At 68.4% G+C, this 112,611-nt stretch carries 103 protein-coding genes and 2 tRNA genes (1 of these 105 cut by a window edge); 62 read left to right on the top strand and 43 right to left on the bottom strand.

Annotated features, from left to right (window positions below):
- Positions 1-174 precede the first annotated feature (174 nt).
- From ACZ63D_RS08930 to ACZ63D_RS08940, 3 genes are all read right to left on the bottom strand, one after another.
- Positions 175-534 (bottom strand): DivIVA domain-containing protein, encoded by a 360-nt coding sequence (locus tag ACZ63D_RS08930; protein ID WP_465353743.1) that lies wholly within the window; start codon positions 532-534, stop codon positions 175-177.
- A gap of 226 nt (positions 535-760) precedes the next feature.
- Entirely contained in the window at positions 761-1,354 is a 594-nt protein-coding gene (pth, locus tag ACZ63D_RS08935) for an aminoacyl-tRNA hydrolase (protein WP_465353744.1), read from the bottom strand.
- Positions 1,355-1,364: 10 nt separating this feature from the next.
- Positions 1,365-1,964: a 50S ribosomal protein L25/general stress protein Ctc gene (locus ACZ63D_RS08940; protein WP_465353745.1), complete on the bottom strand. Its 600-nt coding sequence runs from the start codon at positions 1,962-1,964 to the stop codon at positions 1,365-1,367.
- 324 nt (positions 1,965-2,288) lie between these two features.
- Here ACZ63D_RS08940 and ACZ63D_RS08945 point away from each other — a divergent pair, with 324 nt between their 5' ends.
- Positions 2,289-3,404, top strand: a complete 1,116-nt coding sequence (locus tag ACZ63D_RS08945; RefSeq protein WP_465353746.1) for a hypothetical protein — start codon at positions 2,289-2,291, stop codon at positions 3,402-3,404.
- A 108-nt stretch (positions 3,405-3,512) separates the two neighbouring features.
- On the top strand, positions 3,513-4,157 hold the full coding sequence (locus tag ACZ63D_RS08950) for an NAD(P)-dependent oxidoreductase (protein ID WP_465353747.1): 645 nt from the start codon (positions 3,513-3,515) through the stop codon (positions 4,155-4,157).
- Positions 4,158-4,204: 47 nt separating this feature from the next.
- On the opposite strand, the gene ACZ63D_RS08955 is transcribed toward ACZ63D_RS08950, so the two are convergent.
- The gene (locus tag ACZ63D_RS08955) at positions 4,205-5,050 is read right to left on the bottom strand and encodes an esterase/lipase family protein (RefSeq protein WP_465353748.1); all 846 of its coding nucleotides are present in this window, start codon (positions 5,048-5,050) and stop codon (positions 4,205-4,207) included.
- Positions 5,051-5,160: 110 nt separating this feature from the next.
- On the opposite strand from ACZ63D_RS08955, the gene ACZ63D_RS08960 reads away from it, so the two are divergent.
- Positions 5,161-5,838, top strand: a complete 678-nt coding sequence (locus ACZ63D_RS08960; protein ID WP_465353749.1) for a TetR/AcrR family transcriptional regulator — start codon at positions 5,161-5,163, stop codon at positions 5,836-5,838.
- Here the strand turns inward: ACZ63D_RS08960 and ACZ63D_RS08965 are convergent.
- Positions 5,774-6,646, bottom strand: a complete 873-nt coding sequence (locus ACZ63D_RS08965; RefSeq protein WP_465353750.1) for a TIGR03621 family F420-dependent LLM class oxidoreductase — start codon at positions 6,644-6,646, stop codon at positions 5,774-5,776. The two genes, ACZ63D_RS08960 and ACZ63D_RS08965, sit on opposite strands and share 65 nt — an antisense overlap.
- 95 nt (positions 6,647-6,741) lie before the next feature.
- Between ACZ63D_RS08965 and ACZ63D_RS08970 the strand changes: the two genes are divergently transcribed.
- Positions 6,742-7,167 carry a pyridoxamine 5'-phosphate oxidase family protein gene (locus tag ACZ63D_RS08970; protein ID WP_465353751.1) on the top strand — a complete coding sequence of 142 codons (426 nt, stop codon included), beginning with the start codon at positions 6,742-6,744 and terminating at the stop codon, positions 7,165-7,167.
- A gap of 581 nt (positions 7,168-7,748) precedes the next feature.
- Here the strand turns inward: ACZ63D_RS08970 and ACZ63D_RS08975 are convergent.
- From ACZ63D_RS08975 to ACZ63D_RS08990, 4 genes are all read right to left on the bottom strand, one after another.
- A complete protein-coding gene (locus tag ACZ63D_RS08975) occupies positions 7,749-8,729 on the bottom strand; it encodes a ribose-phosphate diphosphokinase (RefSeq protein ID WP_409184979.1) in 981 nt (326 codons plus the stop codon).
- Entirely contained in the window at positions 8,726-10,222 is a 1,497-nt protein-coding gene (glmU, locus tag ACZ63D_RS08980) for a bifunctional UDP-N-acetylglucosamine diphosphorylase/glucosamine-1-phosphate N-acetyltransferase GlmU (RefSeq protein WP_465353752.1), read from the bottom strand. The genes ACZ63D_RS08975 and glmU overlap by 4 nt, the downstream gene beginning before the upstream one ends.
- A gap of 45 nt (positions 10,223-10,267) precedes the next feature.
- A complete protein-coding gene (locus ACZ63D_RS08985) occupies positions 10,268-11,947 on the bottom strand; it encodes a GGDEF domain-containing protein (protein ID WP_465353753.1) in 1,680 nt (559 codons plus the stop codon).
- Positions 11,948-12,037: 90 nt separating this feature from the next.
- Positions 12,038-12,109 (bottom strand) — tRNA-Gln (locus ACZ63D_RS08990).
- Between the two features lie 197 nt (positions 12,110-12,306).
- Here ACZ63D_RS08990 and ACZ63D_RS08995 point away from each other — a divergent pair.
- Positions 12,307-13,266 carry an acyl-CoA desaturase gene (locus tag ACZ63D_RS08995; RefSeq protein WP_465353754.1) on the top strand — a complete coding sequence of 320 codons (960 nt, stop codon included), beginning with the start codon at positions 12,307-12,309 and terminating at the stop codon, positions 13,264-13,266.
- Positions 13,267-13,405: 139 nt separating this feature from the next.
- The gene (locus ACZ63D_RS09000; protein WP_134667546.1) at positions 13,406-13,996 is read left to right on the top strand and encodes a TetR/AcrR family transcriptional regulator; all 591 of its coding nucleotides are present in this window, start codon (positions 13,406-13,408) and stop codon (positions 13,994-13,996) included.
- 4 nt (positions 13,997-14,000) lie between these two features.
- Here ACZ63D_RS09000 and ACZ63D_RS09005 read toward each other — a convergent pair whose 3' ends face one another.
- The 3 genes from ACZ63D_RS09005 to ACZ63D_RS09015 are packed head-to-tail and all read right to left on the bottom strand — an operon-like array spanning position 14,001 to position 15,323.
- Positions 14,001-14,381: a VOC family protein gene (locus ACZ63D_RS09005; protein ID WP_465353755.1), complete on the bottom strand. Its 381-nt coding sequence runs from the start codon at positions 14,379-14,381 to the stop codon at positions 14,001-14,003.
- Positions 14,381-14,779: an NUDIX hydrolase gene (locus ACZ63D_RS09010; RefSeq protein ID WP_465353756.1), complete on the bottom strand. Its 399-nt coding sequence runs from the start codon at positions 14,777-14,779 to the stop codon at positions 14,381-14,383. The genes ACZ63D_RS09005 and ACZ63D_RS09010 overlap by 1 nt, the downstream gene beginning before the upstream one ends.
- Positions 14,780-14,789: 10 nt before the next feature.
- The gene (locus ACZ63D_RS09015; protein ID WP_465353757.1) at positions 14,790-15,323 is read right to left on the bottom strand and encodes a MarR family winged helix-turn-helix transcriptional regulator; all 534 of its coding nucleotides are present in this window, start codon (positions 15,321-15,323) and stop codon (positions 14,790-14,792) included.
- Between the two features lie 24 nt (positions 15,324-15,347).
- On the opposite strand from ACZ63D_RS09015, the gene ACZ63D_RS09020 reads away from it, so the two are divergent.
- Positions 15,348-16,070 (top strand): SDR family NAD(P)-dependent oxidoreductase, encoded by a 723-nt coding sequence (locus tag ACZ63D_RS09020; protein WP_465353758.1) that lies wholly within the window; start codon positions 15,348-15,350, stop codon positions 16,068-16,070.
- Positions 16,071-16,072: 2 nt separating this feature from the next.
- Here the strand turns inward: ACZ63D_RS09020 and ACZ63D_RS09025 are convergent, their stop codons facing one another.
- Genes ACZ63D_RS09025 through ACZ63D_RS09035 form a run of 3 tightly spaced genes read right to left on the bottom strand, consistent with a single transcriptional unit; the run spans position 16,073 to position 19,030 of the window.
- The gene (locus ACZ63D_RS09025; RefSeq protein ID WP_465353759.1) at positions 16,073-17,221 is read right to left on the bottom strand and encodes a PQQ-dependent sugar dehydrogenase; all 1,149 of its coding nucleotides are present in this window, start codon (positions 17,219-17,221) and stop codon (positions 16,073-16,075) included.
- 19 nt (positions 17,222-17,240) lie between these two features.
- On the bottom strand, positions 17,241-17,894 hold the full coding sequence (locus ACZ63D_RS09030; RefSeq protein WP_465353760.1) for a response regulator: 654 nt from the start codon (positions 17,892-17,894) through the stop codon (positions 17,241-17,243).
- A complete protein-coding gene (locus ACZ63D_RS09035; RefSeq protein ID WP_465353761.1) occupies positions 17,891-19,030 on the bottom strand; it encodes a sensor histidine kinase in 1,140 nt (379 codons plus the stop codon). The genes ACZ63D_RS09030 and ACZ63D_RS09035 overlap by 4 nt, the downstream gene beginning before the upstream one ends.
- Positions 19,031-19,161: 131 nt before the next feature.
- Between ACZ63D_RS09035 and ACZ63D_RS09040 the strand changes: the two genes are divergently transcribed.
- Positions 19,162-19,767, top strand: coding sequence for a class I SAM-dependent methyltransferase (locus ACZ63D_RS09040; RefSeq protein WP_465353762.1), 606 nt, complete (start codon positions 19,162-19,164; stop codon positions 19,765-19,767).
- Complete coding sequence (locus ACZ63D_RS09045; protein WP_465353763.1) at positions 19,739-20,245, top strand: DedA family protein; 507 nt, start codon at positions 19,739-19,741, stop codon at positions 20,243-20,245. The genes ACZ63D_RS09040 and ACZ63D_RS09045 overlap by 29 nt, the downstream gene beginning before the upstream one ends.
- Here ACZ63D_RS09045 and ACZ63D_RS09050 read toward each other — a convergent pair.
- The gene (locus ACZ63D_RS09050) at positions 20,223-20,999 is read right to left on the bottom strand and encodes an MmyB family transcriptional regulator (RefSeq protein ID WP_465353764.1); all 777 of its coding nucleotides are present in this window, start codon (positions 20,997-20,999) and stop codon (positions 20,223-20,225) included. The genes ACZ63D_RS09045 and ACZ63D_RS09050 overlap by 23 nt on opposite strands.
- Positions 21,000-21,087: 88 nt before the next feature.
- On the opposite strand from ACZ63D_RS09050, the gene ACZ63D_RS09055 reads away from it, so the two are divergent.
- Both ACZ63D_RS09055 and mfd read left to right on the top strand, forming a co-directional pair.
- Complete coding sequence (locus tag ACZ63D_RS09055; RefSeq protein ID WP_465353765.1) at positions 21,088-22,029, top strand: LLM class flavin-dependent oxidoreductase; 942 nt, start codon at positions 21,088-21,090, stop codon at positions 22,027-22,029.
- Between the two features lie 6 nt (positions 22,030-22,035).
- Positions 22,036-25,614 (top strand): transcription-repair coupling factor, encoded by a 3,579-nt coding sequence (gene mfd / locus ACZ63D_RS09060; protein ID WP_465353766.1) that lies wholly within the window; start codon positions 22,036-22,038, stop codon positions 25,612-25,614.
- Positions 25,615-25,646: 32 nt separating this feature from the next.
- On the opposite strand, the gene ACZ63D_RS09065 is transcribed toward mfd, so the two are convergent.
- Positions 25,647-26,060, bottom strand: coding sequence for a hypothetical protein (locus ACZ63D_RS09065; protein ID WP_465353767.1), 414 nt, complete (start codon positions 26,058-26,060; stop codon positions 25,647-25,649).
- An 81-nt stretch (positions 26,061-26,141) separates the two neighbouring features.
- Between ACZ63D_RS09065 and ACZ63D_RS09070 the strand changes: the two genes are divergently transcribed.
- From ACZ63D_RS09070 to ACZ63D_RS09100, 7 genes are all read left to right on the top strand, one after another.
- Positions 26,142-27,140: a hypothetical protein gene (locus tag ACZ63D_RS09070; RefSeq protein WP_465353768.1), complete on the top strand. Its 999-nt coding sequence runs from the start codon at positions 26,142-26,144 to the stop codon at positions 27,138-27,140.
- Positions 27,137-28,051, top strand: coding sequence for a nucleoside triphosphate pyrophosphohydrolase (locus ACZ63D_RS09075; protein ID WP_465353769.1), 915 nt, complete (start codon positions 27,137-27,139; stop codon positions 28,049-28,051). The genes ACZ63D_RS09070 and ACZ63D_RS09075 overlap by 4 nt, the downstream gene beginning before the upstream one ends.
- A 629-nt stretch (positions 28,052-28,680) precedes the next feature.
- Positions 28,681-29,235, top strand: a complete 555-nt coding sequence (locus ACZ63D_RS09080; RefSeq protein ID WP_465354729.1) for an RNA polymerase sigma factor — start codon at positions 28,681-28,683, stop codon at positions 29,233-29,235.
- Between the two features lie 442 nt (positions 29,236-29,677).
- The gene (locus tag ACZ63D_RS09085; protein WP_465353770.1) at positions 29,678-30,466 is read left to right on the top strand and encodes a zf-HC2 domain-containing protein; all 789 of its coding nucleotides are present in this window, start codon (positions 29,678-29,680) and stop codon (positions 30,464-30,466) included.
- A 21-nt stretch (positions 30,467-30,487) separates the two neighbouring features.
- Positions 30,488-31,291, top strand: coding sequence for an ABC transporter ATP-binding protein (locus ACZ63D_RS09090; protein ID WP_465353771.1), 804 nt, complete (start codon positions 30,488-30,490; stop codon positions 31,289-31,291).
- A complete protein-coding gene (locus tag ACZ63D_RS09095) occupies positions 31,291-32,628 on the top strand; it encodes a hypothetical protein (RefSeq protein WP_465354730.1) in 1,338 nt (445 codons plus the stop codon). The genes ACZ63D_RS09090 and ACZ63D_RS09095 overlap by 1 nt, the downstream gene beginning before the upstream one ends.
- Positions 32,628-33,191 carry a hypothetical protein gene (locus tag ACZ63D_RS09100; RefSeq protein WP_465353772.1) on the top strand — a complete coding sequence of 188 codons (564 nt, stop codon included), beginning with the start codon at positions 32,628-32,630 and terminating at the stop codon, positions 33,189-33,191. The genes ACZ63D_RS09095 and ACZ63D_RS09100 overlap by 1 nt, the downstream gene beginning before the upstream one ends.
- A 74-nt stretch (positions 33,192-33,265) precedes the next feature.
- Here ACZ63D_RS09100 and ACZ63D_RS09105 read toward each other — a convergent pair whose 3' ends face one another.
- The 5 genes from ACZ63D_RS09105 to efeU all read right to left on the bottom strand — a co-directional run bounded on the left by ACZ63D_RS09105 (position 33,266) and on the right by efeU (position 38,127).
- Complete coding sequence (locus ACZ63D_RS09105; RefSeq protein WP_465353773.1) at positions 33,266-33,676, bottom strand: PPOX class F420-dependent oxidoreductase; 411 nt, start codon at positions 33,674-33,676, stop codon at positions 33,266-33,268.
- Between the two features lie 4 nt (positions 33,677-33,680).
- Positions 33,681-34,745, bottom strand: coding sequence for an LLM class flavin-dependent oxidoreductase (locus tag ACZ63D_RS09110; protein WP_465353774.1), 1,065 nt, complete (start codon positions 34,743-34,745; stop codon positions 33,681-33,683).
- A gap of 105 nt (positions 34,746-34,850) precedes the next feature.
- Positions 34,851-36,125 carry an iron uptake transporter deferrochelatase/peroxidase subunit gene (efeB, locus tag ACZ63D_RS09115; RefSeq protein ID WP_465353775.1) on the bottom strand — a complete coding sequence of 425 codons (1,275 nt, stop codon included), beginning with the start codon at positions 36,123-36,125 and terminating at the stop codon, positions 34,851-34,853.
- Complete coding sequence (gene efeO / locus ACZ63D_RS09120) at positions 36,122-37,273, bottom strand: iron uptake system protein EfeO (protein WP_465353776.1); 1,152 nt, start codon at positions 37,271-37,273, stop codon at positions 36,122-36,124. The genes efeB and efeO overlap by 4 nt, the downstream gene beginning before the upstream one ends.
- Positions 37,274-37,275: 2 nt before the next feature.
- Positions 37,276-38,127, bottom strand: coding sequence for an iron uptake transporter permease EfeU (efeU, locus tag ACZ63D_RS09125; RefSeq protein ID WP_465353777.1), 852 nt, complete (start codon positions 38,125-38,127; stop codon positions 37,276-37,278).
- Positions 38,128-38,486: 359 nt separating this feature from the next.
- On the opposite strand from efeU, the gene ACZ63D_RS09130 reads away from it, so the two are divergent.
- Positions 38,487-39,197 (top strand): lysozyme family protein, encoded by a 711-nt coding sequence (locus tag ACZ63D_RS09130; protein ID WP_465354731.1) that lies wholly within the window; start codon positions 38,487-38,489, stop codon positions 39,195-39,197.
- A 717-nt stretch (positions 39,198-39,914) separates the two neighbouring features.
- Here the strand turns inward: ACZ63D_RS09130 and ACZ63D_RS09135 are convergent.
- Both ACZ63D_RS09135 and ACZ63D_RS09140 read right to left on the bottom strand, forming a co-directional pair.
- A complete protein-coding gene (locus tag ACZ63D_RS09135) occupies positions 39,915-40,097 on the bottom strand; it encodes a hypothetical protein (RefSeq protein WP_465353778.1) in 183 nt (60 codons plus the stop codon).
- A 206-nt stretch (positions 40,098-40,303) separates the two neighbouring features.
- Complete coding sequence (locus ACZ63D_RS09140; protein ID WP_465353779.1) at positions 40,304-40,708, bottom strand: tetratricopeptide repeat protein; 405 nt, start codon at positions 40,706-40,708, stop codon at positions 40,304-40,306.
- A gap of 70 nt (positions 40,709-40,778) precedes the next feature.
- On the opposite strand from ACZ63D_RS09140, the gene ACZ63D_RS09145 reads away from it, so the two are divergent.
- The 4 genes from ACZ63D_RS09145 to ACZ63D_RS09160 all read left to right on the top strand — a co-directional run bounded on the left by ACZ63D_RS09145 (position 40,779) and on the right by ACZ63D_RS09160 (position 44,518).
- A complete protein-coding gene (locus ACZ63D_RS09145; RefSeq protein WP_465353780.1) occupies positions 40,779-41,261 on the top strand; it encodes a VOC family protein in 483 nt (160 codons plus the stop codon).
- A gap of 115 nt (positions 41,262-41,376) precedes the next feature.
- Positions 41,377-42,663 carry a phosphopyruvate hydratase gene (gene eno, locus ACZ63D_RS09150; RefSeq protein ID WP_465353781.1) on the top strand — a complete coding sequence of 429 codons (1,287 nt, stop codon included), beginning with the start codon at positions 41,377-41,379 and terminating at the stop codon, positions 42,661-42,663.
- Positions 42,664-42,856: 193 nt separating this feature from the next.
- On the top strand, positions 42,857-43,222 hold the full coding sequence (locus tag ACZ63D_RS09155; RefSeq protein WP_465354732.1) for a septum formation initiator family protein: 366 nt from the start codon (positions 42,857-42,859) through the stop codon (positions 43,220-43,222).
- 774 nt (positions 43,223-43,996) lie between these two features.
- Positions 43,997-44,518 (top strand): DUF501 domain-containing protein, encoded by a 522-nt coding sequence (locus ACZ63D_RS09160; protein ID WP_183124805.1) that lies wholly within the window; start codon positions 43,997-43,999, stop codon positions 44,516-44,518.
- 235 nt (positions 44,519-44,753) lie between these two features.
- Here ACZ63D_RS09160 and ACZ63D_RS09165 read toward each other — a convergent pair whose 3' ends face one another.
- A complete protein-coding gene (locus tag ACZ63D_RS09165) occupies positions 44,754-45,428 on the bottom strand; it encodes a hypothetical protein (RefSeq protein ID WP_465353782.1) in 675 nt (224 codons plus the stop codon).
- Positions 45,429-45,581: 153 nt separating this feature from the next.
- Between ACZ63D_RS09165 and ACZ63D_RS09170 the strand changes: the two genes are divergently transcribed.
- From ACZ63D_RS09170 to ACZ63D_RS09205, 8 genes are all read left to right on the top strand, one after another.
- Complete coding sequence (locus ACZ63D_RS09170) at positions 45,582-46,664, top strand: lytic transglycosylase domain-containing protein (protein ID WP_465353783.1); 1,083 nt, start codon at positions 45,582-45,584, stop codon at positions 46,662-46,664.
- A gap of 131 nt (positions 46,665-46,795) precedes the next feature.
- A complete protein-coding gene (locus tag ACZ63D_RS09175; protein ID WP_465353784.1) occupies positions 46,796-47,749 on the top strand; it encodes a Ppx/GppA phosphatase family protein in 954 nt (317 codons plus the stop codon).
- Positions 47,750-47,954: 205 nt separating this feature from the next.
- The gene (locus ACZ63D_RS09180; protein WP_465353785.1) at positions 47,955-49,583 is read left to right on the top strand and encodes a peptide ABC transporter substrate-binding protein; all 1,629 of its coding nucleotides are present in this window, start codon (positions 47,955-47,957) and stop codon (positions 49,581-49,583) included.
- Positions 49,584-49,688: 105 nt separating this feature from the next.
- On the top strand, positions 49,689-50,615 hold the full coding sequence (locus tag ACZ63D_RS09185) for an ABC transporter permease (RefSeq protein ID WP_465353786.1): 927 nt from the start codon (positions 49,689-49,691) through the stop codon (positions 50,613-50,615).
- Positions 50,608-51,564, top strand: a complete 957-nt coding sequence (locus ACZ63D_RS09190) for an ABC transporter permease (protein ID WP_465353787.1) — start codon at positions 50,608-50,610, stop codon at positions 51,562-51,564. The genes ACZ63D_RS09185 and ACZ63D_RS09190 overlap by 8 nt, the downstream gene beginning before the upstream one ends.
- 5 nt (positions 51,565-51,569) lie before the next feature.
- The gene (locus ACZ63D_RS09195; protein WP_465353788.1) at positions 51,570-52,595 is read left to right on the top strand and encodes an ABC transporter ATP-binding protein; all 1,026 of its coding nucleotides are present in this window, start codon (positions 51,570-51,572) and stop codon (positions 52,593-52,595) included.
- A complete protein-coding gene (locus ACZ63D_RS09200) occupies positions 52,588-53,586 on the top strand; it encodes an ABC transporter ATP-binding protein (RefSeq protein ID WP_465353789.1) in 999 nt (332 codons plus the stop codon). The genes ACZ63D_RS09195 and ACZ63D_RS09200 overlap by 8 nt, the downstream gene beginning before the upstream one ends.
- An 83-nt stretch (positions 53,587-53,669) precedes the next feature.
- A complete protein-coding gene (locus tag ACZ63D_RS09205; protein ID WP_465353790.1) occupies positions 53,670-55,385 on the top strand; it encodes a S8 family serine peptidase in 1,716 nt (571 codons plus the stop codon).
- 43 nt (positions 55,386-55,428) lie between these two features.
- Here the strand turns inward: ACZ63D_RS09205 and ACZ63D_RS09210 are convergent, their stop codons facing one another.
- The 4 genes from ACZ63D_RS09210 to ACZ63D_RS09225 form a co-directional block, all read right to left on the bottom strand.
- Positions 55,429-56,949: an alpha/beta hydrolase gene (locus ACZ63D_RS09210; protein WP_465353791.1), complete on the bottom strand. Its 1,521-nt coding sequence runs from the start codon at positions 56,947-56,949 to the stop codon at positions 55,429-55,431.
- Positions 56,950-57,077: 128 nt separating this feature from the next.
- Complete coding sequence (locus ACZ63D_RS09215) at positions 57,078-58,601, bottom strand: alpha/beta hydrolase (RefSeq protein WP_465353792.1); 1,524 nt, start codon at positions 58,599-58,601, stop codon at positions 57,078-57,080.
- Positions 58,602-58,792: 191 nt separating this feature from the next.
- Complete coding sequence (locus tag ACZ63D_RS09220; RefSeq protein WP_465353793.1) at positions 58,793-59,512, bottom strand: ABC transporter permease; 720 nt, start codon at positions 59,510-59,512, stop codon at positions 58,793-58,795.
- 18 nt (positions 59,513-59,530) lie between these two features.
- Positions 59,531-60,415: an ABC transporter ATP-binding protein gene (locus ACZ63D_RS09225; RefSeq protein WP_465353794.1), complete on the bottom strand. Its 885-nt coding sequence runs from the start codon at positions 60,413-60,415 to the stop codon at positions 59,531-59,533.
- Between the two features lie 136 nt (positions 60,416-60,551).
- On the opposite strand from ACZ63D_RS09225, the gene ACZ63D_RS09230 reads away from it, so the two are divergent.
- Both ACZ63D_RS09230 and ACZ63D_RS09235 read left to right on the top strand, forming a co-directional pair.
- Complete coding sequence (locus ACZ63D_RS09230) at positions 60,552-61,691, top strand: sensor histidine kinase (RefSeq protein ID WP_465353795.1); 1,140 nt, start codon at positions 60,552-60,554, stop codon at positions 61,689-61,691.
- A complete protein-coding gene (locus ACZ63D_RS09235; protein WP_465353796.1) occupies positions 61,688-62,290 on the top strand; it encodes a response regulator transcription factor in 603 nt (200 codons plus the stop codon). The genes ACZ63D_RS09230 and ACZ63D_RS09235 overlap by 4 nt, the downstream gene beginning before the upstream one ends.
- 40 nt (positions 62,291-62,330) lie before the next feature.
- On the opposite strand, the gene ACZ63D_RS09240 is transcribed toward ACZ63D_RS09235, so the two are convergent.
- Positions 62,331-63,821 carry a S10 family peptidase gene (locus tag ACZ63D_RS09240; RefSeq protein ID WP_465353797.1) on the bottom strand — a complete coding sequence of 497 codons (1,491 nt, stop codon included), beginning with the start codon at positions 63,819-63,821 and terminating at the stop codon, positions 62,331-62,333.
- A gap of 38 nt (positions 63,822-63,859) precedes the next feature.
- Here ACZ63D_RS09240 and ACZ63D_RS09245 point away from each other — a divergent pair, with 38 nt between their 5' ends.
- The 3 genes from ACZ63D_RS09245 to ACZ63D_RS09255 all read left to right on the top strand — a co-directional run bounded on the left by ACZ63D_RS09245 (position 63,860) and on the right by ACZ63D_RS09255 (position 66,147).
- Complete coding sequence (locus ACZ63D_RS09245) at positions 63,860-64,543, top strand: uracil-DNA glycosylase (protein ID WP_465353798.1); 684 nt, start codon at positions 63,860-63,862, stop codon at positions 64,541-64,543.
- A gap of 84 nt (positions 64,544-64,627) precedes the next feature.
- Positions 64,628-65,956, top strand: coding sequence for an NAD(P)/FAD-dependent oxidoreductase (locus ACZ63D_RS09250; protein WP_465353799.1), 1,329 nt, complete (start codon positions 64,628-64,630; stop codon positions 65,954-65,956).
- Between the two features lie 117 nt (positions 65,957-66,073).
- A tRNA-Leu gene (locus tag ACZ63D_RS09255) sits at positions 66,074-66,147 on the top strand.
- A gap of 494 nt (positions 66,148-66,641) precedes the next feature.
- Here the strand turns inward: ACZ63D_RS09255 and ACZ63D_RS09260 are convergent.
- The 5 genes from ACZ63D_RS09260 to ACZ63D_RS09280 form a co-directional block, all read right to left on the bottom strand.
- A complete protein-coding gene (locus ACZ63D_RS09260) occupies positions 66,642-68,330 on the bottom strand; it encodes an ABC transporter ATP-binding protein (RefSeq protein ID WP_465353800.1) in 1,689 nt (562 codons plus the stop codon).
- Positions 68,327-68,761 carry a lasso peptide biosynthesis B2 protein gene (locus ACZ63D_RS09265; RefSeq protein ID WP_465353801.1) on the bottom strand — a complete coding sequence of 145 codons (435 nt, stop codon included), beginning with the start codon at positions 68,759-68,761 and terminating at the stop codon, positions 68,327-68,329. The genes ACZ63D_RS09260 and ACZ63D_RS09265 overlap by 4 nt, the downstream gene beginning before the upstream one ends.
- Positions 68,758-69,012 (bottom strand): lasso peptide biosynthesis PqqD family chaperone, encoded by a 255-nt coding sequence (locus tag ACZ63D_RS09270; RefSeq protein WP_465353802.1) that lies wholly within the window; start codon positions 69,010-69,012, stop codon positions 68,758-68,760. Before ACZ63D_RS09270 ends, ACZ63D_RS09265 begins: the two co-directional genes overlap by 4 nt.
- The gene (locus tag ACZ63D_RS09275; RefSeq protein WP_465353803.1) at positions 68,996-70,834 is read right to left on the bottom strand and encodes an asparagine synthase-related protein; all 1,839 of its coding nucleotides are present in this window, start codon (positions 70,832-70,834) and stop codon (positions 68,996-68,998) included. The genes ACZ63D_RS09270 and ACZ63D_RS09275 overlap by 17 nt, the downstream gene beginning before the upstream one ends.
- A 337-nt stretch (positions 70,835-71,171) precedes the next feature.
- Positions 71,172-71,297, bottom strand: coding sequence for a hypothetical protein (locus ACZ63D_RS09280; RefSeq protein ID WP_465353804.1), 126 nt, complete (start codon positions 71,295-71,297; stop codon positions 71,172-71,174).
- A gap of 445 nt (positions 71,298-71,742) precedes the next feature.
- Between ACZ63D_RS09280 and ACZ63D_RS09285 the strand changes: the two genes are divergently transcribed.
- From ACZ63D_RS09285 to ACZ63D_RS09295, 3 genes are read left to right on the top strand one after another with little or no spacing between them, the layout of a single operon-like run.
- On the top strand, positions 71,743-73,005 hold the full coding sequence (locus ACZ63D_RS09285; protein ID WP_465353805.1) for a carboxylesterase family protein: 1,263 nt from the start codon (positions 71,743-71,745) through the stop codon (positions 73,003-73,005).
- Positions 73,002-74,231 carry an MFS transporter gene (locus ACZ63D_RS09290; RefSeq protein WP_465353806.1) on the top strand — a complete coding sequence of 410 codons (1,230 nt, stop codon included), beginning with the start codon at positions 73,002-73,004 and terminating at the stop codon, positions 74,229-74,231. The genes ACZ63D_RS09285 and ACZ63D_RS09290 overlap by 4 nt, the downstream gene beginning before the upstream one ends.
- Positions 74,206-75,108: an MBL fold metallo-hydrolase gene (locus ACZ63D_RS09295; protein ID WP_465353807.1), complete on the top strand. Its 903-nt coding sequence runs from the start codon at positions 74,206-74,208 to the stop codon at positions 75,106-75,108. Before ACZ63D_RS09290 ends, ACZ63D_RS09295 begins: the two co-directional genes overlap by 26 nt.
- A gap of 34 nt (positions 75,109-75,142) precedes the next feature.
- Here the strand turns inward: ACZ63D_RS09295 and ACZ63D_RS09300 are convergent, their stop codons facing one another.
- On the bottom strand, positions 75,143-75,562 hold the full coding sequence (locus ACZ63D_RS09300; protein ID WP_465353808.1) for a VOC family protein: 420 nt from the start codon (positions 75,560-75,562) through the stop codon (positions 75,143-75,145).
- Between the two features lie 151 nt (positions 75,563-75,713).
- Here ACZ63D_RS09300 and ACZ63D_RS09305 point away from each other — a divergent pair, with 151 nt between their 5' ends.
- The 13 genes from ACZ63D_RS09305 (at position 75,714) to ACZ63D_RS09365 (ending at position 94,420) form a co-directional block, all read left to right on the top strand.
- Positions 75,714-77,189 (top strand): amidohydrolase family protein, encoded by a 1,476-nt coding sequence (locus tag ACZ63D_RS09305; protein ID WP_465353809.1) that lies wholly within the window; start codon positions 75,714-75,716, stop codon positions 77,187-77,189.
- Positions 77,186-78,343 carry a M20 family metallopeptidase gene (locus tag ACZ63D_RS09310; protein ID WP_465353810.1) on the top strand — a complete coding sequence of 386 codons (1,158 nt, stop codon included), beginning with the start codon at positions 77,186-77,188 and terminating at the stop codon, positions 78,341-78,343. Before ACZ63D_RS09305 ends, ACZ63D_RS09310 begins: the two co-directional genes overlap by 4 nt.
- A 47-nt stretch (positions 78,344-78,390) precedes the next feature.
- Complete coding sequence (locus ACZ63D_RS09315; protein ID WP_465354733.1) at positions 78,391-79,269, top strand: GNAT family N-acetyltransferase; 879 nt, start codon at positions 78,391-78,393, stop codon at positions 79,267-79,269.
- Positions 79,266-80,372 (top strand): o-succinylbenzoate synthase, encoded by a 1,107-nt coding sequence (gene menC, locus ACZ63D_RS09320; RefSeq protein WP_465353811.1) that lies wholly within the window; start codon positions 79,266-79,268, stop codon positions 80,370-80,372. Before ACZ63D_RS09315 ends, menC begins: the two co-directional genes overlap by 4 nt.
- Positions 80,373-80,449: 77 nt before the next feature.
- Positions 80,450-82,102, top strand: coding sequence for a PucR family transcriptional regulator (locus ACZ63D_RS09325; RefSeq protein WP_465353812.1), 1,653 nt, complete (start codon positions 80,450-80,452; stop codon positions 82,100-82,102).
- 166 nt (positions 82,103-82,268) lie between these two features.
- Positions 82,269-83,156 carry a serine hydrolase gene (locus ACZ63D_RS09330; RefSeq protein ID WP_465353813.1) on the top strand — a complete coding sequence of 296 codons (888 nt, stop codon included), beginning with the start codon at positions 82,269-82,271 and terminating at the stop codon, positions 83,154-83,156.
- Positions 83,157-83,276: 120 nt separating this feature from the next.
- Positions 83,277-84,668 carry a serine hydrolase gene (locus tag ACZ63D_RS09335; RefSeq protein ID WP_465353814.1) on the top strand — a complete coding sequence of 464 codons (1,392 nt, stop codon included), beginning with the start codon at positions 83,277-83,279 and terminating at the stop codon, positions 84,666-84,668.
- Positions 84,665-85,558, top strand: coding sequence for a serine hydrolase (locus ACZ63D_RS09340; RefSeq protein WP_465353815.1), 894 nt, complete (start codon positions 84,665-84,667; stop codon positions 85,556-85,558). The genes ACZ63D_RS09335 and ACZ63D_RS09340 overlap by 4 nt, the downstream gene beginning before the upstream one ends.
- Before the next feature lie 11 nt (positions 85,559-85,569).
- Positions 85,570-87,162 carry an ABC transporter substrate-binding protein gene (locus tag ACZ63D_RS09345; protein ID WP_465353816.1) on the top strand — a complete coding sequence of 531 codons (1,593 nt, stop codon included), beginning with the start codon at positions 85,570-85,572 and terminating at the stop codon, positions 87,160-87,162.
- The gene (locus ACZ63D_RS09350; RefSeq protein WP_465353817.1) at positions 87,162-88,142 is read left to right on the top strand and encodes an ABC transporter permease; all 981 of its coding nucleotides are present in this window, start codon (positions 87,162-87,164) and stop codon (positions 88,140-88,142) included. Before ACZ63D_RS09345 ends, ACZ63D_RS09350 begins: the two co-directional genes overlap by 1 nt.
- Position 88,143: 1 nt before the next feature.
- Positions 88,144-90,054, top strand: a complete 1,911-nt coding sequence (locus tag ACZ63D_RS09355) for a dipeptide/oligopeptide/nickel ABC transporter permease/ATP-binding protein (RefSeq protein ID WP_465353818.1) — start codon at positions 88,144-88,146, stop codon at positions 90,052-90,054.
- Positions 90,051-91,013, top strand: coding sequence for an ABC transporter ATP-binding protein (locus ACZ63D_RS09360; protein WP_465353819.1), 963 nt, complete (start codon positions 90,051-90,053; stop codon positions 91,011-91,013). The genes ACZ63D_RS09355 and ACZ63D_RS09360 overlap by 4 nt, the downstream gene beginning before the upstream one ends.
- A 98-nt stretch (positions 91,014-91,111) precedes the next feature.
- Entirely contained in the window at positions 91,112-94,420 is a 3,309-nt protein-coding gene (locus ACZ63D_RS09365) for a serine hydrolase (RefSeq protein ID WP_465353820.1), read from the top strand.
- Between the two features lie 43 nt (positions 94,421-94,463).
- Here ACZ63D_RS09365 and ACZ63D_RS09370 read toward each other — a convergent pair whose 3' ends face one another.
- From ACZ63D_RS09370 to ACZ63D_RS09380, 3 genes are all read right to left on the bottom strand, one after another.
- The gene (locus tag ACZ63D_RS09370; protein WP_465353821.1) at positions 94,464-94,664 is read right to left on the bottom strand and encodes a hypothetical protein; all 201 of its coding nucleotides are present in this window, start codon (positions 94,662-94,664) and stop codon (positions 94,464-94,466) included.
- Between the two features lie 71 nt (positions 94,665-94,735).
- Entirely contained in the window at positions 94,736-95,377 is a 642-nt protein-coding gene (locus ACZ63D_RS09375; RefSeq protein ID WP_465353822.1) for a response regulator, read from the bottom strand.
- Positions 95,365-96,564 (bottom strand): sensor histidine kinase, encoded by a 1,200-nt coding sequence (locus tag ACZ63D_RS09380; protein WP_465353823.1) that lies wholly within the window; start codon positions 96,562-96,564, stop codon positions 95,365-95,367. The genes ACZ63D_RS09375 and ACZ63D_RS09380 overlap by 13 nt, the downstream gene beginning before the upstream one ends.
- A 149-nt stretch (positions 96,565-96,713) precedes the next feature.
- Here ACZ63D_RS09380 and ACZ63D_RS09385 point away from each other — a divergent pair, with 149 nt between their 5' ends.
- The 4 genes from ACZ63D_RS09385 to ACZ63D_RS09400 all read left to right on the top strand — a co-directional run bounded on the left by ACZ63D_RS09385 (position 96,714) and on the right by ACZ63D_RS09400 (position 102,801).
- On the top strand, positions 96,714-97,454 hold the full coding sequence (locus tag ACZ63D_RS09385; protein ID WP_465353824.1) for an ABC transporter ATP-binding protein: 741 nt from the start codon (positions 96,714-96,716) through the stop codon (positions 97,452-97,454).
- 5 nt (positions 97,455-97,459) lie between these two features.
- Positions 97,460-100,024: an FtsX-like permease family protein gene (locus tag ACZ63D_RS09390; protein ID WP_465354734.1), complete on the top strand. Its 2,565-nt coding sequence runs from the start codon at positions 97,460-97,462 to the stop codon at positions 100,022-100,024.
- A 12-nt stretch (positions 100,025-100,036) separates the two neighbouring features.
- The gene (locus ACZ63D_RS09395) at positions 100,037-101,608 is read left to right on the top strand and encodes an amidase (protein WP_465353825.1); all 1,572 of its coding nucleotides are present in this window, start codon (positions 100,037-100,039) and stop codon (positions 101,606-101,608) included.
- A 314-nt stretch (positions 101,609-101,922) separates the two neighbouring features.
- Positions 101,923-102,801 carry a S1 family peptidase gene (locus tag ACZ63D_RS09400; protein WP_465353826.1) on the top strand — a complete coding sequence of 293 codons (879 nt, stop codon included), beginning with the start codon at positions 101,923-101,925 and terminating at the stop codon, positions 102,799-102,801.
- Between the two features lie 5 nt (positions 102,802-102,806).
- Here the strand turns inward: ACZ63D_RS09400 and ACZ63D_RS09405 are convergent, their stop codons facing one another.
- The gene (locus ACZ63D_RS09405) at positions 102,807-103,547 is read right to left on the bottom strand and encodes an IclR family transcriptional regulator (protein ID WP_465353827.1); all 741 of its coding nucleotides are present in this window, start codon (positions 103,545-103,547) and stop codon (positions 102,807-102,809) included.
- Positions 103,548-103,667: 120 nt separating this feature from the next.
- On the opposite strand from ACZ63D_RS09405, the gene ACZ63D_RS09410 reads away from it, so the two are divergent.
- From ACZ63D_RS09410 to ACZ63D_RS09420, 3 genes are all read left to right on the top strand, one after another.
- Positions 103,668-104,945, top strand: coding sequence for an MFS transporter (locus tag ACZ63D_RS09410; RefSeq protein WP_465353828.1), 1,278 nt, complete (start codon positions 103,668-103,670; stop codon positions 104,943-104,945).
- Positions 104,942-105,835 (top strand): 2-hydroxyacid dehydrogenase, encoded by an 894-nt coding sequence (locus ACZ63D_RS09415; protein WP_465353829.1) that lies wholly within the window; start codon positions 104,942-104,944, stop codon positions 105,833-105,835. Before ACZ63D_RS09410 ends, ACZ63D_RS09415 begins: the two co-directional genes overlap by 4 nt.
- A gap of 950 nt (positions 105,836-106,785) precedes the next feature.
- Positions 106,786-107,958: a thioester domain-containing protein gene (locus ACZ63D_RS09420; RefSeq protein WP_465353830.1), complete on the top strand. Its 1,173-nt coding sequence runs from the start codon at positions 106,786-106,788 to the stop codon at positions 107,956-107,958.
- Positions 107,959-108,258: 300 nt separating this feature from the next.
- Here ACZ63D_RS09420 and ACZ63D_RS09425 read toward each other — a convergent pair whose 3' ends face one another.
- From ACZ63D_RS09425 to ACZ63D_RS09435, 3 genes are all read right to left on the bottom strand, one after another.
- The gene (locus ACZ63D_RS09425; protein WP_465353831.1) at positions 108,259-109,731 is read right to left on the bottom strand and encodes an LCP family protein; all 1,473 of its coding nucleotides are present in this window, start codon (positions 109,729-109,731) and stop codon (positions 108,259-108,261) included.
- Positions 109,732-109,888: 157 nt separating this feature from the next.
- A complete protein-coding gene (locus ACZ63D_RS09430; RefSeq protein WP_465353832.1) occupies positions 109,889-110,848 on the bottom strand; it encodes a M56 family metallopeptidase in 960 nt (319 codons plus the stop codon).
- A gap of 2 nt (positions 110,849-110,850) precedes the next feature.
- Entirely contained in the window at positions 110,851-111,228 is a 378-nt protein-coding gene (locus ACZ63D_RS09435; RefSeq protein ID WP_465353833.1) for a BlaI/MecI/CopY family transcriptional regulator, read from the bottom strand.
- A 90-nt stretch (positions 111,229-111,318) separates the two neighbouring features.
- Between ACZ63D_RS09435 and ACZ63D_RS09440 the strand changes: the two genes are divergently transcribed.
- The 3 genes in view from ACZ63D_RS09440 to ACZ63D_RS09450 are tightly spaced (each overlapping or abutting the next) and all read left to right on the top strand, a layout consistent with a single transcriptional unit that may run on beyond the window.
- Positions 111,319-111,921: a DedA family protein gene (locus ACZ63D_RS09440; RefSeq protein ID WP_465353834.1), complete on the top strand. Its 603-nt coding sequence runs from the start codon at positions 111,319-111,321 to the stop codon at positions 111,919-111,921.
- A complete protein-coding gene (locus tag ACZ63D_RS09445) occupies positions 111,918-112,487 on the top strand; it encodes a phosphatase PAP2 family protein (RefSeq protein ID WP_465353835.1) in 570 nt (189 codons plus the stop codon). The genes ACZ63D_RS09440 and ACZ63D_RS09445 overlap by 4 nt, the downstream gene beginning before the upstream one ends.
- Positions 112,484-112,611: the start of a DUF1707 SHOCT-like domain-containing protein gene (locus ACZ63D_RS09450; protein ID WP_465353836.1), read on the top strand. 238 nt of this gene lie beyond the right edge of the window; 128 of the gene's 366 nt are visible here — the first part of the coding sequence; it begins with the start codon at positions 112,484-112,486; its stop codon lies off the right edge, out of view. The genes ACZ63D_RS09445 and ACZ63D_RS09450 overlap by 4 nt, the downstream gene beginning before the upstream one ends.

Raw genomic sequence — 112,611 nt, forward strand, 5'->3', positions numbered from 1 at the left:
GAGGAGCGAGGGGGGGGGGGGGGGGGGGGGGGGGGGGTGGTGGGAGGGGGGGGAAAGATGCCTTGACAAGCACCCCCGAACCGCAGGGAAGGCTTCGTATCGGGGTGCAGGGCCGGGTGTGGCTGCGCTGGTGAGTGAGGTGCGCGGGCTGCGGTTGTGGGTGGGGCCGGTGGGTTAGCGGCCGGGTAGTTTTTCGACTGGGGCTTCGGCTACGACCGGCCAGGATGCTCCGGCTTCTCCGGCGGCTCGGGTTCCCGGGATCAGCGGGACCTTCCTTCCGGACCGTTCGGCCAGTTGGGTTTCCACCTCGTCTAGGAACTCGTCGACCTCGCGTTCGTCGTAGCCTCGCTTGCCGATCAACGGCTTGGAGAACAGCACGTGGTGGACCTCGGCCGCGGTGAGATCGTCCTCGTCGGCCAGCGTCTTGGCGATCCGCCGCACGAAGTCGTCGACCTCCTGCTTGGCGTAGCCGCGGCGGCCGATCGGGGCGTTACCGAAAGCGACCTCAGCGAGATCATCGGCGGTAAACGGCATGGATCATTCTCCGATTCAGGGTCGGGGCAGTGCAGAACTCCTGCTCCCGTCCTAACCGGTCGCCGCCACCCCGGGAAGGCCGAGCCTGCCCGGACGACTCGATCAGGGGTCCAGAAGCCGCCCATCGAGTGAGAAATTCATTACGGACGGGCACTGCGGCTCACCCACACGCACAACGGTGGTGCCAGATCTCAATGCCGCACCAGGGAGAAAAGAGACAAAAGGCTCAGGCGGCGTGGAAAGCGTTCTGCGCGGCGGCCAGGCCTTGCGAAATCAACGCCTCGGTGGCGTCCGCGCACCGGTCGATCTCGAACGGGAGCTCCTTGCGCTCGACCGTCGAGAAATCTTTCAGCACGAAATCCGCCGGATCCTGTCGTCCTGGCGGTCGCCCGATGCCGAAGCGCACGCGGTAGTAGTCGCGCGTGCCGAGCGATTTGGTGATGGATCGCAGTCCGTTGTGGCCGTTGTCGCCGCCGCCGAGCTTGAGTTTCAGCGCGCCGAAATCGACGTCCAGTTCGTCGTGGACCACGACGACACCGGAGGGCGGGACCTTGAAGAACCGGGCCGCGCCGACCACTGGTCCGCCGGAGAGGTTCATGAACGACCTCGGCTTCACCAGCGCTACGCGGGACCCCGCGAGCCTGCCCTCGAGCACCTCGGCCCCGCTGCGGTGGGCCTTGAACTTCCCGCCGATCCGGCCGGCCAGCTCGTCGAGCACCATGAACCCGACGTTGTGCCGGTTTCCGGCGTATTGCGGCCCGGGATTGCCAAGGCCGGCGAGCAGAATCAGCTCGCCGGCCCCGGGCAGGTCTTCACTCACGAAGAGGAGTTTATTCGGCCGCTTCGGCAGCGGCTTCCTCGGCTTCGGCGTCCTCGTCAGCGGTGCCGCGCGGGGCCTCGTTGACGGCGACGACCAGCGCCTCGGGGTCGGTGACCAGCTCGGCGCCCGAGGGCAGGGAGACCTGGCCCGCGGTGATCTGGGTGCCCGCCTCGACGCCCTCGACGGAGACCTCGAACTGCTCCGGGATGTGCAGCGCCTCGACCTCGACCTGGATGGTGTCGAGGTCCTGGGCGACCAGGGTGGCCGGGGCCGCGGTGCCGGTGACGACGACCGGGACGTCGACGGTGACCTTCTCGCCGCGCTTGACGACCAGCAGGTCGACGTGCTCGATGTAGTTCTTGAGCGGGTGGACCACGATGGTCTTGGTCAGCGCCAGCTCCTCGGCGCCCTGCAGGTCGAGCGTGATGACGGCGTTGGCGCCGTTCTCGCGCACGACGCGGGCGAACTCGATGGCCGGCAGCGCGAAGTGCCGCGGGTCCGAGCCGTGCCCGTAGAGCACCGCGGGGATTTTGCCGGCGCGACGGGTGCGGCGGGCGGCACCCTTTCCGAACTCGGTGCGCGGTTCGACGGAAAGACGTACCTCGGACACGGTGTAGCACTCCTTCAATCACACGACGTGCGGCAGGGGGCGGCGGGATCGTCGATCTCTGCTCGGGGGCGGTTGCGCACGGCGGCGAGATTGCGGGCGTGAAGTGACCACGGGGCTTCTCGAGCCGCCGCGTCGATCACGCCGGGCACCTACAGGCGCACCCGCCTCGCCGAGACAACCCGAGAAGTGTAAACCAGCCGGTCCGCGAGACCGCGCACCGGGTCGGCCCGCTGTCCCCCGCGTGGGTGGGTGACGACACAATTCCCGTCCCGCACCCCGATTCGCGGGGGTGGCATGATTCCCGCGGAAAGAGGGGCGGCCGACATGCGGGCTCGATGGACTGCGACAGCACTGGTGCTGCTTGGTGGGCTTCTCGCGGGCTGCCAGGTCGCGGTGACCGGCACGGCGGGACTGTCCGATGCCGACCGGCAGCTGGCTACGCAGCGTGCACAGCAACAGACGGCGATCGACGCCGCACTGCAGGCCTTGGAGCAAGCGCCGGCGCTGCAGTACGACGCGACGGTGAAAGACGGGGCCGGTACTCCGGCGACGCTGACCTACCGCGTCGCGCGCGACGGCAACGGCTTCGGCGCGCTGCCGCTGGAAGGCAAGCCGGTGCGGATCACCGAGCCGGACGGGCAGCTGTACCTGGCGGCCGACGCGGACTACTGGAAGTCGCACGGCCTGGAAGAGAACAGCACCCAGTTCGGCGGCGGATGGGTGCACACCGTCGGCAGTGAACTGCCGCTCGACCCGGCCGCGCGGATGGCCCCGCCGAAGCTCGCCGGCGAACTGCGCAAGGCGCTCGGCGGACTTGGCTCCGGCGCTCCGCGGAAGCAGAAGCTTCCCGACGGCACCGAGGTGTACGACCTCGGCGGCGCGCTGCAGGTGACCACCGCCGAACCGCACCGGGTCACCGGGTTCGCCCCGGCGCTGCTCGACCCGCGCGGCGGCCCGAAGCTGGGTGCGGCGTTCCGCGTCCGGCCGCTCAGCGAGGCCGAGATCAAGCAGTTCCACAATGATTTCAACGGCGCGGTCGACGCGATCGGGCAGCCGTTCGACGGGCTCGCGCAGGCGAGCGTGACGGTGCTCAACGACAAACTCGACTGCCAGGACTACGTCGGTTCCTGCAAGACCACAGTGGACGTTTCGAACAGCGTCGTCGGCAATCAGCCGGGTTCGAAACCGAACGTGCACATCAAGCTTTCGGTGGAAATCAGCGCGGACACGCTCGGCTCGCAAAGCTGTGCCACGGAGGGCGACGCCGCCGCCGACGCGACCATCACGATGTCCTGTTCGGTCAAGTTCACCCTGCCCAACCGCACCGCGAGCTACCAGGTGCTGGCGAAGCCGACGGCGGTCGCCGAGGTGCGCTCGCCGCTCGACGCGAACGCGGTGAAGGCCAAGCTGGCCACCGCTTTCGCCGCGCTCGGCGGCTGACCTGCACGCTCACCTCGAGGTGCGTTTCTTCCGTTGAAGTAGCCGAAGACCCGTCCTTACCATCGGCCGGGTCGAGAGTGTTGAGACGGACTTTTTCGAGGAGCGGCAATGAGCAAGCTGGTGGTGTTCGGCGCAACGGGATTCGCCGGCGGCCGGATCACCGACGAGGCGCTGCGGCGCGGGCACTCCGTGACCGGAGTCGCGCGCAAGGCCGAGGGGCTGCCTGCCGAGGTCGAAGCGCGGTCGGGGTCGATTCATGACGCGGAATTCGTCGCTTCGGTGGCCAAGGGCGCCGACGTGCTCGTGGTCGCGACTCCGGGCCGCGCGGACGACGAGGGCCGCCGCCTGGTGGACGCCCTGCCGAAGCTGGTCGACGCGGCTCGCGCGAACGGCGCGCGGCTGGCGTTCGTCGGCGGCGCCGGTTCGCTGCGCGTCAGCGAGGACGGCCCGCGCGTGATCGATACTCCGGAGTTCCCGGAGGAGTACAAGCCGGAAGCGGGCAGCCACGTCCTCGTCCTGGAGGCCCTGCGCGAGCTTCCGGACGACATCGACTGGTTCTACGTGAGCCCGGCGGCCGAGTTCGGTTCGTGGATCCCCGGCGAGCGCACCGGCAAGTTCCGCCTTGGCGGCGACGTGCTGGTCAGCGACGCCGACGGCCGGTCGCACATCAGCGGCGCGGACCTGGCGATCGCGTTCCTGGACGAGATCGAGGAGCCGAAGCACTCGCGTTCCCGGTTCACCCTGGCGTACTGAGGGCGGAACCCGGCGGTGCTCGCTTGCGCGGGCACCGCCGGGGCGCCTCAGCCGGGAGATCCCGCGGTGCACACGAATTTCGCGGCGTGCGCCGGGTCGAGCGCGTTGGTGACCAGGTTCCACACGTTGAGGTCGTAGGCCTCGCCGATGTGCCCGACCGGGTCGAACGGGCAGGTGTCCTGGACGTACTCGTTCGTGACGCCCGGTTCCCGCACGAAAGACGTTTCGGTGGGCGTGACCAACTCGTCGAAGCGCGAGGTGAGCACCGTGTAGCGGACGCCGGGCTGCGCGATGGGACCGTTCGTGAGCGTCTGGACCGCGCTGCCGTCGGTGATCAGGTTGTCGCAAGCCGGGCAGCCGAACGCGGTGAGCGCCTTGCCGACCTCGTCGCGAATCCCCAGCAGATAGGCCAGTTTTGTCAGATTGGCGAACGTGGTGCCGTGCACGGGCGGCGCGATCGCGACCACGGAGCCGATCCGGTCCGCGATGCCTTGGGTCTTCGTGACGTACAGGGTCTGGAATCCGCCCTCGGAGTGGCCGACCAGATCCACTTGCGCCGCACCGGTTTCCGCCAGTACTTCGCCGATGAACTGCTTGATTTCCGTTGCGGAGTCCGCGATCGGGCGAAGTCCGCCGACGACCGGGAATTGCGAATACGCGCCGTAGGTTCTGCTAAAGGTGCAGTATCCCTTGGCCGCGACGTGGTCCTGGAGGAAATTCAAGTCCTCATAGGACGTCGCGCCGAGTCCGTGCAGGAATACCACCGGGCGCGGATGCGCCGAACTCGGCCGGCACGCTGGATCGTTGACGCCACCGGACGTGGCGGCGGTGGCTGGAGCGGCGAACGCGGCGGTCAGCAATGCCGCGGCGGCCAGGACGATGCGCAACCTCATCGGAGCGGTCCTTCCCTGTCGTCCTTGACAGTGGATACCCGTGGGTATTGGATACCTGAAAGTATTGAGCGGGCTGAGGCAGTGTCAACCCCCGGATGAGGGAGAAGCCGATGACCGGCCGGACGCGGCCGACGCGGGCGGAGACCCGGCGGCGCATTCTCGACGCGGCTTTCGCCGTGTTCGGAGAACAGGGCATCGCCGCGACGAAACTGACCGAGGTGGCCGCGGCGGCCGGGTTGACGAAAGGCGCGGTCTACTCGAATTTCGCGTCGAAAGACGAGCTGGTGCTGGCGTTGATGGAAGAGCACGCCGCGCACCGGCTCGAGGCGAGCCTGGCGAGTTTCGCCGAAGCAGGCGACGGCGGCTCCGGGCTGGCGAACGTCGCCGCGGTGCTGATGTACGAAATGCGCGCCGACGCGGTGTGGCACCGGTTGCTGGCCGAGTTTTTCGCGATGGCGCACCACGACGACCGGCGGCGCGACGCATTGCGCCAGCGCCGCCGGGAGGTTCGCGACACGATCGCGCGCGCCTTGAACCGGCTCGCCGAGGGCTTGGACCTCGAACTTCCTTTGCCCGCCGAGGAATTCGCCGTCGTGCTGCTCGCGCTGAGCAACGGTTTGGCCGTGGAAGCCGACATCGACGACGAAGCCGTGCCGGACGGTCTCCTCAGCCGGGTGCTTACGCTCATCGCCGGAGACGCCGTCGCGAAAGTGCAGGCGGCGGCTAGCGACCCCGCAGTTCAGCCACCACCGGAGCGAAAGTCTCCATCATCGCCTCGAACACGGTGAAGTAGGAGAAGCCATACCGCTCGCGCTGGCCGATCAGCTGCTGCACCATTTCGTCCACTGTGCCGAAGAGAAGCTGCGGTGCCCTCAGCAACTCGTCGACGTCCGCCGCGCTGCGTTCCTCAGTCTCGGCGTGCCATTCCGCAGCGGCCTCGCGACGGTTCTCGGTGACCACCACGCGCTGGATCAGCATGTTGTAGTCGATCTCGCGATCCCCTGCCAGGGAACGGAAATACGCGACGCGCTCGTCCAGCGCCACGTCGTTGTCGAGCACGAACGTGCCCGGCGGACGGCCGCGATCCTGGCGAAGACCAGCGAACCCGACGATGTCCGCCTGCTCCGCCGCGAGCTTCAGCACGCCGTCGCTGTTGCCCGCGATCAACAGCTTCGGCATACCGCCCTCGTCCTCGACGCGCGTGCGCAACTCGTCGAGACCTTCGGTGAGGTACGCGATCCGATCGGCGGCTTTGCGCCACGGCAGCCCGGCGTCGTCGAACTCGTGCTTCATATGGCCCGAGCCGAGCCCGAGTTCGAAGCGACCCTCGGTGAGTTTGTTGGTAGTGGCGACGTCGCGGGCGAAGAGCGCGAGGTTGTAGAAGGGCACATTGGACACCAACGTGCCGACCCGCACCCGCTCGGTCACCGCGGCCGCGGCCGTGAGCGCGGGAAACGGCGACAACCGCCCCGGCCCGAGATGGTCGGGCACCGTCAGATGGTCGTAGCCGAGCTCCTCGGCGCGCCGGCATTTTTCGGTCCACTCAGTCCCGTTGGCGGTGAGCCGCAGGCTGACGCCGAATTCGAAGTTCCCCATGGCTTGGACGCTAGCCAGTCCCGGACGGGTGATGCACTGGTTTTCGCCCCCGGCGGAACCCGTTTTTGTCGTACCCCCTCGTTAGCTTCGGGGGCATGGTGTTGTCGAAGGAAGAACGGGAACAGTTTCTGGCCGAACCGCACATCGGCGCGCTCTCGGTGGTCGAGCGCCCGGACCGCGCGCCCCTCACGGTGCCGATCTGGTACCAGTACACGCCGGGTGGCGAGCTGTGGGTGATCACGCCACCGGAATCACGCAAGGCGAAGGCGATCGAGGCGGCCGGTCGATTCAGCCTGATGGTGCAACGGGTCGAGCCGACGGTCCGGTACGTGTCGGTGGAGGGCCCGGTGGTGCGGACGCGGCCGGGCAGTCATGAGCTGACGTGGGAGATGGCTTCGCGGTACCTGCCGGAGGACAAGGTGGCGGGGTATGTGGAGTTCGAGCGGACGCAACTGGGGGAGCACATGGCGATCCATATGCGCCCGGAGAGGTGGTTGTCGGCGGATATGGGCGAGGCTTGAGGGGTTTGGGGTTCGCTGGGTGAGTGGTGCGGAGTTGAAGGGAGGGGTGCGGTTGGTGGGTGGTGGCGGGGCCGGGCCAAGGCGGCGGCGTGACTAGGACGAGCTGAGCCGCGGCTAGGTCGAGGCGGCGACGTGGTCGGTCCGGGCGACGCGGTTGGCGATGCGGCCGAGCAGCGCTGCAGCTCGGTTGAGTGGCGAGGCCGGGTCTAAGCGGCGATCTGGCCTGGGCTGGATGACTGCGCGATTCGAGCCGGGTGATCGACGGCTCGAGCCGTCGAGCGCGCCCGGGCTGGAAGACACGACCTGGGTGGACCGCCTCCCGATGCGTGGTGCTTCTGCCACCGCCGAGCCGTTCCGCCCTCGACGCAACCTGGGACGAACAGCGCTGCCCCGTGCCAAGGGCCGCGGATCCCGTGGCTAGTCGTACCGCGCGGGTGCGGCCCGGCCGCTCGGCAGAGCGATTCAGCCAAGCACCGGCGAGCGCCCAAACGACACGGCCCGGGGCCAGCCGATGCGGCCCACCTCAGGCCGCACCGCCCACCCCGGGCCGTGTCGTTCAGTTCAGTTCAGAAGAGCAAGGCTCAGGCGTTGCCGTCGAAGAGCGACGTGACGGAACCGTCCTCGAAGACCTGCTGGATCGCCTCCGCGAGCATCGGTGCGATGGACAGCACTGTCAGGCCCGGGAAGTGCTTCTCTTCCGGGATCGGCAGCGAGTTCGTCACGATGACCTCGCGCGCCTTGCACTGCGAGAGGCGCTCGGTGGCCGGGTCGGAGAGGATGCCGTGCGTGGTCGCGATGACTACGTCCGCGGCGCCTTCCTCCAGCAGGGCCTCGGTGGCCTTCACGATCGTGCCGCCGGTGTCGATCATGTCGTCGATCAGCACGCAGAGCTTGCCCTCGACCTTGCCGACCACGCGGTTGGCCACGGCCTGGTTCGGCTTGTCCGGGTCCCGGGTCTTGTGGATGAACGCGATCGGCCGGTCGCCGAGCTGCTGCGCCCACTTCTCGGCGAGCCGCACGCGGCCCGAGTCCGGGGAGACAACCGTAATGTCCGCGTCGCCGTAGGTCGCCTTGATGTGGTCGGCGAGCACGGTCTGCGCCATCAGGTGGTCGACCGGGCCGTCGAAGAAGCCCTGGATCTGCGCGGTGTGCAGGTCGACCGTCATGATCCGGTCCGCGCCCGCGGTCTTGAACAGGTCCGCGATGAGCCGCGCCGAGATCGGCTCGCGGCCCTTGTGCTTCTTGTCCTGGCGCGCGTACGGGTAGAACGGCATGACCACGGTGATCCGCTTGGCGCTCGCGCGCTTGAGCGCGTCCACCATGATCAGCTGCTCCATCACGTACTCGTTGATGGGCGTGGTGTGCGCCTGGATCACAAACGCGTCGGTACCGCGCACCGACTCCTCGAACCGCACGAACAGCTCGCCGTTGGCGAACGTGTGCGCGGTCTGCGGGGTGATCGTCACGTTGAGGTGCTTGGCGACCTCTTCCGCGAGCTCGTGGTGCGCACGGCCGGAGAAGAGCATCAGATTCTTCTTCGGCGTACCTGACTTCGGACTCATGCTGGCGACTCCCCGTCGGTTCCTGCTGCTGACTCGGACACAACGGTGTCCTGCTGCTGGGCGGCGAGTGCGGCTTCCGCCGCCTCCGCCGCGGGCGTGCCCGGCCTGCGCCGGACCGCCCAGCCTTCGATGGTGCGCTGCGGACCGGCCGACAGCGCCAGTGAGCCAGGCGGGACGTCGTCGCGGATCACCGCACCGGCTCCACTGTAAGCGCCGTCCCCGATCCGCACCGGCGCGACCAGCGTGTTGTCCGCCCCAAGCCGGACATGCGAACCGACGACGGTCTGGTGCTTGCTCACCCCGTCGTAGTTCACGAACACACTGGAACAGCCGATGTTGCTGTGCTCGCCGACGATCGCGTCGCCCACATACGTGAGATGCGGCACCTTCGTCCCGGTGCCGATTTGCGCGTTTTTCGTCTCCACGAACGCGCCCAGCTTGCCCTTCGCCCCGAGCTTCGTGCCCGGGCGCAGGTACGTGTACGGGCCGACGTTCACGCCGTCGCCCAGCTCAGAGCCCGAACCGTGCACGCGGACGACCGACGCTCCGGCCCCGATCCGCACGTCGGTGAGCGTGGTGTCCGGGCCGACCACGGAGCCCTCGCCGACCGAGCAATGGCCCTTGAGCTGGGTGTTCGGCTCGATCACCACGTCACGGGACAGCGTGACGTCCGCCTCGATCCAGGTGGTGTTCGGATCGGTGACCGTGACGCCTTCGCGCTGCCAGCGGCGCACGATGCGGCGGTTGTACTCGGCGCCGAGCACCGAAAGCTGCACGCGGTCGTTTACGCCCTCGGTGACCCACGGGTCGTCGACCACCAGCGCGCCGACGCCCTTGCCGTCCTCGCGCGCGATGCCGAGAACGTCGGTGAGGTAAAGCTCACCCTGCGCGTTGTCGGTGGACAGCCGCGAGAGGCCGTCGATCAGCACCGCCGCGTCGAAGGCGTAGACGCCGGAGTTGATTTCGGTGATCGCCCGCTGCTCCGGCGTCGCGTCCTTGTGCTCGACGATCGCGCTGACCGAACCGTCGCCGCCGCGGACGATGCGGCCGTAGCCGGTCGGGTCGGCGACCTCGGCGGTGAGCACGGTGACCGCGTTGCCCGTCTTGACGTGCTCGGCCCGCAACGCTTCCAGGGTTTCGGTGTCCAGCAGCGGGACGTCGCCGTAGCTGACGACGACGGTGCCGGTGAGTCCCTCCGGCAGTTCGGCCAGCGCGCACGAAACGGCGTGCCCGGTGCCCTTCTGCTCTTCCTGCACGGCGGTGGCGACCTCGCGGCCGAGAGCCTCGCCGACCCGGTCGAGTTCGGCGCGCACGGCGTCGCGGCCGTGTCCGATCACGACCACCAGATGCTGCGGCGCGAGGCCGGCGGCGGCGCGCACAGCGTGTTCCACCAGCGGCCTTCCGGCGATCGGGTGCAACACCTTAGGAGTGGAGGAACGCATGCGGGTGCCCTCACCCGCAGCGAGGATCAGCGTGCTCAGCGGGCCGCTCACGAGTCTCCCAACGATTCACCGGTGCGTTGACGAGCACCAACGATCCTACGTGGGGTCCTCAGCGCTCCACGCGGGGTCGGTCGGAGCGGTTTCCCCAGGCCAGCCGCTCGTGCCGTCGCCAGCCATCGAGTTGGCCGACGCCACCTGGTTGCCTCCGCCGCGTTTTGCTTCGTACATCGCCGCGTCCGCGCGCGCGAGCACCTGCTCGGCCCGCTCCTGCGGACGCAGCGACACCAGGCCGATGGACAACGTCACACCGTGGGAAAGGTGATGCGGCAGCGTCGCGACGGACTTGGCCGCGCGGCCGAGAGCCATTTTCGCGGCCGACGCCGGCGCACCGGGCAGCAACACGATGAATTCGTCGCCGCCGTAGCGGGCCACCACGTCGTCGCCGCGCAAGGCGTCGCGCAGAGTGCTTGCGACAACACGCAAAACGTTGTCGCCTTCGGCGTGCGACTGCTTGTCGTTGACGCCCTTGAACCCGTCGAGGTCGACCAGCGCGACCGCGAGCGGCTGCGCGTCCGCCGACGACGCCAGCGCGCGCAGCCGTTCGTCGAGCGCGCGGCGGTTCGGCAGGCCGGTGAGCGGATCTTGCAGTGCTTGCTGGGTGATCGCGCCGTGCTCGGCGGAAAGCCGTTCATGCTCGCGGCGCGCGTTCAGCGTGGCGATCTGCGATTCGCGCAGCGCCCACATTTCGGTTTCCAGCGCGGTCGCGTAGTCGATTAGCGACTGGCTCGCGGCTTCCGGGTCGAGCCGGGCGAGTTCGCGGGAGAGGGTGAGCCGCATCGACGGCTGCGAGACGTCCTTGGCCAGCACTTCGCGGGACTCGCGCAGCACTTGCAGCGCGTCGCCGCGGCGGCCGGCCGCGTCGAGACAGCGGGCCAGCGCGATCGCGACCAGCTCTTGCTCGTGCGGGTAGTGGTGGCCGAGATGCATGCCCTGCAGGCGTTCGACGTGTTCGGCCGACGGGTCGTGCAGCGCGAGCGCCGCGGCCAGCACGCCGACCTGGTCGACCGCGGAGACCCCGATTTTGCGCGGGAACAGTGATTCGGCGAACGGGCCCTCGGCGGCTACCGCCATCGACGCTGCGGTGCGGAACTTCTCCGCGGATTCGTCGTACTGCTCGATCCGTTCGAGCCGGAGGCCCCAGCCGAGCAGCATCTTGACCCGGTTCATCAGCTGCAGGGTGATCTCGTGCGGGCTCGCGCTTTCCCGGATCGCCTGGTGCGCGCGGCCGATCACCTCCTCGGCGGCCTCGTAGACGCCGAGCTGGTTGAGCACTATCCAGCAGTCGATGAGCGCCATCGACTGCATGCGGTTCCAGTTGCGGACGCCGACCTGGCGGTCCGGGATCGTGGAATCGTCGAGGATCGCCAGCGCGCGGGCGATCTCGGTGAGCGCGGCGTCCTCCTGCGCGGCGAGCACCAGCCGGCGCCCGCGCAGCGCGTGCGCGTCCGCGCGCAGCAGCGACAGGCCGTGCCGCCGGGTGTGCGCGAGCATTTCGTCGAGCCGGGGTTCGGCTTCGGCGGCGAGACCGCGAGTGACGAGCCGGGCGAAGGCGGACGCCCGCAGCAGCTGGGCGACGAGCGTGGGTTCACCCCTGCGGAGGGTTTCGTCGAGCAGCTCGTCCATGATCTTGACGATCTCGAGCTGGTTTTCGTGTTCCTGGCGCTGAACGGCCGCGATGAGCTCCCGCGCGCGCCCCACCAGCCACGCGTCCGACATTTCGACCAGGGTCGGGCGACGGGCGCCCGCGGGGTCGCTCGGTTGCTCGCTCAGCCGCCCCCACTCCCATCGCCCTCGCCGGATGTGCAGCTCCGCCGCCAGGATTCGAACCTGAACTGTCAGAACCAAAATCTGAAGTGCTGCCGATTACACTACGGCGGATCGGTCCTGGTCAGGATAGCGATGATCGAGGACGGGGGCGCCAGGAGGGGGAGGCGTGCGCCACAGAGCCGTCCCGGGCACCGGGCAATCGGACTTTTCGGGCCTCCACAGCGCCGGAAACCTCCTGTACCGTAACTTACGACACCGTAGGTAAGGGCACCCTTCGCAAGGGGTTGTGAGAGGAAAGAAGTGAGCGCATGACGGCCACCCTCGATCGTTCTCAGTCAGCGGGAGACCCGCCTAAGGGCCCCAAGCCGATCATCGAAGGACAGCGGTCGATCGGCGTCCAGCTGTCGGTGTACTTCGGGGTGCTGCTGCCGATCGTGGCGTTGCTGGTCGCGGTTCCGTTCGCCTGGGGCTGGGGGCTGACCTGGCTGGACGTCGCGCTGTTCGTCGTGTTCTACGGGATCAGCGGCCTTGGCATCACCGTCGCCTACCACCGTTACTTCACCCACGGGTCCTTCAAGGCGAAGCCGTGGCTGCGGGTCGTGATGGCGATCGCGGGCAGCATCGCGTTGCAGGGACCGGTGATCACCTGGGTGGCCGACCACCGGCGCCACCACGCGTTCTCCGATCGCGACGGCGACCCGCATTCGCCGTGGGCGTACGGCACCTCTCCGCTGGCCATCGCCAAGGGTTTCTGGCACGCGCACATGGGCTGGCTGTTCGACCGGGACCAGAGCAACCAGGCGCGGTTCGCGCCGGATCTGGTGAAGGACCCGGCCATCCGCAAGGTCGACGACCTGTTCTGGCTGTGGTCGCTGGTGAGCCTGTTCGGCCCGGCGCTGCTGGGCGGGCTGATCTCGTGGTCGCTGTGGGGCGCGGTGACGGCGTTCTTCTGGGCGGGCCTGGTCCGCGTCTGCGTGCTGCACCACGTGACCTGGTCGGTCAACTCGATCTGCCACATGATCGGCGAGCGCCCGTTCGCCGCGCGCGACCGTTCGGCGAACTTCTGGCCGCTGGCGATCTTCTCCTTCGGCGAGTCGTGGCACAACCTGCACCACGCCGACCCGACCTCGGCGCGGCACGGCGTGAAGCGCGGCCAGATCGACATGTCGGCGCGGCTGATCTGGATCTTCGAAAGGTTCGGCTGGGTGCACGACGTGCGCTGGCCGACCCCGCAGCGGCTGGCCCGGATCGCGGCTGAGACCAAGTAACGGTCGCGGGTGGCAATCCCGGTTCTGACCGGGATTGCCCCGCACGACTACCCTGCTCCGAATGGCGGGGAGACGACGGGCGAAACGAGAAGCGGCGGTCACCGGTGCGCGGCCGGCCGCACCGGTCGCCCGCGTGCGCATGACCGGCAGCGAACGCAGGCAGCAGTTGCTCAACGTGGCACGCGCTTTGTTCGCGGAGAAGGGTTTCGACGGCACCTCCGTCGAGGAGATCGCCGCGCGGGCGAACGTGTCCAAACCGGTGGTCTACGAGCATTTCGGTGGCAAGGAAGGCATTTACGCCGTCGTTGTCGACCGCGAGACGCAGTTGCTGCTCGACCGGATGATCTCGACACTGCACGGCGGGCATCCTCGAGTGATGCTGGAGCAGGCTGCCGTCGCGTTGCTGAGTTACGTCGAGGATTCCCACGACGGCTTCCGTATTCTCGTCCGCGATTCGCCGGTCGCCAGTTCCACCGGGACCTTCTCGACGGTCCTCAACGACATCGCCAGCCAGGTCGAGCACATCCTCGCGCAGCAGTTCGCCGCGCGCGGGTACGAGGAGAAGCTGTCCGCGCTTTACGCGCAGGCGCTCGTCGGCATGGTCGCGCTCACCGGGCAGTGGTGGCTGGACGCGCGCAAACCGAAACGCGACGAGGTCGCCGCGCACCTGGTGAATCTCGCCTGGAACGGATTGTCCCACCTGGAAAACAAACCCCGGCTGCTCGGCTGACGGCTCAGCCGCCGGACGGCGCGTTGCTCAGATCCACTACGCAGAACAGGTTGCCGTCCGGATCGGCGAGGACCACGAAATCCGGCTCCGGCGGGTAATGCTCCCAGTCGACCCGTTGGGCACCCAGTCCGATAAGCCGTTCCACCTCGGCGCGCTGCTCGTCCGCGGTGTCGGTGTAGAGGTCCAGGTGCAGCCGAGGCTTGGGTTCGGCGGGTGATTCGCTTCGCATCAGCCCGAGTACATGCGCACCATTGGGCTGGGCCAGCGTCCGCCACGTCGCGCTCGCCCATTCCGGGTCTTCGACGAGCCCGAGCGCCTCGGACCAGAACCGCATCGCGCGTTCGACGTCGCCGACTCCGAGCACCGTGATCCCGAGTCGCAGCATCAGCTCAGTTTCCCTTGCGCGTGCAGGTCGTCGAGGATCAGCTGGACCGTCGCCGACACCCGGTCGCGGTCGGCGTGGACGAGCCAGCCGAACGATTCGATCTCGCTGCTCGGTTTCAGCTCGCCGGTGTATTCCGCCGTGTAGCAGGTCATCCGCACCGCGACGCCGTCCGCTTTGCCGTGCGCCTGCGCTTCCCAGGTTCCGGCCAGCTGGGCCGTAGCCGGGTCCAGTGTCACGCTCAGTTCTTCGGCGATTTCCCGGACCAGCGTTTCGACGTCCGACTCGCCCTCTTCGCGTTTCCCGCCGGGCAGGTACCAGGTGTCCTTGCCCGCCGAGCGCGCGGCGAGCAGCTTGCCGTCGACCACGTGCAGCCAGGCGACTTTGTCGATGGTGGGCATGACCGCCACCCTACCTCCGCGCCCGCCGGTCCAGGTCCGCGAGCAGGATGCGAAGGAGATCGGCCAGCTGCTCGCGCTGTGCCGGGGACAGCGCGGACACCAAGGTTTCCTCGTGCTCCAGCAGATCGCCGACGGTCCGCTCGATCAGCTCGTGCCCGGCTTCGGTCAGCTCGACGTACACCCCGCGACGGTCCGAAGTGGACTTGATCCGGCGGACGTGGCCGTCGCGTTCGGCGCGGGCGGTTTGCTGCGAAATCGCGCCGGGGCTGACCCGGCAGCGTTTCGCGAGTTCGCCCGCGCTGAGCCGGTACGGCGGCCCGGCCCGGCGCAGCGTGCTGAGCAGGGTGCGGGTGGAGGCGTCCATGCCGAGTTCGAGCATGGTCGCGCGCCGGTCGTCCTCGAGCAGTTTCGCGATGTGCCAGATCCGCGTGATCACGCCGATGGACGACACCGGCGTGCCGGGCCGCTCGCGCAGCCAGGCCCGCTGGATCTCGTCCACCTCGTCGCTTGACGCGTTTTCCCCGTCGCCGGTACCGTCGTCCACGGAAGTATTTTAGCAATAAAGGACGTGGGGATGAATAGGGAAGCAGTGGTCACCGGGGGCGGCACCGGAATCGGGTACGCGATCGCCGCGGCGCTGGTCCGGTCCGGCGACCGGGTCACGATCACCGGACGGCGCGAGGACGTGCTCACCGAGGCGGCGACGCTGCTCGGCGCGCGTGCGGTGAGCTTCGACGCGAGCGATCCCGAGGCGGTCGAGGCGGCGCTCGACCAGCTGCCCGAACGGGTGGACGTGTTGGTGAACAACGCTGGCGGCAACACGAATTTCCAGCATGGGGACAGCCGGGACCTGAAAGCGCTCGACGCTGCCTGGACGGCCAACCTTCGCGCGAATCTGTTCAGTGCGGCGTTCGTGACGACGGCGCTGCGGGACCGGCTAGCCGACAACGGCCGCATCGTCACCATCGGCTCGATCGCCGGGCACACCGGAGCCGAATCGTACGGCTGGGCGAAGGCCGCGGTGGAAGTGTGGAATACCGAAATCGCGCGTCAATTCGGACCGCGCGGGATCACCGCGAACATTGTCGCGCCGGGGTTGATCGTGGACACCGAATTCTTCCGCGGCAAGCTTTCCGCGGAACGTCAGGAGCGGCTGGTCGAGAACACGATGACGAAACGCGCGGGCAAGCCCGACGACGTCGCGGAGGTAGTGCGGTTCCTCGCTTCCCCGGAGGCCGGGCACGTCACCGGCCAGGTCGTGCACGTGAACGGCGGCGCGTACGTCGGCTGAGGTCAGCTCGGGGTCACGCGCAGCACTTTGTCGTTGCTGCCGTTGGAGGTCGTCACGTACAGCGAGCCGTCCGGCCCGCTCCGGGCGGCTCGCAACCGGCCGAATTTGTCGTTGAATTCCGCTGGCAGCGTCACGCCGGTGACCTTCGCGGCCGCGTCCAGGTGCAGCAGCAGGAGTTTCTGCCCCTTCAACGCCACCACGACCAGCGCGCCTTCGTTCGCGCCCCATTGCTTGCCGGTGAGGAAGGCGTCGCCGCTGGTCGCCTCGGTGATCTGGCCGGTGGTCCACAGTGGACGAACCGCGTCCGGGAACCGCTTGGTGTCGGTCATCGGCACGCTCTCGTCGTAGTTCGGATCGGTGCCGCCCTTCGACGGATCCCAGCCGTAATTCCCGCCGGGCCGCAGGAGATTCACCTCGTCGTCGAACGCCGGTCCGTGTTCGGAGGTGACCACCTGCCCGGTGCCCGGCCGGATCGCGACGCCTTGCACGTTCCGGTGGCCGTAGGTGTAGATCCGGCGCTCGTTCGGGTCGGCGGAGGACAGGAATGGATTGCCCGGCAACGGTTCCCCGGTTTTCGCGTCGATCCGCAGCACCTTGCCGCCGAGGCTGTGCCGGTCTTGGGCCACCGTGGACCGCGCGGTGTCGCCGGTGCCGACGAGCAGCGCGCCGTCCGGAGCGAGCGTCGGGCGGCAGCCGGAATGCCGTCCGCTCGGGTTCACCGGCAGACCCGTCAGGAGGTCGCGCACCTTGGCCGCGCTCGCCCCGTCGTCGGCGAGCCGCCAGGTGACGAGCCGGACGTCCACCGCGCGGCCGTTTTCCTGGTGGGTCTGGCAGGTGGTGAACTCGCGCGAGGCCGCGAAATCCGCAGCCAGGACCAGGCCCATGAGTCCGCCCTCGCCTTGCACGAGGACGTCGGAGAAATCGGCGCGCACTTCGCTCGTCCGGCCGTCGCGGATCAGCGCGAGCTTGCCGGGGCGCTGCGGCACGAGCAGCGAACCGTCGGGCAGGAAGGCGACGTCCCAGCCGTGTTCGAGGCCGTCCGCGACTTCTCGCACGGTGAACCGGCCCGGCTCCGGCTTCGCTGGGGTCGCCGGTGCCGCGGAGCAGGCGGCGAGCAGCAGGACGGAGGTGAGCAACGCGAGGAGACGCATGGCTCCAGCATGCCCCGATTCAGCCGCCGGGACGTACCAATCCGGATTCATACGCGAACACGACGGCGTGCACCCGATCCCGCAGCCCGAGCTTGTTCAGCAGCCGTCCGACGTGCGTCTTCACCGTCGTCTCGCCGATGAACAGCGTGCCGGCGATCTCGGTGTTCGACAGTCCGCGCGCGATCAGGCCGAGCACGTCCTTCTCGCGTTCGGTCAACGTCGCGAGTTTCTGCTCGTCCAGCGGCGTCCGGTGTGCGCTGAGGTAGCGGTCGAGCAGGCGTTTCGTGACCGACGGCGACACCATCGCGTCGCCGCGCAGCACGCCGCGGATCGCAACCAGCATCTCGTCCGACGGCGCGTCCTTGACCAGGAACCCGCTGGCCCCGGCGCGAAGCGCGGAGTAGGCGTACTCGTCGAGGTCGAAGGTCGTGATGACCAGCACCGAGGTGTCCGGCAGTTCGGCGCAGATCCGCGCGGTGGCCGCGACGCCGTCGAGCACCGGCATCCGGACGTCCATCAGCACGAGCTCCGGCCGGTGCGCGCGGGCGAGTTCGACGGCTTCCGCGCCGTCGCCGGCTTCGGCGACCACCTCCAGGTCGGGCTGGCTGTCCACGATCATCCGCAGCCCGACGCGCACCAGTTCCTGGTCGTCGCAGATCAGCACGGACGTCATGCGGCGTCCGTCCGCAGCGTGGCGGACACGCGGTAGCCGCCGTCCGGCAGCGCGCCGGTTTCGAGTTTGCCGTGGTACATCGCGACGCGCTGGGCCATGCCGGTGAGCCCGCGTCCGGACCCGGGCAGGCCCGTCGCGACGGGCTGCCGTCCGCCGGAGTTGGTGACCTCGACATGGATTTCCGGACCGGCGAAGGTGACCCGGACCCGGCCGGTCGCGTCGGGCGGCGCGTGTTTGAGCATGTTGGTCAAGGCCTCCTGGACGATGCGGTACGCCTGCAGCGCGACGCCGGCGGGCAGGTCGGCGATATCGCCGTTGACTTCGAGCGTGACCTCACGGCCCGACTGTGCGACGAGTGTGCGCAATTGGTCGAGCGTCGGCTGCGGAGCGCGCGCGGGTTCGCCAGCATGCATCACTTCTAACAGCCGCCGCAGTTCGGCGAGCGCGGAGCGGCCGGTTTTGCTGATGGTGTCGAGCGTACGGTCGACAGCGTCAGGATCGTGGTGGCGCGCGAGCTTCGCGCCTTCGGCGTTCAGGACGATCACGCTCATGCTGTGTGCGAGTACGTCGTGAAGCTCGCGCGCGATCCGTGTGCGCTCTTCGGCGACTGACGCGCGACTGCGGGCCTGTTCCTCGGACGCTGCCAGTTCCGCTCTTAACCGCTCCTCTTCGGCGAGTTGTTCCTTCGTGCGGAAGAACGCGCCGAGTGCCCACGCCGCCAAGTACAGCGGCACCGGGCCGAGGATGGTGAGCGTCGGGTTCAGCGTGTGGGCGCCCCAGGTGAAAGCCCAGAAGGTGTCCAGCCCGGCGACAGCTACCGCGAAGCCGATGAACCATCTGTCGCCGGCTTTCACGAGCGTGTACAGAACGACAGCCATCGCGAGATCGCTACGGCCGCGGTCGTATGCCCACACTTCGTTGGTGTAGACGAGCGCCACCCCGATGAGGATCAGGAGCGCGACTGTGCGCGGGTAGCGGCGACGCAGCAACAGCGGCAGCAGGAACAGCATCGAAACCATGCGCAGCGCCCAGGTCTGCTGATCCGCGATGTTGGGTCCGAAGGCCACGAAGACGACGTACAGCGGCAAGTCCAGCAACCAACGCTGCTCGCGTACCCACTTGACCAGTCCACGCACGAAACGAACGTAACGCTCGGTCGTCGTCTCGCGCGTCGTTCCGGAGGATGGCCATGGTCCTCCGAGCGGAGGACTTTTCCCGCCGGTCGAGCCGATCCGCGACGACCGAAGTGCTTCCTACCGTCGAAAACATGTCGATTACCAGGGAGTTCTTCCGGCATCCGATGCGTACCGGCGCGATCGCGGCGAGTTCGGCACGGCTGGCCGAAGTGATGACCGCCGGGCTGGGTGTCGAGAGCGCGCACAGTGTCGTGGAGCTGGGGCCGGGAACGGGCGTATTTACCGAAGTGCTGCTTCGCATGCTTCAACGCGACGCTCACTTCACCGCGGTCGAAATCAACACGCATCTCGTACAGGAGCTACGCGAACGCTTTCCGACGCTGCACGTTGCGGAAGGTTCCGCGGAACACGTCGCTGCGTACGTGACCATGCCGGTCGACGTGGTCGTCTCCGGCCTGCCGTGGACGGCAATGCATGCCGCGCCACAAACTGCGGTACTGAACTCCGTCTGCGACGTGCTCTCCCCGCAAGGCCGCTTCACCACCTTCGCGTACGCGCACACCGCCTGGACTCCGCCAGCGCGTCGGTTCGCACGGTTGCTGCGAAGCCGCTTCGCGGTGGTCGAACGCACCAGTGTGGTCTGGCGGAACCTGCCGCCGGCGTACGTGTACCGCGCGGCTTTGCCCGTGCGGTCGGGACTGGACCGCTATGGACAGCCTGCTTCAGCCACTTCTTGACGCTCCCGCGCCGCTCGTCTACCTGATCTGCGCCTTGGTGATCATGGCCGAGACGGCGCTCTTGCCCGGCATTGTGCTGCCGACGCTGTCGACGTTGCTGCTCATGGGTTTCCTCGTGCAGCGCGGAACTTTGCAGCTGTGGCCAGCTCTTACCGTCTGCGTCACGGCGGCGTTAGCGGGAGACCAGCTCGCGTACTGGGAGGGGCGACTGTGGGGGCCGAAACTGCGGCGGTCGCGCGTAGGGCAGCGGATCGGCGAAGCGAAGTGGGACAAGGCCGAAGCGACCATCGCGCGTTATGGCGTGCCAGCAGTCGTCCTAGGGCGGTGCCTTGCTGGCGTACGCACTCTCGTACCGCGCGTCGCCGGTTCGGCCGGACTGTCGTACCGACGCTTCTTCGTCGGAAGCCTGTGCGCGGCAGTGTTGTGGGCCGGCGTAGAGCTGACGATGGGTCAGGTCACCGGCTGGGTCGCGCCTTGAGCAGCTCCGCGGTTGACGCGTCGGCGGGCAGGAAAGTTTCGAGACTCAGCTCGGCGACCGTCACGTCGACTGCGGTGGCGAAGTGCGTGATCGCTGTAAGCAGTCGCAATTCGCCCGCCGAGCTGGACAGCTGCAGCGGTACGGCGAAGCCGAGGTGGTCGCCGGACGGTTCGCCGGGCGACGGCAGGTAGCCGGTGAGTTCGTCCAGCAACGCCTGGTGCCGCGGGTCGGGTCCATGCGCCAGAGCGCGGCGAGGGCGTTCGAGGACGTGCTGCGCCCAGTCGGCGAAGTTCTGGATTCGCGGTGCCATCCCTCGCGGGTGCAACGCCAGCCGCAGCACGTTGACCGGCGGTTCGAGCAGCTCCGCCGCCACGCCCTCGGTGAGCAGGTCGAAGCTGTCGTTCGCCGCGACCAGATCCCCGTAGCGGTTCACGACCAGCGCCGGGTACGGCTCGTGTCCGGCGAGCAGCGCACGCAGCGATTCCAGCACCGGCGTCAACGCGGGATCGTCCAGCCGGGTTTCGGGGTAGACCGGCGCGTATCCGGCGGTCAGCAGCAGGGCGTTGCGTTCGCGCAGCGGCAGGCCAAGCGCCTCGGCGACGCGCACCACCATGCCGCGGCCGGGCAGCGAACGGCCGCGTTCCATGAAGCTGACATGGCGTTGCGTCGTCCCGGCTTTCAGCGCGAGGTCGAGCTGGCTGAGCCGGCGGCGGGAACGGGCGTCGCGCAACGCGTCGGCGAACGAAGTGGGCACCTGCGCGATTCTGGCCGGTACCTCAGTCGGGCTGCCATTCCCTGCGGGGAATTGCCGGGACGCCCCGTGGAGCTGGATCGTCGTCGGCGTGGAATTCGGACTTCTTCTTCCCGCCGGACAGGCGCAGCTCGAAGCAGGTGGCACCCCGCGTGCCCTCGTCGCAATGGCCCGCGAAGCCGAACGGCTCGGCTTCGCGTCAATTTGGGCCGGTGACTCGCTTTCCCGGCCCCGGATCGAACCGCTCACCCTGCTCACCGCAGTCGCGCAAGCGACCGAACGCGTCACCGTCGGGACGGCCGTCTTGCTGCCCGCGCACCGCAATCCGGTGCAGGCCGCGATGACCCTCGCCTCGATCGACCTGATCTCCGAAGGACGGCTCGCGGTCGGCGTCGGCGCGGGCTTTCCCGGTTTCAGCGAGCGGGAGTTCGAGCTGGCCGGAGTCGATTTCCGGACCCGGTTCTCGCATCTGGACGACGTGGTGACGCTCTGGCGCGAGCTGTGGACCGGACAGCCTCGCTCGTTCCACGGCAAGGTCCTGCACTACGACTGGCTGCCGCCGGCGGTCCGCCCCGCGCGCCCCGGCGGTCCGCCGATCTGGCTGGGCGGCGCGACCCCAGCCGTGCTTCGCCGCACCGCGCTGCGTTACGACGGCTGGCTCCCGTACCCACCCGATCCAGCGGATTACGCGTCCGGTCTCGCGACAATCCGCGCCGCCACTGAGCGCACGGTAACCCCGTCGCTGTTCTTGACCGTCTACGTCGATCCCGACCCACGCCGCGGCCTTCGCGTCTTGGAGGACTACGCCCAGGGGAACTACGGGCGGCCGTTGTCGCAGATCAGCGCCATCCAGGCGACCGTGACCGGCCCGGTCTCGGAGGTCGCCGCGACGGTGCGCCGCTACGCCGAGGCGGGAGCGGAACACGTGCTGCTGCGCGTCGGCTCCCTGGAACCCGGCGCGGTCGAACAGCAGCTACCCCTGTTGGCGGAGGTGATCGCCGGGGAGCGAAAACCTGTCGGTGCCGCGACGTAGGCTGGGATGGTGACCGACGCTGTACTGTCCGGACTCCTCCAAGCCATCCTTCCCGACCCGGCGCTGCGCGGCGTTGTCGAGCGCGCCGGTGCCCCGCTGCTCGAACTGCAAGGCGCTGTCGCCGTACGGCAGCTCGTGGCCGCCGCGCTGGCCGAAGACGCCGAGCGCGGCGGCGCGGGCCGTCCGGTGCTGGCCGTCACCGCTACCGGGCGGGAGGCCGACGAGCTGACCGCGTCGCTCGGCGCGCTGCTCGGCCCCGAGCGCGTGGCCGACTTCCCGTCCTGGGAGACGCTGCCGCACGAGCGTCTTTCACCGCGCGCGGACACGGTCGGCCGCCGCCTGGAAGTACTGCACCGCCTGCACACCGGCGACGAGAAGCTGCGCGTCGTGGTCGCGACCGTGCGCAGCCTCATCCAGCCGATGGCTCCCGGGCTCGGCTCGCTCGCGCCGATCGACCTGGTCGTCGGCGAGGAGCAGAGCTTCGAGGACCTGCTCGAACGGCTGGTCGAGCTGGCTTACACGCGCGTGGACATGGTCGAGAAGCGCGGCGAGTTCGCGGTCCGCGGCGGCATCCTCGACCTGTTCGGGCCCACCGCGCAGCATCCGGTCCGCGTCGAGTTCTGGGGCGACGAGGTCAGCGAGATCCGCGCGTTCGCGGTGTCCGACCAGCGGTCGCTGCCCGGCGAGATCCAGCGGGTCACCGCGCCGCCGTGCCGGGAGCTGCTGCTGACGCCGGACGTCAAGGCGCGCGCGGCCGAGCTGGCCACCACGTACGAGGCCGACGCGCACCTGGCCGAAATGCTCACCAAGCTGTCCGGCGGCGTCCCGGTCGAGGGCATGGAGGCGCTCATCCCGGTGCTCTGCGAGGGCGAGCTGGCCCTGCTCACCGATGCGATGCCCCAGGGCAGCCACGTGCTGCTGGCCGATCCGGAGAAGATCCGCGCCCGCGCCGCCGACCTCGTCCGCACCGGGCAGGAGTTCCTCGAAGCCTCCTGGACCACCGCCGCGGCGGGCGGGCAGGCTCCGATCGACCTCGGCGCGTCGGCGTACCGGGAGCTGTCCGAGATCGCCTCGCACGCGCAGGACACCAAGCGCCCGTGGTGGACGCTCACTCAGCTGACCAGCGAAGACCCGGATGTCTACCGCGTCGCCATCGAGCCCGCGCCCGCCTACCGGGGCGAGCTGGAACGCGCGATGACCGACCTGCGCGCGCACCTCGCGTCCGGCGGCACCGGCGTGCTGGTCGTCGCCGGGCAGGGCACCGCCAGCCGCGCGGTGGAGCAGCTGATGGCGGCCGAGGTCCCGGCGAAGCACGTCGAGGTGCTCGCCGACCTGCCGCCGGCCGGGGTCGTCACGGTCACCTGCGGCGGGCTCGCGGAGGGCTTCGTCTCGCCGGAGCGCGCGCTCGTGGTGCTGTCCGAGGCCGACCTGACCGGCCGCGGCGCCACCGCTGGATCGTCCACAAAGGACTTGAACACCAAGATGCCGTCGCGCCGCCGCGGCGCGGTCGACCCGCTGGCGCTCAAGGCGGGCGACTACGTCGTGCACGACCAGCACGGCATCGGCCGGTTCGTGGAGATGGTGCAGCGCACGGTCGCCGGCGCGACCCGCGAGTACCTGCTGCTGGAGTACGCCTCGTCCAAGCGCGGCCAGCCCGGCGACCGGCTGTTCGTGCCCACCGACCAGCTCGACGAGGTGTCCCGCTACGTCGGCGGCGAACTGCCCACGCTCAACAAGCTCGGCGGTTCGGACTGGAAGAACACCAAGGCGCGCGCCAAAAAGGCGGTCAAGGAGATCGCCGCCGAACTGGTGCAGCTCTACGCCGCCCGGCAAGCCGCGCCCGGCCACGCGTTCGGCCCGGACACGCCGTGGCAGTCCGAGCTGGAGGACGCCTTCCCGTTCACCGAGACCAACGACCAGCTCGCGGCCATCGACGAGGTCAAGTCGGACATGGAGCGCGGCGTCCCGATGGACCGGGTGATCTGCGGCGACGTCGGCTACGGCAAGACCGAGATCGCGGTGCGCGCGGCGTTCAAGGCGGTGCAGGACGGCAAGCAGGTGGCCGTGCTCGTGCCGACCACGCTGCTCGCGCAACAGCACTTGAACACCTTCACCGAGCGCATGCGGTCGTTCCCGGTCACCATCAAGGGCCTTTCCCGGTTCACGCACAAGGCGGAATCGGACCGGATCCTCGAACAGCTCGCCGACGGCGAGGTCGACATCGTCATCGGCACGCACCGGCTGCTGCAGACCGGCATCCGCTACAAGGACCTCGGCCTCGTGATCGTCGACGAGGAACAGCGGTTCGGCGTGGAGCACAAGGAACACATCAAGGCGCTGCGCACGCACGTCGACGTGCTCACCATGTCGGCGACGCCGATCCCGCGCACGCTGGAGATGTCGCTCGCCGGCATCCGCGAGATGTCGACCATCCTCACGCCGCCGGAAGACCGGCACCCGATTTTGACGTATGTCGGCGCGTACGACGACAAACAGGTCGGCGCCGCGATCCGGCGCGAGCTGCTGCGCGACGGCCAGGTGTTCTACGTGCACAACCGGGTGTCGTCGATCGAGAAGGCGGCGAAACGGATCCGCGAGCTGGTGCCGGAGGCACGCGTCGTCACCGCGCACGGGCAGATGAACGAGGACAAGCTCGAAAAGATCATCCAGGGCTTCTGGGAGAACGAGTACGACGTCCTCGTGTGCACCACGATCGTCGAAACCGGCCTGGACATCTCCAACGCCAACACGCTGATCGTCGAACGCGGCGACATGCTCGGCCTCGCCCAGCTGCACCAGCTGCGCGGCCGGGTCGGGCGTGGCCGCGAGCGCGGGTACGCCTACTTCTTGTACCCGCCGGAAGCACCGCTCACCGAGACCGCGCACGACCGGCTCGCCACCATCGCGCAGAACACCGAACTCGGCGCGGGCATGGCGGTCGCGATGAAAGACCTCGAAATCCGCGGTGCGGGCAACATCCTCGGCGCGGAACAGTCCGGGCACATCGCGGGCGTCGGGTTCGACCTGTACGTCCGGCTCGTCGGTGAAGCGGTCGAGGCGTTCCGGCGGCACGCGGGCGCGGAGCCCGCGGAGGACGAGGAACTGGCCGAAGTCCGCGTCGACCTGCCGGTGGACGCGCACATCCCGCACGACTACGTCCCGGGCGAACGGCTACGGCTGGAGGCATACCGCAAGATCGCGTCGGCGCCGGACACTGCGGCACTCGACGCGGTTCGCGAGGAACTCGTCGACCGCTACGGCCAGCCGCCCGCCCCGGTCACCCGGCTGCTCGCGGTCGCGGCCTTCCGGCACGCCTGCCGCGCGGCTGGAGTCACCGAGGTCGCGGTGCAGGGCAACACGATCCGGTTCGCGCCGCTGCCGTTGATGGATTCACAGCTGGTGCGGCTGAAACGCTTGTATCCCAAGGCGATGTACAAGGCGATCACCAACACGGTGTCGGTGCCGAAGCCGACCGAAGGCCCTGCGGGCGGCCGGATGGGCGCGCCGGTGCTGCGGGATCAGGAGCTGCTCGATTGGTGCACGAAGCTGTTGGCGCAGCTGACGAAAACCCCGGCGGCGGTGTGAGCGATGCGGCGGTGCCCTTGCGAGTGGTGGCCTCAGGTCGCTGAACAGACCTCGAAGCCCGGCGGTTCGGCCGTGGCCAGTCGTAGCGACACGTCTTCCTGCGGCGTCGGCAGCGCACCGCAGCCGGACATCGGCAACGGCCGGGGACGCCGTGGTACCCGGGCTCCCGAACCGCCGCCGCGCCCCGGGTACACCAGCAGGCCGTGTTCGGGGTCCGGCACCGCGTCGAGCGCACCGGTCACGGCGGGCAGTCCTCGGAAGCGATCCCGTTTCTCCTCCGAGGAGAACTCGATTTCCAGCGTCACGCCCCAGCGGTGGACATGCCAGGTCCACTGTTCAGCGCCGTTGGTCAGCGCGGCCTCGGTCAGCCGGTCGCCGTGAGCACGTTGCCACGCGCTCGCCGCGAAGGCCCCGTCGAGGACTTCGATCGACAACCAAGAGTCCATATGTCGACAATAGCCCGCTGAATGCCTCGATGGTGTTGCGTTTCGAGGGCATGTGAGAGGGTAGGGCCTGTGATGCGGATCATGGGGCGCCGCCGTGCGCTGGGCGCCGTTCTCGCCGGAACTTTCCTTCTCGCCGGATGCGGTACCGGCCCCAGTCAGGTGGGCACCGCCGCGGTCGTCGACGGTCAGGTCACCACCATCGACCAGGTTCAGGCGTTGCTCGACCGCGCCGTGCAGGAGCAGCCGTACGCCCGGCAGCTCGCCGCGCGGCACCAGCTCGACCTCGTCGGGCGCGAGATCGTCCGGCAGACGCTGCTGCACGAGGTCGTCGCGAAGGCCGCGCAGAAGGAAGGCATTTCGGTCGACGAGGCCACCGTCAGCGAGGCCATGCAACAAGATCCGCTCGCGTCGCCGGTGCCGGAAGCGGTCACGCAGGACCAGTCCGCGGCCGTCACTCAGCTTGTCTGGCGGCTGCGCGACCACCGCGAGGCCGTCACCGATCAGTACTTGCAGCAACGGATCGCGCTGAAATACCTGCCGACGCTGTCGGTGAACTTCGACTACACCAGCATCGGCGCGCCGACCTCGGAGAGTCAGGCCCCGTCGATCGATCCGAAGACCGCGCGCAGCCAGGCCATCGCCAAGGCGGAGGAATACGCGAGCGACCCAGGCAAGATCCAGGCCGACATCCAGCACGGCGCGCAGGGCAACGTGGGCCAGCAGGCTCCCGCGCTGTCGTCGCCGCAGGACGCCGCGACCGTGCTGTTCGGTGTCCCCGCGAACACCGCGATCGCCTTCCAGCCGAACCCGGCGAGCGCGCCGACCTGGTGGGTCACCGCCGTGGTGCGGAAGCGGACGACGGATGCGAAGGTCGCCACCGACCAGGTCCAGCAGCCGACCGCGGCTCAGCTGGGCGCCATCGGCGTGCGGATGCTGCAGCCGTATGTTGGCAATGTGAACTTCAAGATCAACCCGCGTTACGGCGTGTGGGACGCGGTCGGCATGAACCTCGCTCCCAGTGCGGCCGAGGTCACGGGTGTGGCTGTGCCGGTGCACGGCGGTGCCCCGGCGAAGCAGTGACCGGCACCGTAGTCCTGGTCCGGGGAGCGACCCTGCCCGCGGCCGCTCTGCCTCTGCTTCGCACCAGCGCCGTCTACGCCGCGACCGACGTCGACCCCGCGCAGTTCGGCGTCCCGCCGGTCGGCCAGTCCTTCGCGGACATCGTGCTGCTCGCCGCTTCCCGCACGGAACCGACAGCGGCCGCGATGCTCGACGCTGGTGCGCGCCTGATCGAAACCCCAGTGCCCCCGCTCGTCGAAGCGGTCGAGGTCATGGACCGCCTGCGCTCGCCGGGCGGCTGCCCGTGGGACGCCCGGCAGACCCACGAATCCCTGCGGCAGTACCTGGTCGAGGAAACGTACGAACTGCTGGAAGCCATCGAGGACAACGACCGCGCGGCCCTGCGCGAGGAACTCGGCGACGTCCTCCTGCAGGTCTTGTTCCACGCCCGCGTGGCCGCCGAACACGGCCGGGCCCCCTTCACCATCGACGACGTGGCCAGCGACCTGGTGGACAAACTGGTCGGCCGCCACCCGAACGTCTTCGGCGACGCGGCGCGGATCGCTTCGGCCGAGCACCAGGAATTGAAGTGGGAAGAGCTGAAGCAGGCCGAGAAGCAGCGTAAGTCCATTGTGGACGGTGTTGCTCTCGGCCAGCCCGCCGTCGCACTGGCCGGGAAGCTGGGCCAGCGCAGCGGCCGGGCCGGGATCCCGCTGGACTTGTTCCCGCAGGATTCCTCGGCCCCCGCCCAGCTGTTCCGCACGGCGGCGACCGCCCGCCGGGGCGGGTTGGATCCGGAGGGCGAACTGCGGGCGGTGGCGAAACAGTTCGCCCGCGACATCCGAGCGGCGGAGGCGGCGGCCCGGAATGCCGGGGTGGAACCGGCGACGCTGGAAGCTGAGGGCTGGCGGAAGTTCTGGCCGTCGGCTTGAGTCGGGCCGGTGCCGGAGGGGTGCCGCGAGTTGTCTTCGTTTCGTTCGCGGAGCGGGTTCTTCGCACTTTTCGGCGCACGGTTGGGCTGTGAACTTCGGGTCTGGGCTAGTTCCGCAGGGTTGGCGGCAGTGAGTTCTGGCTGATGGGAAGGCGGTCTGATCTGCCCTGATTTTCGCGGCAGGCGGACCTGTCCGGACTTTCAGTCTCGCCCCTCTGATCTGCGCGCTCGGCTTTGCGGGTGCGCTCCCGCTCGCCTTGCGGAAGGTCCGGGCTCTCGTGCGTTTCTGGACGATGTTGGTCTCCGCCCAGCTCTTGTGATGTCATTTCCACACTGCTTGCGGCTGCTTGCGATCGTGCTCGGCCGCGAAGGGTCCCCGCCTCGGCCTCGCGTTCGTGCCGAGCACCCCGCGCTGCCGCTGCGGCCGCGAATGGTCCGTGCCTCGGTCTCGCATTCGCGCCAAGCACCCCGCCGCGCCTCGTCACCCGATGGTCGGAGGTCATCCCCATCCGGCCACAACACCCACGGTCCCCGGCACGATTGCGCCCGGCAGCCGACCTCCCGTGCTGCCTGTGACTTAGATCACTTATTTTAGAGAACCGGGAGCGCAGAGGTGGCGTCTTGCCGGGTGTGAAGCACAAGCCACCCAGGGAACCGGACGAGGAACGCCTCCTCCGGCGCACCGCCCGCGGTGACCGTGCGGCGTTCGAAGAGCTTTACCGCCGCACGTCGCCGTGGCTCGCGATTCGCCTGCGTCGCCGCTGCTCCGATGACCAGATCGTCGCGGAGGTGATGCAGGAGACCTACCTCGCCGTGTGGCGTGCCGCGGGTTCGTTCGCGGGCGTCGTCACCGGCGGCTCCGCCGTGGGCTGGGTATGGACCATCGCGGTGCGGCGGCTCATCGACGCGTACCGCCGACGTGCGCATCACGCACATCCGCCGCCCGGGGTGCACGAGTCGCTGTCCGCACCCGCCGCCGAGGAGGAAGCACTGGCGGCGACGGTCGGCGATTCGGTGGGCGACGCCTTGCGCAGCCTCGCACCGGAACTGCGCGAGGTACTGCAAGCCATGGTGCTCGACGGTTTGTCAGTCCGGGAGACCGCGATCCTGCTCGGCCTGCCCGAGGGAACGGTCAAGACCCGGGCTCGCCGTGCCCGGATCGCGATGCGGGAGGCGTTGTCGTGAATGTCGTGAAGCGAGACGCGACCGTGCTCGGGGTGCTGGAGGGAACGGTCAAACCCGGGTCGCGCTGCGGGAGGCGTTGTGCCGAGTGCCGTGGTGAGGCTGAGCGCGATTTCGCGGGGCGTGCTGAAAGGCATGGCCTGGGCTCGGGCGGGGTTGTCGTGAAGCGAGAAGCGATCCCGCTGGCCTGCCAGACGGCAAGGCCAATCCCACGCCCACCCTGCCGGGGTGCAAGGGGTGTCGTCATGCAGCGAGGCGTGATCCCACTGGCCTCTGCTGAAAGTCATGGTCAAGGGCTGGACTCGCCGTCGTCGGAAGACGCACTCACGAACGCCGCCAAGAACCCTGCCGAAACCCAGCCGGAGAGCACAGCCAAAACCCGCTCCCACACCGCGCCGAGGAAACCGTTGCAGGCAACCCAGGAATGTCTGGAGGAGGTCAAGCCATGAACCACGTATCCGACCGGATGCTCGCCGGCTACGTCGCCGGTCGCGCACTGCCGGGGGACGAGGCATGGGCGATCGAAGGGCACCTGGAAAAGTGCGCCCAATGCCGCGCCCGGCTCGCCGGTGCGTCCACCACCGAGGTAGCCGGTCTGCTCGACACCGTGTGGACCGGTCTGGAACCGGACCTCGCGCGCTCGCCGCAGCCAACCCCGCGCCGGGCCGCGGCGTGGCTGCATTGCTGGGCGACTCCGGTCATGATGCCGTGGCTGCTGATGGTCGTCGTGGTCGGCGCGCTGTCGATCTACCTCGACCGCTCGCTTCGCGAGGGGCTGTCGTTCGTGCAGTTGCTTTCCCCGGTGCTACCGGTATTCGGGGTAGCGGCGGCGTGGTCGCGCGGGCTCGACCCGTCGTACGAGCTCACCGCGGCCACTTCTCGCGCCGGGCTGGAGCTGATCTTGCGGCGGACCACGGCGGTCGTGGTGCCGATCCTGGCGGTGCTGTTGTTCGCGGGCTGGCTGGTCGGCGCGCGGATGGGGTTCGGGCTGCTGCCGAGTCTCGCGTTCACCACGGGGACTCTCGCGCTCGGCACGTTCATCGGCGTCGCCTGGGCGGCGTCAATCCTGATCGGCCTGTGGCTCGGCGCGCTGGTGGTGCCGAGCGTCGCGTTCGGAGGCTCGGTCCTGCTGGAGGACGTCGCCTGGCCGGGCTGGCTCGCGGCCGCTGTCGTCGCGAGCGTGTTCGTAGTGCTTCGCCGGAACACCTTCACGCAGCTTGCTGCGCATCACTGACGGAAACGAGAGGGGAAACCGATGCGGGCTGTGGAAGCCGCCGAAGTCGCGCCGGCGACTTATGCCTGGGAAATCCAGGCGCAGGGACTGAAAGTGCGGGTTGGCCGCAAACGGATGGCTGTCGACGGTCTCGACCTCGCGCTCGGCACGGGGGTGCACGGGCTGCTCGGGCCGAACGGCGCGGGCAAGACCACCTTGATCCGCACCCTGGCCACGGTGCTGCGGCCAACCGAAGGGAAGCTGACGCTGCTCGGCGAGTCGATCGGGGGGCACCTCGACCAGCGCGGGCTGCGCCGCCGGATCGGGTATCTGCCGCAAACCTTCGGGTATTACAAGCGGTTCACCGTCCGCGAGTTCGTCGAATACCTGGCGTGGCTCAAGGAAATGCCCCAACAGGAGGTGCCGGGCGCGGTGCAGCGCGCGATCGAGCGGGTCGGCCTCGCCGAACGCGCCGAGGACAAAATGAAGACATTGTCCGGCGGCATGATCCGCCGGGTCGGCATCGCGCAGGCGATCGTGAACGACCCGGTGCTCCTGCTGCTCGACGAACCCACCGCCGGGCTCGACCCGGCGCAGCGGTTGCGGTTCCGGGAGCTGCTGCAGGAAATCGGCCGGGACGCGTGTGTCGTCGTGTCCACCCATCTGGTCGAGGACGTCGCCGCGGCGTGCTCGGACGTGGTCTTGTTCGCCGCTGGGAAGCTGGTTTTCCAAGGCACGCCAAAGGATCTAGCCGCGGCGGGCAGCGAGGCGGACGTCGGCGACAGCCCGATCGAGCGCGGCTATTCGGCATTGCTCGGTCACGCGCAGGGGAAGGGGTCCTGGTGATGCGCGTGTTCCGGATCGAGCTCCGGCGCACCATCGCGGTCTGGGTGCCGGTCGCGATGCTGGCGGTGAGTCTGGGGCTGCTGCTGTTCTCGCGTGGGCCGTGGGTCTCCGGCTCCGCGGCCTGGAACGAGACGTGGCTGACCTCGGTGCGGTGGCCGCGTTACCTGCTGGTGCTGATGTGGCCGATCATCGTCGGGGCCGCGGCGATCCAGGGGATGCGGGACGCTCGCGCGGGAGTCGGCGAGTTGTTCGGCTCGACTCCCCGGCCCGCCGGGCAGCGAGCCGCGACGCTCGGTCTGGCGCTCGGTCTCGCGGCGGTGGTGGGTTATCTGGTGCTCGTCGCCGCCGGGGTCGGGCAGGTCGTGGCGAAGGGCGGGCTTTTCACCACGGCATGGGTGATGCAGCTGGTGCTCGGTGTGCTGTCCGTGGTCTCTGGCGTGGCGCTGGGGCTCGGCGTCGGGCGGTTGTTGCCGTATCCGATCACCGCTCCGGCGCTGGCTGTGCTCGCGCTGGCAGGCTGCCTCTTCGCACAGGTGTCGGGAATGAACGGAGCGGCACCGAACGCGGTGGTGCTGCTGGGGATCGGGCAAGTGCAACCGCACAGTCCGTTCGATTTGCCGAAGCCCGCGGTGGAGATCGGGCAGTTGAGCTGGTTGCTCGGGCTCACCGCCGCCGGAATCGTGGTGCTGCTGGCCAGTTCGGCGCGAACCCGGCTGCTCGCACTGCTCCCGGTGGCGGCAGGGTTGGCGGCTGCGTTGCCGCTCTTCCCCGCCTCGGCACAGGACAACTACGCCCCGGACAAGACAGCGGTAGCGCTCGTGTGCGACGGTCCGGTGTGCGTCACGCGATTGCACGAGGATTGGCTGTCCACTGTGGCCGGTCCAGCTAAGGAAGCTCTGCGACGGCTGGAGAAACTGCCACAATACCCGACCCGGGTCGAGGAATCGGCAGAGCCCTACCGCACCACCAAGGTAGGCCCGCGAGATCCGACCCGGATTCTGATTCAGCCGGACGCGGTTGAGCTGTACAACAAAAGCGGCTCAAGCCTCACCATGGCGCTGCTCGGCGGTGCCGGGACCGCGCCGTGCCATGCGGCGTCCTACGGAGGCGAGCGAAACGATCGAGAGGACGCCGCGCGCTGGGTAATGGCGCACTGGCTAATCGGCACTTACTCGCCGCCTTTGCACGTTGAGCTACAGGCCAAGGCAGACCAGGCATGGGCGGCTCTCAAGGCAGTGCCGGAGACGGAGCAGACCGCCCGTATGGCTGCGGCGCGGCAACTGGAGTTGAACTGCTCTGGTGACCCGTTGAAGGTCCTCATGGAAGGGGCGCGCTAATGCGGTGGATAGTGCTGTACGCGCGTTCGCGCCACCTCACCGTGTCGTTGGCCGCGGTGTTGCTCTGTGCAGCCGTTTTCCCGCCGCTGCTAGGGCGAAACTGGACGACGGTCTTCGCGACCATCACCCTCGGGGCCGCGGTCTCGGTAGCAGGCGTAGGCCTCAGCGGACAGGACATCGACCTGGACCGCACGGCCTCCTTCCGCTGGCCGCCTCGGCGGCTAGTACACCTGCTGCTGATCGGCGCGGTGGCCGGTGGAGTAATGCTTGCCGCGCAAGGCATCGCCGACCTTCCGGCGGACACCGGCCGGACCCTGCGCAACGCCGCCGGGCTTCTCGGTCTCACTGGGCTGGCGGCTACGTGGTTCGGCGGCCAGTTCGGCTGGACGTTGCCATTGGGGTGGGCGATGACGGCGGCGTTCATCCCGAGAGTCACCGGTCAGGTTTACGACATCGTGGCCTGGCCGATGGCGACGGCGGATTCCCCCGCGGCGTGGTGGACAGCTGGTCTGCTGTTCGTGGCGGGCACGGCGGCGTACACCGGGGCGGGTGCTCGTCGATGAGTCAGCGGACCGGAAAGCCAGGCGCAGCCCCGTCCCTCCCCCGGGCAGGGGCGGGACTGCGGACTGGCGCGGTTTCAGACGTTCCGGTTGTTCGGCTTCATTTCCAGCGGTTCGCGGTCCTGGTCTTCGACGCCCATGCTGATGATGCGTTTCGGGTGGATGCGGATGACGGCGCCGTCGAGGTGGCCGTCTGGCTCGAAGGCATTCGGCACGGCTTCCGCCCAGCCGCGGATTTCCAGGCAGCGCACGCGCATCGGTTTCGTCGAGGGCTGGTCGTCGATCACGATGGCGACGTTGCCGTTGGCCTCGACGTTGCGGTACTTCCGGCTTTTCGTCAGGTTGTACCCGGTCACGTCGATGGTCTGGGTCTCCGGGTTCCAGGTGAACGCGACCGGGCTGACCTGCAGGGTTCCATTCGGCTGTTGCGTGGCCACGCGGGCGAGAGGGTGGGTGGCCAGGTAGTCGAGTTCCGCTTCGGTGAACATGCATCTACCGTGCAAGTTCAAGCTTGCTTGAAGTCAAGCGCACGCGCGGAATCACGTGCTCGGCGAACCGCCGCATCTCCGCTTCGAAGGGCTGAAATTGCAGCATAAACGTCTCGATTCCCAGGTCAGCCCACTCGCGGATGCGCTGCGCGACGGTGTCGTAGCTGCCCACCAGACCGGCCGCGGTGCCGCCGTTCGTGCCGATGTGCGGGTACTTCGCGAACGTCTGGAACATCACCGCTTTCGGATCGGCATCCGCGACCAGCGCCTCCCAGCGGGCCTTGCCTGCCTCCGCCAGCTCCCACAACGCCGCCAGTTCCGCCTCCGCCTCGGCGTCGGTTTCGCGAGCCACCACGAATGCCGACAGTCCGAAACGGACCGGCGCACCGTTCCGAGGGCGGGCGGCGACGTCCGCGATCAGCCGGGCGACGTTCTCCTTCGGCTGCCCGTTGATGAACCACACGTCGGCCTTGTCCGCGACCAGCGCTCGCGCCGGGTCCGATTCGCCGCCCACGTAGACAGTCGGCGACGAGCCAGCAGGCCGCAGCTGGTATCCATCGACCTGAAAATGCTTGCCCTCGAACGAAACCCGCTCACCGGCCAGCAGCCCGCGTACGACGCTGATCCATTCACGGCCGTAGGAATACCGTTCGTCGTGCTCGGCGAATGGAATGCCCGCCCGCTCCAGCTCCGGCTTGTACCAGGCGTTGACCAGGTTCAGCCCGAACCGGCCGCCGCTGATCTCCTGGATCTGCAGGGCCTGCTTCGCCAGCACCACCGGATGCACGAGATACGGCTTGATCGCCGCGATGATCTCGATCCGTTCGGTGAGCGCGGCGAGCGCCGCCGCGGACGTCCACGTGTCCAGCTGGTCCAGTTCGTCGCCGAAAGGGTTCACCACGTGCTGTGCGATGAGCGTCGAATCGAAGCCGAGCCGGTCGGCCTCGACGATCAGCCGCCGGTTGCGCTCCCAGCTGGCGTCCACCGGATCGTCCGGATGATCGAACGGGCCCCACGACCCGTAGACGACCGCCCACACCCCGAACCGCGGCTGTGCCACAGCGACCACGACCGAACTCCTCACCTCGCGCGGATGAACGCGGTCACCGTCGCTTGCCCGGAAGGCGCCGGCAACCGGTCCCACGCAGTGGCGGGGCGGGACGGTTTGTACTGGTCAGGCGAAGAGCCCGTCACCCCAGTTGCTGGTCGGCGTGAGGCCCGGCGGGATCGCGAAATGGGCGGAACCGGTGTGCTGCAGGTACTCCATCATCGCGTCCTTCGACGACAGCACCTGCTGCATCGGGACGTACTGTGTGCGGGTGTCCCGGTTGAACGCCAGGAAGAACAGCCCCGCTTCGAGGTGCCCGACCCCGTCGGAACCGTCGACGAAGTTGTAGCCGCGGCGCAGGATCTGCACGCCCTTGCGCGTCTGGCGCGAGGCCAGCCGGATGTGCGCGTCCTCGGCGATCAGCGGGGTCCCGCCCGCGCCGCCGACCTGCAGGTCGACCTGGTCGAACTCGCCGGTCTGCCCGAGCGGCGCGCCGCTTCCCTTGGTGCGCCCGACAATCTTCTCCTGTCCGTCGAGCGTTTCGCGGTCCCAGGTTTCGATGTGCATCCGGATCCGGCGTGCCACGAGGTAGGTGCCGCCGGCCATCCAGGCCTGCCCGTCGCCGGCCTGCGCCCACACCTGGTCGCGGAGCACGTCGGTGTCCTCGGCCTTGATGTTGTTGGTGCCGTCCTTGAAACCGAACAGGTTGCGCGGCGTCTGCTGCGAGCGCGAGGTCGAGGAACTGCGTCCAAACCCGAGCTGCGACCAGCGCACCTCCGTGACGCCGAAACCAAGCCGCACCAGGTTGCGCACCGCGTGCACCGCCACCTGCGGATCGTTCGCGCAGGCCTGGATGCACAGGTCGCCGCCGCTGCGGGCCGGGTCGAGTTTGTCCTTCGGGAACGCCGGAAGGTCGATCAGCTGCGGCGGACGTTTCGAGGCGAGGCCGAACCGGTCGTCGAAGAGGGAGGGGCCGAAGCCGATCGTCAGCGTCAGCTCGGAGGCGGGCAGGTCGAGTGCCTCGCCGGTGTCGTCCGGCGGGGCTTGCGACGAGCCGCCGAGCGCGCCGTTCGGGCCGACGTCCTGGCCCGCGGTCATCCGCCGTGCCGCGGCCGTCCAGGTGCGCAGCAGTTCGCGGAGCTTCTTGACGTCCTTCGTGGTCACGTCGAGCGCGGCGAAGTGCAGGTTCTGCTGCGTCGGCGTGACGATCCCGGCCTGGTGCTCGCCATGGAAGTCCACGGTCGACCCCGCGGCGGAGGCGGGGGTGGCGCCGCCGAGCCGGTCGATGCCGACCCCGGCCGCCGCGCCCGCGCCGGCCAGCGCGACCCCCGCGCCGGCCAGCCCGAACAGCTTCCGGCGGGAAACCCGGGTTCCCTCGGTGGTCTCGGCTCGCGAGGTCACTTCGACACGACCTCCGCGACCTTGCTGAGCGGCTCGCTCAGCGCGTCGACCGCCGAGGCGAACGTCTTGATCTGGTCCTGGGAGAGTTCGTTGTAGTACTTGAAACCGTCCCCGGAGCGGGTCTTGTCCAGCAGGCCCTGCACGTTCGCGAATTCCTTGTCCAAAGTGGACACCAGGGCCGCGTCGCGCTCCTGCAGGATCGGCCGCAGCGCGGCGATCGCGCCCTTGGAACCGTCGAGGTTGGCCTGGAAGTCCCACAGGTCGGTGTGCGAGAAGGTCTCCTCCTCGCCGGTGATCTTCTTGGTCGCGACCTCGTCGAGCAGGCCCTTCGCGCCGTTGGCCAGGTCCAGCACGCTCAGTTGCAGCGTCTTGGTCTTGGCGACGAGCGCCTTGACGTCGGTGAGCAGCTTGTCCGCGATCTGCGGGCTGTCCGGCTTCAATCCGGTCGTCCAGAGGTCCTTCTCCAGCCGGTGGAAGCCGGTGAACTGCTGGCCCGGCTCGACGTCGGCCTCCCGGGCGTCGATCGACGGATCGAGGTCGCCGAACTTCTCCGCGACCGGCTCGATCCGCTCGTAGAACACGCGGGTGCGCGCGTACTCGGCCTTCGCCTCGTCGAGCTTGCCCGCCTTGACTGCGGCGACGAACTTCGCGGTTTCGGTCTCCAGCGCGGAGCTGTTGTTCTCGACGTAGGTCGCGTAGCTCTTGGTGGCAGCGGCTTTCTGCGCGCTGGCGTTGTTCTGGCTCTGCGCGCCGCCGGTGACGGTGAAGTCGCCGCGGATGCCGTTGCCGGCCATGCCCGGCTTGCACGCTGTCTGGTACTTGCCCGCGTCCGGGACCTCGACGATGAGCCGCCGGTTCAGTCCCGGCGCGATGTTCTCGACCTCGCCCATGATCCGGTCGCCCTCGGCGTAGAGGTAGAACTCGGTGACCTTGCTGCCCTTGTTGGCGATCTCGAAGGTCAGGTTGCCCGCGGCCGCGGTCGTCGCCGACACCGAACAGGCGGTGTCGGACGCCTCGACCTTGATCGGCCCGCCCGCGGCCGCGCCGGACGGACCGGACGCGGAGTTCGTGCTGTCGCAGGCGGTCAGCGCGACGAGCGCGCCGAGGCCGGTGAGCACAGCCGTCGAGGTTTTGCGGAACTGGGGCACTGTCACTCCTTGGCGGCGGCCGGGGCGGCCGGAGCCGCCTCGGTCTTGGTCTTGCGGGCGGGCTTGAGGAACAGCGGCAGCACGATCGCCACGTAGGCGACCCACGCGATCGCTTGCAGCACAGTGGTTTGCTGCGAGTAGTTGAAGATTCCCTTGAGCAGCGCGCCGTACCAGGAGGTCTCCGGAAGCGTGCTCGACGCGTCGAAGGCGAGCGTGGTCAGTCCGGGAATGAATCCGGCTTCCTGGAGGTCGTGCAGGCCGTAGCCGAGGACACCGGCGGCGACGAACACCAGCAGCACGCCGGTGATCGTGAAGAACTTCGCCAGGTTGAACCGCACCGCGCCGCGGTAGAGCAGGTAGGCGAGCACGATCGCGGCGGCGATCCCGATCACGAACCCGATCAGCGGCTGCAGGGTGTCGGATTGCGCGGTCTGCACGGCCGAGTAGAAGAACACGGCGGTTTCGAGCCCTTCGCGGCCCACCGCGAGGAACGACAACAGCAGCACCGCCGCCAGACCGACCTTCAGCGCGTCCTCCATCTTGCCGCGCAGCTCGGCCGCGATGTGCCGGGAAGCTTTGCGCATCCAGAAGATCATCGCGGTCACGAAAACGACCGCGACAATGGAAAGACTCCCGCCGAGCAGTTCCTGATGCTCAAAGCTCAGCTGCGCGGTGCTGTAGGTGAGGATCGCGCCGACGCCGATCGACAGCAGCACGGCCGCGCCGACGCCGGGCCACACGAACCGCAGCGCGTGCCGTCGATCGGTTTTGACGAGGAAGGCGACCAGGATGCTCACCACGAGAGCGGCTTCGAGGCCTTCGCGCAGCCCGATGAGCGCGCTCGAAAACACCACTGTTTCAGCCCTCCTTCGACTACCTGACCTGATGTTTTTAGGTAAGGCTTGCCTGTAAGTCCAGAGGGAGGTTCGCTGAGCGGGCTAGGCAAAACGGGCAAAATGGCGTTCTTTGAGGAGTTAGGTTAGGGTAACCGCAGGTCAGAGCGTCGCCGACGGATCACGTAACGAATTGTGTGACCTGGGCGGCTTTGCTGCGGAGTTAACCATCCGCTTGCCATTCGCCCAGTCCAGCGTCCCCCTCGCGGGTTCATCAGTAACCTGTCCGAGTGGCCGATACCACTCAGCCGACTATCACCCCGTCTCCGGCGGGTCCGCCGCGCCGCTACCCGAGCCGCATCGCGTTCGCGCTGGGTCTGGTGCTGACCGGGGTCGTGCTGGTGGTGACCATCGGGATCCAGAACCCGAACCCGCCCGCCCCTCCCGCCGTGGCCGCCCCGCCGCCGGCGTCGGCCAAACCGGAACCGCGCCCCCAACCCGGCTCCGAAGCCCCGCGAGTCGGCTTGGCCGCCCCGCCGGACCGCCCGCTCGTCTCCGATCAAGCGGAACTGGACGCGTGGGCGACCCGGGTCGCCGGAAAGACGCGACTGGACGCGCGAGTGCTCGCCGCGTACGGGCGCGCGGAAATGTGGATGCAGCGGCAGAAACCGTCGTGCCACCTGTCGTGGGCAACACTCGCGGCGATCGGAAACCTGGCCTTCGGAACGGAAAAACCCGGCCCCGACGGCACCATGACGGTGAACCCCGGCCCGGCGGAAGCCCCCGACACCGACCAAGGAAAACTCGACGACGACCGCACCGCGGACCACCGAGTCGGCCCGCTGCGGATCATGCCGTCCGCCTGGCACAAACACGCCCAGCGAGCGAACGGCGACGGTAAAGCAGCGGACCCCCGAAACCTCGACGACGCGGCCTTCACCGCGGCCCGCTACCTCTGCTCCGGCGACGACGACCTGGGCACCCCGGCAGGCTGGTGGAAGGCGATGTCGCTCTACAACCCGGCGGTCAACTACGTGCAGGATGTTTTCGCCGCAGCGGATTCCTACGCGGCGGAGAGTGTGGCTCCCTGAGCGGGGGCGGGGGATTGGTCGGCGGGAGGGCCTGACCTAGGCGGTTGGCGGCGGCGGCTTGGTCCGGTGTTTCGGCTGGTGGCGTGTTGGTGCGATAGTCGCTGGCTTGGCGTGCGGGTTCCGGCCTGATTTGGGTGGCGGTTGAGTGGTGCGCCGGTCCGGCGCGGCCGGTGACCGGTTGGCGTGGTCGCCGTCGTGCGTGGTGGTTTGATCTGGTGCGGATGGCGGCTGTGCAGCCTGGCGCACCGGTCCGGCGCGGCGGTGACCCGTGTCGTGCGCGGTGGTTTGGGTTTAGCGCGGCTGGCGGCTGTGTGGTGTGGCGCGCTGATCCGGCGTGACCCGGTGGCACGTGGAGGATGGGCCGTCGCGTGCGATGGCCTGAGTAAATGCGGTTGGTGGGTGCTCGGCGTGGCGCGCTAGTCCAGCTCGGCCTGTGGCTCGCTGGGGTGGTGGCTGTCGTGCGCGGTGTTTTCAGCTCGCGCGCCTGGCGACTGTGCAGCGTTGATCCGGTTCGGCTGACGGCCTGCTGATCCGGTAGCACGTGGGCGGCCGTCGCGAGGGATGGCCTGACTTGCTTCGTTCAACGGCTCGGCCCGGCGGGCGGCCAGCCATCCGGCGTCAGCCACCTCGCGGCGCTGTTCCCCTGCCTGGCTCCGTCGGGCAGGCGGCTGCGGTCTGGCCAGAAGGCCCCGCCGTCGCAGCCGATCAAGCCCGCCGTCAGTGGGTCGACAGCGCGGCGTTCACTCGCACCGGCTTCCGCGGACGGGCCTCGGCGCGCACCGGCTGCTTGCGCGGCTGGACGGGGTGGCGTTCGTTCAGTTCGACGAGTGCCGGTGCCAGCGCCATCAGCACCAGCACGAGCAGCCCGGCGGTCGCTCCGATCACGGTCAGCGCGGTCATGTCGGCCTCCTCAAATCGCTCTCTGTGATGACACCAAGGATCGCGCTGAGTCCGGTCTGCCCGGATCGGCCGACCGGCCGAGCCGGGTCGCCGGATGGCCAGGCTTCCCCGCTGCCCTGTTCACTTGAGAAGACGCGCCGGGGCCGGGCTGGATCCGGTGGTTGCCCGGGAGTGCCCCGGCGGGTGCACGTTCGGGAGGGGCGGGCTCAGTGGTCGCTGAGCGTGATCCTCGCCCTGACCTCGCTGATCGCTTCGAGATACTCCGGCACCGGGTTCATCGCCGAGGCCATCCGCAGTTGTGCCAGCGCCTCGGCCAAACGGCCGAGGCGCTGGAGTGTGCGGCCGAGCACGAACCGGGCGTAGTGGTCGGTGGGGTCCAGCTCCAGGACGCGGGTGAAGGCGCTTTCCGCGCGGCGCAGCTGGGCGGAGTGGAAGTACGCGCGCCCGGCGAGCAGCTGCACGCTCGGCTTGTCCGGCTCGTCGGCGAGCAGGGGTTCGAGTTCCTTGAGCGCGTCGAGCGGGCGTCGCCGTGCGACGAGGTGTTCGGCGTTTCGGAACCTGCGGAAGCGCGATTCGCCGTCGGGTTCGGGGGCTGCTGCGGCGTCCGTCATGGTCGCTTCACGATACCGGCGCGGAGGGCGTTGCACGAGCGTCAGAGGAGGCGTGATGGACTGTTCCGCCATGAGCAGCGATCAGGAACCCGACTACGTGGGACTGGCGCCGTACCTCTACTACAGCGATGCGACCGCCGCGCTCGCGTGGCTGACCAGGGTGTTCGGCTTCACCGAGGAAGTCCGCTTCGAGGACGGGGCGGGCGAGGTCTTCCAGGCGACGCTCCGCGCCGGCGACGCGCGCCTCCAGCTGGCCGGGGTCGGTCCCGAATACTGGGAGGCCAAGGGGGTCGAAGGGCCGGTCGGGCAGTTGAACGTCGTGTATGTGACCGACGTCGACGCGCAGTACGAGCGCGTGTCCGCGATGCTCGGCGAGGACGCCGCGCCGGAACCGCCGCAGGACCAGCCCTACGGTGCGCGGATCTTCACCGTCGCCGATCCCGGCGGCAACAGCTGGACGTTCTGGCAGCAGGTGACCGACCAGGTCGAGCTGCCGTCGGGGTGGCGCGAGGTCCGTCCGGAGGACCAGGCCGCCGACGAAGTGCCCGGCTGAGCTGGAGAACACGCAGCGGAACGGCCCGGCACCGGCCTGGCCTCCAACGGGTGAACCCGCTGGGCGGTTACTCTGGGCGGCGTCACCGCAGGCACGACCCACCAAGGAGCAGAGCGTGGCTCTCATCGAGCAGGTAGGCGCGCGCGAGATTCTCGATTCGCGCGGGAACCCGACCGTCGAGGTGGAGGTGGCGCTCGACGACGGCACTCTGGCTCGGGCGGCGGTCCCGTCCGGGGCGTCGACCGGCGAGCACGAAGCGGTCGAGCTGCGCGACGGGGACACCGGCCGCTACAACGGCAAGGGCGTGGAGCGCGCGGTCGCCGCGGTGCTCGACGAGATCGGGCCGGACCTGGTCGGCGTCGACGCGGTCGACCAGCGGATCGTCGACCAGAAGCTGGTGGACCTCGACGGCACGCCGGCGAAGTCGCGGCTCGGCGCGAACGCCATCCTCGGCGTCTCGCTGGCCGTCGCGAAAGCCGCCGCGGAGTCGTCCGAGCTGGAGCTGTTCCGCTACCTGGGCGGGCCGAACGCACACGTGCTGCCGGTGCCGATGCTGAACATCCTCAACGGCGGTGCGCACGCCGACACCGACGTCGACATCCAGGAGTTCATGATCGCGCCGATCGGCGCGGAGTCGTTCCGCGAGGCGCTGCGCTGGGGCACTGAGGTGTACCACGCGCTCAAGTCCGTGCTTAAGGGCCGCGGCCTGGCCACCGGCCTCGGCGACGAGGGTGGTTTCGCGCCGAGTCTCGCCAACAACCGCGAGGCGCTCGACCTGATCCTCGCCGCGATCGAGAAGGCGGGCTACGCCCCGGGCCGGGACGTCGCTCTCGCGCTGGACGTCGCCGCGACCGAGTTCTACTCCGACGGCGCCTACACCTTCGAGGGTTCGAAGCGCAGCGCCGAGCAGATGTCCGCGTACTACGGCGAACTGCTGCGCGACTACCCGCTGGTCTCCATCGAGGACCCGCTGAGCGAGGACGACTGGGACGGCTGGGTCCAGCTGACCTCCGAGATCGGCGACAAGGTCCAGCTCGTCGGCGACGACCTGTTCGTCACCAACCCGGACCGGCTCGAGGAGGGCATCACCCGCCGCGCGGCGAACGCGCTGCTGGTGAAGGTCAACCAGATCGGCACGCTCTCGGAGACGCTGGACGCGGTGTCGCTCGCCACGTCGTACGGCTACAAGTCGATGATGAGCCACCGGTCCGGCGAGACCGAGGACACCTTCATCGCCGACCTCGCGGTCGCCACCGGCGTCGGCCAGATCAAGACCGGAGCCCCGGCGCGCGGCGAGCGGATCGCGAAGTACAACCAGCTCCTGCGCATCGAGGAAACCCTCGCGGACGCCGCGCGCTACGCCGGCGACCTCGCCTTCCCGCGGTTCAGCGCGGAGGCCTGAGGGGCACATGGCCGACCGGGGGAGGGCGCGCAACCGCCGCGGCGGCCGGGCCGCGGGAAGCGGGTCCAGCAGGGCCCGCCGTCCCGCTTCGGCCCGGCGCCGCACCGGCGCGGGCACGACGGAGACGACCAGGGCCCGGCTGCGCCGCGGCCTGGCGGCGAAACGCGCCTCCGGTGCGGCCAAGGTGCTCGGCATGTCGACCACCCGGCGCGCCGCCGTGGTGGCGATCGTGGTGTGCGCCCTGGCGTTCACCGTCGCGGTTCCGTTGCGCACCTACCTTTCCCAGCGTTCCGAGGTCCGCGACCAGGAAGCGCAGCTCGCCCAGCTTCAGCGCGAGGTCGCTCAGCTGCGCGACCGCAAAGCCCAGCTGAGCGACCCGGCCCAGATCGAGGCGGAAGCCCGCCGCCGGCTCCGGTACGTGAAGCCGGGCGAGACCCCGTGGATGGTCCAGCTTCCCGAGGACCAGCCCGGCTCGCCGACGGCCGCTCAGCCTGGGCAGCAGCCCGCTCCGCAGGCGCCTTGGTACGAGAACCTGTGGGCGCAGGTTTCCGGGGGTTGAGGTTTTCGGCCGGTTGCCGGAGGTTGGCTTTCCGGAGGCTGAGGGTTCTTGCTGCGGATGGCTGGGTGAGGTTTCTTGCCGTACGGGTGGCTGGGTGCGGGTTTCGGGCCGTGCGGATGGCTGAGTGCGGTTCCGGACCGTGCGGATGGCTGGGTGAGGTTTCTCGCCGTACTGGTGGCTGGCTGCGGGTTTCGGGCCGTGCGGATGGCTGGGTGAGGTTTCGGACGGCGCGGATGGCCGGGTGAGGTTTCGGGCCGTGCCGATGGCCGGGTGAGATTTCTTGCCGCGGATGGCTGAGCGCGGTTTCAGGCCGTGCGGATGGCTAGGCGCGGGTTTGCCTGGGTGCCGTGGCCAAGTCGCCTCGCCGGGCGGTTCGGTGGGATTCCTCCTCGGGCGGGTCGCTCGGGTGACTTGCCGGGCGGGTCGGATCCTCGCTGGGTGGGTCGGTCAGGTCCCTCGCCGGATGGGTCGCTGGTGGCTCTCGGTGCTTGACGCGGTTGAGTCCTTGGGCACGCTCCTTGCGGTTGCGGGTGTTCTCGAGACTGGGCGGTCGCAGAATCCTCGTGGTGGCTTGAGTTTTTCGATCAGCGTTTCTGATGCCCCGTTCTTTCCGATGTGTTGATTTCGCGGTGGCCGTCGACTGGTTTCCACGTTAACCACATCGCGAGGGCGGCGGAGGCAGGTGCGGCGAGTTGTCCACACGGTCTGGTAGTTGTGGACAACTCGGCCGTTTCGGCGGAGGTCGCGAGGGGCCGGCCGGACGGCGGCATTAGCCTGGAGAGCGTGAACAGCAGCACGGAGACACCCCGATTCGAGCCCGTCACCGATGCCGACCGGGAGGTCATCGCGCAGCAGCTCGGACGGCCGCCGCGAGCCCTGCGGGCAGTGGCCGCGCGGTGCCCCAGCGGGCATCCCTCGGTGGTCCAGACCAGTCCGCGGCTGGAGAACGGTACGCCGTTCCCGACGTTGTACTACTTAACCTGTCCGCGGCTGACGTCGATGGTGGGCACGCTGGAGGCGTCCGGCGTGATGAAGGAGATGACCGAACGGCTTACCACCGACCCCGAACTCGCGGCGGCCTACCAGCGTACGCATGAGACGTACCTCGCCGAGCGGGACGCCATCGAGTCGCTCGGCACGCAGGTGACCGCGGGCGGGATGCCCGGGCGGGTGAAATGCCTGCACGTCCACCTCGCGCACACGCTCGCGGCCGGACCTGGGGTGAACCCGTTCGGCGACGAGACCCTCGCCTGGGTCCGCGAACAAGGCTGGCCGACGGGCGACTGCGCCGGGTAACGCTCCGGTCTCGGGCGCGGATAGGCACAACAGAGGCCGGTGCCCGCCTGGGTGGGAACGCTTCGCGGCGCGCACCGGAGCTTCACACCGAGCAGGCGAGCCCGGGTGCACCGCCGGGCGCGCTGGGGAGGGGCGGAAAGTGCGGGTGCCACGCGGATTTCGGCGGTCGGTGCGTGCTGAGGCGTCTCCTGCTGCGGACGGCCGGGTCGAGCCGGTGGTGGGCGGTGCGGGGGAGTCAGTGGCCGGTGGCGCGGCGGGTGTGGCTGGCGGCTCGGTTGATGACGACTTGGTTGATGGCGCGGGTGGAAGTGCCGGTGCGGTCGGTGGCGAGAAGGCCGGTGTTGGCGGCGACGTGACTGGCTGCGGTGGAGCTTCTGGTGGGAGCGGTGGCGAGCAAGCCAGTGCGGATGGCGACGGCAGAGCTTCCGATGAGGAGATCAGCGCTAGCAGTGACGCTGCTTGCGACGGTGGAGCCTCCGGTGGCGGGAGCGGCGATGAGGAAGCCAGTGCTGGCGGCGACGTGACTGGCTGCGGTGAAGCTTCCGGCGGTGGGAGCGGCGGCGAGAAGACCAGCGCTGGCAGTGAGGTCACTGATAACAGTGGAGCGTCCGGTGCTGGGGCCAGTGGCGGGGAGACCAGTAGGACTGCTGACGGTGCCTGCGCGGCTGATGCTGGCGGAGTTTCGCCTGGTGATGGTGGAACTGCTGGTGTTGAGGCGTTCCAGGGAACCGGTGACGGTGCAGCGGTTGGTGAGCCCCGCGCGGACGGGGAAGCGGCGGGTGAAGTTGGCGACGATGCGGTCGCTGGCGGCTCGGCGCTCGCCGAACAAGCGGGGGACGAACCGGCCGCTCGCGACGTTGGCGGCGATGCGCCTGCTGAGTGCGGTAGCGAAATAGCCGCAGAAGAACAAACCGCCGAAGCGGCAACCACTCCAGCGGAAACACCCGCCAAAACGGCCAAACCCCGAAAGCCCCCAGCGCTAGTCGGCCCGCCGCCGGGCAGGGTTTGGTGGGTTGGTCGTGTTCGGGTGCGGGCTCGGCGGGGGCGTTATCGGGCTCGGCGGGTGGCTTCGCGGCATCGGACCGTCGTCGCTGTGCTCGCGGGGGTTCTCGGGGTGCTTCCGGCGACCATCGGCGCGGGAGTGGTCGCCGGGTGGGCCGGGCGGATGCCGGTGGTGCACACGGCGGACGTCCTGCCTGATCAGGGCTACGACCCGGGTATCCGCGGCGTCGCGGTCGACGGGCGGCTGCCGGACGCGCCAGCACCGGTTCCGCTTCCCGCGTACGACCTTCCGGACGGGCCGCTCGGGATTCCGGCTACCGCGCTGGTCGCGTATCGGCACGCGGCGGACGTGCTGGGGAAAGAACAGCCGGGGTGTCATATCGACTGGGCGCTCATCGCGAGCATCGGCCGGATCGAGTCGAATCACGCGCGTGGCGGGTATGTCGACGCCGCTGGGACGACACTCCAGCCAATCCTTGGACCCCAGCTCAACGGGACTGGTCCGTACGCGGCGATTCCGGACACCGATCATGGCGTGCTCGACCAGGACCCGGTTTGGGATCGTGCTGTGGGGCCGTTCCAGTTCATTCCGGCGACCTGGCGGACCTACGCGGCGGACGGCAACGGCGACGGCAAGGCCGATCCCAGCAATCTCTTCGACGCTTCGCTCGCGGCGGCGCGTTATCTCTGCTCCGGTGGGCTCGACCTGGCCAATCCAGACCAGTTGCGGACCGCGATTTACCGCTACAACAATTCCGACGCCTACGTCACCACGGTCATTCTCTGGGCGGAGGCTTACCGTAAGGGCGTCGCGCAACTGCCGGACAGTCCGGTTCCCGTCGGGGCTCCTGCACCGCCGACGTCCAGTTCCGCGCCGCCAGCGAATCCGGAGGGGCAGCCTCGGACTACTGAGTCTTCGTTGCCGGTTTCGACGGGCGGGCCGTCGGTGACGCCTACTGCGCTGCCGCCGAGCGGGAATCCTTCGGGCAGCCCGACTACTAGTCCGACCACTGGGTCCAGCAGTCCGACCTGCGGCACCAGTACGTCGACCACGACAACAACGTCAGCGACGACATCGACGACTCCGACCTGCCGCCCGTCGAGCAATCTTCCCTCGGGCAGCGAGACGCCTCCTGCGGGGTGAATCCCTCGCTTAAACCCATCAATTAGGCGTGTTTTCCCGCTATTCCGAGGCGAAACGCGGCGGACGCGTACGGTCGGAAAGAGAGGGTCGCCTCGTCTGCGAAGCGCTGGAGACCAAGTAAAGTCAGACGCATGCCTCGGGTAGCTGCGATCGACTGTGGGACCAACTCCATCCGTCTGCTCGTCGCCGAGTTGACGCCGCGCCACGACGGCACGGTCGACCTGCGCGACCTGCACCGCGAGATGCGCATCGTGCGGCTGGGCCAGGGCGTCGACGCCACGGGCCGGCTCGCGCCGGAAGCGCTGGAGCGCACCCGTGCCGCGCTCGCGGACTACACCGTTGCCGCGCGGCGCAAGGGCGTTGAGAAGGTGCGCATGGTCGCTACCTCCGCGACCCGCGACGCGAGCAACCGCGACGAGTTTTTCGCGATGACCCGCGAGACGCTCGGCGTCGAGGCCGAAGTGATCAGCGGGGACGAGGAAGCTCGACTGTCCTTCACCGGCGCGGTTGGCGAGCAGGACCCGGACGACGGGCCGTTCGTGGTCGTCGACGTCGGCGGTGGCTCCACCGAACTCGTCCTCGGCACCTGGAACGGTCGCGAGGCTGAGGTGACCGCCGCGAAATCCGTCGACATCGGGTGCGTCCGGATCACCGAGCGTGCGTTGAAGGACGACCCGCCGACGGCCGACGAGGTCTCCGCGGCCCGTGAACTGGCCCGCGGCATCCTCGCCGAGGCGTTCGATGTCGTGGACGTCGCGAAGGCCCGCACCTGGATCGGCGTGGCCGGCACGGTGACCACGTTGTCAGCGGTTTCGCTGGGGCTGCCGGAGTACGACTCCGAGCGCATCCACCTGTCGAAACTGACCCACGGCGAGATCGACCGGGTCGCGGAAAACCTCCTCGCGGCCGACCGCGAGACCCGCGCCGGGAACCCGGTGATCCACCCGGGCCGGGTCGACGTGATCGGCGGCGGCGCGGTCGTCGTCCAGGTGCTCGCCGAGGAACTCGCCGCGCGCGGCGGTCCGGACCAATTGGTCGTGAGCGAGCACGACATCCTGGACGGCATCGCTTTGTCCCTCGCCTGAACGCTCCGCAGTGCCGAGATCACCGGGCGCGCATCCCGGGTCCAAGCGCGTACCAAAACCACCGTAAGTCATCAAGCGCAGTTCGTTGTGAGCTAACCGGGTGATGAACGGTGTCGTTATTCAGGTGCAACCCGGCGACCCGGTTACGAAGGGCTGATCCCGCTAGCCTCCATCTCGCTATTCGGACGCGAGAAACGGAGGGGACATGCGGGGTTCATCCAGGCTCTGGAGCGCGGCCGCGGTCGTGACAACCTTGTCACTGCTCCTGACTGCCTGTGGGGGCGGCGGATCCAGCAGCGGGTCGTCAGGAGAAGCGGATCCGAACGGGACCTTCACGGTCTACGGCACGGAACCGCAGAACACGCTGATCCCCACTAACACCAACGAGCTCGGCGGTTCCAAGGCCGTCGACCCGATGTTCTCCGGACTCGTCGCGTACAAGGGCGACAGCGGCGAACCGTTCAACCTGATGGCGGAGTCGATCACCACGACCGACTCCAAGGTCTACGACATCAAGATCAAGCACGGCTGGAAGTTCCACGACGGCACCGAGGTCAAGGCGAAGAACTTCGTCGACGCCTGGAACTACGGGGCCAACTCGGCGAACGGCCAGATCAACAGCACGTTCTTCGAGAACATCGCGGGCTACTCCGACGTCCACCCCGCCGACAAGGGGGCGAAGCCGGCCAAGGACAAGATGTCCGGCCTGGCCGTCAAGGGCGACTACGAGTTCCAGGTGACCCTGGACGCGCCGTTCTCGGTGTTCACCACCAAGATCGGCTACACCGCGTTCGCGCCGCTGCCGGACTCCTTCTTCAAGGACCCCGAGGCTTTCGCGAAGCACCCGATCGGCAACGGCCCGATGAAGTTCGTCAGCCGCACGCCGAACGTCGACATCAAGCTGACGCGGTTCGACGACTACCAGGGCCCGGACAAGGTCAAGTTCAAGGACCTGGACGTCAAGATCTACGCCAGCCAGGAAACCGCCTACCAGGACCTGCTGAGCAACAAGCTCGACTTCATCGAGACGCTGCCGCCGTCCGCGCTCACCGCGGAGAAGTACAAGACCGACCTCAAGGACAACCTGGTCACCGGGCACCTGCTGGGGATCAGCACGATCGCGGTGCCGTACTACGTGCCCGGTTACAACAACCTCGACCTGCGCCGGGCGATTTCGATGGCGATCGACCGCGAGCAGATCACCAAGACGGTCATGCACGACACCTACGTCCCCGCGGACAGCTATGTCTCCCAGGGGATCGCGGGCTTCCGGCCGGGCGTGTGCGGCGAGTACTGCAAGTTCAACCCGGCGAAGGCGAAAGAACTCTTCGCGAAGTCCGGGTTCACGGGCAAGCTCACCATCGCCTCGAACGCCGACGGCGGCCGCAAGGAACCGCTGGTGGCCGCGTGCAACAGCATCAAGAACACGCTCGGCGTCGAATGCGATTTCGTTCCGGCGACCGACTTCGGCCAGTGGCGCAGCATCGTGACCGGGCACAAGCTGACCGGCATGGGCCGTTCCGACTGGTCGGCGGACTATCCGTCCATTGAGGACTTCCTCAACCCGATCTACCGGACCGGGGCCTCGTCGAACGACTCGACGTACTCCAACCCGCAGGTCGACGCCCTGCTCAAGCAGGCGGACTCGACCGCGGACAAGGACGCCGCGGTGAAGCTGTACCAGCAGGCCGAGGACCTGATCGCGAAGGACCTGCCCTCGATCCCGGTGTGGGACGAGAAGGGCGTCGCGGCCAAGTCGAAGCACACCAAGACCGTGGTCCTCGACTTCCGCCGCCGCGCGGACTACTCGTCGGTCGAGGTCCTCAAGAAGTGATGCGCTGACTCGTCCGTTCCCACCACGCGGCTCGTGAGTGTTCGCGCCAGCCACAAGCTAGGCGCGGGCACTCACGAGCCCGGCGCGCACTCTTAGGAACCACGCATGATTCGTTACGTCCTGCGTCGCCTGCTCCAGTTGATCCCGGTGTTCTTCGGCACCACCTTCCTGATCTACGCATTGGTGTGGGCCGTGCCCGGGGACCCGTTCTCCGGCAAATGCGGTCAGCAAGCCTGCCCGCAGGCTTACATCGACTTGATGACCGAGAAGTTCCACCTGAACGACAACCTGATCGTCCAGTACTTCAAATACCTCGGAAGCCTGTTCAGCGGCGACTGGGGCGAGACGTTCAACGGCTCCTCGGTCGGCGAACTGATCTCCACCTCCTACCCGATCACGCTGCGCCTCGCGCTCGTCGCGGTGCTCATCGAGGCGGTCATCGGCCTGAGCGCCGGCGTGCTGACCGGCCTGCGCGGCAAGGGTTTCCTCGACAACCTGGTGCTGGTCTCGACCACGTTCCTGATCTCGCTGCCGGTCTTCGTCACCGCGATCGTGCTGCAGATCGTGCTCGGCGTGAACCTGGGCATCATCGACGCCAGCGTCTCGGACGATCCGAGCATCGGCGAGCTGATCGTGCCGGGCATCGCGCTCGGCAGCCTTTCGATGGCTTATGTGGCGAGGCTGACGAGAACGTCGATCGCGGAGAACCGGCACGCCGACTACATCCGCACCGCCATCGCCAAGGGACAGCCCAACAGCCGCGTCATCGGCATTCACCTGCTGCGCAACTCGGTGATCCCGGTGCTGACCTTCCTCGGCACCGACCTTGGCTCGCTGATGGGCGGCGCGATCGTGACCGAGGGCGTGTTCAACATCAACGGTCTCGGCGGGCTGATCTTCCGCGGCCTCCAAAACCGGGAAAGCGCGACCGTCGTCGGCGTCGTCGTGCTGCTGGTGCTGGTGTATCTGCTGATGAGCCTGATCGTGGACCTGCTCTACGCCGTTCTCGACCCGAGGATCCGTTATGACTGACCCGAATCTCGTCGGCGGCGGAGGGATCGACGCGGCACAGCTGTCGCATGTGGACAGCTCGGCCGAGGCCGGCCCGAAGAAGCCGCGCAGCCTGTGGGGCGACGCGTGGCGGCAGCTGCGCCGCAAGCCGGCGTTCGTGATCTCCGCGTTGATCATCCTGCTGGTCGTGCTGATCGCGATCGCGCCAGGACTGTTCTCGCATCGCCCAGCCGGTTACAGCGATTTGACGCACGCCAACGAAGGCCCGTCCGCGGACGCCTGGTTCGGCTACGACAACCAGGGTTACGACGTGTACGCGCGCACCATCTACGGGGCGAGGGCTTCGCTGCTGGTCGGGGTTTTCGCGACGCTGCTGACTGTCCTTTTCGGATCGTTGATCGGCATCGTCGCGGGCTACTACGGCCGGATCGTCGACAGCCTGCTGTCCCGGCTCGGCGACATCTTCGCCGGGCTGCCGTTCGTGCTCGGCGCGATCGTCATTCTCACCACGTTCAACGCTCCGGGCACGAATCCCGGGCAGGTCACCATCATCGTGCAGGTGGTGTGCTCGATCGCGGTGCTGACCTGGCCGGTGGCCATGCGCATCATGCGGTCGGCGACGCTGGTGGCCAAGCAGCTGGACTACGTGAAGGCGGCCAGGGCGCTCGGCGCGAGCACCCCGCGGATCGTCTTCCGGCATCTGCTGCCGAACACGCTCGCGCCGGTGCTCGTGTACGCCACGATCGCGCTCGGCGCGGCGATCGGCGCCGAGGCGACGCTGGCGTACCTCGGCATCGGGGTGCGGCCGCCGGTGGTGTCGTGGGGCGTCATGATCAGCGATGCCCGCGACTACTTCCGCGCGGTCCCGCACATGCTCCTGTTCCCCGGTGCGTTCGTCACCATCACCGTGCTCGCGTTCGTGATGCTCGGTGACGGTATCCGCGACGCGCTCGACCCGAAGTCGAGGTAGCCGCAATGTCCACAGTGTCCAGTTCACCTGGTCCGACGGCGGAGAACGAACTGCTGCTCGAGGTCGAAGACCTGCACGTGGAGTTCCGCACTTCCGACGGCGTGGCCAATGTGCTCAACGGTGTCGGATACTCGGTGCATGCCGGGGAAACCCTCGCGGTGCTCGGTGAATCGGGATCCGGCAAGAGTGTCACGGCGCAGACCATCATGGGAATCCTCGACACTCCGCCGGGGGTGATCACCGGCGGGTCGATCCGGTACCGCGGCGAGGATCTGCTCACCGCCTCGGCGGACCGGCGGCGGCAGATCCGCGGCGCGGAGATCGCGATGATCTTCCAGGACGCGCTGTCCGCGCTGAACCCGGTGTTCACCGTCGGCTTCCAGATCGAAGAGCAGCTCCGGGTCCGGCTCGGGATGTCCAAAAAGGACGCGCGCAAGCGGGCGGTCGAATTGCTCGACCTGGTGCGGATCCCGGCGGCGCAGCGGCGGGTGAAGGATTACCCGCACCAGTTCTCCGGCGGGATGCGGCAGCGCGCGATGATCGCGATGTCGCTGGCGCTCGACCCGGATCTGCTGATCGCGGACGAGCCGACGACCGCGCTGGACGTGACCGTGCAGGCGCAGATCATGGACCTGCTCGCGGACATCCAGCGAGAACGGCGGATGGGGCTTGTCCTCATCACGCACGACCTCGGCGTGGTCGCGGAGGTCGCGGACCGGATCGCGGTGATGTACGCCGGGCGGATCGTGGAACAGGCCGACGTGCGGGAATTGTTCAGCTCGCCGGGCCATCCCTACACCGCCGCGCTGATGGATTCGCTCCCCCGGCTGGACCTCAAAGGACAGACCCTGGAGACGATCAAGGGCCTGCCGCCGAGCCTGCTCGACATCCCGCCTGGCTGCCCGTTCCACCCGCGCTGCAAGCGGGCCGAGCAACGGTGCCGCGACGAGCGGCCGTCCTCGCACGCGCTCGGCTTCGGCCGGGTCAGTGCGTGTCACTTCGCCGAGGAGGTGGTGGAGAGCCATGGGTGAGCCGATTCTCAGCGTGCGCGACCTGGTCAAGCACTTCCCGGTGCGCGACGGCGTGTTGTTCAAGCGGACGATCGCGCAGGTGAAGGCCGTCGACGGGGTGTCCTTCGACCTGCAGCCGGGCGAAACGCTCGGCGTGGTCGGAGAATCCGGCTGCGGGAAGTCGACGCTCGCGCAGGTATTGATGCGCCTGGAGGAGCCGACCAGCGGCAGCGCGACCTTCGAGGGTCGCGACCTGTTCAAGTTGCGCGGTGCGGAACTGCGGCGGATGCGCCGGGAGATCCAGATCGTGCTGCAGGATCCGTATACGTCGCTGAACCCGCGGATGACCGTCGGCGACATCGTCGGCGAACCGTTCGAGATCCACACCGACGTCGCGCCGAAGGGTTCGCGGGCGAAGAAGGTGCAGGAATTGCTGGAGGTGGTCGGGCTCAATCCCGAGCACGTGAACCGGTATCCGCACCAGTTCTCCGGCGGGCAGCGGCAGCGCATCGGCATCGCGCGGGCGCTGGCGTTGCGGCCCAAGGTGATCATCTGCGACGAGCCGGTGTCCGCTTTGGACGTTTCGATCCAGGCGCAGGTGATGAACCTGCTCGGGGAGCTGCAGGGCGAGTTCGGACTGTCCTATGTGTTCATCGCGCACGACCTTTCGGTGGTCCGGCATCTGTCCACCCGGGTCGCGGTGATGTACCTGGGCAAGATCGTCGAAATCGGCACCGAGGATGAGATTTACGAGCGACCGTCTCATCCGTACACGCAGGCGTTGCTGTCCGCGGTGCCGGTCGCCGACCCCGCGGTGCGCGGGCAGCGGCAGGTGATCCGGCTGGAGGGCGACGTGCCGAGCCCGATCGATCCTCCGTCGGGCTGCCGGTTCCGTACGCGGTGCTGGAAGGCCGTCGATATTTGCGCGACGGAGGTGCCGAAGCTCGAACCGCGGACGGACGGGCATCTGTCGGCTTGTCACTTCGCCGAGGTGAAATCGGTGGTTCCCTAACCTGGCGATTCCTCCGGTTTGCCGATTGCTGTACGCAGTGTCCGCTATGTACGTTGCATTATCGGTTTTCCTGAGGAGGACTCGTGAAAAGACCAAGATTGCTCGCGGTGGCACTCGCGGTGCCATTGTTCGGTGCGGCGTCCGGCGTCGCCCTCCCGGCGGCGTCGGCCCAACCCGCCGGTCCGGTAACGGAATTCAGCGTGCTGGCGCGGGACGGGCAGAGTGTCGCCGCCGCGCAGCAGGCGGTGCGCGACGCTGGTGGCACGATTGTCGCGACCAATACCGCGGTCGGGCTCATCACCGCTACCGCACCCGCTTCCGGTTTCGCTGAGCGGGTTTCGGCCAACCGCGCGGTGTTCGGTGCGGCCAAAGCGAAAGCGATCGGCAGCGCGCCGAAGGCGGGCAAGAAGGAGAAGCCGGACGCGGTCGAGAAGGAAGGCCGCGGCAGTGTGTCGCGCAAGGCCGCGGCGAACAAGGCGGTCGGCACCGACCCGCTGGACGACCAGCTCTGGGGCCTCAAATCGACCCGCTCCGACCTCGCGCGCACCAAGCAAGCGGGCGACAAGCGGGTGAAGGTCGGCATCATCGACACCGGCGTCGACGGAAGTCATCCGGACATCGCGCCGAACTTCGACAAAGCCGATTCGCGCAACTTCACCAAGGACATCGTCGCCGACGTCAACGGCACCGTGGTAGACGGCCCGTGCGAGTTCCGCGGCTGTGTCGACCCGGTGGACCACGACGACAACGGCCACGGCACGCACGTCGCCGGCACGATCGCCGCGGCCGCCAACGGATTCGGCGTGTCCGGCGTGGCACCGAACGTGACGCTGGTGAATGTCCGCGCCGGACAGGATTCCGGGTACTTCTTCCTGCAGCCGACGGTCGACGCGCTGACGTATTCCGGCGACGCGGGACTCGACGTCGTCAACATGAGCTTCTATGTGGACCCGTGGCTCTACAACTGCCGGTCGAACCCGGCGGATTCCGCTGCCGAGCAGGCGGAACAGCGCACGATCATCGAAGCGACCACGCGGGCGTTGAACTACGCGCACCGCAAAGGCGTGACGATGGTGGTCGCGCTCGGCAACCAGCATGACGAGCTGGCCGCGCCGCACGACGACGTCACGAGCCCGGACTACCCGGCGAACGGGACCCACCCGCGCAAGATCGACAATGCTTCGTGCTTCTCGCTGCCGGTCGAAGGCCCGCACACCATTGGCGTCGGCTCGTTCGGCCCGACGCAGGCGAAGGCGGACTACTCCAACTACGGCACGGAGCAGATCTCCGTTTCCGCGCCCGGCGGGTACTTCCGGGATGGTTACGGCACGCCGTGGTACCGGACGGTGGAGAACGAGATCCTGTCGACGTACCCGCGCAATGTCGGGGTCGCGGCCGGAAACATCGACGCGGCGGGAAATGTGACACCGGCTGGTGTCGCGCTCGGCGTGCAGAAAGCTACGGCGGCTGACGGCCGGGTCGGTTATTACCAGTGGCTGCAAGGAACTTCGATGGCCGCTCCGCATGCGACCGGCGTTGCTGCGCTGATCATTTCCCAGTACGGCAAGAAGACCGGGCATTCGGTTTCGATGGATCCGGACGCGGTGCAGCGGGTGCTGGAAGGCACCGCGGCGCCGATCGCGTGTCCGGTGCCGCGGACGGTCGATTACCTCAAGGAGGGCCGGGACGCTTCGTTCACGGCTACCTGCGTGGGTGACGCGTCATTCAACGGGTTCTACGGACACGGCTCGGTGGACGCTTACTCCGCGGTGACGCGGGGAGCGGCGTTCCTGCGCTGAACGGACGGCGGTGGGGCTGGAAATCCCAGCCCCACCGCCGATTTCAGTAGCGCCGCAGTCGATCCATGATCTTCTCGGCTGCCTGCTGTTGTTGCGGGGTAAGCGACTTGGTGGCATTCGCTTCGGCTCCGCAGAATGTGTCGGTCGTTGGGCGGGTGCCGTGCACGAGGTAATCGATGACGGCGTTGAAGCCGCAGCTGTTCAAGTAGGGGATGCCGACGCCGTGGCCGCCTTGGTCCACTGTGACCATTCGGGCGCGGTCGCCGAACGCTTTGCGAGTGTCGAGCGCACCGGACAGTGGGGTTGCCGGGTCGCGCATGTTCTGGACCAGCAACAGGTTCGACGGCCCCTGGTCGCTGAACTGCACGGCCGGTTCGATCGGCTGGTACGGCCAGGACGCACACGGCCAGACATTCGCTGTCAGGCCGCCGAGCAGCGGATACGCGACCCGGTCGTGCACGACGTTGCGCTGGTAGGTCGAAATCTGCCGGGGCCAGGCGTGGTCCCCGCAGACGACTGAAAGCATGGTGCCGACCTCACTCTGCACCGGGCCCTCGGAGCCCGGCAGCGCATCGGGCGGGGGCGCCTGCCCGGCAAGGAGGGTTTGCCACAGCTGGGCCAGCCGCGAGAATACCGTGGTCTGGTAAGTCAAACCGTGCGTCAGCAACCGGAAAAGGGATCCGTCGAGCTGGCCGAAGGGGTGCTGGTCGAGTTTGTCCGCGAGCTGGAAATAGGTCGCGGTGACCTCAGCGGGAGTAGCACCGAGGCCGTAGCTCGAGTTGCGTGCTGCCGCCCATTTCGCGAAATCGGGGAAGCGGTCTTGCATTCCTTCGGCGAAGCGGCGGGCCGCGGTGATGTCGTAACCATCCGGGCCGAGGACGCTGTCGAGCACCACGCGATCGGTCCGTTCGGGGAACAGCGACGCGTACACTCCGCCAAGGTAGGTGCCGTAGGACAGGCCGAAGTAGGAGATCTTCTGCTCGCCGAGCGCGACACGGATCCGGTCCATGTCCCGAGCGGTGTTCGCGGTGGTGATGTAGGGCAAAACCGGCGCGGACGGCGAGGCGGCACATTTCTGCGAGATCTTCTTGGTTTCCGCTGCGGTTTTCACGACCTCGGCGTCGTTGTGCGCGTACTTCGGTGCGAGATTCAGTTCTTCCGGTGTCAGACCGCAGCTCACCGGACCGCTGTGGTCGACGCCGCGGGGGTCGAAGCCAATCAGGTCGTATTCGGCCAGCAGACTCGCCGGAAGCCCGAGCTGGGCGAGCTGCAGCGGGAAAGCGAGACCAGGGCCGCCGGGGCCGCCCGGGTTGAACAGGAGAACACCGCGCCGTTTCGCCGGATCGCTGCTCGGCAGCCGGGAGATTTCGATGCTGAGCTTCTTGCCGCCCGGATTCCGGTAGTCCAGCGGAACTTCGATCGCCGCGCATTGCAGGACTGGAGAAGGGACGTCGGCCGGGCACTTGCCCCAGTTCACCGCGGATTTCGCGGGTGCTGCGGACGCCGGAACCGCCGTCGCGGTCAGCGCGGCGGCGGCCAGCACGACGAGCAATTGTTTTCGCACTGTCTTCCTTTCTCTACTCGAGAACTGAACTCGGGAAACTGGGGAAAGGGACACACCGTCAAGCGCGTAAACGGTGGTGGCACGGGAATCCCGCCCCACCACCGTTTACCATCCCACCCATCGTCGGTTCAGTAGCGCCGCAGCTGATCTGCCAGCTGCCTGGCGGCCTCCTGTTGTTGCGGGGTAAGCGATCGCGTGGCGTTCGCTTCGGCTCCGCAGAATTTGTCGGTGGCCGGGCGGGTGCCGTGGACGAGGTAGTCGATGACGGCGTTGAAGCCGCAGCTGTTCAAATAGGGGAGGCCGACGCCGTGGCCGCCTTGGTCGACAGTGACCATTCGGGCTCGGTCGCCGAACGCTTCGCGGGTGTCGAGCGCACCGGACAGCGGAGTCGCCGGGTCGCGCATGTTCTGGACCAGCAACAGGTTCGACGGGCCTTGGTCACTGAACTGCACTGGCGGTTCGAGCGGCTGCTTGGGCCAGCGCGCACACGGCCAGACGTTCGCCGTCGCGCCGCCGAGCATCGGATAAGCCTCCCGATCCGCCGCCACGTTCCGCTGGTAGGTCGAAAGCGAGCGGGGCCAGGCGTTGTCCCCGCACAGCACCGAGAGCATGGTCGACCGTTCGTTCTGCACCTGGACGGTGCCGCTCTGCGGCAGCGAACCTGCCGGGGCGTCCTGGCCGTGGAGAAGGGCTTGCCACGTCTGGGCCAGCTTGGGGAACGTCAGCGTCTGGTAGCTCAGGCTGTGCGTGGCCAGCCGGAAGAGCGAACCGTCGATTTTCCCCACCGGGTGCTGGTCGAGCTGATCCGCGAGCGTGAAGAAATTCGCGGTGACCTCAGCGGGCGTCCTGCCGAGCCCGTAGCTCGCATCGCGCGCGGCGGCCCATTTCGCGAAGTCCGGGAAGCGGTCTTGCATTCCTTCGGCGAACCGCCGGGCGGTGGTGACGTCGACGCCGGTCGGCCCGACGACGCTGTCCAGCACGAACCGGTCGGTCCGGTCTGGGAACAGTGTGGCGTACGCTCCGCCGAGGTAGGTGCCGTAGGACAGGCCGAAGTAGGAGATCCTCTGCTCGCCGAGGGCGGCGCGGATCTGGTCCATGTCCCGCGCGGTGTTCGCCGTAGTGATGTAGGGCAGGATCGGTGCGGACGGCGAGGCGGCGCATCGTTGCGCGATCTGCGTCGCGGTCGCCGAGGCGCGGACGACTTCTTCGCGGTTGTGTGCATATTTCGGGACGAAGACGAGCTGGTCCGGAGCGAGATCGCAGCTCACCGGCGTGCTGTGGCCGACCCCGCGCGGGTCGAAGCCGATCAGGTCGTACTCGGCGAGCAGGCTGGTCGGCGCTCCGAGGTTCGCCCAGGTCAGCGGGAAGGCCAGCCCGGGTCCGCCGGGGCCGCCCGGATTGAACAGCAGCACTCCGCGTCGTTTGGCCTTGTCGGTGCTGGGCTGCCGGGAAATCTCGATGCTGATCTTCTTCCCGGCTGGCTGCTGGTAATCCAGCGGCACTTCGAGCGACGCGCATTCCAGCGTCGGGGCAGCGACGTCGGCCGGGCACGCGCCCCAGCTCACCGCGGATTTCGCGGGAGACGCGTACGCCGGAACGGCGGTTGCGCTCAGCGCCACTGCCGCCAGCACGACGAGCAATTGTTTTCGCACGGGTTTCCGTCCTTTGCCGAGATCAGATGAACTCAGGAAGCTGAAGGAAAAGTGCACGAAACCAAGCTGTGTTCGCGGGCACCGCGGTTCAGCCGCCGGACGGACTTGCTTCCGGTCGCGTCCCCGCGGAGACGTCGAAGATCGAGAGCGACGCCGACATTACTCCGATCTCCCCGGTGCCGGAAGGGGGATCAGCGGCGCGGTTCCCAGCGGAATAGTCGAGTCGCCAGCGTGCCGCTGAGAATCAGCCATGCCGCGATCGGGCCGAGCAGGACGAGCGAATCGGCTGCCGAAGCCGTGCCATTCCAGGAATTCAATACGAGTTCGGTGGCCGCGCCGCCGGGCAGAAGACGTTTCAGGAGGGAAAGCTGTTCGGTGCCGGTGATTCCGATCCAACTTGCTACCGCGAGAACCGCGAGCGTGATCGGCAGCGTGGTGACCTGGGCGTGCTCCGGGGAGTTCGTGAGACCGGCGGTGGCCAGGCCGAGGGCGACCATCATGGCGATGGTGGCGACTACCGCGACCGCCAGCAGCAGCGGGTTTTTCGGCGGAGCGGTGACGGCACCGAGCACGGCGAGGATGACGCCGACCTGGATCGTGGTGATCGCGGTGATCGGCAGGAGCAGTCCGACGAGGATGCCGGAGTCGCTTGCCGCGGTAGAGCGCAGCCGCTTGAGGAACAGGTTCTGCCTTCGCGCGGCAAGGGTGGTGACGGTGGTGGTGTACAAGCCGATCGCGGTGATGAAGAAAAGCGTCAACGCGGCGATATAGTCGAGGCTTCCGAGTTTCGCGAAGGTTTCATGCCGGGAGATGAAGAAGGCGCTGAATGCGATAGGCAGGATCAGTGAAGTGACCAGTACTAGGCGATTCCGGAAAAGCTGAATCAGTTCGCCGCGGGCGATCGAGAGCATGGGTAAGCCTTTCGGTGATTACGCGTTGCCGATGGCGCGGAAGACGTCGTCGAGCCGCGTCGGCCCGGCCTCCAGTTCGGCTAGTTCCAGAGCGCGATCCTGCGCCCAGCCGAGCAGGGTGTGCAGATCCTTCTGCAGGCTGAAAGTCTCGATGAGGTACCGGCCGTCGTCTTCGCGGGTTGCTTGCAGCGGCGGCGCCGGTGCGTGTGGTGCCAGTCCGAAGCGGATGGTGGCGGGCAGCGTCCGGGTAAGTTCGGAGACGGTGCCTTCGCGGTTGAGCGTGCCCTGGTGCATCAGTCCGATGCGGTCGGCGCGCTGCTGTGCCTCTTCAAGGTAATGCGTGGTGAGGACGATGGTGGTGCCGTCCTCGCGGAGTCGTTCTACCGCGTCCCACAGTGCGTCGCGCGATTGGATGTCCAGGCCAGTAGTCGGTTCGTCGAGGAAGACCAACTCCGGCGTCCCGTACACCGCAGTGGCGAAGTCGAGCCGGCGCTTCTCGCCTCCGGAGAGTTGCGACACCTTCGTCGTGGCTTTGCGAGTGAGGTCAGTGATGCCGAGCAGTCGCTCGACGCTGTCGCCGCGCTGGGTCAGGCTGCCGATCAACCGGATCGACTCGCGCACGGTCAGGTCCGGCGAGAAACCGCTTTCCTGCAGCATGATTCCCATCCGGGGACGTACGGAAGCTCGCTCGCGCGGGTCCTTCCCGAATACCCGCACCGTGCCTGAGCTGGGCTTCCGGTGCCCCTCGACGGTCTCGAGCGTCGAGGTTTTCCCGGCTCCGTTCGTGCCGAGCAGCGCGTACAGTTCGCCGCGGGCGACTTGGAACGACAGGTCGCGCACGGCCTGGAAGCCGCCGTAGGTGAGGTTCAGCCGGTCGACGTCGATGACGGGGGTCGTGGACATGCTCCGATTCCAGCCGGGTTCCGCTGGTCTGGAGTAGTGCGGCCGCGTCAGCCGGAAACATGACGCTGCGTCACTGGTGGGCCCTCGGCGGCTGCGGCATGCTGGAGCCGAAGTCCGCGGCCGAAGCTGGAGCACCATGATCGAGATCCGTCCTCCGTGGACTCTCCGCACGGCCTGGGCCAGCGGCGCGGTCCGGGACCGGCTGCGACGGCTCAATCTCATGACGGTGATGCCGCCGCTGGTGCTCGTCGGGATCGCGCTGGTGGTCTTCGCCTCGAAGACCTGGTGGCACGTCGTCATCCAAGCGATCGGGCTGCTGGCCGCGGTGGTGGCCGCGGAACGCTGGACCGCAGGCGATTTTGTCCGCACCGCCCGTCCCTGCCTGGTGCTCACCGCGCTCGTCTGGCTCGCCGGAGCGCTCAGCGACAAGAGTGCGGCGTTTTACGGACTGACCATGGTCGGCTCGTTCCTGATCCCGCCGCTGGTGCGGCACCGGTTCGCCGCGCTGGTCGGCCTCACGGTGCTGACCGGCGCGATCGGCGCGGTCAATCCGCTGGTGTGCGAAGACAAGGTCGGCGGGCGGCTGCTCTCTTTCGTCGTGTCCCCGGCGATCGCCGCGGTGCTGGCGACCGTGTTCATGTTCGCCAGCCAGAAGTTCTACGACCTGGTCGTGGAACTGGAGGAGTCGCGGGAGAAGGAAGCCGAGCTCGCGGTGGTCCGGGAGCGCGTACGGTTCGCCAGCGAACTGCACGACATTCAGGGCCACACGCTGCACGTGGTCAAGCTGAAAGTCGCGCTCGCGGAGAAGCTGCTGCATCGGGATCTCGAACGCGCGCAGGAGGAATTGCGCGAAGTGCACGCCCTGGTCGGCGAAACCATCGTGCAGACCAAGGAACTCGCTTACGCCCAGCGCCGGCTCAATCTGTCCGCGGAGCTGGAGAACGCGAAGAACCTCTTCGAGGCGGCCGGGATCCACGTGCGGATCGATCGGTTGGCGGAGGTCGGCACCGGTGCGGACGAGTTGCTCGGCCAGGTCCTGCGCGAGACCACGACGAACATTCTCCGGCACGCGCAGGCCCGGCAGGTGCGGATCACGTTGACCGAAGCGGGGATCACGATCGTCAACGACGGCGTCGCGGACGGTGCCGAACCGGTACTGAGTGGACTGTCCACATTGGCGGACCGGCTGGCGGATCAAGGCGGGAAATTGACGGTGGAGCAGAAAGACGGCCGATTCGTGACGGCGGCGGCATTCCCGGAAAAGGCGTCGCGATGACGACCGTAGTGCTTGCCGACGACGAAGCCCTGCTCCGCAAGGCGATGGCCGCGCTGCTGCCGATGGAGGACGAGATCACCGTGCTCGCCGAGGCGGAAGACGGCGAGGCGGCGGTGCGCGCCACGGTGGAGCATCGGCCGGACGTGCTGGTGATCGACCTGGAGATGCCCAAAGTGGACGGACTGGGCGCGGTCGCGCGGATCCGGCGGGAACGGCCGGAGCAGGTGATCCTGATGCTGACCCGGCATGCCCGGCCAGGGGTGCTGCGCAAGGCGTTGAAGCTCGGAGTCCAGGGATTCGTCAGCAAATCGGCGGAACCGGCGCACATCGCGGCGGTGATCCGGACGCTGGCCGAGGGCAAACGCTGGATCGACCCGGACGTCTCGGCGCTCGCGGTGGTGGACGATTGTCCGTTGACCGTGCGGGAAATCGACGTTCTACGGGCGACGCGGGAGGGATATTCGGTCGCGGACATCGCCGCGCAGCTGCACTTGGCTGAGGGAACCGTGCGGAACTACCTGTCGAACGCGATGCAGAAGACGCAGACGCGGACGCGGCACGAGGCGGCGCGGTACGCGCGGGAGCACGACTGGTTGTGAGTGCCTGTCGCGGCGAGAGCCGCGACAGGCACTCACGAGGTCAGCGGTTGGACGCCTTCTTCACGAACTTGCCCAAGTCCTTCGACTGCTGCACCCGGGACGGTTCGTGCACGTACATCATGTGCCCGGCCGGGTAGTAAGCCGTGTCGATGTTCTCCCGCAGTTCCTCCGGAATCTTGAGTTGCGCGAGCACGTACTCGGACGCGTAGTACGCCGTCGCGCCGTCGTAATGCCCGAAGGCGACGTGGACCTGCAGATGCGGGTTGGCGCGCATCGCCGCGCTCAAGGTGTCCACAACGGACACCGAACGGCCCTCGAACTCCTTGTAGGACCAGGCCTTGAACACCTCGGTGGACAGGATCTCGTACGGCAGGTCGTTCTCGTAGCCGAGTTCGGCGCGCACGTAGTGGTTGAACCCGGCGGAGTAGGCGCCGATGATCCGCGAAACCGAGGGGTCGTCGCTCATGTGCTCGACACCGCCGTCCGGCTCCCACGTGGTGAACCGGCCGTCCATCCGGCCGACGGTCTTGCCCCGGTCACGCAGCAGCTCGGTGAAGAACCGGACGTGCTCGATCCGCAGGTTTACCCGGTCCACATAGGACTCGCTGAGCCCGGTGAGCGACGCGAGCGTCTGCACCGTCTCGGTACGGTCCTGAGTGGACAGCCGGGCACCGCGGGAAAGCGCCCACGGCAGTTCCTTCGAGGCGAAGTCCTCGGCGTCGGCGAGCACGTCGTCGAGCGGACGGTCGCCGTGAAGGCCGTGGTAGTGCGCGATCGCCGCGTACGTGGGCAGGTACAGCGAGTACGGCAGATCATTGCCCTCGTGGAAACGCAGGGTGCCGAGGTCCAAAACGGACGAGATGAGCATCAAGCCGTTGAGGTACAGGCCGTAGCGCTCCTGCAGATGCCCGGCCAGCGCGGCCGCGCGCAGCGTGCCGTACGACTCGCCGGCCAGGAACTTCGGCGACAGCCACCGCTGGTTGCGCGAAACCCACAGCCGGATGATCTCCGCGATCGATTCGACGTCGCCCTGGAATCCGGTGTAGGGCTGGGATTCGCCGCCCTCGGTCACCCGGGAGTAGCCGGTCTGGACCGGGTCGATGAACACCAGGTCGCTGTGCGCGAGCAGGCTTTCCGGGTTGTCCTCGAGCCCGTACGGCGGCGGCACCGGGTCGTTGACGTCGCCGGACAGCACCCGGCGCGGCCCGAGCAGGCCCATGTGCAGCCAGATGCTGGAGGAACCGGGGCCGCCGTTGAAGGCGAAGGTGACCGGCCGGGTGCCGGGGTCGGCGTCGTCCAGGGTGTAGGCGGTGAGGAAAACCTCGGCCTTGGGCTGGTGGCCCTCGGACTTGCCGTCCTTTTTGACCTCTTGGCGGAGCACGATCCGGCCGGTCTGGGCGGTGTAGGCGAGCTTGCGCCGTTTGACGGTGAGCGTGTGCTGCGTCGTCACGAGGTCGTCGACGGGCTCGGCGGCCTTCGTCTCCTCGTCTTGGGGCTTCTCGGCGGTCTCGTCCGCGGTGGTGTCGGCCATGGCCCCAACCTATCTGGTGACCCGGTTAGATTGGCGCAATGCGCACGTTCGCCGACCTCGACGCTTCCCTGGTCGAATGCCGTGCGTGCCCGCGGCTGGTCGAGTGGCGCGAAGGCGTGGCCGGGACGAAGGCCGCGTTCGCCGGGGAGCGGTACTGGGCGCGGCCAGTCCCGGGTTTCGGCGCGGAGGACGCCGCGCTCGCGGTGGTCGGGCTCGCGCCGTCCGCGCACGGGGCCAACCGCACCGGCCGGATGTTCACCGGCGATCCGTCCGGCGACTTCCTCTTCCGCGTGCTGTACGAGGTCGGTCTCGCGTCCCAGCCGGTGTCAACGGCCATCGGCGACGGGCTCACGCTGCGCGGCACCCGGCTCGTCTCGCCGGTCCGCTGCGCGCCGCCGGAGAACCGGCCGACCCCCGCTGAGCGGGACACCTGCCGGCACTGGCTGGCCGACGAACTGGACCTGCTGCGGCCGAGCCTGCGCGCGATCGTCGTGCTCGGCGCGTTCGGCTGGCAGGCGCTCCTGCCAGTGCTTTCGGCCGCGGGCTGGCCGGTCCCGAAACCGCGGCCGGCATTCGCGCACGGGGCCCGGCTGCAGCTCGGTGACCTGGCGGTGTTCGGCTGTTACCACGTGTCACCACGCAATGTCCAGACCGGTCGTGTGACACAGCCCATGGTGGTGACCGCGTTCACCGCCGCGGCCTCGGCGGCTGGGCTCATCTGAATCGTGACAACCAGCGTGGCGATGCTGGTCACAGCGGGGTGGGGTACCCGAGCGAAGCAGCTTCGGAAGTGCGACTATAGGTACATGGCTGCTGCGAAGTCGGAACCGACTCGGATCCTCGTCCTCGGTGGTGGATACGTCGGCCTGTACACCGCGTACGGGCTTCAGAAGATGCTGCGCGCCAACGAGGCCTCCGTGACCGTCGTTGACCCGCAGCCGCACATGACCTACGCCCCGTTCCTGCCCGAGGCGGCGGCCGGCGCGATCGAGCCGCGGCACGTGGTCGTGCCGCTGCGCCGCGTGCTGAAGCGCTGCCACGTGCTGACCGCGCGGGTAACGAAGATCGAGAACGAGCGCAAGTCCGTCACCGTCGAGGCGGCCGACGGCCACATCGAGACGCTGAACTACGACGTCCTCGTGGTCGCGCTCGGCGCCGTCGCGCGGATCCTGCCGATCCCGGGCCTCGCCGAGGAAGGCATCGCCTTCAAGACCATCGGCGAAGCGATCTACCTGCGCAACCACATCATGACCAAGCTGGACGAGGCCGCCAGCACGCTCGACCCCGAGCTGCGCAAGCGCCTGCTCACGTTCACCGTGGTCGGCGGCGGGTTCGCGGGCATCGAAGCGCTGGCCGAGCTCGAGGACATGACCCGCTTCGCGGTCGAGAACTACTACCCGAACATCAAACCGGCGGACATCCGCTGGGTGATGGTCGAGGCGGCCGGCCGGATCCTGCCCGAGGTGCGCGAGACGCTGGGCGTGTACACGGTGCAGCAGCTGGAGAAGCGCGGCATCGAGGTCTACCTGTCGACCGCGGCGAAGTCGTTCGAAAACGGCCACGTCGTCCTCTCGGACGGCACCGAGTTCGACACCGACACGATCATCTGGACCGCGGGCGTGAAGGCCAACCCGGTCCTCGCCGGCTCGGACCTGCCGCTCGACAAGCGCGGCCGCGTCGAGGCCACCGCCGCGATGCAGGTCGTCGGCCACCCGGACGTCTGGACCGCCGGCGACAACGCGGCCATCCCGGACCTGTCGCGCACCGAACAGGACCCGACGGCCACCTGCCCGCCGAACGCCCAGCACGCGGTCCGCCAGGCCCGCCTGCTGGCGAAGAACATCATCAAGGTGATCCGCGGCGGCCAGCCGAAGGACTACTACCACAAGAACCTGGGCGCGGTCGCGAGCCTCGGCCTGCACAAGGGCGTCGCGGACGCGCTGAACATGAAGATCAAGGGCTTCCCGGCGTGGCTGTTCCACCGCGCGTACCACCTCAAGGCGATGCCGACGTGGAACCGCAAGATCCGCATCCTGTTCGACTGGATGCTCGGGGGGTTGTTCCGGCGGGAGGTTATTTCGCTGGGGCAGATCAACAACCCGAAGGAAGAGTTCAACCGGGCTAGCAAGGGCTGAGGTTCTTCTCGAGTCCTCTGGGCTCTTTGGGGTTCGCTGGCTTGTGGATGAAGCCGGGTCGCTCGTTGGGCGGCCCGGCTTTGTTGTGGGTGGGGGTGGGTTCGCTAGGGTGGGTGGGCCCCCGTAGCCCAATTGGCAGAGGCAGTCGACTTAAAATCGACCCAGTGCGGGTTCGAACCCCGTCGGGGGCACTGGTTTGGCTGGTCAGTGACTCTTCCGAAGTCTGATCAAGAGCAATCCCCGGAATTGCCGGAGTCGAGGCACCTGCTTTCCAGTGTGATGGCGTTGGTTGGTGAGACCGTGCACCTAGGGTCGCGTCCGCGAAGAAAAGAAGTGTCCTCGCCGGACGGGCAGGTCTCCGAGATGGCTGGGAGTGCGCGGACGTTGCGTTCGTGAGTGACCTGCCGCCATCTCGTCGACCTCCCCGAGGGCTATCACGTCGCGTCAAGGGGGCAGTTCGGTTGGCACGCTGCGGATCGTGGGAAGGTGCCCCCTTGACGCGACGTGATCGGGCTACGCCAGGTCGACGAGATGGCGGTGAGGTCACCCACTTGTAGGTGGAGAGAAACGAAATCGTCCCCCGCCTCGACTGTGTGGCATCAGGTCGGAAGACGATCGGATCTCGTTCAGGCCAAACGAAGTGGGTGGTGCGAAGTGAACTACTTAACCAAGGACATTGGGCCGACTACGGGACCAACCCCACCTCAGTGCTGATCCGTCCCTGCTCCAATGCGATCACCGTCTGCGCCCGGCGCACCGTGGCTGGGCGGTGGGCGATCACCAGCAGGGCGCACTCCCCAGCCACCTGATCCAGCGTTCGCGCGAACGCTGCCTCATTGGCCGCGTCCAACTGGGACGTTGGCTCGTCCAGGAGCAGCAGTTCTGGGCGCGCCAGAAGGGCTCGGGCGATGGCCAGGCGTTGGCGTTGGCCGCCGGAGAGCATGGTGCCGTGTTCGCCTGCGGGGGTTTCCAAGCCTGCCGGGAGGTGGTCTACGAAATCCGTGAGGTTGGTTTTCGCAAGAACGTCGCGGATTTGCTCATCGGTCGCATCGGGAGCGGCGTAGGTGAGGTTGTCGCGCAGTGTGCCGTGCAGGATCGGGGTCGTTTGTTCTACCAGGCCGATTCTTCGGCGGCATTCGGCGATCGACGGCTGGTGTCCGTTGAACAGGATGGTTCCGCGGTCTGGCTCGTAGAAACGCTCGATCAGCGCGAGGATGGTCGATTTCCCCGCCCCGGACGGGCCGACCAGGGCGACGTGGCCTTGGCGGGGCACGGTGAAGGACACGCCGCGCAGTACTGGGCGGTCGGGGTGGTAGCTGAACCAGACGTCGCGCAGTTCCAGTACTGGGGCGGAAGGCTGGGAGACCAGCGAGGTGGGGGCGTGGTCGGTTTCGATGGGGAGCTGGGTCATGTCGTGGACTCGCTGGAATGCGGCTAGTCCTTTTTGGATGATCGCGGCCAGTTCGAACAATCCGGCGCTCGGGACGGCGATGTAGCTGACGTAGAGCAGGAAGGCGACTAGTTCGGCCAGGGTCAGGTTTCCGTTGGCTACTTGGATTCCGCCAGTCACCAGGACCGCGATGAGGGCGCCGTGGGCGGAGAGGGTTACGGCTGGGCCGGCGATGGAGTTGAGGCGGGCGGCGCGGATGTTGTCCTGGTACGTCGTGCGGGCGTAGTGGCCGATGCGGGCGGTTTCCCGGTCTTCCGCTCGGGTGGCGCGGATGGTGCGGATGGCGCTGAGGGCGCGTTCCAGTTCCGCGGCCATCAAGCCTAGGTTGTCTTGCGCGTTTTCGGTGGCGTTTCGGATGCGTGCCAGCACGAACAGCGTGACGCCGCCGACGCCGCCGACGATGACCGCCACGATGCCGAACAGCAGGGGGCTCAGCCAGAGCATGGCGACGGTGCCGCCGATGACCACGAAGCTGCCGGTGAGCATTTCGACCAGGTCGTAGGCGAGGGTGTCGCGCAGGAGGGTCGTGTCGGCGGTCGTTCGGGACAGCAGGTCGCCGATCCGGTGTTGGTCGTAAAGGCGCATCGGCAGGCGCAGGAGATGGCTGATCAGGCGTACTCGCAGGCTCAGCACGACGCCTTCGCCGGAGCGTTCCAGCCAATACCGGCCGATCGTGTCGGCGACGGCTTCGGCGATGAACACGGCGACTAAGGCGGCCAAAAGCCAGCCTACTGCGCTGCCGGTGCCGACGGCGTCGATGGTTTGCATGGCCAGGATTGGTTGCAGTAAGCCAAGTCCGGCTCCGACTAGGGTAAATAAGAGCGCGACGGTGATGGTTTTGCGGTGTCCGCGGGTAGCAGTGAACAGATGGCGCAGGCCGACCCGGGAGCGAACGGCGGCCGTCTTAGGTGCGGTGAGGGTCATTCCGGGTGGTCCTCGGCGGTGAGGGGCGCGACGGTCAACAGCGGGGCGAAGTAGCCCGCGGGATGGATTTCATCGACAACTTTGCCGTCGGCTTCGACCCATGCGTGCGCGCTGAACGGTTGCGTGCGGACGCCGGTGCGCCAGGTCGGCCAGGTGCCGTGTGCGCGGCACAGCAGGGCGGTGGCGACGGAACGGAGCAGGCAGCCGTCGCCTGCGCAGCGCAGGCTGATCGCGACCACTGATCGACGCGCGGTGCGGGTTTGCTCGAAGGTGGCGGGGCGGGCACCTCGCCGGACGAAGCGGAGAATCGCGCAGAGATGTTTGGGGGACAACGCGGTCAGCACGGTGGCGAGGCCGACCATCAGCAGCGGCAGCGGTTTTCGGTGCAGGGGCAGGTGAATTCGACGCGGTACCACGGTCGGCTGGCTCACGACGGTTCGACCAATCCGGCGGCGAGCAGGCTTTCGGTCATGGTGGCGATGTCGGCTCGCACCCGGCTGGCGTCGACGTCGTATCGGGCGGCGAGGTCTGCGGCGATCTGGTCGGGGGTCTCGCCGGCGAGCAGGCGGCCGAGGGTGTGCGTGCCGGTCCGGTTGACCTGCCAATAGCTTCCGGTGCGCTGGTTGAGCAGGACCGAACCGTCCGGAGTGTCGGTGAGCGCGGTGTCAGGGTGCAGGTGCATGGGTCCTCCGTTCGGTCGCTGGCCGGGCGTCGGCGATCGCCCGCAGCCACATTTCGCAGCCGAGTGCGGTTTCCAGATGTGCTTCCACCTCGTCGTCCAGGCGCGGTTCGAGCAGGCAGGCGCGGAACGCGTCGAGGTCGAGCAGGCCGCGCGCGGCGAGTGCGCAGTCGGCGAAGTAGTCGAGCAGGTCGGGCACGTGGCGGTGCGCTTCGGCGTCATCGTCGTCCTGGTAGTCGCCCTTGGTGGTGCGGTCGAGGATGACGTCCGGGACCAGCCCGCGCATCGCGTCGGCGAGCAGCGGTTTGTACCGCCAGGGCGTGAAACGGTCGGAGGTCCGGACCGCGAGGGCGGCTTCGATGACTCGGTCGTCCAGATACGGGAGGTCGAGGGGGACGCCTTCGGCGGCGTACTCGCGCTGAATTTGCTGGCACAGCGGCCCCGCGGCGCGCAGGCTGGTCAGTGCTTCGTGCTGACCGCGATCGGCGGCCAGCGGGGTGGCCTCGTCCGCGACTTCGTACAGGACCCGGCGGGTCGTCGCGAGCGCGTCGCCGGTGGCCCACGGCGCGGCTCGGACCGGATCGGCCCAGCTCAGGTCTGGGGTCCCGGGCCGGGGCAGGGGGTCGGTGAGCTGGTCGGCCGACTCTCGCCACCAGTCTGCCCAGCTCTGCCGGTCGGCCAGTGCGGCCAGGGTGCGCGGCCACGACCACCGGCCGAGACTGCGGTAGACCCGGAGCTGGCGCAGGCCGGTGAGGGGGCGGCGGCGGACCAAGGTGTGCAGGTAGCTGGGCGACGCGCTGAAAACCTCGTCCCCGCCGTGCCCGGCCAGATGCAGTCCGGAGCCGTGTTCGGCGAGGATGCGCACGCCGTGGGCGGAGCCGTTCAGCCCGCGGGTCATCGCCCATGGTGCTTCCAGATCACCCGTCTTATAGGGCGGTGCGAACAACGCGGGAGCGCTGTCGTCGGACTGTTCCAAATGCTCGACCCCGGGGAGCAGCTGTGCCGCCGCGGCGGCGAAGATCGGATCGTCGTTGGCGACGCTGCCCCCGGTCCACCGGAAGGTGAACAGGTCGGGAGTCTGCTCGGCGGCGAGGAAACACAGCGTGGTCGAGTCCATTCCGCCGGACAGGTCCAGCGACAACCGGCCCTGGGCAGGACGCCGGACCGCGACCGATTCCCGCAACGCGGCGCGGACCGCGGGAGCGCCTTTGCGGATCGGCAGGACGGGATCCGGCGGGTGCCACCAGCGCACCGTGCGGGCTGGTTCGTCGTCGGTCAGCACGACAGCGGAATCCGGCGGCACCGAGTGCACCCCGCGCCACCAGCATCTCTCGATCAGCGGCGGGAGCAGCTGCATTTCCGTCAGGTGCGCGGCGAGAAGATCCTCGTCCAGGTCCGCGCCGGTCATCTCGGCCAGCACGTCGGCGCGGGTGCCCGCGACCGGGACAGAGTCGATCCGGGTGTGGAAGGCGCGGCGCAGGTTCGCGAGAGTGCCCTGCAACCGGACTTGCCCGTTCACCGACGCGATGAGGTGCGCGCTCCCCGGCAGAACGCGGGCCAGCGCGTCCACGTCGGCCGCGGTGCGCAGGCGGGCGGCGTAGGCGGTCAGCCGTTCGACCGGCATCGGGCAGAACCCGAACACGGCGACGCGGGCCCGGCCCGCGATGGCGACCTGGATTTCCCCCGGCTCCCAGCGTCCGGCCAGCCATGGCCGTCCGGAGGAATGGAACAGGACGCTGGGCCGCCGGTACGGAACCCGCGGCAGCAACGCGGTGCCGCCCGGGGAATCCGGGAGGACGACAAGACTGCTCGACAAAGCGTTCATCGGACCACCGGACGGGATCGATTTGGCGGAAGAACGGGTCAGCGCAGCGGGTAACGAGTGCTGCGGGCTCGGTAGAGCTGACGTCCGAGCCAGCGGCTGTCGCGCGGGCCCCGGCCGAAGCGGCGGGTGTCGGCGGTGAAACGTCCGGCCGCTGATGCTTTAGGGGCTTGGTAGTGCGGGGGAAGGGTTTTCATGAAAACCAGCCCTCTGCTCAGCTTGTTCCGCTGGTGAGTGATGGAATGACGAACGTGGCTGAAGACCGGTTGACTCGACCTCCAGCCACGTCAGCTCAGCTCAGCGGGCGGCGGCAGACGCTACCCGCGAAGGGATCGCCTGCTCAGCGGCGACGACGCCCGTGCCGGCGGTGGTCGCGTCCGCCGCGGCGCAGCCGCCGGGTGTCGGTCGCGAAGCAGCCGACAGAGGATGCCTCGGGGGCTTCGTAGCGCTCGGGAAGTGTCTTCACAGAAATCAGTCCTCCTCTGTTCGCTCTTTCTTCGGGGAATTACTTATGGGTTCGATAGCGATCGCTGATGAACTTTCCGGAAGTGCGAAGTCCTCCGCGCAGAAGACGCTAGCAGGATTGCCCGGTGCTGACACTCGGACGTTCAGTCGAATCAGTTGGGCCGACGGCGATGTGGATTTTGTTTTTATGAACAATATGCGGAAGAGTGCATCCCGTGCGCGAAATGCTTCTGGACGCGTACTGAATTCCGAAAAGGGGATGGCGGCGGTTCCCGCGTGCGCTCGGGGAATGACTGGCGGTCGTCTTCTCCGGTGCGGTATAGCCGGGCGAACATGTCTCCGGTGGCAAAGAGCATTGGTCAGGCATTCCGGACTTTCTTAGCCTGGCTGCGGGTCGACGGCGGTCTCCAGGCTGGCGTCGGACGCACGCTCGAAGGAGAGCCGAGATGACCGAATGCCATCCTGTCACCGCCCAGTCACCGTCCGGTCCGGTCATCGGCTCTCGCGGTGACGACGGCCTGCTGCGGTTCCGTGGCGTGCGATACGGCACCGCCGAACGGTTCCAGCCGCCGCGACCGGCCGAGCCGCGTTCCGACGCCCGGCTCCCTGGGCCGATCTGCCCGCAGCTCGATTCCCGGCTGGAAGCCGCGATGGGGCCGCCGCAGGATGAACCGCCTCAGTCGGAGGACTGCCTCAACCTTGCCGTCGTGACGCCGGGGCTGACCGGGACGCGTCCAGTGCTCGTGTGGTTGCACGGCGGCGGCTTCTTGAGCGGCGGCGGCACGCTTCCCTGGTATGACGGCGGACGGCTCGCCTCGGACGGTGACGTCGTGGTGGTGTCGGTCAATTACCGGCTGGGGGCGTTCGGTTATCTGGTCTGCGAAGGCGTCAGCGAGGGCAATCTCGGCTTGACGGACCAAGTGCTCGCGCTCGAATGGGTGCGCGACAACATCGCGGCGTTCGGTGGCGACCCGGGAAACGTCACCGTATTCGGGCAGTCCGCGGGCGCGCTTTCGACGCTCGCCTTGCTGTCCATGCCGGACAGTCGTCCGCTCATCCGGCGGGCGATCGTCCAGAGTTCTCCGGATCCCGGGATCATCCAGAAACGCGATGTGGCACTTGAGATCGGCCAGTATTTCGTCGATGCGGTCGATGGCGATCCGGTCAGTGCTTCGGTGGATCAATTGCTGACCGCGCAGTCGCGCACGCTTCGATGGAACGCTGCGAAGGACCCGACGTCGACCCGGCCGCCATTCGGGATCGTCGACCTCGAGGTGCGATTGTCTGATCCATTGCCGGACTTGATGATCGGGTACACCACGCGGGAGTGCGAGGCGTTCGCGATCGGGGTTCAAGACGACGGGATCCGGCAAGCGATCGCGGACCAGACCGAGTCGCTTTTCGGCCGCCCGGCGCGTGATTTGGCGCGGCAGTACGACGGGACTGTGTACTCCTACGAGTTCGGCTGGGCTCCGGAACACGGCGGTTACGGTGCGATCCACTGCCTCGAACTGCCCTTCCTGTTGGGTACCAGGGAATCGTGGCGCGGGAGCCCGATGCTGGGGGAAACGAACTGGGCCGAGGTCGAACGTCTCGGTGCCCAGATGCGCTTGTGGTGGAACGAATTCGCGCGCTCGGGCTCGCCGGGCTGGGGAGGCGCGAACCTCCGGATCGAAAATCCTTCTCACGCACTGGAGAACACGCCATGACCAAGCCCGGCATCCACTGGCCAGTCGTCCTGCTCTGTTTCCTCGCGGTCCTCCTGGACGGCTTCGACACTGCCGCACTTTCGTTCACGATCCCGACGCTGTCTCACGAATGGGGCAGCGCACCTGCCGCCTTCACTCTGCCGCTCGTGCTGACCAATATCGGGGTGGTTGCGGGCTATCTGGCCGCGGGTTACGTCGGAGCCCGGATGAAGGCCCGGTCGGTGGTGCTCACCGGCGTTCTGATCTTCGCGGGCGCGACCGTGCTGACCGCGGTGATCCTGCACCTGAAATCCATGCCGGTCTTCGCCGCGACGCGCTTGGTGACCGGGCTCGGACTCGGGCTGGTGCTGCCGGCCGGGGTCGCGCTCGCGACGAAACACAGCGCGGAGGGTCGCCGGGAGCTGGTCTCCGTTGCCGTGACCCTCGGCCTCGCTTCCGGAAGCAGTCTCGGCGGGTTCTTCGGCGGCAAACTGCTGCACAGCGTCGGGTCGGCCGGGGTCTTCTACGTCGCCGGGCTGGCACCGTTGCTGCTGGCCGCGGTGATGGCCGTGGCGCTGCCCGCTCAAGAGCCTCCGGTCGCGAGCAGCGCGAAGCAGGAAGCCAAGGTGAGCAAGCTGTTCGGCCCGGGGTTGCGCTTGCCGACCTCGCTCATCTGGGCGTTTTCGTTCCTCATCTTCATCACCGCGTACGTGTTGATCTCCTGGGTCCCGACTCTTCTCACCGGCTACGGCTTCGCCGCGGGGAAGGCTCCGCTGGGGCTCGCGTTCCTGACTCTCGGCGGGATCGCGGGCGGCCTGGTGCTCATCCCGCTGGCCGCGCGGATCGGGATCGCCCGCGCGCTGATCCTGATGCCCGCCATCGGGGCGGTGTGCATGGTTCTCGTCGCGACGGTGCCGGTCGACGAGACTCTGCTGTTCGTGCTGCTGGCGGGTGCCGGTTTCGGGGTCACCGCGGGACAGATCGGCCAGCTCACCCTGGCGGTTTCGATCTATCCCTCGGACACTCGCATCACCGGAGTCGGCTGGGCGGCGGCGCTCGGGAGGATCGGGTCGATCGTCGGGCCGGGCGTCGCGGGCGCGCTTCTCGCGCTCGCGTTGTCCGCCCAGACCATCGTGTTGGTGACTGCCGTTCCGGTGCTGGTGGCGATCGCTTGCGCGGTCGGGCTCAGCCGGGTGCGGCCGAAGGCGAGGAGGCAGCCTGATGGCGCATTGGTTCGATCTCGGTGACGTCGCGGTAGTTCCCCTGATCGAGGACGCCCGGCTGCTGATCGAGCCCGGGGAGTTCTTCCCGGGACTCGAACCGGACCTGGCGGACTGGTACGCCCAGGAGCCGTGGTTCGACCGGGCGGCGGGGAAGCTGGTCTTCGTGATCCAGTCGTTCCTCGTCTGCTCCGCGGACGAGGTGCTGGTGGTCGACGCGTGTGTCGGGGCGGGGAAGCACCGTCGGCGCGCGGAGTTCGATCAGTTGCCGGACCGGTGGATGCGGCAGTTCCGCGCGACCGGGCTGCGGCCGGAGGACGTCGACGCGGTGGTGTTCACCCATCTGCACACGGATCACGTCGGGGCTGCCACTGCCGAGCGTGAACTGGTGTTTCCGCATGCCCCGCACTTCGTGGTCGAGGAGGAGTTCCGCTACTGGTCGAGTGAAGCCGGTGGGGCGGCGATGCGCCGGACTGGCGACTATTTCGCCGACAGCGTCCTGCCGATCGAGCAGGCCGGACGGTTGCGTTTCGTCGCCCCGGACGCGGAGGTGGGGAAGCACGCGGAGCTCGTTCCCGCGGCTGGGCATACCCCAGGGAGCGTGTGCGTGCGGGTGCGCGGCAGCGCTGGGACTGTGCTGCTTGCCGGGGACACGATGCATCACGGCGTGCAGGTCCGGCACCCGGAGTTGAGCACGCGGTACTGCGTGGAGCCGGGGAAGGCGGCGGAGGTTCGGGATCGCGTGCTGGAAGAAGCGGCGGTGAGCGGTGCGGTGCTGCTTCCGACGCATTTCCCGGTGCCGTCGGCGGGGCGGGTGCGGCGCGGCAGGGACGGGTATGGCTTCGAGTTCGCTGCCGACCTGACCCGGGCTGGGCAGTTCCGGTACCGGGAGTGGCTCGCGTAGCTGGGCAAAAGCCGTGAGGGGAACCCTGAGGGAATCAGATTCCCTCAGGGTTCCCCTCACGGACCGCTGAGTCCGCTACCGGGTCGACGCGGCGGCGGAGCAGGCAGAACACGTTCCCCTCCGGGTCGGCGAGCACGTGCCACGACTCCTCCCCGGTCTGGCCGACGTCGGCGGGCCGCGCCCCGGCCGCGAGCAGGCGTTCCAGTTCGGCGTCCTGGTCCCGGTCGGTCGGGTTCACGTCGAGGTGCAGCGGCAGTTTCGCCGGTTTCGGGTCGGTGCTGCGGCTGAGGATCAGCGTCGGCTGCGGGCCGCCGAAACCGGCTCCGGGCGGGCCGATCTCGAGGTCGTCGCCGTCCCAGCCGAGTTCGACGTAGCTGAGGACTTCGCACCAGAAATCACCCATCCGTTGCGGGTCGGCGCAGTCGAGGACGAGTTCGGTGATCCGGCAGGCCATGAGCGCGAGCTTAAGGCCGCGCGGCTGCCCAGCCCACCGAATTCCGGTTGGTGCGCGCGGAGAGATCTGCCGCCCCGGATTCGTCCGCGCGCACGAACGTACTGCCCGGGAAACCTCCTAGGGTCGCCAGCAGCGAGGCGAGGAGGCAAGCATGCGGACACTGCTGCGTGGCGGTCGCGTCATCGACCCGGCTACGGGCTTCGACGGAACAGCCGACGTGCTGATATCCGACGGCGAGGTGCTCGCGGTCGGACCGGGACTGCCGAGTGCGGACGACCAGGTCGAGATCGACGTCGCCGGGTACGTGGTCGGCCCGGGGTTCATCGACCTGCACAGCCACGTGCACACGATCGCCGGACAGCGGCTGCAGGCGATGGACGGCGTCACGACGGCACTCGACCTGGAGGCCGGATTGATGCCGGTCGAACGGGCCTACGCCGAGGCCGCCGCGGCGGGGCGTCCGCTGCACTACGGCTTCTCGGCCTCGTGGGGTTCGGCGCGGGCGAAGGTGCTCGCGGGCATCGAGCCGGACGCGGACATCAACACCGGGCTTTCCGTGCTCGGCAATCCGGCGTGGCAGCGGTCCTCGTCGAAGACCGAGCTGGCCGCGTGGCTGTCGCTGGTGGAGGGTGAGCTGGCGGCGGGCGCGCTCGGCGTCGGCGTGTTGCTCGGGTACGCGCCGGCCAGCGATCCGGCCGAGTTCCTGGCTCTGGCGAAGCTGGCTAAGCAGGCCGAGGCTCCGACGTATACGCACGTCCGCGAGCTGGTCGAGGTCGATCCGGCCACGCCTGCCGACGGGTCGGAGGAGATCGCGATCGTCGCGGCCGAGACTGGCGCGGCGATGCATCACTGCCACGTCAACAGCACGTCCGGACGGCATATCGACCGCGTGCTCGCCGCGCTGGAGAAGGGCCGGTCCGCGGGCTCGCGGGTGACCGTCGAGGCTTATCCGTACGGCGCGGGCAGCACTGCGGTCGGCGCGGCTTTCATCTCGCCGGAGCGGCTGAAGATGAAGGGCCTCAACCCGTCGCGCGTGATCCTGCTGGAGACCGGCGAGCGGATCGCGGACGAAGGACGGTTGCTGCAGGTGCGCGCCGAGACCCCGGGGGCACCGTGCATCCTGGAGTTCCTCGACGAGGAGGACTCGGCGGATCGCGCACTGTTGCACCAGGCACTCGCCTTCCCGGACTCCATTGTCGCGAGCGACGCGATGCCGGTGTACTGGCCGAACGGGGCCAACGAATCCACCGAGTGGCCGCTGCCGCCGGGTGGCGCGACGCATCCGCGCACGGCGGGGACGTTCTCCAAGTCGCTGCGGCTGATGGTGCGCGAGGCCCGGGTCTGGACCTGGCTGGAAGCCTTCCGGCGCTGCTCGTACCTTCCGGCGCGGGTGCTCGACGAGGTCGCGCCCGGCGCGCGGACCAAGGGCCGGTTGAACGTCGGTGCGGACGCGGACATCGTCGTCCTCGATCCGGCCGCGATCACCGATACCGCAACATATTTCGACTCGACCCGGCCCGCGGTCGGCGTGCGTCATCTGTTCGTCGCGGGAACCCCGGTCGTGCGTGATGGAGAACTGCTCACCGACGCGTTCCCCGGCCAGCCGTTGCGAGGTGAGCCGCGATGACCGAGTTCAACGTGGACGCTCTGCTCGCCGACATCGAAACGCTGGTGCGCTGCGAATCCCCGTCCTCAGACCTCGACGCGGTCGCGCGCAACGCCGACGTACTGACCGGTGTCGGCAAGGCATTGCTTGGCGTGGAGCCGGAGCGGATTGTCCTGGATGGACGGACGCATCTCCGCTGGCGGTTCGGTGACGGACCGGCGCGGGTGTTACTGCTCGGCCACCATGACACGGTCTGGCCGATGGGCTCGCTGGAGACGCATCCTTTTTCCGTACAGGACGGTGTCTTGCGTGGGCCGGGTTGTTTCGACATGAAGACCGGCGTCGTGATGGCGTTGCATGTCGCGGCTTCACTAGCAGACCGAAGTGGACTGTCCATTTTGATCACTGGCGACGAGGAGCTTGGCTCGCCGTCGTCCCGTGGACTGATCGAGGAAGAAGCGCGGGGCTGCGCGGCGGCGTTCGTGCTGGAGGCTTCGGCGGACGGCGGCGCGATCAAGACTCGGCGCAAAGGTGTTTCCCACTACCGGATCGAAGTGACCGGACGCGCCTCGCATGCCGGGCTCGAACCCGAGAAGGGGATCAACGCCGGGATCGAGATCGCGCACCAAGTACTCGCGGTCGCCGCGCTCGCTAGCCCGGAACGCGGGACCAGCGTGGTTCCGACGGTGCTGTCGGCGGGCACCACAGTCAACACCGTGCCAGCCGCGGCGGCGGTTGAGGTCGACGTGCGCGTGTGGGATGAAGAAGAGCAGCTTCGCGTTGACCGGGAAGTCCGTGCGTTGCAACCGGTGCTCGCCGAAGCCCAAGTACGGATCACCGGCGGCATCAACCGGCCGCCGCTGGACGCCGTTTCCTCAGCCGCCTTGTTCGGTCTAGCAAAGGAATTGGCTGCGGAACTCGGCTTGCCGGAATTGACCGAAGCGGCTGTCGGCGGGGCTTCGGACGGCAATTACACCGCGGGACTGGGCGTGCCGACGCTCGACGGTCTCGGCGCGGTCGGCGGCGGAGCGCACGCCGATCACGAACATGTCCTGGTCGAGGAATTGCCGCGGCGGACGGCGTTGCTGGCCGCGCTGGTGGAAAACGTGCTGACCAAGGGAAGTCCGTCGGTTCCGACGAATCCGGCGGACGATTCTGGTCGAGCCCGACGGTGACGTCGGCGGGGAAACCGGGAAAGGATCATCCCGTGACGAATCTTGCGATGAACACGGAAAGACCCGTCGCGGCGGAAACGTGCGACGAGGCGGTCGCGGCCGCTCGGGCGGCGGCCGCCGCCTCGGGGGTCGAGATCCGGGAAATCACCGAGATCGCCGAAATGAGCGCGGTCGGAGTGCTGTTCGAGACGATCTGGCGGTCCGCGCCCGGCACCCGGCCGGTGACCACGGAACTGCTGCGCGCACTGTCCGCGGCGGGCAATTACGTGGCGGGCGCGTTCGCCGACGGAGAAATGCTTGGCGCCTGCGTCGGCTTTTTCGGAAATCCGGGAAAAGGCAGTCTGCACAGTCACATCGCTGGGGTGGCCAAGGCTGGCGTAGGCCGCGGAATCGGGTACGCGCTGAAACTGCACCAGCGTGGCTGGGCGCTGGCGCAGGATGTCTCGGCGATCAAATGGACGTTCGACCCGCTGGTGCGCCGCAACGCCTATTTCAACCTCGGCAAACTCGGTGCGCTTCCGGTGCGTTATCTGCGAGATTTCTACGGGCCGATGGAGGACGGCATCAACGGTTCGGGCGACACCGACCGGCTGATGGTGTCCTGGGACCTGGCCAGTCCGACTGTGCGGACCGCCGCGTTCGGCGAACCGATCCGCACTGATGCCAAGGCCCTGCTCGGCCAAGGTGCGGCGGTAGCCCTCGAAGTGGCCGCGGACGGCGGTCCGGCCGCCGGCACCGCTGACGCCCCGGTACTGCTCGTCGCCGTCCCGCCGGACATCGAAGGCTTGCGCGGCACCGATCCCGCCCGGGCGGACGCGTGGCGGGCCGCGCTGCGCGAAACGCTCGGCGGGCTGATGGCCGACGGCGGGCAGGTGACCGGCTTCGACCGAACCGGCTTTTACGTGATCTCCAAGGAGGAGCAGTGAAACTCAGCGGTGTGGAACTGCGCCGGGTGCAGATGCCGCTCGTCGCCCCGTTCCGGACTTCGTTCGGCACCCAGTCCGTCCGCGAGCTCTTGCTGCTGCGCGCGGTCACGCCGGTCAGCGAGGGCTGGGGCGAATGCGTGACGATGGCCGCGCCGGTGTACTCGTCGGAGTACAACAACGGCGCGGAAGACGTGCTGCGGCAGTATCTGATCCCGGCGCTGCTCGCGGCGGACGACCTCACCGCGGCGAAGGTGACACCGCTGCTGGCGAAGTTCAAGGGCCACCGGATGGCCAAGGGCGCGCTGGAAATGGCGGTGCTCGACGCCGAACTCCGCGCGCACGAGCGGTCGTTCGCCGCCGAGCTGGGGTCGGTGCGCGATTCCGTCCCGTGCGGGGTCTCGGTCGGGATCATGGACACCATCCCCCAGCTGCTCGACGTCGTGGGCGGCTACCTCGACGAGGGTTACGTCCGGATCAAGCTCAAGATCGAACCGGGCTGGGACGTCGAGCCGGTGCGCGCGGTCCGCGAACGCTTCGGCGACGACGTGCTGCTGCAGGTGGATGCGAACACCGCCTACACCCTCGGCGACGCCCCGCAGCTGGCCAAGCTCGACCCGTTCGGCCTGCTGCTGATCGAGCAGCCGCTGGAGGAGGAGGACGTGCTCGGCCACGCCGAACTCGCCCGCCGGATCCAGACGCCGATCTGCCTCGACGAGTCGATCGTGTCGGCCCGCGCGGCGGCGGACGCGATCGCACTCGGCGCGGTCCAGATCGTGAACATCAAACCCGGCCGCGTCGGCGGGTACCTGGAGGCGCGGCGGGTGCACGACGTCTGCGCGGCGCACGGGATCCCGGTGTGGTGCGGCGGGATGATCGAGACCGGGCTCGGCCGGGCAGCGAACGTCGCGCTGGCCTCTCTGCCGAACTTCACCCTGCCCGGCGACACCTCGGCGTCCGGCCGGTTCTACCGGACCGACATCACCGAGCCCTTCGTGCTGGACGGCGGGCACCTGCCGGTGCCGACCGGACCAGGCCTCGGCGTGGCACCGATTCCGGAGCTGCTCGACGAGGTGACCACGGCAAAGGCGTGGATCAGTTCGTAGCCAGCTACGAATTCCGGAGGTAGATTTGGTCGGATCGGACCAGCCGGTCCCGATGAGGCCGGATCTACCTTCGGGGGGTGCTGACACCCGTGCCGAGCAAGCCGCACACGAGTCTGGGACGCGTCCTCGAAGCGCTCGGGGACGTGCTCCTCGAACCGGTCGCGGTCGGCCGCGACACGCGCCGCCACCTCGGCGGCGTGGTGATCCACGATCCGCACGACGACGCGGAGTTCCCGGCGCAGGCGGTGGTTCTCGGCGTCGGGGTCCGCGAATCCGGCGAGATCGCGCAGTTGCTGCGCGCCGTCGCCGCGCGGGGTGCGACCGCGCTGGTCGTGCGGTCGCCGGTCGCCGCTTCGGCTGAACTGGTGCGGGCGGCCAATTCCTCGGGGGTCGCGTTGCTCGGGCTCGCCAGCGGCGCGTCGTGGGCGCAGCTGGCCGCCATGCTCCGCACCTTGCTCGCCGAGGGCGACGTCGGCGACGTATCCCCGCAGACGCTCGGCGGGATGCCGTCCGGCGATCTTTTCGCACTCGCCAACGCCATCGCCGCGCTGCTGGACGCCCCGGTCACCATCGAGGACCGCAACTCGCGCGTGCTCGCGTTCTCCGGACGTCAGGACGAGGCCGACCCCTCGCGGGTCGAAACGATCCTCGGCCGCCAAGTGCCCGAACGGTTCACTCGCCGGCTGGAGAAGGACGGTTTTTTCGAGCGGCTCTACCGCGACCAAGGCCCGGTTTACTTCTATCCGGGAGACTCTTACGACGACGAGATCATCATGGTCCGGGCCGCGCTCGCGGTCCGCGCCGGAGACGAGGTCCTCGGGTCGATTTGGGCCGCTGTCGACAAAGAGCTCAGCGAAGAACGTACCGCGGCCTTGATCGACGCCTCGAAAGTCGTTGCGCTGCATCTGCTTCGCCTCCGTGCGGGGGCGGACGTCGAACGCCGGTTGCGCGCCGACCTGGTGAGCACCGCGCTCGAAGGCGGCTCCGGCGCGCAGGAAGCGATCGCGCGCCTGGGATTGCTGGGGCAGCCCACGATCGTGCTCGCCATGGGCTTGCTGGAGGCTCCCGACGACGACCTCCGGCTGGCCGCGGAACGCCAGCGGGTCGCCGACGCGTTCGCCATGCACCTCAGCGCCGTTCAGCCCCGATCGGCGGTCGCGCTGGTCGGTGACGTCGCGTATGGCATCGTCCCGATGCCCGGGAACCACGGCGATTGCCGCGAACGTTCGGCGCGCGTCGCGTCGACCTTCCTCGAACGGACCGGCCGCCGGGTCGCCGCGGCGATCGGCATCGGACCGCTCGCGCTCGACCCGTCCGGGCTGCGCGCGTCCCGCGACGGGGCCGACCGGGCGTTGCGGGTGTTGCTCACCAACGGCGGTTCGAAGCGGGTAATCACCGCCGAGGACGCGCACATCGAGGCGTTGATGCTGGAGCTGGCCGACCTTTCCGCGGCCCGCGGCGACGTCGCGACCGGGCCGATCGCGCGGCTGCTGGAGTACGACACCAAACATCAGTCCCAGCTGGTGCACACGTTGCGGTGCTGGCTCGATTCGTTCGGGGACATCAGCGCCGCCTCGGCCGCGGCGTACGTGCATCCGAGCACGTTCCGGTACCGGTTGCGCCGGCTCGCCGAGGTCGGCGGGATCGATCTCGACGACCCGGGGGACCGGTTCGCGGCGATGGTGCAGCTGCGTTTGCTGCCGCGCGGGGAAAAACCCGAAGAAGCCTGAGCGCGGCTTGCTCTCCGGGCACTGAAACTCCCGGCAACTTTCCTGCGAACGCGTCAACCCCGGACCCGGCCGTGCCCGAGACAATGGGAGACCGGCGGGAGGTTCTCGTTTCGCGCCGGAAAATTCCCGCCCGTCGCCGTTCGAGTCCACAGTAGACAGGAGGGCCATGGCCACCGCATCCGAAACGATCGCCCGCCGCGCCAAGGAGGTCGGCGTCGAGGTCCGGCTGCACGCCGCCGAGATCGACGGGACCCGCGGTCTCGGCATCGGCGAGGACGTCCCGGTCGTCCCCGCGTCGGTGTTCAAGGTCCCGATCGCGCTGGAACTGGCCCGCCAGGCCGCCGAAGGCACGCTCGACCTCGGCACCCGTGTCGCCGTCCAGCCCGGGCATCCCACCCCGAGCCCGTACGGTCTCGCCACCTTCCGCCACGAAGTCCTGATGTCCTGGCACGATTTGGCGATTCTGATGATCGGGATCAGCGACAACGTCGCCACCGACCTGATTCTCGCCGAAGTCGGCAAAGACGCGGTGAATGACACCTTGCGGCGTCTCGGATTCACGCAAACGGTCGTGCCGCAGGACTGTGGCGAACTGCTCGCCACCATCGGCGAAGACCTGGGCGTCTCTTACGAGGACGACGAACGAGCGCTCGCCGAACTCACTTACGAACAAGTCTCCGGGTTGCGTGCGCTGCAACCGGAAAAATCCTGCCGTACGACCGCCGCCGAAATGACCCGCTTGCTGGGACTGATCTGGCGCGACGAAGCGGCTCCGCCGGAGGCGTGCGCGGACGTCCGGCGCTGGATGGAACTGCAGGTGTGGCCGCACCGCCTGCGTTCGGGCTTCCCGGACGACGGTATCCGCACCAGCGGCAAAACCGGCACGTTGCCCGCGGTGCGCAACGAGGTCGGCGTGGTCGAGTACCCGGACGGCGGCCGGTATTCGGTCGCCGTGTTCACCCGCGCCGAGGATTCCCGGTCCCGGGTGCCCGAGCGCGACGCGTTCATCGGTTTCGCCGCGGCGACGGCGGTGGAGTCCTTGCGCTCGGCCTGATTCGTCGGAGCGGAGGAACTTTCCCCCGGCTCTCATCGATCCGGACGAACAAGTGACGTGCGCCACCGACCTAGCATTTCCGAAACGCCGGTCCTCCCACCCCCCGGACAGAAGGTGCACATGTCGAAAATTTCCGAAATCGAGACCTGGCTCCAGGAGAATTTCGCCGCTCTGCTGGCCAAGCATCAGGTGCCCGGGGCCGCGATCGCGGTGCTCGCCGACGGCGAGGTGATCGACCACGCGGCGGGCGTGCTCAACAAGGGCACCGGCGTGGAGTCCACTGTGGACTCGGTGTTCCAGATCGGGTCGATCACTAAGGTGTGGGCGACCACGCTGATCATGCAGCTCGTCGACGAGGGCAAACTGGACCTCGACCGGCCGGTGCGCGACTACCTGCCCGAGTTCGCGCTCGGCGACGACGAGGCCGCGGCGGCGATCACCGTCCGGCAGCTGACCTGTCACACCGCTGGCTTCGAAGGCGACATCTTCACCGACACCGGCCCCGGCGACGACTGCGTGGAGAAGCTCGTCGCGACGCTGTCCGACGTGCCGCAGCTTTTCCCGCCCGGCGAGCGGTTCTCCTACAACAACGCCGGCTACTGCGTGCTCGGCCGCATCACCGAGGTGCTGCGCGGCAAATGCTGGGACGACTGCGTGCGCGAGCACCTCTTCGCCCCGCTCGGCTTGACCCACGCGGCGGCGGGCCCCTACGACGCGATCCGCTACCGCGCCGCGATCGGGCACATTTCCCCGAAGCCGGGCGAGGACCCGGTGCCCGCACCGGTCTGGGCGCTCACCCGCTCGAACTCGCCGGCCGGTTCGACGCTCGCGATGCGCCCGCGCGACCTCCTGACGTTCGTCCGGATGCACTTGAACGAAGGCAAAGCCGACGACGGCACCCAGGTGGTGCTGCCGGAATCGCTGCTCGCGATGCGTGAACCTCAGGTGGATGTGCCGTACCTCGGTCTCATGTCCGCCCACTGGGGCCTCGGCTGGATGCTGTTCGACTGGGACGGCGGCAAGGTGATCGGCCACGACGGCGGCACCATCGGCCAGTCGGCTTTCCTGCGTGTGGTGCCCGAACGCGGCGTGGCGGTCGCGCTGCTGACCAACGGCGGCAATCCGCTGCACGTCTACCACGAGATCTACACCAAACTGCTGGACGAACTCGCTGGTGTCGCGGTTCCTCCGTTGCCCCAGCCGAATCCGGAAGCGGCCCCGGCCGACCTGTCCCGCTACGTGGGCGAGTACTCGTCGATGGTCGCCGACACGGTCGTCACCGAAGAGGACGGCAAGCTCTGGATGACGCGGACGCCCAAGGGAATCTTCGCGGAACTCAGCAGCGCGCCGCCGGCTAAGGAAGAACTGCTGCCGTGTCAGGGCGACACCTTCGTCGCGAAAACGGAGCAGCTGCCCGGTGTCTACATGGCACACGCGTTCGTCGGCGACGACGGCAACGGCCGTGCGCAGTTCGTCCACACTGGACGTGCGGACCGGCGGGTCTCCCAGTGAGCGGGATCCGCGCCGAGATCGAAGCCGTCTTCGCCGACGCTGGCGCAGAAGGGTTCTTGCACGCCAGGGAGATCGGCTCACCCGGCCGCGAAGTGTCGGCGGGCGGGGACGACCCGGTGGTGCTCGCGTCGGTGTTCAAGATCCCGGTGGCGCTCGCCTACGCCCGCGAGGTCGCTGCTGGACGGCTGGACGACACCCAGCGGACCAAGGTGACCGCGCGGTACCGGATCGGCGGCATCGGCACCGCGGGCTGCGCCGACGACGTCGAAATGAGCTGGCGAGACCTCGCCCACTTCATGCTCACGATGAGCGACAACGCGGCCACCGACGTCCTCTACCACCGGCTCGGCCAGGAAACGATAGACCGGGTGCTGGCCGATCTCGGGCTCGAACGCACTCGGCTGATCGGCTGCTGCGAGGACTTGTTCGCGTCCGTCGTCTCCGACCTCGGCGGCACCCCGGAGTCCGATCTCGAAGCGCTGCTCGGCGGAGCGACACCGGAGCAGCTGGACAAACTGTCGGTCCGGGATCCGGAACGCACCACGTCGTCCACGCCGCGCGAGATCACCGCCTTGCTCGACGCGATCTGGACCGATCGCGCGGGCGAACCCGAAGCGTGTGAACGGGTTCGCACGATCATGGCGCAGCAGATCTGGCCGCACCGGCTGTCGTCGGGCTTCCCGTCCGGCGTCCAGGTCGCGGCGAAAACCGGGACGCTGCCCGGAATCCGCAACGAAGCAGGCGTGGTGACCCTGGGGGACGGCCGCCAGTTCGCGGTCGCGGTGTTCACTCGCGCGCACTCTCTCGAAGACCGCCTTCCCGCGGTCGACGCGTCCATCGGCGCCGCCGCCCGGCTGGCGATCGACCACCTCCAGAGCGCGACTCCGTAGGAGAAAATCCCATGAAAACTGCCCGGCTCACCGCCGCGATGGCGGGCGTGGTGGCCTTGACCGTGAGCGCGTGCGGGGGATCAGCGCAATCCGGGACGGACCGGACCGCGAACCAGAAACTGGTCGACGGCAAGACTTTCACCTATGCCATCCCGACCGATCCGGGAACGCTCGACCCGGCGATCACCGTGCTGTCGGTCGCCCGCAACCTCGACGGGTTCCTCTACGACAGCCTGATCAATCTCGACTCGAAGGGCCAGCCGGTGGCGGGGCTCGCGGAGAAGTGGGACGCCACCACGACCACCGCGACCTTCACCCTGCGCAAGGGCGTGACCTGCTCCGATGGCAGCCCGTTGACCGCGAACGACGTGGCGGCGAACATCAACTTCGTCGGCGATCCGGCGAACAAGTCCCCGCTCGCGGGCGTCACGGTGCAGAGCGGCACGAAGGCCGTCGCCGAGGCGGACAAGGTCACGATCACCAGCGGGGCACCGGACGCCTTCCTGCTCCGCAACCTCTCCGGCCTGCCGATCGTCTGCGCCAAGGGGCTGGCCGACCGGAAAACGCTCGCCAAGGGCGAGAACGGCACCGGCATGTTCACCATGACCGAGATCGTCCCGAACGACCACTACACGCTGACCCGTCGCAAGGACTACACGTGGGGTCCCGGCCAGTTCGACCCGAAGCAGAAGGGCCTGCCGGACAAGGTCAACGTCCGGGTCATCCCGAACATGACGACGACGTCAAACCTGCTGCTGTCCGGCGAGGTCAACGCTGCCACGGTGATCGGGCAGGACCAGCAGCGGCTCAAGGCCCAGCGGCTGTACCACGCCGATCTCGTCTCCCCGTTCGGCGAGCTGTTCTTCAACCAGGCGCCCGGTCGGTTCGGCGCGGACCAGGCGATGCGCCGCGCGCTGGTGCAGGCGCTCGACCTCCCGCAGGTCGCGAAGGTACTGACGCGGGACGGCAGTGCACCGGTCAAGGGCATGGTCACCATCGAGCCCCGGCCGTGCGACGGCGATTCGGTCACCGGGAAGATCCCCGGTTTCGACGTCGCCGCGGCCAAGGCGGCGCTGGATCAGGCGGGCTGGAAACCGGGACCGGACGGCATCCGGGTGAAGGACGGGAAGCGGCTCGCGCTGACCGCGATTTACGGCACGCAGGTCGGTCCGACGATGGCCCCGAGCGCGGAGCTGATGCAGCAGGGCTGGAAGGCCATCGGCGTCGACGTCACGCTCAAGGGCCTCGACAGCCCGGGCATCAGCCAGGCGCTGTTCGCCACCGGCGAGTGGGACATCTCGATGGCCCCGCTCGGCCTGACCCTGCCCAGCCAGCTGGTGCCGTTCATGTCCGGCGGGCAGCCGCCGCAGGGCACGAACTTCGCGCACATCAAGAACCCGCAGTACGACGCGCTGGTCGCCAAGGCGGCGACGCAGGCCGGGGAAGCGGGCTGTGCGGACTGGATGGCCGCGGAATCGGCGTTGTTCTCCCGGCAGGACGCGGTGCAGTTCGCGAACTCGGTGGTGCCGACCTACGGCAGCAACGCGAAGTTCGAGATCGTCAACGGCTACCTCATGCCGGCGTCCATCCGGATGTACGCCTGATGACCGGCGCGATCGCCGTAACGGGCCCGAAGGTCAGTCCCTGGCTGACCTTCGGCGCCCGCCGCCTCGGGCGGTTCGTGGTGTCGCTGTGGGTGCTGGTGACCATGGCGTTCCTGATGATCCAGCTGATCCCGGGCGATCCGGTGCGCGCGGCGCTCGGCCTGACCGCGCCGATCGAGCTGGTCAACGCCCGGCGTGCCGCGCTCGGGCTGCATCATCCGCTGTGGCAGCAGTATCTCGACTATTTCGGCGGGCTGTTCCGCGGCGATTTCGGCACGTCCATGCTGACCGGGCAACCGGTCGGCGACGTCATCTCCGACCGGCTCCCGGCGACCCTGCAACTGGCGTTGCCCGCGTTCGTGGTGGTCATCGGGCTGGCGATTCCGCTCGGCCTGACGTTCGCCGTGCTCACCCGCGGCGGCCGGCACCGCGGTGCCGAGCTGGGGTTCACCTCGACCACCGTGCTGTTCGCCGCGATCCCGGAGTTCTTGGTCGCGGTGGCGCTGGTGGCGTTCTTCGCGGTGCAACTCGGCTGGTTCCCGGTGGCCGGGCACGACGGCGCGGGTTCGCTGGTGCTGCCGATCATCGCGCTGGCGCTGGGCCCGGCCTCGACGCTGTCCCGGATTGTCCGGGTGGAGACGCTTTCGGTGCTGGGCAACGATTTCGTCCGCACCGCGCGGGCGAAACGGCTGCCCGCCCGGCTGATTTACCTGCGTCACGCGCTGCCGAACGCGCTGACCGCGACCCTCACGCTCGGCGGCCTGATGCTGACCAGCCTCGTCGCGGGCACCGTGCTGGTGGAGAACGTCTTCGCCTGGCCCGGTCTCGGTTCGACGATCTCGCAATCCATTCTGCAGAAGGACTACCCGCTGGTGCAGGGGATCGTGCTGGTGTACGGCATCGGCGTGCTGCTGGTGAACCTCATCGTGGACCTGCTGCTGGCCGTCCTCGATCCGCGTTCGACGATCCGGGAGAACTGAGATGGCGAAACGGCGCGGACAACAGTGGCTGGCCGCCGTGCGCACCCCGCTCGGCGCGTTCGCCGCGGCCCTGCTCGCGGTCGTCCTCGCGATCGCGGTGTTCGGCCCGATCCTGTGGCAGGACGCGGCTTCGGCCATCGACACGAACGCGATCAGCCAGGGCCCGTCGGCCGGCCATCTGGTCGGCACCGACGAATTGGGCCGCGACATTTTCTATCGCGTGCTCGTGGCGACCCGGCTTTCGGTGCTGCTGGCGCTGCTCGCCGCGGCGCTCGGCGTCGCGACCGGCTTGGTGCTCGGCATGCTGCCCGCGGTGTTGCCGAGGCCGCTCGGCAGGCTGTTGACGGCGGCGGTGAACATCGCGGTCGCGTTCCCCGGCTTGCTGCTGGTGCTGTTCTTCGCGGTGATCTTCGGCGTGGGCACCCAAGGCGCGGTGATGGCGATCGGATTCGCGCTGACGCCGCAGTTCGCCCGGCTGACCCAGACGTTGTCGGCTTCGGTGGCCGGGCGGGACTTCGTGTCCGCCGCCCGGGTCGCCGGGGTGGGACGGATCCGGTTGCTGTTCCGGCACATCCTGCCGAACATCGGGGAACCGCTGGCGATCAACGCCACCATGGGCGCCGGTGGTGCGCTGCTGGCGTTCTCCGGGCTGTCGTTCCTCGGGATCGGTGTGCAGGCCCCGGATTACGACTGGGGGCGGTTGCTCAACGAGGGCCTCAACGGCATTTACGTCAACCCGGCGGCGGCGCTCGCACCCGGTGTCGCGGTGGTGATCGCGGGACTCGCGTTTAACCTGTTCGGCGAGACTGTCGCCGGGGTGATCGGAGTGCGGACCCGTTTGCCCCGGCTGGCCCCCCGGATGCCGCGTAAGTCCAAAGTGGACCGAGCGGCGACGGACGACACCGTGCTGGTGGTCGAGAATCTGGAAGTCGCGTTCCCCCGGCCGACCGGCTGGACGGTTCCGGTGCGCGGCGTGAGTTTCACCGTGCGGGCGGGCGAGGCGATCGGCGTCGTCGGCGAATCCGGTTCGGGGAAGAGCTTGACCGGGCTCGCGGTGTCGAGGCTGATCGAAGCGCCGGGTTCGGTGACCGCGGACCGGCTGGACTTCGCCGGAACCCCTGTGCTCACCACGCCGGAACGCGAATTGCGGACGCTGCTCGGGACGTCGCTGGCGATGGTGTTCCAGGACCCGATGACGTCGTTCAACCCGACCCGGCGGATCGGCCGTCAGCTCGCCGAGGTTTCCGAACAGCACCACGGGCTTTCCCGGGCGAAAGCGTTCGAGCGGGCGGTGGACCGGCTGCGCGCGGTCCGCATCCCGGCCGCGGAACGGCGGGCGAAACAGTACCCGCACGAGTTTTCCGGCGGCATGCGGCAGCGCGCGATGATCGGCATGGGCCTGATGGGCGACCCCAGGCTGATCATCGCCGACGAACCGACGACCGCGCTGGACGTGACGGTGCAACGGCAGTTGCTCCGGTTGCTGGCCCAGACCCGCGCCGAACGAGACACCGCGATCATCCTGATCAGCCACGACATCGCGGTCGTTTCCCAAACCTGCGAACGGATTCTGGTGATGTACGCCGGACGGATCGTGGAGGATCTGCCCGCCGCCGGCCCGGATCTTCTGCCGCGGCATCCCTACACGCGGGCACTGCTGGCCACGACGCTCGACCTGGAGACAGACCCGGACGCGCCGCTCGCGGTGATTCCCGGCCGCCCGCCGGAACCGGACCAGATGCCGTCCGGCTGCGCGTTCGCGAGCCGGTGCCCGGTGGCGACGGATCGGTGTCGTGAGGAGGACCCGGAACTGACCCTGCTCGCGCTGGAACATCGGGTGGCGTGCTGGCATCCGGATGCGGCACTGTCGGAAGCAGCGGGCGCTGTCGTCGTCGCCGGAGGTGCGGAATGAGCGAACTGGTCTTCGATTCGGTCAGCGTCCGTTACGGCGGACGGCGCGGGCTCACCGCGGTGGACGGCGTATCGCTGACCGTCCCGGCGGGCAAGGTCGTCGGCCTGGTCGGCGAATCGGGCTCCGGCAAATCCACCCTCGCGCGGGCGGCCGTCGGGTTGTCGCCGGTGAGTGCGGGACGGGTGCTGCTCGGCGGCGTCGACGTGCGGGAACTGCCGCGCCGGCGCCCGCTGCAGATGGTGTTCCAGGATCCGTATTCCTCGCTCAACCCGCGGATGACCATCGGCGAATCGATCGCCGAAGCGATGCCGCGCGGGACCGATCGCCGAGCCGAGGTCGCCCGGCTGCTGGAGCTGGTCAATCTCGATCCGGACCGGGCGACGCACTTGCCCGGTCAGCTGTCCGGCGGCCAGCGGCAACGCGTCGCGCTCGCCCGGGCGCTCGCGGGTCAGCCGCAGGCGCTGATCGCCGACGAGATCACCTCCGCGCTCGACGTTTCGGTGCAGGGCGCGGTGCTCAATCTGGTGCGCTCGGTGCAGCGGCAGCTCGGCCTGTCGATGCTGTTCATCTCGCACAACCTCGCGGTGGTCCGGTACCTCAGCGATTTCGTCGCGGTGATGTATCTCGGCCGGATCGTCGAAGCCGGGCCCGCCGAGCAGGTGCTCACCGACCCGCAGCATCCCTACACCCGCGACCTGCTCGACGCCGCTCCCTCGGCGCACAAGTCGCTGTTCGACCGGGAACCGGGCGCGACCGCGGACGCGGAACCGCCGGATCCGCATCATCCGCCGTCCGGCTGCCGGTACCACCCGCGCTGCCCGGTCGGCCCGCTCGTGCGGAGCGACCGCGAGATCTGCCTCCGGGCCGATCCGGCCGAGGACGCCGCGCCCCGCGAGCACGCCGCGGCCTGCCACTTCGTCGGCCGACCGCAAGAAGACCGATTCCCGCTCGGCACGTAACCGTTGCTCGAAGCCATGCGGCCGTGGCCGGATGAGAAACGACCAGCACAGCAGCGAATCCGAGGGCCACGAGCCCGCGATCTCCAAGGAGCCAGCGCATGACCCGCCGTCTCGGCATCGATGACCTGTACGACCTCGCCGCGCCCAGCCAGCCCGCGCTTTCGCCGGACGGCAGCCGGATCGTCTACGTGCTGCGGACCGCGGACCGGGAAGAGGACCGGAACGTCGACGCGCTGTGGACCGTGGGCACCGCCTCGGGTGAGCCCCGCCAGCTCACCCGCGGAAACACCGACGCGGCACCGAAATGGGCTCCGGACGGCTCCCGGCTCGCGTTCCTGCGCGCGCAGGACGGGCCGCCGCAAATCTGGGTCCTCCCAGCGGACGGCGGCGAGGCCGAGCAGCTCACCAAGCTTCCGCTCGGCGCGGGCGCACCGGTGTGGAGCCCGGACGGCAGCAAGATCGCCTTCTCCGCGGCGGTCGACCTCGCCGCGATCGTCGAAGCACCGCCGGCGAATACGCCGATCGTCGCCGAGCGGCTGGACTACAAGTCCGACGGCTCCGGCCTGCTGAAAACGCTGCGCAGCCACGTGCACGTCCTCGACGTCGCCACCGGCGAAGTCGAACAGCGCACTTCCGGTGACTGGCACGCGGGCCAGCCCGCCTGGTCGCCCGACGGCAAGCACGTGGCGTTCGCCGCGGCACTGGACAACGACGCCGACCTCACCCTCCGGTCGGCCGCGTACATCCTCGACGTCACCGAGCGGAACGCCGAACCGCGCCTGGTCGGCACCGACGAAGGCATGGCGGGCACCGTCGACTGGACCGCCGACGGCAAGGCGCTGCTGGTGGTCGGCCGCACCGACACCGCCACCGGCCACCTCGGTCTGCTGCGCGTACCGCTGGACGGCGGCGAGACGGTCAACCTGGCCGCCAGCCTCGACCGCAACGTGATGCCCGGCGGCCCCGGTTACCCGGGCGCTCTGCCGCAGCTGACCGCGGCGGGCGATGTCGTGCTGTTCGCGATCCGCGACCGCGGCTGCACGCATCTGTACGAAGTGGACATTGCCGGTGGCGAACCGCGCGCGGTGCTGACCGGCGACGGCAACGTGGTGTCCGGAATGGACCTGATCGGAGACAAAGCGGCGATTGTGTTGGCTACCGACGATTCCTTCGGCGAGGTAGCCGTCCTTGACCGCGCCACGGGGTCGGTGGACGTGCGGACCAAGCACGCCGACGCAGTGTCCGAAGTGGAATTGTTCACCCGTGAATCGCGCGAATTCACCATCAGCGACGGCACCGTGGTGCAGGGCTGGCTCATCCGCGACACCGAGCGCACGGGTGCGCAACCGTTGCTGGTCGACATCCATGGCGGTCCACACAACGCCTGGAACGGTGCCGCGGACTCGATTCACCTTTACCACCAGACCCTTGCCGCGCGCGGCTGGGCAGTGCTGCTGATCAACCCGCGCGCCAGCGACGGCTACGGCGAGGAGTTCTACACCGCGGCGATCGGCGCGTGGGGCCACGCGGACGCGCCGGACTTCCTCGAACCGATCGACCAGCTCGTCGCCGAAGGTCTCGCCGACCCGGACCGGCTCGCCGTCACCGGCTACAGCTACGGCGGCTACATGACCTGCTACCTGACGAGCCGCGACGACCGCTTCGCCGCCGCCGTCGCCGGCGGTGTGGTCAGCGACCTGACCAGCCTGGCCGGTACGTCCGACGGCGGGCATTTCATGGCGGTCAACGAATTCGCCGGACTCTCGTGGGGCAAGTACGAGAAATCGTCGCCGCACGCCCAGGTCGAGAACGTCCGCACCCCGACGTTGATCCTGCAAGGCGGGGAAGACGTCCGGTGCCCAATCGGTCAGGCCGAGCAGTGGTTCACCGCGCTGCGCGAGCGCGATGTGCCGTCCCGGCTGGTGCTGTACCCGGGCGGTGCACATCTGTTCATTTTGGACGGTCCGCCCTCGCACCGCGTCGACTACAACCGGCGCGTGGTCGACTGGGTCGAGCAGTACGCCGGTTCGCGGGTGCCGATCGAGGCCGCACACTGGAGCCGACGCCTGGCGGAACTGGCCCGCAAGCACGACGTTCCCGGTGCGTCGCTGGGAATCCTGCGCGTCGACACCGGCGAGGAGGTGTTCGCGACCCACGGGGTGCTGAACAAGAACACCGGCGTCGAGGTCACCGAGGATTCGCTGTTCCAGATCGGCTCGATTTCCAAGGTGTGGACGTCGACGGTGGTGATGCAGCTCGTCGATGAAGGCCTGCTCGACCTCGACGCGCCGATCATCGACGTGCTGCCCGAACTGCGGCTGTCCGATCCGGAGGTGGCCAAGCGCGTCACCATGCGGCATCTGCTGACGCACACCAGCGGCATCGACGGAGACATCTTCACCGATACCGGCCGCGGTGACGATTGCATCGAAAAGTTTGTCGACCAGCTGGACGAAGCTGCGCAGAACCATCCGCTCGGCGCGACTTTCTCCTACTGCAACTCGGGTTTCGTCCTCATGGGCCGCGTCATCGAGAAGCTCACCGGGAAAACCTGGGACGCCGCGATGCGGGACAAGCTGTACACCCCGCTCGGTCTCACGCACACCGTTACGCTGCCCGAGGAAGCGCTGCTCTTCCGCGCCGCCGTCGGACACGTCTCGCCGGACGACCAGGACCCGGCTCCGGCCCCGGTCTGGCAGCTGCCCCGCTCTGCTGGACCGGCCGGCTTGATCACCTCGCGTACGAAGGACGTTCTCGCCTTCGCCCGCCTGCACCTGACCGGCGGCCTGACCGAGGACGGCACGCGGATCCTGTCGGCGGAATCGGCGGCGGCGATGGCGGAAAAGCAGGCTGACGTCCCGGACAAGCACACTCTCGGCGATTCGTGGGGCCTCGGCTGGATCCGCGACGAATGGGGCGGCCGCCGCGTCATCGGCCACGACGGCAACACGATCGGCCAGTCGGCATTCCTGCGGTTGCTGCCGGACGCGGGTCTCGCGGTCACGCTGCTGACGAACGGCGGTCACGCGCGGGACCTGTACACCGAGCTGTACCGGGAAATCTTCGCCGAACTCGCCGATGTCGCCATGCCGCGCCCGCTCGAACCCCCGGCCACTCCGGTCACTGTGGACGCTAGCCGCCACGTCGGGGTTTACGAACGGGCTGGCGCGCACATCGAGGTGACGGAGCGCGAGGGCGGGTTGCACCTGGCGTACTCCGTCACCGGCCCGCTGGCGGAACTGATGCCGGAGAAGACGCAGGAATTCGACCTGGAGGCGGTTTCGGACACGCTGTTCGTGCTCCGGATGCCGGGCGGCCAGTTCTGGACGCCGGTGCTGTTCTACACCTTGCCGACAGGGGAGCCGTACCTGCACTTCGGCGCACGGGCGACGCCCAAGGTGTCCTGAGGTTCGAGGGGCTGGGCATGCGCCGCCCAGCCCCTCCGCCGGGTCAATCCTTGCGGCGCGCCAGGAACCGCACGAGCAACACCACCAGGCATGCCGCCGCTACTCCGCCGCCGATATACCGGTAAGTGGACTCCAGCCCGGCGAACTGGCCGATCGAATTGGCCGCGGCGCCGGCGAGAAAGACCAGCCACAGCAGGGTTGTCACAACAGGGCCGCCAGCGGTGCGGCTTCGGGAAGTCTCCATGCCGGGAACACTATGGATCGGCGGAGGGGGCAAACAGGCCGTAGACCCCCAACTTCGGGGTAGCGCCTGCGCTACCTCTTCCCGTTCAGATAGGCCAATACCGCCAGTACTCGCCGATGCCCGTTGTCCTCCGGCAGCCCCAGTTTCGCGAAGATGTTGCGGATGTGCTTGAGCACCGTCCCGTCGCTGACCACCAGCAGTTCCGCGATCGTGGCGTTGTTGTACCCCTCGGCCATCAGCCCGAGCACCTCGCGTTCGCGCGCGGTCAGGGCATCGAGCGGGTCGCGGCGATGGGCCAGCAGCTGGGTCACCACCTCGGGGTCCATCGCCGTGCCGCCCTCCACCACGCGGTGCAGCGAATCGAGGAACTTCGCGACCTTGCCGACGCGTTCCTTGAGCAGGTAGCCGACCGCGCCCTTGCCGTCCGCGAGCAGCTCGGCCGCGTAGCCGGTTTCCACGTGCGCGGACAGCACCAGCACCGGCAGCCCGGGGTGCAGCTGCCGCGCCTGCACGGCCGCGCGCAGTCCCTCGTCGGTGTGCGTCGGAGGGAGGCGGACGTCGGTGATCACCGCGTCCGGGCGGTTCTCGCGGACGAACGCGAGGAACTCGTCGGTGTTGTCGAAAGCCGCGGCGACCTCGATGCCCGAGGTGTCCAGCAGCAGCACCAAACCTTCTCGCAGCAGGGCGTCGTCCTCGACGATCACGACCCGCATGGCAACTCCACTTCCAGAACAGTCGGTCCACCGGGCGGGCTCGTGAGCGTCACCGTCCCGTCGAAGGCCTCGGCGCGTTTCCGGATCCCGGCCAGGCCGCTGCCCTGGGATTCGTCCGCGCCGCCTCGGCCGTCGTCGCGGATGCGGATCCGCAGAGTGTCGATGGTGCCCTCGAGCGTAATCGACGCGTGGTCCGCGCCGGAGTGCTTGGTCACGTTCGCCAGCGTTTCGGCGACGATGAAGTACACCGCCGCCTCGACCGCGGCTGGCCGGCGCGCGGTACTGCGAACGTCCACAGTGCACGGAACCGCGCATCGGTCGGCGAGGGCGGTGATCGCGCCGTCGAGCCCGCGGTCGGTCAGCAACGGCGGGTGGATGCTCCGCACGACCGTGCGCAATTCGGCGAGCGCTTCGGTCGCTGCGTCCTGTGCCTTGCCGAGCAATTCCCTCGCCTTGGCCGGATTTCCCTCGAAAAGCTGGTCGGCGATCCCGAGCTGCAGCACCACCGCGGACAGCCGCGCCTGCGTCCCGTCGTGCAGATCGCGTTCGAGCCTGCGGAGTTCGGCTCCGTGCGCCTCCAGCGCGGCGGCGCGGGTCGCGGTCAGCTCGACGACCCGGTCGGTCAGCGCGGTGCCGGGACGCGGGCCGAGCAGCGCCCGCGCTACCCGGGCTTGCCAGCTGGCCAGGGGAGAAGCCCAGAACGTGAGCGCGATCATGACCATCCCGCTGAACACGCAGAGCGCGGCCAGCGGCCACGAGTTCACCACGAACTCCAGCGAACTCTGGATCCCGCCGGGCACCAGCCACCAGAACACGCCGGTGAGGATCTGGCGCAGCCCGCCGAGCGGCAGGCTGAACGCGAGCACCCCGACGATGAAGCCGACCACCGCGTGCAAGGTCAGCCAGACGAGGTCCCGCAGGCTCGCCGGGTCGCGGATCGGCGAAACGTTGGCGTAAGGCTCCGCGATCGGCTCGCCGAGCCTCCGGCCGGCGCGACGCCGTTCAAAACGCAGCGGGTAGCGGAGCAGTTTCAGCGCCACCGGGAGCGCCGGGATCCCGACGCCGATCAAACAGGTGGCGAGCACGAGGGCCATCGCGAAGAAAAGCAGCATGGCGAGGAACGAGGTCGCGGCTCCGACCAGCAAGTAGCGGAGTCCGGACCACCACGAGCGCAGCCAGCTTTTCACCCGCACAGTGTCCCATTAGGACGTCCTCACCGGGCGTGGTGGTGCCTGCGCTACCCCCAAGACTCCCGCGCTCGGGATCGTTTTCACCCTCCCGCGGCCATAGCTTCGATACCGACAGAAAATCTGCTGGTCCGAGGAGCGACACGAACATGAACACAGGCGGTACACACGCCCTGAGGCTGGAAGCGGTGCGCAAGATCTACGGCTCCGGCGACGGCGCGGTCACCGCGCTGGACGGGGTGTCGGTCGGGATCCAGCGGGGCTCGTTCACCGCGGTCATGGGGCCGTCCGGCTCGGGCAAGAGCACCTTCCTGCACTGCGCCGCCGGGCTCGACCGGCCGAGTTCGGGAAAGGTGCTGCTCGGCGAAACCGAACTCGGCGGGCTCCGGGAACGGGCGCTCACCGAATTGCGCCGGACCCGGATCGGGTTCATTTTCCAGGCTTACAACCTGCTGCCGTCGCTGAATGTGCTGCAGAACATCACCCTGCCGATGCGGCTGGCCGGCAAGAAACCGGACGCCCGCTGGCTGCGCGAGATCGTGGACGGCGTCGGCATCGCGAAGCGGCTGGAGCACCGCCCGGCGGAGCTGTCCGGCGGACAGCAGCAGCGGGTCGCGATCGCCCGCGCGCTGATCACCCGGCCCGAGGTCGTGCTCGCCGACGAACCGACCGGCGCGCTCGACACCCGCACCGCGCGCCAGGTGCTCGACCTGTTGCGCACCGTGGTCGACCAGATGGGCCAGACCGTGTTGATGGTCACCCATGATCCGGTCGCCGCGTCCGCCGCGCACGGAGTGCTGTTCCTCGCCGACGGCAAGTTCGCCGGCCACCTCCCGCAGCCGACCCCCGAGCGGGTCGCGGAGCGGATGACCCACCTCGGGGAGTGGTGACCGCCATGTGGTCGTTGGCTTGGCAGACGACGAAGGCCCGGCTGAGCGGGTTCGTCGGCGCGTTCATCGCGATCCTCTGCGGCACCGCGCTCGTCGCGGGCTGCGGCATCCTCATGGAGTCCGGCCTGCGCGCCGGAGTCCCGACCCAGCGTTACGCCGAAGCCGCGGTGGTGGTCGGCGGGCCGCAGACCACCAAACCGCCGGGCGCGGATTTCGGCGAGTCCGAGCAGGTCACTGAACAAACCACGGTGCCCGAGACAGTGCTCAGCCGGATCGCGGCCGTGCCCGGCGTGCGCCAGGCCGTGCCGGAGCAGGACTTCCCGGCGAACGCCGTGACGTCCGACGGCAAGGTGCTCACCGGCCCGAACGGAACGCAGTCGCGCGGACACAACTGGGAGTCCGCCGTACTGGCTCCGTTCTCCCTGCGCGAAGGCCACGCTCCCGAAGCGTCGAACGAAGTGGTTCTGGACGCGGAACTGGCGGCTCGCAGCGGTGTTTCAGTGGGCAGCACGGTGCGGATCTCGACCCGTTCCACGCCGATGGAGTTCCGCGTCACCGGCATCGCCGCGCCCGGCAACGGGTTGTCCCGGCAGTCGGCCTTGTTCTTCTCCGCCGCGCGCGCCGCTGATCTTTCCGGGAAACCCGGACAGGTCCACGCGGTCGGGGTGCTCGCCGCTCCTGGCGTGCCGACGGGCGAGCTGGAAGACCGCATCAGCGCGGCGGTCAAGGGCGAACCGGTCACCGTGACTACCGGGATGGCGCGCAGCACGGTCGAATTCCTTGACGTGAGCCAAACCCGGCTGCTGCTGTTCGCCCTCGCGGGTTCGTTCGGCGGATTCGCGATCCTGGTCGCGGTGTTCGTCGTGTCCAGCACGCTGGCGCTGGTGATCAACCAGCGACGGCGGGAGTTCGCGCTGCTGCGGGCGATCGCCGCCACGCCGAAGCAGATCCGCAAGCTGATCAGCGCCGAAACCATGCTGGTCGCGAGCCTCGCCGGAGTGCTCGGCGCGGGCCTGGGGGTGGCCGTCGGCTACGGATTGCGCAACGCTTTCGCCGGGATCGGCGTGATCCCGCCGGACTTCGACCTCGCGATCGGCCCGCTCCCGCTCGTCGTCGCATTTCTGCTCGGCCTGGGCGCGGCCCGCTTGGCCGCGTGGTCGGCAGCCCGCCGTCCGGCCTCGATCCGCCCGATCGAAGCCCTCGGCGAGGCGGCCGTCGAACGCCGCGAACTCGGCCGGACCCGTCTTCTCATCGGCTGGCTGCTGGTGGTGCTCGGCTTCGGCGGCTCGACCGTCCCGCTGTACGTGACCGGCGACGGCGCGCTCGCGGCCTCGTCGATGTCCGCGCTGGTGGTCGTGATCGGGCTTTCCGTGCTCGGGCCGAAGGTCGTCGCCTTCATGACCCGGATCATCGGGCCGGTGTACTCCGGCCTCTCGCGGATCAGCGGCTACCTGGCCGCGGCGAACAACCAGGCCAACGCCCGGCGGCTGGCTTCGGCGGTGACCCCGGTGATGCTGGCGGTGGCGTTCGCGATCTCGATGTTCTACAGCCAGACGTCCTCCGCCGCCGCCAAACAGGAACAGGCGGTCCGGTCGACCACCGCGGACCACGTCCTGACGAGCACCACCGGCGCGCTGTCCCCGGAAGTCGCCGCGGCGGCCCGGGCAATCCCCGGCGTCGCGGCGGCCACCTCGGTCATCCGCACCGACGTCGTCACCACGGTTCCGGAGGAAAAGCGGCTGCGCGTCATGAAATACCCGGCGCAGGGCTTGACCGGCGACCAGATCCGCGGCGTGCTCGACCTCGGCGTGGTTTCCGGCAACCTGGCCGACCTGCGCGGCGACACCGTCGCGATGAGCAAGGGCGAAGCCGATTGGTACGACAAGAAAATCGGCGACGAGGTCGATTTCTGGTTCGCCGACGGACGCCCCGCGAAGGTGAAACTGGTCGCGGTCTACACGCACAACCAGGCGTTCGGCGAGTACGTGCTGCCCGCCGACCTCGCCCGCGCGCACACCGGGGACCGGATGGACAATTCGGTTCTGGTGCGCCAAGATCCGCACGCGGACCCCGCAGCGGTGACCGCCGCCCTGCGCGACCTCAGCGTTCGTTACCCGGGACTCACCGTCACGCCCAGCTCTTCGGTTTCCGCGGTGGAAAGCGCTTCCGGGCAGCAGCAGTTCTACCTGAACCTCGTCGCGGTCGGCGTGATCCTCGGCTACGTGGTGATCTCGGTGGCCAACACATTGGTGATGACCACCGCGCAGCGCTCCCGGGAATTCGCTTTGCTGCGGTTGATCGGCACCACGCGAGGCCAAGTCGTCCGGATGATGCGGCTGGAAGCACTGACGACCGCCGGTGTCGCCGCACTGCTCGGCACGGTCGTAGCGGCGATCCCGTTGATACTGCTCAATCTCGCTCTGCGCGGCACGCCGCTGCCGTCCGGAACGCCTGCGGTATTCGGCGGAATCATCGCCGGAGCGTTCCTGCTCAGCCTGGTCTCGCTCGGACTGTCCACTCGGGTCACCTTGCGCGCCAAGCCCATTGACGCCATCGGCCTCCGCGAATAGGAAAGAAAACGAATGCGTAAGACCACCTTGCCGAAACGGCTTTCGGTGGCGGTGCTCACCGCGGCGGGCCTGCTCCTGCCCGCCGCGGCGGACGCCTCGCCGAACCGTTCCCTCGATCAGTCCACGATTCCTGATTTACAGCGCGCCATGGACCGCGGAACGTTGACGTCGGAACAGCTGACGCGCGGCTACCTGCGCCGGATCGAAGAGCTGAACCCTCGGCTGCACGCCGTCGTGCAGACCAACCCGGACGCGCTCGCGGCGGCGAAGGAGAGCGATACCCGCCGCCGGGAACACGCCTCCCGCAGTGTCTTGGAAGGCATTCCGGTGCTGCTTAAGGAAAACATCGACACCGCCGATCGGCAGACCACCACCGCCGGATCGACCGCGATGCGCGGCTCGCGCCCGGCCAAGGACGCGTTCCTGGTCCAGCGTTTGCGCTCCGCCGGCGCGGTCGTGCTCGGCAAGGCGAACCTGTCGGAATGGTCGAACTTCCGCTCGGGCGCGCAGATCCCCGGCTGGAGCGGGATCGCGGGCCAGACCCGCAACCCCTACGCGCTGGATCGCAGCCCATGCGGTTCGTCGAGCGGCTCGGCAGCCGCCGCGGCGGCTGGTCTCGCGACGGTCGCCATCGGCACCGAGACCGACGGTTCGATCATCTGCCCGGCGGCCTCGACCTCAACCGTCGGCGTGAAGACCAGTCTCGGGGTAGTGAGCCGCGGCGGCGTCATCCCCATTACCGCACAGCACGACACTCCCGGCCCGATCGCGCGCACTGTCACCGACGCCGCGCTCACTCTCTCCGTGCTCGCTGGTGCGGACCCGGCTGATCCCGCTTCGGTCGCCGCCGCCGCAGTGAGTCCTCAAGAGATCCGGCTGGATCGCGACGCCCTGCGCGGCAAGCGCATCGGTGTCTGGCGCGAGGGGCACACCGGCATCGACCCGCGGGCCGATCGCGTCTTCGAGTCCACAGTGCACACTCTGCGTTCGCTGGGCGCGACCGTGGTCGACGGGGCGGACGTCGAGGACATCTCGTGGTCGGTCAAACCGGATCTCCTCCCCGCGTTGCTGACCGAGTTCAAGCACGACCTGAACGCCTACCTCGCCGCGACCCCCGGCAACCACCCGCGGAACCTGTCCGAGCTGATCGCCTACAACGAGCAGCACCGCGACGTCGAGATGCCGTTGTTCGACCAAAGCCTGCTCCTCCAAGCGAACCAGGCCGACGGCAACCTGAGCGACCAGGCGTACCGCCGCCATCGGGCCGCCGCGACCGGTCTCGCGCAACGATCGATCGACGACGTGCTGGCCGCGAAAAGCCTCGACGCCATCGTCACCCTGAGCGGCTTGCCCGCCTCGCCGCTGGACCGGCCCGGCGACCCGAGGTTCGTGAGCAGCACCCGCAACGCCTCCGTCGCCGGGTACCCGAACATCACGGTGCCAGCCGGATTCGCCGGACCGCTGCCGGTCGGGATCTCGTTCCTCGGCACGAAATACCAGGATGCGCGATTGCTCGGCTTCGCTTACGCATACGAACAGGCCTCGCACGCACGGCAGGCGCCTCGCTACCTGCCCGCTGCCTAGCCTCGTCGGCTCCCCGGCTGAGTCCACGGACCGGCCGGGGAGCCCCGTTCTCGGCAGGTGTCCCACTGAACGGGAGCAACTCCCACAATCCGGGCCTTGCGTCCGAATGGACCAGCGTCCAGGGAAAACACCCGGACGCCGTTAGCATTCCGTGATCAAGCCTGGACCCGGCGTATCGGCCGCGTCAGTTTCTACCCTGGTCGCCGGATTAATCGGGCACACTCACTCATTCGGGTTAACAACTTCGCTATCTTGGACCCGTGGTGCACGCAAAGTCACGTTCCGCTCAGCGGGCGACCCTTCGGCTGGGTGCCGTGGCAGCGGCCACGGTGCTGGGGGCCGGGCTCGCCGGGGCCTACGTCGGCCTGCACCGGACCGCTGAGGCCGAGACCGCCAAGCCGGTCTCGAATCTCGCCGTCGCGCGCGGGGCCGGCGGCAACGCGGGCAACGCCAGCGGCACGGTCAGCGGCGGCCCAGGCGGCACGGGCGGCACCGGAGCCAAGGGACCAGCCTCGCCGCCGCCCGCACTCCCGGACCACCCGACCCCGTTCAGCGTCAAGCTGTCCTCAAAGGACATTCCGGAAAAGGGCGGTGGCGTCCGCACCGGCGGCTGCAGCGGTTCGCTGATCGCCCCACAGTGGATCATCACCGCCGGGCACTGCTTCCACGACCTCGACGGCACGCGCGTCAGCGGCAAACCCGACTACACGATGACCGCCGCGATCGGGAAGCTCACCGACTCCGACCCGCGCGGGCACGTGCTGAAAATCGTGGACGCGCGCCAGTCCGCGGTGAACGACCTCGCGGTGGCCAAACTGTCCGAGCCGGTCACCGACATCGAACCGCTCGTGCTGCCGGACGGTCCGCCGGATCCGGGCCAGCACACGACCTTCGTCGGCTGGGGTTCGCTGTCCTCGAAGGTCATCGTGCAGACCGACCACATCAAACGCGGTGATTTCCAGGTCGACGAGGTGCGCAAGAACGAGATCACCCTGGAACCGCTGAAGAAGCGGACCGTCGAGAACAGCCCGTGCCCGGACGATTCGGGTTCGCCGTTCTTCGTCCCGGTGAAGGGCAAGAACACGCTGATCGCGGTCGAGAACTTCGGCCCGGACTGCCCGCAGCCCGGCCTCGAAACCGCGGCGCGCGTGGACCAGCTCGTCTCGTGGATCCGGGAACAGATCGGCGCGTAATCGCCTCACCGGGGCAGCACGGCCGCCAATTCCCCTGCCGCAGCGCGCAAAGCAGGCACGAACGCCTCTAACTGTGCGACCGTCAGCCGATAAGCCGGTGCCGCGGTGGACAACGCGGCGATCGCCGTCCCGTCCGGTGTCCTGATCGGAACGCCGACCGCGCGGATGCCTTCTTCGTGCTCTTCATCGGCGATCGCGAAACCACGTTCGCGCACCGCCGCGATCTCCGCCGCGAACGCCTCTCGTTCGGTGATCGTGCGCGGCCCCAACGCTGGCAGCTCAAGCGAAGCGACCAGCTCAGCCCGGTTCGGCGCGAAGGCGACCAAGCATTTGCCCATCGACGTGCAATGCAACGGCCCGCGCGCGCCCGGTTCGCCGCGGATCTGCAGCCGTTGAGACCCCTGCACCGAGTGGACGTACACCTGGTTGTGCCCGTCCAGCACGGCCAGCAGTGTCGGCTCCCCGGTCTCCGCGGACAGCTTCTGCATCACCGGCAGCGCGACACCGGCGAAGCCGCGCGCCTGTGACACCGACTGGCCCAGCTCGAACAGCCGCAGCCCCAGCGAATACCGCTTCGACACCGGGTCGTTGCGCGCGAATCCCTCGCTCTGCAAGGAACTGAGCAGCCGATGCGTCGTGCTGACCGGATACCCCGCGGCGCGCGCCAGCTCGGACAGCGGCACGCCCTCGGGGTAACCGCCGAGCAGGGACAGCACCCGCAAAGCCTTGCCGACCATGTCCGCCATCGGACCCCCTTGACGTCCCGCGCGCGGCGACGCACACTGCCTCTCACCGCATTGCGGAATAGCTTTCCATATGACGGAAAGCGCGTCAAGGGCTTGAGTCAGCGGCGACGGGAGTACCGGATGAACACCGTCGAGCAGGCGGGCACGCTCGGGAGGCAGCGCTGGCTGCGGCTGATCCCGATCGTTTTCGTCACCTACAGCCTCGCCTATCTCGACCGGTCGAACTTCTCGATCGCGACCGCGGGCGGCATGGCCGAGGAACTGAACCTCACGAGCACGACGTCCGGCCTGATCGCCGCGTCGTTTTTCCTCGGCTACTTCCTGCTGCAGGTCCCCGGCGTGCTCTACGCCGATCGCCGCAGCGTGCGCAGCCTGATCTTCTGGTCGGTGCTCGCCTGGGGCGTTCTGGCGACTGCGCAAGGCCTGCTCAGTTCGGTGCCGGTGCTGATCGTGGTCCGGTTCCTGCTCGGCGCGGTGGAAGCGGCGGTGCTGCCCGCGCTTGTCGTGCTGCTCGCGCGGTGGTTCACGAAGGCAGAACGCGGCCGGGCCAACGCTTTCCTGATCCTCGGCAACCCGGTCACGGTGATGTGGCTGTCAGCGGCGTCCGGGTATTTGATCGAGGCGACGTCCTGGCGCGGCATGTTCATCATCGAGGGAATCCCGGCGCTGATCTGGGCTTTCGTGTTCCGCGCGCAGGTTCGCGACCGGCCCGCCGACACGCCGTGGCTCGACCCGGCCGGTCGCGCCGCGGTCGAACGCGCGATCGCCGCGGAACAGGCGCAGCTGCCGGAACCGGCCGAGCGTCCGGTGCGGGAAGTGTTGCGGTCCAAAGCGGTTCTGCTGCTGGCGGCGCAATATCTGTTGTGGAGCATCGGGGTCTACGGCTTCGTGTTCTGGCTGCCGTCGATCGTGAAGGCGGGTTCGTCGGCCGGGATCGGCGCGACCGGTTTGCTGTCGGCGATCCCGTACGCGTTCGCCGTGGTGGCGATGCTGCTCAACTCGCGCGGCTCGGACCGGTCCGGGGTGCGGCGGCGGTTCGTGTGGCCGTGGCTGCTCATCGGCGCGGTCGCGTTCTACGGCTCGTACCTCTTGGGCAAGCAGCAGTTTTGGTGGGCGTTCGTGCTGCTGGCGATCGCCGCGGTGGCCTTGTACGCGCCGTACGGCCCGTTCTTCGCGATGATTTCTGAACTCCTGCCGCAGCGGACCGCCGCGGTGGCGGTAGCCGTGGTGAACGCCGCGGGCGCGCTTGGCGGGTTCCTCGGGACCTACCTGGTCGGCTGGCTCGAATCCGTCACCGGCAGTACGGCTGCCGCGTTCTTGATGCTGGCGGGGACAATGGCCGCAGCCGCGGTGCTGGTGCTCGCGGTTCCGGTGAAGACGAAGGAAAGGCGAGCATGACCGCGCGTGTACTCCTGCCCTGGTCCGACATTTCCGTTCCGGCCGAACTGAACGCGGTCGTGTGGGACGGCCGCGGCACCCCGCCGGACGGCCTCGACGACGTCGAGTTCTACGTCCTGCCCTACGACCAGGGACCGGCGGCGGCGAAACTCATCCCGCGGCTGCCGTCCCTGCGTGCGGTCCAGACGCTTTCCGCCGGTTACGACAATCTGCTGCCGCTCGTCCCGTCCGGGGTGCGGCTGGCGAACGGCCGGGGCCTGCACGACCTCAGCGTCGCCGAACACGCGCTCGCGCTGATCCTTGCCGCGCAACGGTATTTCCCGCGCTGGTTCGCCCAGCAGCGCACCGGCTCGTGGGACCGGGTGCACACGCGTTCGCTCGCCGACTGCCGCGTTCTGCTGGTCGGCTACGGCTCGATCGGCCGCGCCATCGAGCGGTATCTGGAGGCTGGCGAGGCCGAGGTGGTCCGGGTCGCCCGCACCGCGCGCACCGGCGTGCACGGCATCGCCGAACTGCCGGATCTCCTGCCTGCCGCGGACATCGTGGTCCTGGTCCTGCCCGACACCCCGCAGACCCGCGGCCTCATCGGTGCCTCGGAACTCGCCCTGCTTCCGGACACGGCCCTGGTCGTGAACGTCGGCCGCGGCACCGCAGTGGACACCGACGCGCTCACCGCCGAGGTCTCCGCGGGCCGTCTTCGTGCGGCGCTCGACGTCGTGGACCCGGAACCGCTGCCCGCCGACCATCCACTGTGGACGCTCGACGGAGCGATCATCACCCCGCACATCGCCGGCGGTTCGGACTCGTTCTACCCGCGCGCGAAGCGGCTGGCCGAACGCCAGCTCGCGCACTACGCGAAGGGCGAGCCGCTGGAAAACCTGGTCAACTGAGCACGGCCGCGATCGCGGGCCAGTAGGCGGCGCACTGGTGCGGCGTCCAGCTTCCGGCAGGCGAGCCCAGCGGTCGAGCGGGCCGGGATCCGTGTCGTGCCAGCTCAACGCGTCGGACGACGGCCACCGCGGCCAGTTCAACCAGACGGCGCGCGGCGAGCAACGGATCGAGCAGGACACGAGCGGTCGCCGAGAGGCCGGGCGGCAATGCCTCCCAGGCAACCCGATCTCAGACAGCCCTGGGGATCGGTCCGGAGTTCGAGGAACGCCGGACGCGGCAGGCGGGCGACGGCTTGGCGGGAACGCGATCCCGGCCCGGACGGCGTCGTCGGGCCGGGAGGTGTCCGTGCGTCCGGGAACGAGTCGACTGGCCTCCCAGCCGAGAGACCCGTCCTGGCGCGCGCCCCGGCTGCCTGAATGACCGCCGGATGAATTCTGCCCGTCGGATCTCCCCGCCCCGGCGATCCCATCCCTGTCGCGAGTCCGGAGCGGCCGTGCGATCCGGAACCCCGATTCCGCCACCTCCGCGAGCGCCGTCACCGCGTTTCCGGAGTGAACTCACCGGTTTCCGCACGACGCCCCCGACGCGCCAAGTCCCGCCTTTCCCCGCCTTCCAGCCGAACCGGCGCACCGGCGCGGCCGAACGCGGCCAGCACACCGTCCGAAGATCGCGTGATCAACGTTGCGTGCCCTTTCTCCCGCGCCGTTCCACCGGGTTTCCGCAGCTCTTCGCGTACCTACCCTGAGCAACGCAAGAGGAGGAATGACTCCGAGTAGTGGTATGAACGCGCAATCGGGGGACCACTCAAAGTGTGTATGTGAGCCCTGTGTATGCTTCGCCATCGCTTGACTGGGTGGATTGTTCACCCGAATTGGTGGCCGTCGTGGTCGGGGAGATGTGGTCTCACGCGGTCCGTCGTTCGTGGTTTCGGGACTGGATGGGAGAAAGCATGCTCGGCAGGTCAATTCTGGTCCGGGGAGGGGCCGCGGCGGCGTCCGCGGCGGCGGCGCTCATGATCGCCGCGCCGGTCGCCCTCGCGGACGACAACGCCCCCTCGGCGCGCAGCGGCGCGGCCTCGGGTGAGCTGGTGCACGGCGGGTCGTCGGGCTTCGACGTCAACATCGCCGGCAAGGGCACGGTTCAGACGACGCTGTTCAGCTTCAAGCTGTCCGACGGCGCCCTCTCGAAGATGTACTGCGTGCAGATCGAGGTCGGCGCCCGGTACGAGGAGCCGATGCTCGAGCACGCCTGGAACGACTACCCCGACGCGAAGTCGCCGTTCCGCAAGAACAACAAGAACATCAACTGGGTGCTGCACCACAGCTACCCGTCCGAGGACGTGGCGTCGCTCGAGAAGACGCTGACCGAAAAGGGCGCCAAGCTCCACGACGGTCTGTCCACGAAGGAAGCCCTGACCGCGACCCAGGCCGCGGTGTGGCACTACAGCGACGCGAAGGACCTCGACACCCAGAACCCGCTCGCCAACGGTTCCGAGGACGAGGCGGCCGACGTCGTCGCGCTGTACAACTACCTCACCGGCGACGCCAACACCGGCGTCGAGGAGACGAAGCCGGCGCTGAGCATCACCCCGGCCAAGGCGACCGGCGAAGCGGGCACGAAGATCGGCCCGTTCACCATCGCGACGACCGGCAGCGTCACCGACTTCACGAGCAAGCTCCCCGAGGGCGTCAAGCTCGTGGGCGAGAACGGCGAAGAGATCAAGTCGTCGGCGATCAAGAACGGCACGAAGCTGTTCCTGGACGTTCCCAAGGACGCCAAGCCTGGTACGGCGGAGCTCGCGGTCAAGGCCGCGGGTGACGTGAACACTGGCCGGTTGTTCGTGGCCAAGAACTACGCGGACAAGCCGGCGCAGTCGTTGATCGTGGCGCAGTCGCAGAAGAGCACCGTGCAGGCTGCTGCTACCGGTAGCTGGACTGAGGCGGGGGCGGTTACCACTGCTCCGGCGACGACCGCGCCTGCTGCGGGTGGCAACAACTCGGGTCAGACTCCGCTGGCTAACACTGGTGTGAATGCCGCGTTGCCGATTGGGGTTGGTGCGGCGTTGGTTGTTGCTGGTGGTGCGATGTTGCTGGTGGTTCGGCGGCGTCGGAGCAATGCTTGAGTTTGTAGTTGGTTTTTAAGGGCGGGTCGGTTCCTGGTGGGACCGGCCCGCTTTTGTTGTTTCTGGGGGAGGGACGGCTCGTGCTTCGCACATCGCGGGGCGGGTGTGGTGGGGGCACCCCGAAGCTTGATTGTGATGACGGTCTGAGGGGGCTTGTCAAGGCGGGAAAGATGCCTTGACAAGCCCCCTCAGACCGCATTGTGGCTTCGTATCGGGGTGCGGGGGTGGTGTGGGTGCGCTGGTGGCGTTTGGGTGCGCGGGTGCGGGTTGGGTGGGTGGTGAAGGGGGGTGTTGGGAAGGTCAGTTCACGCAGGTGACGCCGTCTGCGGTGATTTCTGGGGGGCTTCCGGCTGGGGGTTCCATGACTGCGGGGGCGGAGGCTGGGTGTACGCCGGAATCGTCTGAGTACTTTTGTCCCAGGTAGACTCGGAAATGGTCTTTTTCCAGGGAATTGTCTGAAGCTACTGCTACTCCGCCCAGCTTTTCCGCAATTGCCTCGGCTTGGGTTCGTTGTCCTCGTCCGTAGTACACGGTGGAAGTTCGCCGGGTGGTGCTGTTGCTTATCGAGCCTCGTTGATATCCGGCAGCAGCTAGCTTGTCTGCCACTCGGTTGGCCAGACCGTCCACTCCGGACGAGTTGCGTACGTCGACCACGTAGGAAGCCAGTGCTGGGTCCCCGCTCGTCGAAGAAGATGGCGGGGCGGTGGAGGAAGACGGTGTCCCGGTGGTTCCGGTCTGCTCGCGGACAAACTGCTGGATCTGTTTGGGGTCCACCTGTACGGCGTCACCGTCATTGGGGGTCTTCAACGTAATGCTGACAACCGGCACGGTGACGAAGTTGATGCTTCCCGCGCTCATGCCGTGCAACTGCTGGGCGAACGCCAGCAGATCCCAGTTGGTGTCAACGACAACAGCCTTCTTGACCGCGCCGATCAGTGCGTCCAGCTTGCCTGGATCGGTGAGCGTCCCGGCGGAGAGGATGGTCTTGGCCATGCTGGCCATGAAGACCTGCTGGCGCTTGATGCGGTCCAGGTCGCCGTTGGGCAGGCCGTGCCGCTGCCGGACGAACTGCAACGCTTGCGCCCCGGCGACGTTCTGCGGTCCGGCCTGGAAATTGGCTCCCGAGTAGCTGTCCCGCACTGGGGCCTTGAGGCACACCGGGACTCCGCCGACGGCCTGGCTCACGTAGTAGAACCCGGCCAGGTTCACTGCCGCGTAGTGGGTGATCTTCAGGCCGGTCAGTTGTTGCACGGTCTCGATCGCCGTCTTCGCTCCGGCTTGGGCTGAGTCCGTTTCCAGTTTCGTTCCGGACTCGCCTTGGGCCTTCAGTTCGTTCTTCCGCGCGGTTTGCCCGTAGGTGTAAGCCGAGTTGATCTTGTGTTTTCCGAACTTTCCGGCGAGCTGGACATAAGAGTCGCGCGGGATCGAGATGGCCGTGGCGTTTCCGCCTCCGGCCGGGATGTGCACGACGATCATCGTGTCGGTCGTGTCGCCGCCGTCTTCCGCGCCGCCCGCGTGCAGCTGGTCGAGCACGTCCTCGGGGAGCGGATTGCCCTCCGCGTCGGTCCGGGTGTCCAGGCCGACCATCAGGATGTTCTGCTCGTCCATCGGCGAGTTCGAGCCGGAGCCGATCACATCGGACCTGGTCAGGCCGTCGGTGATCTGGTTCAGCTTCGACCAGGCGAAGGCGGTGCCGCCGAGGACCAGCAGCGAAACTACGGCCAGGAGCACCTGGGCGACGCGGAGCGCACTGGAAGTCTTGCGACGACGCATCGGGGTTCCTCTTCCTGCCACGTCCGGTGGTCGAAAGACCCACGGTAGCGGGCGGCTCACCTGGACGGGCTACCGCTTACCCCAATTTGCGGGAAGGGCGCCCGGATGTCGGACGGAGGGTGTATCTCCGTAGGCGGCCTGGCGCCGAGTGTGCTGGTTAGCGTTCGGTGCAATCCCGGTGGGACGCCAATTGCACGCAGGCGGCGTGCTGAGCGGTCTCGATGCCGGAGTGCAGATCGGTCGCCGCGTCGAGGGTGCAGGCCGCTGACCAGGCGCAGACCCCGAGTGCGACCGCCACGGCCACCGTCGCCAGTGGCTTTCGTCGCGAGCCCGGCAACGGGGTAGAAAGCAGCGCTCGCACGCGTTGCGGGACCGGTCCGCCGGTCACGGCGAGTGCTAGCGACGGCTGGGATCGACTGGCCAGCGCCGCCTTGGCGACCGCGGTGGCCACTAGTTTCCGGTCGCCGAGATGCGCCGCGGCGGCTTCGTCTGCCCAGCGTTCCAGTGCGAACCGGGCTGCCGAGCCGAGTGGGCGCAACATCGGGTTGACCGTGGTCGAGATCGTCACGGTCGCGGCGAAGAGGTGGTGTCGCAGTCGCAGATGAGCGCGTTCGTGCGCGAGCAGTGCGCGCCGTTCCCGTGGCTCCAGCGCGGAGAGCATCCCGCTGGACACTGCGATCCGGCCGCCGCCTCCGGCCAACGCGAACGCGATCGGTTCCTCGCCGGGCAGCATGACTACGCCAGCCTCCCGGGTGTGCGTGTCCAGCTCGGCGTGCACTTTCCGGTGCCAGCGCACGTACTGGATCGCCGCTCGAGTCAACGCCGCCCCGGCAGCGATGAGCGCGATCCCGCTGACGATCGCCAGCGGCAGGTGCACCGAGTCGGCTCCGCGGAACGCGACGGCGGAGAAATCGCCCAGTTCGCCGACAAGCGGCAGCTGCGCCAGACCTGCGGCTGCGAGCACCGCGAGGGTCGCCGTGCTGCCGATCGCGAGCACTAGCGCGGAACCGGCGAGCAGCCAGCTGCCCAGCCGCGGCGACAGCCGGGGTGCGACCCAGCGCGCTACCGGCCAGGAGGCCAGTGGCAGCAGCAGCGGGGCGAGCAGGTCGGCGTTCACGGTCAGCCGCCGTTCTGGCGCAGCAGGTCGCGCAGCACGGCTTCGTCCGATTCGGACAGATTCGACACGAATTTCGCCAGCACGCTGGAACGGTCGGCTTCGGCGTCGAGCACCTTGCTCATCCGGCGGGCAGCGAGCCCGGGTTCGTCGTCGGCGGCGCGGTAGGTGAACGAGCGGCCCTGCTTCTCGCGGGTCGCCACGCCCTTCTCGAACAGCCGGGACAGAATCGTGACGACGGTGGTGTAGGCCAGCCCGCCCCCGATCCGCTCCTGCACGCCGGCGGCCGACATCGGCTCGTCGGCCTCCCACAGCACCGCGAGCACCTCGGCTTCCAGCTCGCCGGGAGCCCGCCGGGCGCCCGCGCCCCGTCCGTTGCGCATGACCCCGATTCTACTGGTTTGTCGAAGCAGCTCGGCTCGCTACTACGTTCATGTAGAATTTCGACAGTTGTGTAGTAGTGGGAGGTGGGCATGCTCGACCCGAAGTGGCTGCTGGCCGCGTTCGGCCCGCTCGGCGTCTTCGCGGTGATGTTCGCCGAAACCGGGCTTCTCGTGGGCTTCTTCCTGCCCGGCGATTCGCTGTTGTTCACCGCGGGGGTGCTGGCGGCCTCGTCGAAGCTGCACCTGCCCCTCGCGGCCGTCGTCGTCGCCGCGGCGGCCGGGGCGCTGCTCGGCGCGCAGGCCGGATACTTCCTCGGCCGGCGCGGCGGTGGTGCGCTGCTCGTCCGGGTGCGCAGCAAGCACCTGCACGAGGGCGTCGCGCGCGGATCGGCGCTGCTCACCCGGTACGGGCTCGGCAAAGCGGTCGTGCTCGCGCGGTTCATCCCGGTGGTCCGGACCGTGCTGAACCCGCTCGTCGGCATCGCCGGGATGCCCGCGGCGAAGTTCGCGTTGTGGCAGGTGCTCGGCGGTCTGTTGTGGACAGTCGGGGTGACGCTCGCCGGGTACGCGCTCGGTGCGTCAGTGCCCAACATCGACACCTACCTGTTGCCGATCATCGCCGTGGTGGTGCTGCTCTCGCTGAGCCCGCTGCTGGTCGAAATCGTCCGCGCACGCCGGAGCGCGGTCCGATGATCGACGCCGGGCTGTACCGCGACGTCACGGATTTCGCGTGGTCCCAGCACTGGCTGGCCGGAATCGTGACGACGTTCAGCGAATACGGAGTTTTCCTGGTCGCACCGGTGATCCTCGCGCTGCTCTGGCGGGCCCGCACCCGTGGACCGGAGGCACTCGCGGCCGCGGCGTGGGTGCCGATCGCGATCGCGGTGGCGTTTGCCGTGGACACGGTGTTGAAGTCGGTATTCGCCGAGGTCCGGCCGTGTCGCGTGGTTTCCGGCGTGCACACCCTGCTGCCGTGCGATCCGCCGACCGACTACGCGTTTCCCAGCAACCACACCGTCATCGTCGCGGCGTTCGCGGTGGCGGTGCTGCTGATCAACCGTAAATGGGGGAGCTGGGCGCTCGTTTTCGCGGTGCTGATGGGGATTTCGCGGGTGTACGTCGGGGCGCACTATCCGCACGACGTGCTCGCGGGGTTCGTAGTCGGAGCCGGGATCGGGGCGCTCGGGCTCGTGGTTCGCGAACCGCTCGCCAAGGTGGCGGTTCGGCTGATTCCAGTCGTATCCGGGAGGAAAGCATGACCGACCGACCTGTCCGCTGCTCCGACGCCGAACGCGAGCAAACGACGAAAGTCCTGAACAGCGCGGCGGGCGAAGGGCGGCTGAGCCTGGCCGAAGTGGAAGAACGGGTCACGACCGTCTACGC

The organism is Amycolatopsis sp. NPDC104775 (assembly GCF_055583325.1).

What these genes read in the sequence shown, in the direction of transcription:
- ACZ63D_RS08930 (WP_465353743.1), bottom strand. Translation starts at nt 534, where the DNA reads ATGCCGTTTACCGCCGATGATCTCGCTGAGGTCGCTTTCGGTAACGCC.
- ACZ63D_RS08945 (WP_465353746.1), top strand. Translation starts at nt 2,289, where the DNA reads ATGCGGGCTCGATGGACTGCGACAGCACTGGTGCTGCTTGGTGGGCTT.
- ACZ63D_RS08950 (WP_465353747.1), top strand. Translation starts at nt 3,513, where the DNA reads ATGAGCAAGCTGGTGGTGTTCGGCGCAACGGGATTCGCCGGCGGCCGG.
- ACZ63D_RS08955 (WP_465353748.1), bottom strand. Translation starts at nt 5,050, where the DNA reads ATGAGGTTGCGCATCGTCCTGGCCGCCGCGGCATTGCTGACCGCCGCG.
- ACZ63D_RS08960 (WP_465353749.1), top strand. Translation starts at nt 5,161, where the DNA reads ATGACCGGCCGGACGCGGCCGACGCGGGCGGAGACCCGGCGGCGCATT.
- ACZ63D_RS08965 (WP_465353750.1), bottom strand. Translation starts at nt 6,646, where the DNA reads ATGGGGAACTTCGAATTCGGCGTCAGCCTGCGGCTCACCGCCAACGGG.
- ACZ63D_RS08970 (WP_465353751.1), top strand. Translation starts at nt 6,742, where the DNA reads ATGGTGTTGTCGAAGGAAGAACGGGAACAGTTTCTGGCCGAACCGCAC.
- ACZ63D_RS08975 (WP_409184979.1), bottom strand. Translation starts at nt 8,729, where the DNA reads ATGAGTCCGAAGTCAGGTACGCCGAAGAAGAATCTGATGCTCTTCTCC.
- ACZ63D_RS08985 (WP_465353753.1), bottom strand. Translation starts at nt 11,947, where the DNA reads ATGTCGGACGCGTGGCTGGTGGGGCGCGCGCGGGAGCTCATCGCGGCC.
- ACZ63D_RS08995 (WP_465353754.1), top strand. Translation starts at nt 12,307, where the DNA reads ATGACGGCCACCCTCGATCGTTCTCAGTCAGCGGGAGACCCGCCTAAG.
- ACZ63D_RS09000 (WP_134667546.1), top strand. Translation starts at nt 13,406, where the DNA reads ATGACCGGCAGCGAACGCAGGCAGCAGTTGCTCAACGTGGCACGCGCT.
- ACZ63D_RS09005 (WP_465353755.1), bottom strand. Translation starts at nt 14,381, where the DNA reads ATGCTGCGACTCGGGATCACGGTGCTCGGAGTCGGCGACGTCGAACGC.
- ACZ63D_RS09010 (WP_465353756.1), bottom strand. Translation starts at nt 14,779, where the DNA reads ATGCCCACCATCGACAAAGTCGCCTGGCTGCACGTGGTCGACGGCAAG.
- ACZ63D_RS09025 (WP_465353759.1), bottom strand. Translation starts at nt 17,221, where the DNA reads ATGCGTCTCCTCGCGTTGCTCACCTCCGTCCTGCTGCTCGCCGCCTGC.
- ACZ63D_RS09030 (WP_465353760.1), bottom strand. Translation starts at nt 17,894, where the DNA reads ATGACGTCCGTGCTGATCTGCGACGACCAGGAACTGGTGCGCGTCGGG.
- ACZ63D_RS09040 (WP_465353762.1), top strand. Translation starts at nt 19,162, where the DNA reads ATGTCGATTACCAGGGAGTTCTTCCGGCATCCGATGCGTACCGGCGCG.
- ACZ63D_RS09045 (WP_465353763.1), top strand. Translation starts at nt 19,739, where the DNA reads ATGGACAGCCTGCTTCAGCCACTTCTTGACGCTCCCGCGCCGCTCGTC.
- mfd (WP_465353766.1), top strand. Translation starts at nt 22,036, where the DNA reads ATGGTGACCGACGCTGTACTGTCCGGACTCCTCCAAGCCATCCTTCCC.
- ACZ63D_RS09065 (WP_465353767.1), bottom strand. Translation starts at nt 26,060, where the DNA reads ATGGACTCTTGGTTGTCGATCGAAGTCCTCGACGGGGCCTTCGCGGCG.
- ACZ63D_RS09070 (WP_465353768.1), top strand. Translation starts at nt 26,142, where the DNA reads ATGGGGCGCCGCCGTGCGCTGGGCGCCGTTCTCGCCGGAACTTTCCTT.
- ACZ63D_RS09085 (WP_465353770.1), top strand. Translation starts at nt 29,678, where the DNA reads ATGAACCACGTATCCGACCGGATGCTCGCCGGCTACGTCGCCGGTCGC.
- ACZ63D_RS09090 (WP_465353771.1), top strand. Translation starts at nt 30,488, where the DNA reads ATGCGGGCTGTGGAAGCCGCCGAAGTCGCGCCGGCGACTTATGCCTGG.
- ACZ63D_RS09095 (WP_465354730.1), top strand. Translation starts at nt 31,291, where the DNA reads ATGCGCGTGTTCCGGATCGAGCTCCGGCGCACCATCGCGGTCTGGGTG.
- ACZ63D_RS09100 (WP_465353772.1), top strand. Translation starts at nt 32,628, where the DNA reads ATGCGGTGGATAGTGCTGTACGCGCGTTCGCGCCACCTCACCGTGTCG.
- ACZ63D_RS09105 (WP_465353773.1), bottom strand. Translation starts at nt 33,676, where the DNA reads ATGTTCACCGAAGCGGAACTCGACTACCTGGCCACCCACCCTCTCGCC.
- ACZ63D_RS09135 (WP_465353778.1), bottom strand. Translation starts at nt 40,097, where the DNA reads ATGACCGCGCTGACCGTGATCGGAGCGACCGCCGGGCTGCTCGTGCTG.
- ACZ63D_RS09140 (WP_465353779.1), bottom strand. Translation starts at nt 40,708, where the DNA reads ATGACGGACGCCGCAGCAGCCCCCGAACCCGACGGCGAATCGCGCTTC.
- ACZ63D_RS09145 (WP_465353780.1), top strand. Translation starts at nt 40,779, where the DNA reads ATGAGCAGCGATCAGGAACCCGACTACGTGGGACTGGCGCCGTACCTC.
- ACZ63D_RS09155 (WP_465354732.1), top strand. Translation starts at nt 42,857, where the DNA reads ATGTCGACCACCCGGCGCGCCGCCGTGGTGGCGATCGTGGTGTGCGCC.
- ACZ63D_RS09175 (WP_465353784.1), top strand. Translation starts at nt 46,796, where the DNA reads ATGCCTCGGGTAGCTGCGATCGACTGTGGGACCAACTCCATCCGTCTG.
- ACZ63D_RS09180 (WP_465353785.1), top strand. Translation starts at nt 47,955, where the DNA reads ATGCGGGGTTCATCCAGGCTCTGGAGCGCGGCCGCGGTCGTGACAACC.
- ACZ63D_RS09185 (WP_465353786.1), top strand. Translation starts at nt 49,689, where the DNA reads ATGATTCGTTACGTCCTGCGTCGCCTGCTCCAGTTGATCCCGGTGTTC.
- ACZ63D_RS09190 (WP_465353787.1), top strand. Translation starts at nt 50,608, where the DNA reads ATGACTGACCCGAATCTCGTCGGCGGCGGAGGGATCGACGCGGCACAG.
- ACZ63D_RS09195 (WP_465353788.1), top strand. Translation starts at nt 51,570, where the DNA reads ATGTCCACAGTGTCCAGTTCACCTGGTCCGACGGCGGAGAACGAACTG.
- ACZ63D_RS09200 (WP_465353789.1), top strand. Translation starts at nt 52,588, where the DNA reads ATGGGTGAGCCGATTCTCAGCGTGCGCGACCTGGTCAAGCACTTCCCG.
- ACZ63D_RS09220 (WP_465353793.1), bottom strand. Translation starts at nt 59,512, where the DNA reads ATGCTCTCGATCGCCCGCGGCGAACTGATTCAGCTTTTCCGGAATCGC.
- ACZ63D_RS09225 (WP_465353794.1), bottom strand. Translation starts at nt 60,415, where the DNA reads ATGTCCACGACCCCCGTCATCGACGTCGACCGGCTGAACCTCACCTAC.
- ACZ63D_RS09230 (WP_465353795.1), top strand. Translation starts at nt 60,552, where the DNA reads ATGATCGAGATCCGTCCTCCGTGGACTCTCCGCACGGCCTGGGCCAGC.
- ACZ63D_RS09235 (WP_465353796.1), top strand. Translation starts at nt 61,688, where the DNA reads ATGACGACCGTAGTGCTTGCCGACGACGAAGCCCTGCTCCGCAAGGCG.
- ACZ63D_RS09240 (WP_465353797.1), bottom strand. Translation starts at nt 63,821, where the DNA reads ATGGCCGACACCACCGCGGACGAGACCGCCGAGAAGCCCCAAGACGAG.
- ACZ63D_RS09245 (WP_465353798.1), top strand. Translation starts at nt 63,860, where the DNA reads ATGCGCACGTTCGCCGACCTCGACGCTTCCCTGGTCGAATGCCGTGCG.
- ACZ63D_RS09250 (WP_465353799.1), top strand. Translation starts at nt 64,628, where the DNA reads ATGGCTGCTGCGAAGTCGGAACCGACTCGGATCCTCGTCCTCGGTGGT.
- ACZ63D_RS09260 (WP_465353800.1), bottom strand. Translation starts at nt 68,330, where the DNA reads ATGACCCTCACCGCACCTAAGACGGCCGCCGTTCGCTCCCGGGTCGGC.
- ACZ63D_RS09270 (WP_465353802.1), bottom strand. Translation starts at nt 69,012, where the DNA reads ATGCACCTGCACCCTGACACCGCGCTCACCGACACTCCGGACGGTTCG.
- ACZ63D_RS09275 (WP_465353803.1), bottom strand. Translation starts at nt 70,834, where the DNA reads ATGAACGCTTTGTCGAGCAGTCTTGTCGTCCTCCCGGATTCCCCGGGC.
- ACZ63D_RS09285 (WP_465353805.1), top strand. Translation starts at nt 71,743, where the DNA reads ATGACCGAATGCCATCCTGTCACCGCCCAGTCACCGTCCGGTCCGGTC.
- ACZ63D_RS09290 (WP_465353806.1), top strand. Translation starts at nt 73,002, where the DNA reads ATGACCAAGCCCGGCATCCACTGGCCAGTCGTCCTGCTCTGTTTCCTC.
- ACZ63D_RS09295 (WP_465353807.1), top strand. Translation starts at nt 74,206, where the DNA reads ATGGCGCATTGGTTCGATCTCGGTGACGTCGCGGTAGTTCCCCTGATC.
- ACZ63D_RS09300 (WP_465353808.1), bottom strand. Translation starts at nt 75,562, where the DNA reads ATGGCCTGCCGGATCACCGAACTCGTCCTCGACTGCGCCGACCCGCAA.
- ACZ63D_RS09305 (WP_465353809.1), top strand. Translation starts at nt 75,714, where the DNA reads ATGCGGACACTGCTGCGTGGCGGTCGCGTCATCGACCCGGCTACGGGC.
- ACZ63D_RS09310 (WP_465353810.1), top strand. Translation starts at nt 77,186, where the DNA reads ATGACCGAGTTCAACGTGGACGCTCTGCTCGCCGACATCGAAACGCTG.
- ACZ63D_RS09315 (WP_465354733.1), top strand. Translation starts at nt 78,391, where the DNA reads ATGAACACGGAAAGACCCGTCGCGGCGGAAACGTGCGACGAGGCGGTC.
- ACZ63D_RS09330 (WP_465353813.1), top strand. Translation starts at nt 82,269, where the DNA reads ATGGCCACCGCATCCGAAACGATCGCCCGCCGCGCCAAGGAGGTCGGC.
- ACZ63D_RS09335 (WP_465353814.1), top strand. Translation starts at nt 83,277, where the DNA reads ATGTCGAAAATTTCCGAAATCGAGACCTGGCTCCAGGAGAATTTCGCC.
- ACZ63D_RS09345 (WP_465353816.1), top strand. Translation starts at nt 85,570, where the DNA reads ATGAAAACTGCCCGGCTCACCGCCGCGATGGCGGGCGTGGTGGCCTTG.
- ACZ63D_RS09350 (WP_465353817.1), top strand. Translation starts at nt 87,162, where the DNA reads ATGACCGGCGCGATCGCCGTAACGGGCCCGAAGGTCAGTCCCTGGCTG.
- ACZ63D_RS09355 (WP_465353818.1), top strand. Translation starts at nt 88,144, where the DNA reads ATGGCGAAACGGCGCGGACAACAGTGGCTGGCCGCCGTGCGCACCCCG.
- ACZ63D_RS09360 (WP_465353819.1), top strand. Translation starts at nt 90,051, where the DNA reads ATGAGCGAACTGGTCTTCGATTCGGTCAGCGTCCGTTACGGCGGACGG.
- ACZ63D_RS09365 (WP_465353820.1), top strand. Translation starts at nt 91,112, where the DNA reads ATGACCCGCCGTCTCGGCATCGATGACCTGTACGACCTCGCCGCGCCC.
- ACZ63D_RS09370 (WP_465353821.1), bottom strand. Translation starts at nt 94,664, where the DNA reads ATGGAGACTTCCCGAAGCCGCACCGCTGGCGGCCCTGTTGTGACAACC.
- ACZ63D_RS09375 (WP_465353822.1), bottom strand. Translation starts at nt 95,377, where the DNA reads ATGCGGGTCGTGATCGTCGAGGACGACGCCCTGCTGCGAGAAGGTTTG.
- ACZ63D_RS09385 (WP_465353824.1), top strand. Translation starts at nt 96,714, where the DNA reads ATGAACACAGGCGGTACACACGCCCTGAGGCTGGAAGCGGTGCGCAAG.
- ACZ63D_RS09390 (WP_465354734.1), top strand. Translation starts at nt 97,460, where the DNA reads ATGTGGTCGTTGGCTTGGCAGACGACGAAGGCCCGGCTGAGCGGGTTC.
- ACZ63D_RS09395 (WP_465353825.1), top strand. Translation starts at nt 100,037, where the DNA reads ATGCGTAAGACCACCTTGCCGAAACGGCTTTCGGTGGCGGTGCTCACC.
- ACZ63D_RS09405 (WP_465353827.1), bottom strand. Translation starts at nt 103,547, where the DNA reads ATGGCGGACATGGTCGGCAAGGCTTTGCGGGTGCTGTCCCTGCTCGGC.
- ACZ63D_RS09410 (WP_465353828.1), top strand. Translation starts at nt 103,668, where the DNA reads ATGAACACCGTCGAGCAGGCGGGCACGCTCGGGAGGCAGCGCTGGCTG.
- ACZ63D_RS09415 (WP_465353829.1), top strand. Translation starts at nt 104,942, where the DNA reads ATGACCGCGCGTGTACTCCTGCCCTGGTCCGACATTTCCGTTCCGGCC.
- ACZ63D_RS09420 (WP_465353830.1), top strand. Translation starts at nt 106,786, where the DNA reads ATGCTCGGCAGGTCAATTCTGGTCCGGGGAGGGGCCGCGGCGGCGTCC.
- ACZ63D_RS09425 (WP_465353831.1), bottom strand. Translation starts at nt 109,731, where the DNA reads ATGCGTCGTCGCAAGACTTCCAGTGCGCTCCGCGTCGCCCAGGTGCTC.
- ACZ63D_RS09435 (WP_465353833.1), bottom strand. Translation starts at nt 111,228, where the DNA reads ATGCGCAACGGACGGGGCGCGGGCGCCCGGCGGGCTCCCGGCGAGCTG.
- ACZ63D_RS09440 (WP_465353834.1), top strand. Translation starts at nt 111,319, where the DNA reads ATGCTCGACCCGAAGTGGCTGCTGGCCGCGTTCGGCCCGCTCGGCGTC.
- ACZ63D_RS09445 (WP_465353835.1), top strand. Translation starts at nt 111,918, where the DNA reads ATGATCGACGCCGGGCTGTACCGCGACGTCACGGATTTCGCGTGGTCC.